The sequence below is a fragment of the Azotobacter salinestris genome, assembly GCF_009363155.1.
In the GTDB taxonomy this organism is placed as follows: domain Bacteria; phylum Pseudomonadota; class Gammaproteobacteria; order Pseudomonadales; family Pseudomonadaceae; genus Azotobacter; species Azotobacter salinestris.
Window position 1 is genome coordinate 1539169 of record NZ_CP045302.1, and the last position, 112510, is coordinate 1651678.

The 112510-nt window shown below is 66.2% G+C and carries 104 protein-coding genes and 3 tRNA genes (1 of these 107 cut by a window edge); 47 read left to right on the plus strand and 60 right to left on the minus strand.

What is annotated here, in order from left to right; genetic code table 11:
- Positions 1-148 precede the first annotated feature (148 nt).
- From GCU53_RS07255 to GCU53_RS07275, 5 genes are read right to left on the minus strand one after another with little or no spacing between them, the layout of a single operon-like run.
- Complete coding sequence (locus GCU53_RS07255) at positions 149-457, minus strand: STAS domain-containing protein (RefSeq protein ID WP_152387021.1); 309 nt, start codon at positions 455-457, stop codon at positions 149-151.
- Positions 454-1101, minus strand: coding sequence for an MlaC/ttg2D family ABC transporter substrate-binding protein (locus GCU53_RS07260; RefSeq protein ID WP_152387022.1), 648 nt, complete (start codon positions 1099-1101; stop codon positions 454-456). Before GCU53_RS07260 ends, GCU53_RS07255 begins: the two co-directional genes overlap by 4 nt.
- 18 nt (positions 1102-1119) lie before the next feature.
- On the minus strand, positions 1120-1590 hold the full coding sequence (gene mlaD, locus GCU53_RS07265; RefSeq protein ID WP_152387023.1) for an outer membrane lipid asymmetry maintenance protein MlaD: 471 nt from the start codon (positions 1588-1590) through the stop codon (positions 1120-1122).
- Positions 1590-2387 carry a lipid asymmetry maintenance ABC transporter permease subunit MlaE gene (gene mlaE, locus GCU53_RS07270; RefSeq protein WP_152387024.1) on the minus strand — a complete coding sequence of 266 codons (798 nt, stop codon included), beginning with the start codon at positions 2385-2387 and terminating at the stop codon, positions 1590-1592. Before mlaE ends, mlaD begins: the two co-directional genes overlap by 1 nt.
- Positions 2387-3196, minus strand: coding sequence for an ATP-binding cassette domain-containing protein (locus GCU53_RS07275; RefSeq protein WP_152387025.1), 810 nt, complete (start codon positions 3194-3196; stop codon positions 2387-2389). Before GCU53_RS07275 ends, mlaE begins: the two co-directional genes overlap by 1 nt.
- A gap of 228 nt (positions 3197-3424) precedes the next feature.
- Here GCU53_RS07275 and GCU53_RS07280 point away from each other — a divergent pair, with 228 nt between their 5' ends.
- From GCU53_RS07280 to GCU53_RS07325, 10 genes are all read left to right on the plus strand, one after another.
- Positions 3425-4399 carry a KpsF/GutQ family sugar-phosphate isomerase gene (locus GCU53_RS07280; protein ID WP_152387026.1) on the plus strand — a complete coding sequence of 325 codons (975 nt, stop codon included), beginning with the start codon at positions 3425-3427 and terminating at the stop codon, positions 4397-4399.
- 1 nt (position 4400) lies between these two features.
- On the plus strand, positions 4401-4925 hold the full coding sequence (locus tag GCU53_RS07285; RefSeq protein WP_152387027.1) for a KdsC family phosphatase: 525 nt from the start codon (positions 4401-4403) through the stop codon (positions 4923-4925).
- A gap of 8 nt (positions 4926-4933) precedes the next feature.
- A complete protein-coding gene (lptC, locus tag GCU53_RS07290) occupies positions 4934-5503 on the plus strand; it encodes an LPS export ABC transporter periplasmic protein LptC (RefSeq protein WP_167520043.1) in 570 nt (189 codons plus the stop codon).
- The gene (gene lptA / locus GCU53_RS07295; RefSeq protein WP_152387029.1) at positions 5490-6044 is read left to right on the plus strand and encodes a lipopolysaccharide transport periplasmic protein LptA; all 555 of its coding nucleotides are present in this window, start codon (positions 5490-5492) and stop codon (positions 6042-6044) included. The genes lptC and lptA overlap by 14 nt, the downstream gene beginning before the upstream one ends.
- Positions 6044-6769, plus strand: coding sequence for an LPS export ABC transporter ATP-binding protein (gene lptB / locus GCU53_RS07300; RefSeq protein WP_152387030.1), 726 nt, complete (start codon positions 6044-6046; stop codon positions 6767-6769). Before lptA ends, lptB begins: the two co-directional genes overlap by 1 nt.
- A 131-nt stretch (positions 6770-6900) precedes the next feature.
- Positions 6901-8409, plus strand: a complete 1509-nt coding sequence (locus GCU53_RS07305; protein ID WP_152387031.1) for an RNA polymerase factor sigma-54 — start codon at positions 6901-6903, stop codon at positions 8407-8409.
- A 113-nt stretch (positions 8410-8522) separates the two neighbouring features.
- Entirely contained in the window at positions 8523-8831 is a 309-nt protein-coding gene (gene hpf, locus GCU53_RS07310; RefSeq protein ID WP_152387032.1) for a ribosome hibernation-promoting factor, HPF/YfiA family, read from the plus strand.
- A gap of 12 nt (positions 8832-8843) precedes the next feature.
- Entirely contained in the window at positions 8844-9308 is a 465-nt protein-coding gene (ptsN, locus tag GCU53_RS07315; protein WP_152387033.1) for a PTS IIA-like nitrogen regulatory protein PtsN, read from the plus strand.
- 95 nt (positions 9309-9403) lie between these two features.
- Entirely contained in the window at positions 9404-10261 is an 858-nt protein-coding gene (rapZ, locus tag GCU53_RS07320; RefSeq protein WP_152387034.1) for an RNase adapter RapZ, read from the plus strand.
- 15 nt (positions 10262-10276) lie between these two features.
- Positions 10277-10549: an HPr family phosphocarrier protein gene (locus GCU53_RS07325; protein ID WP_152389815.1), complete on the plus strand. Its 273-nt coding sequence runs from the start codon at positions 10277-10279 to the stop codon at positions 10547-10549.
- A 66-nt stretch (positions 10550-10615) separates the two neighbouring features.
- Here GCU53_RS07325 and pmbA read toward each other — a convergent pair whose 3' ends face one another.
- A complete protein-coding gene (pmbA, locus tag GCU53_RS07330; protein WP_152387035.1) occupies positions 10616-11962 on the minus strand; it encodes a metalloprotease PmbA in 1347 nt (448 codons plus the stop codon).
- Between the two features lie 77 nt (positions 11963-12039).
- Here pmbA and yjgA point away from each other — a divergent pair, with 77 nt between their 5' ends.
- Positions 12040-12558, plus strand: a complete 519-nt coding sequence (gene yjgA / locus GCU53_RS07335) for a ribosome biogenesis factor YjgA (RefSeq protein ID WP_152387036.1) — start codon at positions 12040-12042, stop codon at positions 12556-12558.
- Positions 12559-12590: 32 nt separating this feature from the next.
- Here yjgA and tldD read toward each other — a convergent pair whose 3' ends face one another.
- From tldD to GCU53_RS07375, 8 genes are all read right to left on the minus strand, one after another.
- A complete protein-coding gene (gene tldD / locus GCU53_RS07340; protein WP_152387037.1) occupies positions 12591-14033 on the minus strand; it encodes a metalloprotease TldD in 1443 nt (480 codons plus the stop codon).
- A 2-nt stretch (positions 14034-14035) separates the two neighbouring features.
- Complete coding sequence (locus GCU53_RS07345; RefSeq protein WP_152387038.1) at positions 14036-14884, minus strand: carbon-nitrogen hydrolase family protein; 849 nt, start codon at positions 14882-14884, stop codon at positions 14036-14038.
- 76 nt (positions 14885-14960) lie between these two features.
- Positions 14961-18794: a YhdP family protein gene (locus tag GCU53_RS07350; protein WP_152387039.1), complete on the minus strand. Its 3834-nt coding sequence runs from the start codon at positions 18792-18794 to the stop codon at positions 14961-14963.
- Between the two features lie 9 nt (positions 18795-18803).
- Positions 18804-20261 carry a ribonuclease G gene (gene rng / locus GCU53_RS07355; RefSeq protein ID WP_152387040.1) on the minus strand — a complete coding sequence of 486 codons (1458 nt, stop codon included), beginning with the start codon at positions 20259-20261 and terminating at the stop codon, positions 18804-18806.
- A gap of 46 nt (positions 20262-20307) precedes the next feature.
- Complete coding sequence (locus GCU53_RS07360) at positions 20308-20898, minus strand: Maf family protein (RefSeq protein WP_152387041.1); 591 nt, start codon at positions 20896-20898, stop codon at positions 20308-20310.
- A 52-nt stretch (positions 20899-20950) separates the two neighbouring features.
- Positions 20951-21430 carry a rod shape-determining protein MreD gene (gene mreD, locus GCU53_RS07365; protein ID WP_152387042.1) on the minus strand — a complete coding sequence of 160 codons (480 nt, stop codon included), beginning with the start codon at positions 21428-21430 and terminating at the stop codon, positions 20951-20953.
- Entirely contained in the window at positions 21431-22387 is a 957-nt protein-coding gene (mreC, locus tag GCU53_RS07370; RefSeq protein ID WP_244307142.1) for a rod shape-determining protein MreC, read from the minus strand. It abuts the gene before it with no gap.
- Positions 22388-22523: 136 nt separating this feature from the next.
- Positions 22524-23561, minus strand: coding sequence for a rod shape-determining protein (locus GCU53_RS07375; RefSeq protein WP_152387044.1), 1038 nt, complete (start codon positions 23559-23561; stop codon positions 22524-22526).
- 207 nt (positions 23562-23768) lie between these two features.
- Here GCU53_RS07375 and gatC point away from each other — a divergent pair, with 207 nt between their 5' ends.
- The 5 genes from gatC to GCU53_RS07400 are packed head-to-tail and all read left to right on the plus strand — an operon-like array spanning position 23769 to position 28515.
- Complete coding sequence (gatC, locus tag GCU53_RS07380) at positions 23769-24056, plus strand: Asp-tRNA(Asn)/Glu-tRNA(Gln) amidotransferase subunit GatC (RefSeq protein ID WP_152387045.1); 288 nt, start codon at positions 23769-23771, stop codon at positions 24054-24056.
- Positions 24056-25507, plus strand: a complete 1452-nt coding sequence (gatA, locus tag GCU53_RS07385; protein ID WP_152387046.1) for an Asp-tRNA(Asn)/Glu-tRNA(Gln) amidotransferase subunit GatA — start codon at positions 24056-24058, stop codon at positions 25505-25507. Before gatC ends, gatA begins: the two co-directional genes overlap by 1 nt.
- Positions 25508-25518: 11 nt before the next feature.
- On the plus strand, positions 25519-26967 hold the full coding sequence (gatB, locus tag GCU53_RS07390) for an Asp-tRNA(Asn)/Glu-tRNA(Gln) amidotransferase subunit GatB (protein ID WP_152387047.1): 1449 nt from the start codon (positions 25519-25521) through the stop codon (positions 26965-26967).
- A gap of 52 nt (positions 26968-27019) precedes the next feature.
- Positions 27020-27391, plus strand: coding sequence for a septal ring lytic transglycosylase RlpA family protein (locus GCU53_RS07395; protein WP_152387048.1), 372 nt, complete (start codon positions 27020-27022; stop codon positions 27389-27391).
- Between the two features lie 41 nt (positions 27392-27432).
- Positions 27433-28515: a calcium/sodium antiporter gene (locus GCU53_RS07400; RefSeq protein ID WP_152387049.1), complete on the plus strand. Its 1083-nt coding sequence runs from the start codon at positions 27433-27435 to the stop codon at positions 28513-28515.
- Positions 28516-28570: 55 nt separating this feature from the next.
- On the opposite strand, the gene GCU53_RS07405 is transcribed toward GCU53_RS07400, so the two are convergent.
- The 3 genes from GCU53_RS07405 to GCU53_RS07415 form a co-directional block, all read right to left on the minus strand.
- A complete protein-coding gene (locus GCU53_RS07405; RefSeq protein ID WP_152387050.1) occupies positions 28571-29512 on the minus strand; it encodes an AEC family transporter in 942 nt (313 codons plus the stop codon).
- Positions 29513-29618: 106 nt separating this feature from the next.
- Complete coding sequence (locus GCU53_RS07410; RefSeq protein ID WP_152387051.1) at positions 29619-30179, minus strand: response regulator transcription factor; 561 nt, start codon at positions 30177-30179, stop codon at positions 29619-29621.
- On the minus strand, positions 30172-31434 hold the full coding sequence (locus GCU53_RS07415; protein ID WP_167520044.1) for an ATP-binding protein: 1263 nt from the start codon (positions 31432-31434) through the stop codon (positions 30172-30174). Before GCU53_RS07415 ends, GCU53_RS07410 begins: the two co-directional genes overlap by 8 nt.
- Before the next feature lie 175 nt (positions 31435-31609).
- Between GCU53_RS07415 and GCU53_RS07425 the strand changes: the two genes are divergently transcribed.
- The 6 genes from GCU53_RS07425 to GCU53_RS07450 all read left to right on the plus strand — a co-directional run bounded on the left by GCU53_RS07425 (position 31610) and on the right by GCU53_RS07450 (position 37917).
- Complete coding sequence (locus tag GCU53_RS07425; protein ID WP_152387053.1) at positions 31610-32314, plus strand: SIMPL domain-containing protein; 705 nt, start codon at positions 31610-31612, stop codon at positions 32312-32314.
- A 56-nt stretch (positions 32315-32370) separates the two neighbouring features.
- Positions 32371-33981, plus strand: a complete 1611-nt coding sequence (locus GCU53_RS07430; RefSeq protein ID WP_152387054.1) for an ABC transporter substrate-binding protein — start codon at positions 32371-32373, stop codon at positions 33979-33981.
- Between the two features lie 9 nt (positions 33982-33990).
- The gene (locus GCU53_RS07435; protein ID WP_152387055.1) at positions 33991-35001 is read left to right on the plus strand and encodes an ABC transporter permease subunit; all 1011 of its coding nucleotides are present in this window, start codon (positions 33991-33993) and stop codon (positions 34999-35001) included.
- A 78-nt stretch (positions 35002-35079) separates the two neighbouring features.
- Positions 35080-35982 (plus strand): ABC transporter permease subunit, encoded by a 903-nt coding sequence (locus tag GCU53_RS07440; RefSeq protein WP_152387056.1) that lies wholly within the window; start codon positions 35080-35082, stop codon positions 35980-35982.
- Positions 35983-35992: 10 nt separating this feature from the next.
- On the plus strand, positions 35993-36961 hold the full coding sequence (locus GCU53_RS07445; protein ID WP_152387057.1) for an ABC transporter ATP-binding protein: 969 nt from the start codon (positions 35993-35995) through the stop codon (positions 36959-36961).
- The gene (locus GCU53_RS07450; protein ID WP_152387058.1) at positions 36958-37917 is read left to right on the plus strand and encodes a peptide ABC transporter ATP-binding protein; all 960 of its coding nucleotides are present in this window, start codon (positions 36958-36960) and stop codon (positions 37915-37917) included. The genes GCU53_RS07445 and GCU53_RS07450 overlap by 4 nt, the downstream gene beginning before the upstream one ends.
- Positions 37918-38600: 683 nt before the next feature.
- Here the strand turns inward: GCU53_RS07450 and GCU53_RS07460 are convergent.
- The 5 genes from GCU53_RS07460 to GCU53_RS07480 all read right to left on the minus strand — a co-directional run bounded on the left by GCU53_RS07460 (position 38601) and on the right by GCU53_RS07480 (position 45875).
- Positions 38601-39521 carry a 5-oxoprolinase subunit C family protein gene (locus GCU53_RS07460; protein ID WP_208845453.1) on the minus strand — a complete coding sequence of 307 codons (921 nt, stop codon included), beginning with the start codon at positions 39519-39521 and terminating at the stop codon, positions 38601-38603.
- A complete protein-coding gene (gene pxpB, locus GCU53_RS07465) occupies positions 39518-40195 on the minus strand; it encodes a 5-oxoprolinase subunit PxpB (RefSeq protein WP_208845502.1) in 678 nt (225 codons plus the stop codon). The genes GCU53_RS07460 and pxpB overlap by 4 nt, the downstream gene beginning before the upstream one ends.
- Entirely contained in the window at positions 40192-40944 is a 753-nt protein-coding gene (locus GCU53_RS07470) for a 5-oxoprolinase subunit PxpA (protein WP_152387060.1), read from the minus strand. The genes pxpB and GCU53_RS07470 overlap by 4 nt, the downstream gene beginning before the upstream one ends.
- Positions 40945-41011: 67 nt before the next feature.
- On the minus strand, positions 41012-43384 hold the full coding sequence (locus tag GCU53_RS07475) for a PepSY domain-containing protein (RefSeq protein WP_152387061.1): 2373 nt from the start codon (positions 43382-43384) through the stop codon (positions 41012-41014).
- A 208-nt stretch (positions 43385-43592) separates the two neighbouring features.
- Positions 43593-45875, minus strand: coding sequence for a TonB-dependent receptor (locus GCU53_RS07480; RefSeq protein ID WP_152387062.1), 2283 nt, complete (start codon positions 45873-45875; stop codon positions 43593-43595).
- Between the two features lie 180 nt (positions 45876-46055).
- On the opposite strand from GCU53_RS07480, the gene GCU53_RS07485 reads away from it, so the two are divergent.
- The 6 genes from GCU53_RS07485 to GCU53_RS07510 all read left to right on the plus strand — a co-directional run bounded on the left by GCU53_RS07485 (position 46056) and on the right by GCU53_RS07510 (position 51333).
- Complete coding sequence (locus GCU53_RS07485; protein ID WP_152387063.1) at positions 46056-46736, plus strand: Fe2+-dependent dioxygenase; 681 nt, start codon at positions 46056-46058, stop codon at positions 46734-46736.
- 10 nt (positions 46737-46746) lie between these two features.
- Positions 46747-47400, plus strand: coding sequence for a tetratricopeptide repeat protein (locus GCU53_RS07490; RefSeq protein ID WP_152387064.1), 654 nt, complete (start codon positions 46747-46749; stop codon positions 47398-47400).
- Positions 47401-47593: 193 nt separating this feature from the next.
- A complete protein-coding gene (locus GCU53_RS07495; protein ID WP_152387065.1) occupies positions 47594-48193 on the plus strand; it encodes a PepSY-associated TM helix domain-containing protein in 600 nt (199 codons plus the stop codon).
- A 12-nt stretch (positions 48194-48205) separates the two neighbouring features.
- A complete protein-coding gene (locus GCU53_RS07500; RefSeq protein ID WP_167520045.1) occupies positions 48206-48718 on the plus strand; it encodes a DUF2271 domain-containing protein in 513 nt (170 codons plus the stop codon).
- A gap of 15 nt (positions 48719-48733) precedes the next feature.
- Positions 48734-49672, plus strand: coding sequence for a DUF4198 domain-containing protein (locus GCU53_RS07505; protein ID WP_152387067.1), 939 nt, complete (start codon positions 48734-48736; stop codon positions 49670-49672).
- Positions 49673-49794: 122 nt separating this feature from the next.
- Positions 49795-51333, plus strand: coding sequence for a sulfite reductase subunit alpha (locus tag GCU53_RS07510; protein WP_152387068.1), 1539 nt, complete (start codon positions 49795-49797; stop codon positions 51331-51333).
- 50 nt (positions 51334-51383) lie between these two features.
- Here GCU53_RS07510 and GCU53_RS07515 read toward each other — a convergent pair whose 3' ends face one another.
- On the minus strand, positions 51384-52490 hold the full coding sequence (locus GCU53_RS07515; protein ID WP_152387069.1) for an alpha-hydroxy acid oxidase: 1107 nt from the start codon (positions 52488-52490) through the stop codon (positions 51384-51386).
- Between the two features lie 74 nt (positions 52491-52564).
- A complete protein-coding gene (locus tag GCU53_RS07520; protein ID WP_152387070.1) occupies positions 52565-53728 on the minus strand; it encodes a type III PLP-dependent enzyme in 1164 nt (387 codons plus the stop codon).
- Positions 53729-54258: 530 nt separating this feature from the next.
- On the opposite strand from GCU53_RS07520, the gene GCU53_RS07525 reads away from it, so the two are divergent.
- Positions 54259-55842 carry a peptide chain release factor 3 gene (locus tag GCU53_RS07525; protein ID WP_152387071.1) on the plus strand — a complete coding sequence of 528 codons (1584 nt, stop codon included), beginning with the start codon at positions 54259-54261 and terminating at the stop codon, positions 55840-55842.
- 158 nt (positions 55843-56000) lie between these two features.
- Positions 56001-56753: an SDR family NAD(P)-dependent oxidoreductase gene (locus tag GCU53_RS07530; protein WP_152387072.1), complete on the plus strand. Its 753-nt coding sequence runs from the start codon at positions 56001-56003 to the stop codon at positions 56751-56753.
- Positions 56754-56755: 2 nt separating this feature from the next.
- On the opposite strand, the gene GCU53_RS07535 is transcribed toward GCU53_RS07530, so the two are convergent.
- Genes GCU53_RS07535 through ptsP form a run of 3 tightly spaced genes read right to left on the minus strand, consistent with a single transcriptional unit; the run spans position 56756 to position 62372 of the window.
- On the minus strand, positions 56756-58537 hold the full coding sequence (locus tag GCU53_RS07535) for a PTS fructose-like transporter subunit IIB (protein ID WP_152387073.1): 1782 nt from the start codon (positions 58535-58537) through the stop codon (positions 56756-56758).
- 32 nt (positions 58538-58569) lie between these two features.
- Complete coding sequence (gene pfkB, locus GCU53_RS07540) at positions 58570-59496, minus strand: 1-phosphofructokinase (RefSeq protein ID WP_152387074.1); 927 nt, start codon at positions 59494-59496, stop codon at positions 58570-58572.
- A complete protein-coding gene (gene ptsP, locus GCU53_RS07545) occupies positions 59496-62372 on the minus strand; it encodes a phosphoenolpyruvate--protein phosphotransferase (protein WP_152387075.1) in 2877 nt (958 codons plus the stop codon). The genes pfkB and ptsP overlap by 1 nt, the downstream gene beginning before the upstream one ends.
- 175 nt (positions 62373-62547) lie before the next feature.
- Between ptsP and cra the strand changes: the two genes are divergently transcribed.
- Positions 62548-63540, plus strand: coding sequence for a catabolite repressor/activator (gene cra / locus GCU53_RS07550; RefSeq protein ID WP_152387076.1), 993 nt, complete (start codon positions 62548-62550; stop codon positions 63538-63540).
- 21 nt (positions 63541-63561) lie between these two features.
- On the opposite strand, the gene GCU53_RS07555 is transcribed toward cra, so the two are convergent.
- Entirely contained in the window at positions 63562-65121 is a 1560-nt protein-coding gene (locus GCU53_RS07555; protein ID WP_152387077.1) for an alkaline phosphatase D family protein, read from the minus strand.
- Positions 65122-65311: 190 nt separating this feature from the next.
- On the opposite strand from GCU53_RS07555, the gene GCU53_RS07560 reads away from it, so the two are divergent.
- Together GCU53_RS07560 and GCU53_RS07565 are read left to right on the plus strand one after the other, a co-directional pair.
- Positions 65312-66688, plus strand: coding sequence for a UDP-glucose dehydrogenase family protein (locus tag GCU53_RS07560; RefSeq protein WP_152387078.1), 1377 nt, complete (start codon positions 65312-65314; stop codon positions 66686-66688).
- Between the two features lie 62 nt (positions 66689-66750).
- Positions 66751-67530, plus strand: a complete 780-nt coding sequence (locus GCU53_RS07565) for a TatD family hydrolase (protein WP_152387079.1) — start codon at positions 66751-66753, stop codon at positions 67528-67530.
- Positions 67531-67532: 2 nt separating this feature from the next.
- Here the strand turns inward: GCU53_RS07565 and ampE are convergent, their stop codons facing one another.
- Together ampE and ampD are read right to left on the minus strand one after the other, a co-directional pair.
- Entirely contained in the window at positions 67533-68372 is an 840-nt protein-coding gene (gene ampE / locus GCU53_RS07570; protein WP_152387080.1) for a regulatory signaling modulator protein AmpE, read from the minus strand.
- The gene (gene ampD / locus GCU53_RS07575) at positions 68369-68932 is read right to left on the minus strand and encodes a 1,6-anhydro-N-acetylmuramyl-L-alanine amidase AmpD (protein WP_152387081.1); all 564 of its coding nucleotides are present in this window, start codon (positions 68930-68932) and stop codon (positions 68369-68371) included. Before ampD ends, ampE begins: the two co-directional genes overlap by 4 nt.
- A 153-nt stretch (positions 68933-69085) precedes the next feature.
- On the opposite strand from ampD, the gene nadC reads away from it, so the two are divergent.
- Positions 69086-69934 carry a carboxylating nicotinate-nucleotide diphosphorylase gene (gene nadC / locus GCU53_RS07580; protein ID WP_152387082.1) on the plus strand — a complete coding sequence of 283 codons (849 nt, stop codon included), beginning with the start codon at positions 69086-69088 and terminating at the stop codon, positions 69932-69934.
- 127 nt (positions 69935-70061) lie between these two features.
- Here the strand turns inward: nadC and GCU53_RS07585 are convergent, their stop codons facing one another.
- Both GCU53_RS07585 and GCU53_RS07590 read right to left on the minus strand, forming a co-directional pair.
- Positions 70062-70763: a hypothetical protein gene (locus GCU53_RS07585; protein WP_152387083.1), complete on the minus strand. Its 702-nt coding sequence runs from the start codon at positions 70761-70763 to the stop codon at positions 70062-70064.
- A gap of 144 nt (positions 70764-70907) precedes the next feature.
- Positions 70908-71447, minus strand: a complete 540-nt coding sequence (locus GCU53_RS07590) for a pilin (RefSeq protein ID WP_152387084.1) — start codon at positions 71445-71447, stop codon at positions 70908-70910.
- Between the two features lie 549 nt (positions 71448-71996).
- On the opposite strand from GCU53_RS07590, the gene pilB reads away from it, so the two are divergent.
- The 5 genes from pilB to yacG all read left to right on the plus strand — a co-directional run bounded on the left by pilB (position 71997) and on the right by yacG (position 76742).
- Positions 71997-73697, plus strand: coding sequence for a type IV-A pilus assembly ATPase PilB (pilB, locus tag GCU53_RS07595; protein WP_152387085.1), 1701 nt, complete (start codon positions 71997-71999; stop codon positions 73695-73697).
- Positions 73698-73699: 2 nt separating this feature from the next.
- A complete protein-coding gene (locus GCU53_RS07600; protein ID WP_152387086.1) occupies positions 73700-74917 on the plus strand; it encodes a type II secretion system F family protein in 1218 nt (405 codons plus the stop codon).
- Positions 74918-74919: 2 nt separating this feature from the next.
- The gene (locus tag GCU53_RS07605; RefSeq protein ID WP_152387087.1) at positions 74920-75789 is read left to right on the plus strand and encodes a prepilin peptidase; all 870 of its coding nucleotides are present in this window, start codon (positions 74920-74922) and stop codon (positions 75787-75789) included.
- A gap of 147 nt (positions 75790-75936) precedes the next feature.
- Positions 75937-76545, plus strand: a complete 609-nt coding sequence (coaE, locus tag GCU53_RS07610) for a dephospho-CoA kinase (RefSeq protein ID WP_152387088.1) — start codon at positions 75937-75939, stop codon at positions 76543-76545.
- Positions 76542-76742 (plus strand): DNA gyrase inhibitor YacG, encoded by a 201-nt coding sequence (yacG, locus tag GCU53_RS07615; protein WP_152387089.1) that lies wholly within the window; start codon positions 76542-76544, stop codon positions 76740-76742. Before coaE ends, yacG begins: the two co-directional genes overlap by 4 nt.
- A 94-nt stretch (positions 76743-76836) precedes the next feature.
- Here the strand turns inward: yacG and GCU53_RS07620 are convergent, their stop codons facing one another.
- Genes GCU53_RS07620 through GCU53_RS07630 form a run of 3 tightly spaced genes read right to left on the minus strand, consistent with a single transcriptional unit; the run spans position 76837 to position 78409 of the window.
- On the minus strand, positions 76837-77523 hold the full coding sequence (locus GCU53_RS07620; RefSeq protein WP_152387090.1) for an energy-coupling factor ABC transporter permease: 687 nt from the start codon (positions 77521-77523) through the stop codon (positions 76837-76839).
- Positions 77520-77987 (minus strand): FAD/FMN-containing dehydrogenase, encoded by a 468-nt coding sequence (locus GCU53_RS07625; RefSeq protein WP_152387091.1) that lies wholly within the window; start codon positions 77985-77987, stop codon positions 77520-77522. The genes GCU53_RS07620 and GCU53_RS07625 overlap by 4 nt, the downstream gene beginning before the upstream one ends.
- Positions 77984-78409: a GNAT family N-acetyltransferase gene (locus GCU53_RS07630; RefSeq protein ID WP_152387092.1), complete on the minus strand. Its 426-nt coding sequence runs from the start codon at positions 78407-78409 to the stop codon at positions 77984-77986. Before GCU53_RS07630 ends, GCU53_RS07625 begins: the two co-directional genes overlap by 4 nt.
- A gap of 314 nt (positions 78410-78723) precedes the next feature.
- Between GCU53_RS07630 and GCU53_RS07635 the strand changes: the two genes are divergently transcribed.
- Complete coding sequence (locus GCU53_RS07635; protein ID WP_152387093.1) at positions 78724-78897, plus strand: DUF3094 family protein; 174 nt, start codon at positions 78724-78726, stop codon at positions 78895-78897.
- Positions 78898-78972: 75 nt separating this feature from the next.
- Positions 78973-80271 carry an NAD(P)/FAD-dependent oxidoreductase gene (locus tag GCU53_RS07640; RefSeq protein WP_152387094.1) on the plus strand — a complete coding sequence of 433 codons (1299 nt, stop codon included), beginning with the start codon at positions 78973-78975 and terminating at the stop codon, positions 80269-80271.
- Between the two features lie 321 nt (positions 80272-80592).
- On the opposite strand, the gene GCU53_RS07650 is transcribed toward GCU53_RS07640, so the two are convergent.
- The 6 genes from GCU53_RS07650 to rluD form a co-directional block, all read right to left on the minus strand.
- A tRNA-Lys gene (locus tag GCU53_RS07650) sits at positions 80593-80668 on the minus strand.
- Positions 80669-80683: 15 nt separating this feature from the next.
- Positions 80684-80760, minus strand: a tRNA-Pro gene (locus tag GCU53_RS07655).
- Positions 80761-80769: 9 nt separating this feature from the next.
- Positions 80770-80845 (minus strand) — tRNA-Asn (locus GCU53_RS07660).
- 164 nt (positions 80846-81009) lie between these two features.
- Positions 81010-83574, minus strand: a complete 2565-nt coding sequence (clpB, locus tag GCU53_RS07665; RefSeq protein WP_152387096.1) for an ATP-dependent chaperone ClpB — start codon at positions 83572-83574, stop codon at positions 81010-81012.
- 173 nt (positions 83575-83747) lie between these two features.
- Positions 83748-84476 carry a peptidoglycan editing factor PgeF gene (gene pgeF / locus GCU53_RS07670; protein WP_152387097.1) on the minus strand — a complete coding sequence of 243 codons (729 nt, stop codon included), beginning with the start codon at positions 84474-84476 and terminating at the stop codon, positions 83748-83750.
- On the minus strand, positions 84476-85447 hold the full coding sequence (gene rluD, locus GCU53_RS07675) for a 23S rRNA pseudouridine(1911/1915/1917) synthase RluD (RefSeq protein WP_152387098.1): 972 nt from the start codon (positions 85445-85447) through the stop codon (positions 84476-84478). Before rluD ends, pgeF begins: the two co-directional genes overlap by 1 nt.
- 146 nt (positions 85448-85593) lie before the next feature.
- Here rluD and GCU53_RS07680 point away from each other — a divergent pair, with 146 nt between their 5' ends.
- Positions 85594-86607, plus strand: a complete 1014-nt coding sequence (locus GCU53_RS07680; RefSeq protein WP_152387099.1) for an outer membrane protein assembly factor BamD — start codon at positions 85594-85596, stop codon at positions 86605-86607.
- 97 nt (positions 86608-86704) lie between these two features.
- Here GCU53_RS07680 and GCU53_RS07685 read toward each other — a convergent pair whose 3' ends face one another.
- Positions 86705-88339 carry an NAD+ synthase gene (locus GCU53_RS07685; protein WP_208845454.1) on the minus strand — a complete coding sequence of 545 codons (1635 nt, stop codon included), beginning with the start codon at positions 88337-88339 and terminating at the stop codon, positions 86705-86707.
- Between the two features lie 227 nt (positions 88340-88566).
- Between GCU53_RS07685 and GCU53_RS07690 the strand changes: the two genes are divergently transcribed.
- From GCU53_RS07690 to GCU53_RS07700, 3 genes are all read left to right on the plus strand, one after another.
- Entirely contained in the window at positions 88567-88809 is a 243-nt protein-coding gene (locus GCU53_RS07690) for a PP0621 family protein (protein ID WP_152387101.1), read from the plus strand.
- Between the two features lie 25 nt (positions 88810-88834).
- Positions 88835-90406 carry a sensor histidine kinase gene (locus GCU53_RS07695; protein ID WP_244307144.1) on the plus strand — a complete coding sequence of 524 codons (1572 nt, stop codon included), beginning with the start codon at positions 88835-88837 and terminating at the stop codon, positions 90404-90406.
- 61 nt (positions 90407-90467) lie between these two features.
- Positions 90468-91808 (plus strand): sigma-54-dependent transcriptional regulator, encoded by a 1341-nt coding sequence (locus tag GCU53_RS07700; RefSeq protein WP_152387102.1) that lies wholly within the window; start codon positions 90468-90470, stop codon positions 91806-91808.
- A gap of 80 nt (positions 91809-91888) precedes the next feature.
- Here the strand turns inward: GCU53_RS07700 and thiO are convergent, their stop codons facing one another.
- The gene (gene thiO, locus GCU53_RS07705) at positions 91889-92986 is read right to left on the minus strand and encodes a glycine oxidase ThiO (RefSeq protein ID WP_152387103.1); all 1098 of its coding nucleotides are present in this window, start codon (positions 92984-92986) and stop codon (positions 91889-91891) included.
- 189 nt (positions 92987-93175) lie between these two features.
- Between thiO and GCU53_RS07710 the strand changes: the two genes are divergently transcribed.
- Positions 93176-93739: a GspH/FimT family pseudopilin gene (locus GCU53_RS07710; RefSeq protein ID WP_152387104.1), complete on the plus strand. Its 564-nt coding sequence runs from the start codon at positions 93176-93178 to the stop codon at positions 93737-93739.
- Positions 93740-93792: 53 nt separating this feature from the next.
- Here GCU53_RS07710 and GCU53_RS07715 read toward each other — a convergent pair whose 3' ends face one another.
- From GCU53_RS07715 to murJ, 12 genes are all read right to left on the minus strand, one after another.
- Positions 93793-97497, minus strand: a complete 3705-nt coding sequence (locus GCU53_RS07715) for a pilus assembly protein (protein WP_152387105.1) — start codon at positions 97495-97497, stop codon at positions 93793-93795.
- A gap of 80 nt (positions 97498-97577) precedes the next feature.
- Positions 97578-98138, minus strand: coding sequence for a PilX N-terminal domain-containing pilus assembly protein (locus GCU53_RS07720; RefSeq protein WP_152387106.1), 561 nt, complete (start codon positions 98136-98138; stop codon positions 97578-97580).
- Positions 98135-99259: a PilW family protein gene (locus tag GCU53_RS07725; protein WP_152387107.1), complete on the minus strand. Its 1125-nt coding sequence runs from the start codon at positions 99257-99259 to the stop codon at positions 98135-98137. Before GCU53_RS07725 ends, GCU53_RS07720 begins: the two co-directional genes overlap by 4 nt.
- Positions 99256-99816 carry a type IV pilus modification protein PilV gene (pilV, locus tag GCU53_RS07730; protein WP_152387108.1) on the minus strand — a complete coding sequence of 187 codons (561 nt, stop codon included), beginning with the start codon at positions 99814-99816 and terminating at the stop codon, positions 99256-99258. The genes GCU53_RS07725 and pilV overlap by 4 nt, the downstream gene beginning before the upstream one ends.
- Positions 99807-100277 (minus strand): GspH/FimT family pseudopilin, encoded by a 471-nt coding sequence (locus tag GCU53_RS07735; RefSeq protein WP_152387109.1) that lies wholly within the window; start codon positions 100275-100277, stop codon positions 99807-99809. The genes pilV and GCU53_RS07735 overlap by 10 nt, the downstream gene beginning before the upstream one ends.
- A 10-nt stretch (positions 100278-100287) precedes the next feature.
- Complete coding sequence (locus tag GCU53_RS26515) at positions 100288-100779, minus strand: type IV pilin protein (RefSeq protein ID WP_280115869.1); 492 nt, start codon at positions 100777-100779, stop codon at positions 100288-100290.
- Between the two features lie 239 nt (positions 100780-101018).
- Positions 101019-101966 carry a 4-hydroxy-3-methylbut-2-enyl diphosphate reductase gene (ispH, locus tag GCU53_RS07745; protein WP_152387110.1) on the minus strand — a complete coding sequence of 316 codons (948 nt, stop codon included), beginning with the start codon at positions 101964-101966 and terminating at the stop codon, positions 101019-101021.
- Positions 101967-102031: 65 nt separating this feature from the next.
- The gene (locus tag GCU53_RS07750) at positions 102032-102469 is read right to left on the minus strand and encodes an FKBP-type peptidyl-prolyl cis-trans isomerase (RefSeq protein ID WP_152387111.1); all 438 of its coding nucleotides are present in this window, start codon (positions 102467-102469) and stop codon (positions 102032-102034) included.
- Positions 102462-102965 (minus strand): signal peptidase II, encoded by a 504-nt coding sequence (gene lspA / locus GCU53_RS07755; RefSeq protein WP_152387112.1) that lies wholly within the window; start codon positions 102963-102965, stop codon positions 102462-102464. The genes GCU53_RS07750 and lspA overlap by 8 nt, the downstream gene beginning before the upstream one ends.
- Positions 102966-103001: 36 nt before the next feature.
- Entirely contained in the window at positions 103002-105833 is a 2832-nt protein-coding gene (gene ileS, locus GCU53_RS07760; protein WP_152387113.1) for an isoleucine--tRNA ligase, read from the minus strand.
- A 2-nt stretch (positions 105834-105835) separates the two neighbouring features.
- Complete coding sequence (gene ribF, locus GCU53_RS07765) at positions 105836-106786, minus strand: bifunctional riboflavin kinase/FAD synthetase (protein ID WP_152387114.1); 951 nt, start codon at positions 106784-106786, stop codon at positions 105836-105838.
- A 135-nt stretch (positions 106787-106921) separates the two neighbouring features.
- Positions 106922-108466, minus strand: coding sequence for a murein biosynthesis integral membrane protein MurJ (murJ, locus tag GCU53_RS07770; RefSeq protein ID WP_152387115.1), 1545 nt, complete (start codon positions 108464-108466; stop codon positions 106922-106924).
- 252 nt (positions 108467-108718) lie between these two features.
- Between murJ and rpsT the strand changes: the two genes are divergently transcribed.
- Positions 108719-108997 carry a 30S ribosomal protein S20 gene (gene rpsT, locus GCU53_RS07775; RefSeq protein WP_152387116.1) on the plus strand — a complete coding sequence of 93 codons (279 nt, stop codon included), beginning with the start codon at positions 108719-108721 and terminating at the stop codon, positions 108995-108997.
- An 84-nt stretch (positions 108998-109081) separates the two neighbouring features.
- Here rpsT and GCU53_RS07780 read toward each other — a convergent pair whose 3' ends face one another.
- The 5 genes from GCU53_RS07780 to rplU form a co-directional block, all read right to left on the minus strand.
- Complete coding sequence (locus tag GCU53_RS07780; protein WP_152387117.1) at positions 109082-109534, minus strand: CreA family protein; 453 nt, start codon at positions 109532-109534, stop codon at positions 109082-109084.
- A gap of 9 nt (positions 109535-109543) precedes the next feature.
- Positions 109544-110662, minus strand: a complete 1119-nt coding sequence (proB, locus tag GCU53_RS07785; RefSeq protein WP_152389819.1) for a glutamate 5-kinase — start codon at positions 110660-110662, stop codon at positions 109544-109546.
- A gap of 82 nt (positions 110663-110744) precedes the next feature.
- The gene (cgtA, locus tag GCU53_RS07790; protein WP_152387118.1) at positions 110745-111962 is read right to left on the minus strand and encodes an Obg family GTPase CgtA; all 1218 of its coding nucleotides are present in this window, start codon (positions 111960-111962) and stop codon (positions 110745-110747) included.
- A 105-nt stretch (positions 111963-112067) separates the two neighbouring features.
- Positions 112068-112325 (minus strand): 50S ribosomal protein L27, encoded by a 258-nt coding sequence (gene rpmA / locus GCU53_RS07795; RefSeq protein ID WP_039802346.1) that lies wholly within the window; start codon positions 112323-112325, stop codon positions 112068-112070.
- Between the two features lie 33 nt (positions 112326-112358).
- Positions 112359-112510 carry the end of a 50S ribosomal protein L21 gene (gene rplU, locus GCU53_RS07800; RefSeq protein ID WP_152387119.1) on the minus strand. It continues 160 nt past the right edge of the window, so 152 of the gene's 312 nt are visible here — the last part of the coding sequence; its start codon lies beyond the right edge, outside the window; it ends in the stop codon at positions 112359-112361.

A 112510-nucleotide genomic window follows, 5' to 3' on the forward strand; every position in this document is an offset into this window, starting at 1 on the left:
TTACTCCTGCAGTGGGTATCGGCGCACAGCAGACGGGATCCTGGAATCACCGGCTTCATGGAAGCACCGGAAAGCCGCCCATCTTACAAAAAAGCCCGCCGGCTGCGAACCCTGCCGGCATTGAGCCGACAGAGAGCCGTGCAGACCGTCACGCCTCCAGCGGCAAGAGCTCGAGCAATCCGCAGACCTGGGCGATCTCGCGCATGTCCTGAGGCAGCGCCCGCATTCGCAGGCGCTTGCCGGCAGCCTTGGCATCGCGCAGATAGGCCAGCAGCAGGGAAAGCCCGACGCTGCTGGATTTTTCCACGCCCGCGCAGTCAAGCACCAAACCATCGGTCCCGGCAGTGCCGATCAGGGCCCTCCCCTGCTGACGCAGGGCCGGTCCATTGCTGTAGTCGATCACGCCGGCAAGGGTGAGCACACCGGGCTCGACCTGTAGAATCGAGGCCTCGCTCATTGCCCCGCAGCCTTCCTGCCTTCCTCGCTATCCTTGGCCTTGGCCACCACGTCGGCCCAGCCATCGATAGTCTTGTCCAGATTCTGGCCATTGCGCTGCATGCTCTCGGCGAACTGGTCACGGAACAGCTTGCCGATGTTGATGCCATTGATGATGACATTGCGCAGCAGCCACTGATCCTGCTTCTTCACCATGGTGTAGGAAACCGGATAGACGGTGCCCTGGGTATCGCGAACCTCCATACCAACGCTGGCGCGGTCGCCTTCGACTGGCACGGAAGAGGACAGCACGCGGATATCCTGATTGTTATACTCCAAGAGAGCGTTACCGTAGAACTGCATCAGGCTGCGCTTGAAATTCTCCTGGAAGCGGGTCATCTGCTCGGGAGTCGCCTTGCGCGAGTACTTGACGGTCATGATGCTGCGGGAAATCCCGTCGGCATCCACCACCGGCCCGAGAATCCGGTCCAGCGTATCGTAGAAAGCCTGCGGATTGCTTTTGTAGAGAGCCTTGTTCTTCTTCAGCTCGCCGAGCAGGGAGTCGGTAGTCTGCTGCACCACCTGATGAGGGGTGGTCGATGCAGTTGCGAACAGCGGCAGGAGAGCCAGCAGAACCAGAAAACCACGACGCAAAACAGTAAGCATAGGAATATCCTCTGTAACCTATTCTTCTTTGTCCTTGTTGACGGAGTTCATCAGGAACTTGCCGATCAGATCCTCGAGCACCAGTGCCGACTGGGTATCCTGGATGGAGTCGCCATTCTTCAGCACCTCCTCCTCGCCTCCGACGCTGATGCCGACATACTTCTCACCCAGCAGGCCGGCGGTCAGGATGGCCGCCGTGGAGTCGGTCGGCAGATTGTCGACGCGCTTCTCCAGTTCCATGGTCACACGGCCGGTATAGCTGTTGCGATCCAGGTCGATGGCCGTGACCTTGCCGATGGCAACGCCAGCCATTGTCACCTTGGCCCTGACTGTCAAGCCGGCGATGTTATCGAAATACGCATAAAGCTTGTAGGTATCGCCATTGGTGCTGACCGTCAGGCCGCTGACACGCAGTGCCAGCAGCAGGAGGGCCAGCATACCTGCCAGGATGAACAGGCCAACACCGGTTTCCAGGGTGCGGGTTTGCATCAGTTATCTCCAAACATCAAGGCTGTCAGAATGAAGTCCAGTCCCAGCACGGCCAGCGAGGCATAGACCACTGTTCTTGTAGTAGCGCGGCCGATCCCTTCCGAAGTCGGCTCGCAGTCGTAACCCTGGAATACGGCGATCCAGGTCACCACGAAGGCGAAGACGATGCTCTTGATCGCACCATTGATCACATCGTCGTGCAGGTCCACGCTGCTCTGCATGCTGGCCCAGAACGAGCCCTCATAGACACCCAGCCAATCGACCGCGACCATGGCAGCTCCCCAGATACCCACCACGTTGAAGATCGCGGCCAGCAACGGCATGGAGAGGAAGCCGGCCCACAGGCGCGGCGCAATGATGTACTTGAGCGGATCGACACCGATCGTCTCCAGGCTGGAAAGCTGCTCGGTAGACTTCATATTGCCGATTTCCGCAGTGAGCGCCGAGCCGGCGCGCCCGGCGAACAGCAGGCCGGTGACGACCGGTCCCAGTTCGCGCAACAGGGTCAGGGCAACCAGTTGTCCGACTGCCTGCTCCGAACCGTAGCTGACCAGAATGTTATAGCCTTGCAGCGCCAGTACCATGCCAATGAAGAGGCCGGAGACGACGATGATTGGCAGCGACAGCACGCCGATCGAGTGAGTCTGCTTCACCAGCAGTTGGAAGCCGCTACCGGCACCGCCCCGGCCAAACATGGCATGCAAGAGGAACAGCGCAGAACGCCCCATTGCTTCGACCACATCGATCGCGGCACGACCGAGCAGACCGACCTGCTCGAGGAGGGATCTCTTGTGCATCAGCGCCTCCCCAGAAGGTCGTTGCGATAATCCGGCGCCGGGAAGTGGAAAGGCACCGGACCGTCCGGCAGCCCCTTCATGAACTGGGTGACACGCGGATTCTTGGAATTCATCAAGTCTTCGGGGGTCCCCTCTCCCAGAACCTGTCCATCGCCCACCACATAGAGGTAATCGGCAATGCTGGCCGTCTCGGCCAAGTCGTGGGAGACCACTATACTGGTAATGCCAAGGGCATCATTGAGCAGGCGGATCAGACGCACCAGTACACCCATGGCAATCGGATCCTGGCCCACGAAGGGTTCGTCATACATGAGAATCCGCGGATCGAGAGCAATCGCCCGGGCCAGCGCCACCCGGCGCTTCATGCCCCCCGAAAGCTCGTCGGGCATCAGGTCTATGGCGCCGCGCAACCCGACCGCCTGCAGCTTCATCAGGACGATGTCGCGGATCATTTCATCCGGCAGCTTGGTATGGACCCGCAACGGAAAGGCGACGTTCTCGAACACATCGAGATCGGTGAAGAGCGCACCACTCTGGAAGAGCACTCCCATTTCCTTGCGCATTTCGAACAGCTCGCTGCGCGAGAGATGCGGGAGATTGTGCCCATTGACCCAGACTTCCCCGCTTTCCGGCTTCAGCTGGGCGGCTATCAGACGCAATAGAGTGGTCTTGCCACACCCCGAGGGCCCCATGATGCCGGTGACTTTGCCACGCGGTATGCGGATGTCTACATTATTGAAAATGCTGCGCGAGCCCCGCTTGAAGGAGAGGCCCTTCAGCGTGACCGCGTAGTCGCTTGAGTCGCTCATCTAGACTCCTTGTGAATACCTCTCGGCTAGACGCCGCTACCCCAAAGACAAAGGGGATGCACCGTACCGTTTGACCGAACTGGCAGGCACTATAACACTGCGAGCACCGGCGTCCCAAGCATACAGGCGTCGTAGACGGCCTTGGTCGCAATAGCGGCAGTGGAAACGTGAGCAAATATGACCTTTGCCGCTATAATCGGCGCCTTTTTCAAGCGACGAGCCGCCGCCATGCCACACTCGAGCAACCCGATCCAGTCAGCCCAGCGCACCATACGCCTGGAAATCGAGGCCATCGAAGCGGTTCTCGCACGAATCGACGACAATTTCGCCACGGCTTGCAAACTGATCCTCGAGTGCAAGGGGCGGGTAGTCGTCGTCGGCATGGGCAAGTCCGGACATATCGGACGCAAGATCGCCGCAACCCTGGCGAGCACCGGAACACCGGCATTCTTCGTGCACCCCGGCGAAGCCAGCCACGGCGACATGGGTATGATCACCCGTGACGATCTGGTTCTGGCTCTCTCCAACTCCGGTTCCACTGCGGAAATTCTCACCCTGTTGCCACTGATCCAGCGCCTCGGCATCACCCTGATCAGCATGACCGGCAACCCCGACTCACCCCTGGCGGGAGCAGCTGCCGTCAACCTCGACGCCGGCGTCAGCCAGGAAGCCTGCCCACTCAATCTGGCACCCACCTCATCCACCACTACCGCCCTGGTGCTCGGCGACGCACTGGCCATCGCCCTGCTCGAGGCACGGGGCTTTACCGCCGAGGATTTCGCCTTCTCCCATCCCGGTGGCGCCCTCGGCCGCCGCCTGCTGCTGAAGGTGGAAAACATCATGCACACCGGCGCCAGCCTACCCTGCGTGCAGCGCGGCACCACGCTGCGCGAAGCACTTCTGGAAATGACCCGCAAGGGACTCGGTATGACCGTGGTGCTCGAGACCGATGGACGCCTGGCCGGCATCTTCACGGACGGCGACCTGCGCCGCGCCCTGGATCGCAATGTCGATGTGCGCCAAGCTATCATTGACGAGGTAATGACTCCGCACGGCAAGACCGCACGCGCCGGGATGCTCGCCGCCCAGGCCCTGAAGATCATGGAAGATCACAAGATCAATGCGCTGGTGGTGGTCGACGAAACGGACCGCCCGGTCGGCGCCCTGAACATGCACGATCTCCTGCGGGCCGGGGTGATATAAAATGAGCGACCAACTGTTGCAGCGGGCTCGAGGCATTCGCCTGGCAATCTTCGATGTCGACGGGGTGCTCACCGACGGGCGCCTGTATTTTCTGGCCGACGGCAGCGAATTCAAGAGTTTCAATACCCTCGACGGCCACGGCATCAAGATGCTGATCAACTCCGGCGTACGCACCGCCATCATCAGCGGGCGTACCACTCCAGTTGTCGAGCGCCGCGCCCGCAACCTGGGCATCCAGCACCTCTACCAGGGGCGCGAGGACAAACTGGTCGTGCTGGAGGAGCTGCTTGCCGAACTGGGGCTCGACTACGAACAGGTCGCCTACCTGGGCGACGACCTTCCCGACCTGCCGGTCATCCGTCGCGTCGGTCTGGGCATGGCCGTGGCCAGCGCCGATGCCTTCGTCCGCCGACATGCCCATGGCATCACCCAGGCACGCGGCGGCGAAGGTGCGGCCCGCGAATTCTGCGAACTGATCCTGCAGGCCCAAGGCAATCTCGAAATCGCTCAGAGCGCTTACCTATAGAGGCGATCATGCTGCGCAAACTTCGCTCTCCCCTATTCCTGCTGGCTCTAGCCGCCCTGCTGGCGGCAGTGGGCTACTGGAACATCCGCCCTGCAAGCTTCATGGACAAGACGGCCACCACTGCCGATGACAGTGCCATCGATTTCTACGTGACCAATGCCCATACACTGCAATATCAGGCCGAGGGCAAGCTGCACTACGAGATGACTGCCGAAAAGGTGGAACACCTCAAGACCAGCGAGGTCACCTTGCTCACCCAGCCCGACCTGCTGCTTTTCCGCGGCACCCCCATCCCTTGGCACGTGCGCAGCGAGCGGGGCGAGGTCAGCCCCGGGGGCGATCAAGTCGAATTGATCGATGCAGTGCGGGTCGAGCGCACCGACACCCAGGGACGCCCGACCATCCTCACAACCAGCCGCCTGAGCGTGTTCCCGGAGCGGGAATATGCCGAAACCCGGCAGCCCGTTAAGATCGAAGCGGCCAACGGGGTGACCACGGCCGTCGGGATGAAAGCGTATTTGGATGACAGCAGGATGCACCTACTGTCCAGTGTAAGAGGCCAGCATGAGGTTCGCTAACCGTTTCTCCCACCGGGCTCTCCCTCTCTTGCTCAGTCTGCCCCTGCTGGGCGCAGCGAGCGCCTGGGCCCTCCCCTCCGATCGCGACCAGCCGATTCGTGTCCAGGCCGACAGCGCTGAACTCGACGACAGGCAAGGGGTTGCGGTCTACCACGGCGACGTGGTGATCACCCAGGGCACGCTGAAGATCACCGGCAACAAGGTCACCATCACCCAGGACGACAACGGCGATATCAAGGTTTTCACCTCGGTCGGCAATCCTGCCTACTACGAGCAGAAGCCGGCACCTGACAAGAGCATCGTCAAGGCCTACGGCCAGACCATCCAGTACTTCGCCGAAAACGAACGCATCGTGCTGATCGACAAGGCCCGCGTGATCCAGGATGGCAATACCTTCGAAGGTGAGAAGATTGTCTACGATACCCAGCGCCAGATCGTCAATGCTGGCCGCGCCACGGGGACCAAGGTAACCAGCCCGAAGCCACGAATCGACATGGTCATCCAACCGAAAAAGAAACAGCAGCCGGGACAGACCCAGTAATGGCCACCCTCAAAGCCCAGCACCTGGCCAAGAGCTACAAGGGCCGTCAGGTCGTCCGCGACGTCAGCCTTTCCATCGAGAGCGGCCAGATCGTCGGCCTGCTCGGCCCCAACGGAGCCGGCAAGACCACTTGCTTCTACATGATCGTCGGCCTGGTCCGCGCCGACCAGGGACGCATCCTGATCGACCAGGACGATGTCACCCATCTACCCATGCACGGCCGTGCCCGGGCTGGCATCGGTTACCTGCCGCAGGAGGCCTCGATCTTCCGCAAGCTCACCGTGGCCGACAACATCATGGCGATCCTCGAAACCCGCAAGGATCTCGATGGAGAAGGCCGCCGCCAGGCGCTCGAAGCCCTGTTGCAGGAGTTCCACATCAGCCACATTCGCGACAGCCTCGGCATGAGCCTCTCGGGCGGAGAGCGGCGTCGCGTCGAGATTGCCCGCGCGCTCGCCACCACGCCGAAGTTCATCCTGCTCGACGAACCCTTCGCCGGCGTCGACCCGATTTCAGTGAACGACATCAAACAGATCATCCACCACCTCAAGAACAAGGGCATTGGCGTCCTGATCACCGACCATAACGTTCGCGAAACGCTTGATATCTGCGAAACCGCCTACATTGTCAACGACGGACAACTGATAGCCGAAGGCGATGCCGAGGCCATCCTCACCAACAAACTGGTGCAGGAAGTCTATCTCGGCCACGAATTCCGACTATGAAATGCGCCATTGAATGGGATAGACCAGTTAAATTCCGTTATAATCAGGCATAGAATTTGCTTTAGAAAGGCGCATCGTCGCCTCGTAGTGATTGACGCGAATGCTTCGGCAAATATGGTGCTTCCTACAATATGAAACCATCGCTAGTCCTTAAGATGGGTCAGCAGCTGACGATGACTCCGCAGCTGCAACAAGCCATCCGTCTGCTTCAACTGTCGACCCTGGATCTGCAACAGGAAGTCCAGGAGGCCCTCGACTCCAATCCCATGCTGGAACGTCAGGAAGACGCAGAGGACTACGACAGCCCGGATATGCTGGGCGAGCATGGCGACCAGTCGACAATCGATACCGCATCCGGCTCTTACCAGGAAAGCTATGAAAGCGTAACGGCCAGCGAGGATGGCGGCAGCCTCGAGGATGGCGACTGGCACGAGCGCATTCCCAACGAACTGCCGGTGGATACCGTTTGGGAAGACATTTACCAGACCAGTGCCAGCAGCCTGCCGAGCAGCGATGAAGACGAGTGGGACTTCACCACCCGCACCTCCACGGGCGAGAGCCTGCAGAGCCATCTGCTCTGGCAGCTCAACCTGGCCCCGATGTCGGATACCGACCGCCTGATTGCCGTCACCCTGATCGACAGTATCAACAGCGACGGCTATCTGGAGGCCTCTCCGGAGGAAATCCTTGCCTCCCTGGATCCGGAGCTGGGTATCGAACTCGACGAAGTGGAAATGGTGCTGCGCCGCATCCAGCAGTTCGAGCCGGCGGGGGTCGCCGCCCGCGATCTCAGCGAGTCGCTGCTGCTGCAACTGCGTCAGCTGCCGCTCGACACCCCCTGGCTGGAAGAGGCGCAACGACTGGCCAAGGACTATCTCGATCTGCTGGGCAACCGCGACTTCACCCAACTGATGCGACGCATGAAACTCAAGGAAGAGGAGCTGCGCCCGGTGATCGAGTTGATTCAGAGCCTGAATCCTCGTCCCGGCGCCCAGATCGAGGCGAGCGAGCCCGAATACGTGGTGCCCGATGTCATCGTGCGCAAGCACAATGACCGCTGGCTGGTGGAGCTCAACCAGGAGGCCGTGCCGCGCCTGCGCATCAACCCCCATTATGCCGGTTTCATCAGACGTGCCGATGCCAGCGCCGACAACACCTTCATGCGCAACCAGCTGCAGGAGGCACGCTGGTTCATCAAGAGCCTGCAGAGTCGCAACGAAACTCTGATGAAGGTATCCACGCAGATCGTCGAGCACCAACGGGGTTTTCTCGACTACGGCGAAGAGGCCATGAAACCGCTGGTGCTGCATGACATCGCCGAGGCGGTCGGTATGCACGAGTCGACCATCTCACGGGTCACCACCCAGAAATACATGCACACTCCGCGCGGCATCTACGAGCTGAAATACTTCTTCTCCAGCCACGTCAGCACCGCCGAAGGCGGTGAGTGCTCGTCCACGGCCATCCGCGCCATCATCAAGAAACTGATCGCCGCGGAAAATCCGAAAAAGCCATTGAGCGACAGCAAGATCGCTGGTTTACTGGAAGAGCAGGGCATACAGGTGGCTCGCCGTACAGTCGCCAAATACCGGGAATCGCTCAGCATCGCGCCTTCCAGCGAACGCAAGCGACTTATGTAACAGGATCGGGTCGGCCGCCGAGACGGCAGCAGCGCTCAGCGGCCACTCGAAGCAGCGTATACCGGTAGCAGGCCCGTCAGCCTGCATCAAAATAGAAACAAGGAGAAAGCGGTATGCAAGTCAACATCAGTGGACATCAACTGGATGTGACCGACGCCCTACGCGACTATGTCGAGGAGAAGATCAGCCGGCTCGAGCGCCATTTCGACCGCATCACCAATGTCCAGGTGATCATGTCGGTCGAGAAGCTCAAGCAGAAGATCGAGGCGACCATGCATGTCGCCGGCGCCGAAGTGGTCGCCAACGCCGAGCATGAAGACATGTATGCGGCCATTGACCTGCTCGTCGACAAGCTTGACCGTCAACTGATCAAGCACAAGGAAAAGCAGATCGAACGCCAGCAGGGCGCTACGGCCCGCTGACTCCTTCGCCCCATGATCAGACTCGAAGACATTCTGACCCCCGGCCGTTCCCTGGTGAACGTGCCGGGAGGAAGCAAGAAGCGCGCCCTCGAATACATAGCTGCCCTGGTCGCCCGCGAAATGCCCGACCTGGATCAGCAGACCATTTTCGAGAGCCTGATTGCTCGTGAAAAACTGGGTTCGACCGGTTTTGGCAACGGCATCGCCATCCCCCATTGCCGCCTGCCCGGTTGCCCCGCTCCGATCAGCGTCCTGCTGCGGTTGGATGCGCCGATCGACTTCGATGCCATCGATGCCGCACCGGTCGACCTGCTGTTCGTCCTACTGGTACCAGAAGCCGCCACCGACGAGCATCTACAGTTGCTTCGCCAGATCGCCAGCATGCTCGATCGCAGCGAGGTGCGCGAGCGCCTGCGCCAGGTCGAGAGCAGCGAAGCCCTTTACCAGGTGGTCGCGGACGCACAGAAGGGCCTGTAAGGCTCCGTCCGGGAGTGCGGAGGTGCGTCGGCTGTGAACAAGCAATTGGCAACCCAGCTTTCGGCATTCATGCCTGACGACGGAAAGCTCCCATCATGCGCGTGATTATCGTCAGCGGCCGCTCCGGCTCCGGCAAAAGCACCGCCCTCGACGTACTGGAAGACAACGGCTTCTTCTGCATCGACAACCTGCCGGCTGTCCTGCTTCCCGAACTGGCCGAGCGGGCACTGCTGCATACCGAATTGATCGAGCCCCAGGTCGCGGTGTCCATCGATGCACGCAACCTGCCCAGCCAGCTGAAGCGCTTCCCCGAACTGCTGGCCGAGGTGCGCACTCGCTATATCCTCTGCGACCTGCTCTATCTGGACGCCGACGACGAGACCCTGCTCAAGCGCTTCTCGGAAACCCGCCGACGCCATCCGCTGACCAACGAGAACCGTTCGCTGGCCGAAGCGATCCGCGAAGAAAGCCGGCTGCTCGCGCCCATCAAGGATCGAGCCGATCTCAAGATCGATACCACCCATCTCAACCTCTATCAGTTGCGCGATACGCTCAAGTTGCGCCTGTTGAACAAGCCGGAACCGGGAACGGCTTTTCTGATCGAATCCTTCGGTTTCAAGCGAGGCATGCCGGTGGATGCGGATCTGGTATTCGATGTGCGCTGCCTTCCCAATCCCTACTGGAAGCCGGATCTGCGTGACTTTTCCGGCCTGGACCGACCGGTTGCCGATTACCTCGCGGCCCAGCCGGACGTCGAGGACATGTACCAGGATATCCAGGCCTATTTGCAGAAATGGCTGCCCCGCTTCGCTGCCAGCAACCGTGCCTATGTCACCATCGCGATCGGCTGCACCGGCGGCCATCACCGTTCGGTCTACCTGGCCGACCGGCTCGGCCGAGCCTTGAAGCAGTCACTCAAGAACGTTCAGGTCCGCCACCGCGACCTCTGCTGAAGGATGGATAACGCGATGCCCGCCTGCGAAGTCACCATCATCAACAAGCTCGGGCTGCATGCCCGGGCAGCCGCCAAGTTCGTCGGCGTTGCCGGGCGCTATGCCTGCACGGTGCGCATTGGCCGGGCTCCGGAGAGCCTGGTCGACGGCAAAAGCATCATGGCAGTCATGATGCTGGCTGCCGGCAAGGGGACGCACATTCACCTGCATACGGAAGGCGAACAGGATAGGGAAGCGCTGGAAGCCCTGGTTCAGCTGATCAACAACCGCTTCGACGAAGACGAATAACCAACGCCAGCACTGCCTGCTGCCGCCGAGTCATTCGGCGGCGCACTCCAGCCGACGTCACCTTGCTCAACTTCCCGCCAGAGTCATCCGCTCCACGAGCACCGAGCCGGTGCAGATGTTGCTGCGATGCTCCAAATCGTTACCTACTGCGACGATCTGTCGGAACATGTCACGCAGATTGCCGGCGATGGTCACCTCCTGCACCGGATACTGGATCTCCCCGTTCTCGATCCAGAAGCCACCGGCACCACGGGAGTAATCGCCGGTCACCAGGTTGAGCCCCTGCCCCATCAGCTCGGTCAGCAGCAGGCCGCGCCCCATGCGGCGAATCAGGGCCGCCTGGTCCTCGTCGCCATGGGTGACGAACAGATTGTGCGCCCCTCCGGCATTGGCCGTGCTCGGCATGCCCAGTTTGCGTCCCGAATAGGTGCCCAAGGCATAGCTGGCCAGGCGCCCCTGCTCGACGAAATGCTTGGCGCGGGTCGGCAATCCGTCGGCATCGAAGGCTGCGCTGCCCAGCGCCCGGGGAATGTGGGGACGCTCGTCAAGGTTCAGCCACTCGGGAAACAGCTGCTCGCCCAGAGTTCCCTCGAGGAAGGAGGCATGCCGATAGAGATTGCCGCCGGTGATGGCGGCGATGAAATGGCCGAACAGCCCGGTGGCCAGTTCGGCGGAGAACAGCACCGGCACTTCGCAGGTCGGCACCGGCCGCGCACCGAGACGCCGCGCCGCCCGCTCCGCCGCCCGCCGGCCGATCGCCTGCGGATCGGCCAGCGCCTCGCCACGCCGGTTGACGTCATACCAGTAGTCGCGCTGCATCTGTCCTTCACCCTCGGCGATCATCACGCAGCTGAGACTGTGTCGGGTACTGGCATAGCCGCCGATGAAGCCGTGGCTGTTGCCATAGACCCGGCATCCCTGGTGCGAGTTGAGCGAGGTGCCGTCGGCGTTGCGAATCCGCGGATCGGCAGTGAAGGCGGCCGCCTCGCACTCCAGCGCCCGCTCGATGGCCTGCTCGGGGCTGATCGCCCAAGGGTGGAAGAGATCCAGCTCCGGGAGTTCGCCGGGCATCAGCGCAGCGTCCGGCAGGCCCGCGCAGTCGTCCTCGGAGGCATGCCGGGCGATCGCCAGTGCGGCTGCCACGGTTTCCCGAATCGCTTCCTCGCCCGTCGCCGAAGTGCTTGCCGAGCCCTTGCGCTGTCCGAGATAGAGGGTGATGCCGAAGCCCTGATCGCGATTGAACTCGACCGTCTCCACCTCGCCCTGGCGTACCGTGGTGGACAGACCCTGCTCGATGGATACGGACACCTCGCAGGCCGTGGCACCCTGCCGTGCGCTCTCGGCGAGTATCCGCTCGACCTTGGCCCGCAACTCCGGCAGCGCCTGCGGACCTACCATTTCTGCTGAATTCATAACTACTCCTGTCAGGTCCGGGCCAGTCGCTCCGGAGCTGCTGTTATCATGGTGACGTATATTTCTGGACCACCACCATGTCTGAATTTCACCAAGACTTCTCCGAGGAGAAGAGCAAATCCCAGGTCAAGCGTGAACTGCACGCCCTGCAGGAACTCGGCGAACGCCTGACCACCCTCAGGCCCGAGCAGCTCGATCGCCTGCCATTGACCGACGCCCTGCGCCGAGCTTTGCTGGATGCGTCGAAACACACCGCGCACATTGCCCGCAAGCGGCACATCCAGTACATCGGCAAGCTGATGCGTGACCAGGATGTCGACGCCATTCTCGCCCTCTTCGAGCAGTTGGACGCCTCCAGTCGCCAGTACAACGAACGCTTCCACGCCCTCGAGCGCTGGCGCGATCGGCTGCTCGACGGCGGTGACGACGCGCTCGAAGCCTTCGTCGGCGACTACCCGGGTACCGACCGCCAGCACCTGCGCGGCCTGGTCCGCCAGGCCCGCCACGAGGTGGAGCAGAACAAGCCGCCGGCCGCCAGCCGCAAGATCTTCAAGTACATCCGCGAACTCGACGAGAGCAAACGCGGATTGCGCTGACGGCGGGGGCCGGCCGCCCTGCCCCGCCCGCCTCAGGCGCCGGTACCACCTACGGTGATCGCATCGATCTTCAGGGTCGGCTGGCCGACGCCTACCGGCACCGACTGGCCGTCCTTGCCGCAGGTGCCGACTCCACTGTCCAGGGCCAGATCGTTGCCGACCATGGAAACCCGGGTCATCACCTCGGGACCGTTGCCGATCAGGGTCGCGCCCTTGACCGGCGCCGTGATCCGACCGTCTTCGATCAGGTAGGCCTCGCTGGTGGAGAAGACGAACTTGCCGCTGGTGATGTCCACCTGACCGCCGCCCAGGCTGGCACAGTAGATCCCCCTCTTCACCGAGGCGATGATCTCCTCGGGCTCGCTCTCGCCGGCCAGCATGTAGGTGTTGGTCATGCGTGGCATCGGCAGATGCGAATAGGATTCGCGGCGGCCGTTGCCGGTCGGCGCCACGCCCATCAGGCGGGCGTTCAGCTTGTCCTGCATGTAGCCGCGCAGAATGCCGTTCTCGATCAGCGTGGTGCACTGGGTCGGCGTGCCCTCGTCATCCAGGCTGAGCGAGCCGCGCCGGCCGGCCAGGGTGCCGTCGTCGACGATGGTGCACAGGCTGGACGTCACCTGCTCGCCGATCCGGCCACTGTAGGCCGAACTGCCCTTGCGGTTGAAGTCCCCTTCCAGACCGTGACCGACCGCCTCGTGCAGCAGCACGCCGGACCAGCCCGGTCCGAGCACCACCGGCAGTGTGCCGGCAGGAGCCGGGATCGTCTCGAGGTTGACCAGCGCCTGGCGCACGGCCTCGCGGGCGTAGTCCATGGCGCGCTCCTCCTCGAGGAAGAAACGGTAGTCGGTGCGTCCGCCACCACCGTGCCCGCCACGCTCGCGACGGCCGTTCTGCTCGACGATGACGCTGACGTTGAAGCGCACCAGCGGACGCACGTCCGCGCCCAGGCTGCCGTCGCTGGCGGCGATCAGGATGTGCTCCCAGACCCCGGCCAGGCTCACCGTGACCTGCTTGATCCGCGGATCCAGCGTCCGGGTGGCGGCATCGATGCGCTTGAGCAGCTCGACCTTCTCCGCCCGGTCGATCACCTCCAGCGGGTTGAGCGATGCATAGAGAGAGGTCACCGGGGCGGCGGCAAAGGCCTGCACCCGGCCCTGCCGTCCGGCACGGGCGATCGAGCGGGCGGCCTGGGCCGCCTGGCGCAACGCCTCGTCGGTGATCGCGTTGCTGTAGGCGAATCCGGTCTTCTCGCCGGACTGGGCGCGCACGCCGACGCCCTGGTCGAGATGGAAACTGCCCTCCTTGACGATGCCGTCCTCCAGCACCCAGGACTCGGACACCTGGCTCTGGAAGTACAGGTCGGCCGCATCGATGCCGGGGCCGGCCAGCTCGCCGAGCAGGATGGGCAAAGCATCGAGATCCAGGCCACCGGGGCTCAGCAGCTGCTGACTGACAGGTAACAACAACTCGCTCATATTCACTCCATTTCGACCGGCCGCGGCACGGCCGCCACTGAAAATCGCCGATGCCGGTGCACCGGCATACGCTGACGGATCGCCGCCTGCTCGTCGGCATCGCGGCTGGCCAGCAGCACGCCCTCGCCCTGCGCCTGCTCGGCCAGCAGCCGCCCCCAGGGATCGACGATGGCCGAATGGCCGTAGGTTTCCCGGGGACCGGGATGCCAGCCAGCCTGGGAGGCCGCCAGCAGATAGCACTGGGTTTCCAGCGCACGCGCACGCACCAGTACATGCCAGTGGGCGGCGCCGGTCACCGCCGTGAAGGCCGAAGGAGCGCTGATCAGCTCGGCCCCGGCCTCGCGCAGGGCGCCATAGAGTTCGGGAAAGCGCAGGTCGTAGCAGACCGTCAGGCCGAGCCGGCCGACCGGGGTATCCGCCACCACGACCCGCTCGCCGTGGGCATAGTCGTCCGACTCGCGGTAGCGTCCGCGCAGGTCCGCCACATCGACATCGAACAGGTGCAGCTTGTCGTAGCGGGCTATCTGCTCGCCGTGGTCGTCGAACAGCAGCGAACAGGCATGGGCCTTGGCATGCGGCCGACCAGCCGGCGGCAACGGCAGGGTGCCAGCGACTATCCACAGGCCGAAGTCGCGGGCCGCCTGGCGCAGGCAGGACAGCACCGGCCCCTGCCCCTCGGACTCGGCGCGGCCCAGGGCGGCCATATCACGCCGGCCCATGGCGGCGAAGTTCTCCGGCAGGACGGCAAGACGCGCGCCCCCGCCAGCGGCCTGCTCGAGCAGACGGCGCGCGGTCGCGAGGTTGGCCAGCACATCGTCCTGGCTGACCATCTGCAGCACCGCCACGTTCATTGGCTTTCTCCGCTTTTTCCGGAATTTGCCTGCCCACGCTCTCGCACTTTGCCGTCCACTGCAACCTTTTCTCCGGCTAGCGCGGTTTCTCGAAGGGCTTGTCGAAGGTAATTCTAGGCTCTCGCCAGGGGCCCTGGACGCGATACTGCACACTGGCGAAACGCGCTACGCGATCGCCGAGCAGCTTGTCCACGACAAACAGCGCCCCGCCGACCGCCGGCGCACCGACCAGCAGGGCGGCAAGCGGCAGGTTGTTGGTGATCGGCAGGGTGACCAGCAGCCTGGCATCAATGCTGTCACCGGGCAGGTTGAGGACGCCGTCCAGCTCGAGGTTGCTCGAGGGTCCGGTCAGGGTCAGCGGGATTTCCGTCCGGAAGACTCCGTCGCGCCCTTCGACCAGCCCCTTGACCCGGTCGTAGCTCAGCCCCTTGCCGAACAGGTCGGAAAAATCGAGACGCAACCGGCGGCCAATGGCATTGAAGTTGAGCAAGCCGAACGCCCGCAGGGCCGAGGCCGCGCCCTCCACCTCGTGGAACTGCCCCCGCCTCAGGCTGACATCGAAGCTGCCCGTATAGCGCTGCAAGGCCAGGGCTGCAGGAGAGCCCGGCCAGTTGCCATCGATGTCCACACGGAACGTCTCACTGGACGCACTCGGAGCAAACCCCCAGGCCAGCAGCACATCGGCGAGGTCGCCCCCCTGCAGGCGCCCCCGGAACCAGCTGCGGGTGGCGCCGGGCCGCCCCTGCCAGCCGGCGCTGCCGAGTACCCGCAAGCCCTTGAGATCCAGATTCAGATCGTTGAACTGCACGCCATCGGGACGCGGCCTTGTCTTCAACGACCAGGCTCCCAGCAGCTCGGCACCCTGCTGCAGACGGGCGATGCGCACATCCAGCGCCGGAATCTTCCGCGGATCCACCGCCTGCAGAGGATCGGCAGCAGCCGGCGTGCTCGGCGCACCGACAGTGCCGGGCGTGGTGACCGGCAGCTGCAGATGCGACAGATCGATGACGATCGGTGCCTGGGAAGCCGTCGGGATGGCGATGCGCCCCTTGATCTGCGGGCCTTCCAGCTGCAGGCTCCAGCCGGCCCGGCTGGATGTCAGCAGGGCGCCGAGCGAACTCAGGCTGGCGCCGAACCCCTGGAAACGACCGATGTCCAGTTCGGCGCCACGCAACAGACCGACCTGCTCGGCCCCCTGGCTGGCCAGAGGAGCCAGAGCCGCCTGCCAGGCATCCCAGTCCAGAGTGGCGATCCGGCCGCGCAGCCACAGGCCGCGCGCTGTCGGCAGCTGGGCCTGCCCGCCGCCGAGCAGCAGCTCGCCGCGGCCCTCGTCGAACCGCCCGGGAGGCGCAGCCAGGGCCAGGCTGGCCCGGTCGGCGTAATTCAGCCGGTAACGACGCTCGGCACCGTCCAGGGTCATGTGCCAGCGCGTCTCGCGGGACTCGTCGGCGGGCTTGCCCAGCGGCTCCGGCAGGTCGATGCGCAGGCCACGCAAGGTGGAGTCGGCCTGCAGCCAACTGTTCGCACCGTCCAGCAGCAGCTCGAGGCGATAGGGCAGCATGCCGGACAGCGGCAGGCGCTGGCGCACCTGCAACCATTCGGCCAGCGCTGCCGCGGACACCTGCCCGCTGGCCTGGATGCGGGACCGCGCCTTGCCATTGCGCCCCTCGGCGAGCGCCCGGCCGCGCACCGGCCGGCCGAACACCTGGGCGCGAATCTCCGGCGCGCTGAGCCCCCTGGCCGTGTCATAGGTGAAAGCTCCCTGCAGGCGGGTCAGCTGCAGGTTCGGCTGGGCCATGTGCAGGCGGGCATCTTCGGTACGCAGCTCCGCCACCACCCGCGACGACTGCTCCGCCTCCCGGCGCAGCGGGATATCCAGCGTGAGCCGGCCCTGCAACGGCCCCTCGCCCGACCAGCCGGCGAAGATTTCCGCGGTTTCCAGCGGTGCCTCCCGAAGAATGCGCAGGCCGTCGCCGACGCTGCCCTCCAGCTCGCCCTCCAGCTGCAAGCGCGGCACTCCACCCCTGGCCGAGGGAATCTCGGCCCTGGCCGAACTCAGCCGGGTGTCCAGCACCCGCCCCCCGTCCAGGATCACGCGTACGCCGCTGTCCTCGACGAACACCTCGCCCTGTGCCTCGCGCAGCTCCGGCCAGCCCGCCTGATAGGCCAGCTCGGCATCGCGCACCTTGAAGAACAGACCGAGGCTGCGCGCCGCATCCTCGGCGCCCCTGTTCAGCGCACCCTGATAGAGAAAATAGCCTTCGTCCACGCGGCCGGCACGGATCGAGCTCTTCAGCCAGTCGGCCAGCTGCGGCGACAACCCGGGCGAGAGGGTCGGCAGGTATTTCTCGGCGTAACGGGCATCGCCGTCGCGCAGGCCGACGCGCAGGTCCATGTAGTCCTCTTCCGCCGGGTCGCGGCGTAGACGGATCAGGAAGTCCCCGGCGGCGCGGCCCTCCTCGCCGTCCGTCTGCACGTAGGGGCTGCGCAGCGTCACGCTCTGCTCGTCGATCTGCCAGAACAGCTGACCAGCCGCATGCCGGTAGCGCCAGGGACGGGGAAACAGACGCGCGAGATGCAAGGCGACATCCTTGCCGTTGAGACGTAGCTCGCCACCGGCCAGATCGCCGCTGACGCTGCCGCTGACGTTGTCCGCGGCCGGCGCGCCATGCCAGGCGTCGAAGGCCACGCCCTGGAGATTGGCCGCATAGGCGAGGCGCTGGCCGCCCTCGGCCTGAGGGCGGTAGTCCAGCCGCAGGTTGCGCAGGGTGCCACGCGGCCGCAACGCCTCCAGGGCGGTCTCGGCGACTTCCGGCAGCGGGGCCAGGGCCTGCACCAGCGGGGTCAGCGGCGTCAGGTCCAGATGGTTGGCGGTCAATGTCCACGTGGAGGGCGTATCGGCTGCGCCCTGCTTCTCGAGCGCGATCTGCACACCGTCCCAGCGGGATGTTCCGAAGTCGACCGCCAGTGAATCGATCAAGGCACGGATATCTTCATCATCGCGCAGGAAATGCCCGCTCAGCGCCAGATCGTGCACCTCGGCCGGCGCCTGCCCGGTACGCCGGATGCGCAGCTCGGGCACCTGCAGGCGGGTCGCCGCGCGCTGCAGGCGGCTCTTGTCCCAAGACAGCCAGAACTCGCCGCCGGCACGCAGCCGGTCGACTCGCCAGTCAGCGGTCAGGCTGCGTGGCACCCAGCCCGCCCAGTCGCTCTGCGGCAGGCTGACGTAGAGTTCGGCGGAGCTTTCTCGCCAGCCCTCGTCGGCCAGCTCGCCGTGCAGGCTCAATTGCAGCGGCTGGCCGTCGGGCAGGATCAGGCGGCCGTCGAGGCGCTGCTGCCAGCCATCGCTGCGCAGCGTGAGGTCGACGTTCTGGAAGGAGAAAGGCTCCTGCCCGTGCGGCGCGAAGGTAACGTGGCTGTCCAGCAGCGACAGATGGTCGATCCGCTCGAGGGCACGCAGGGACTCGTCCGGGTTGAACGGCCGCTGCCGGCCGCGCTGCGGCGTCCCCTCCAAGGTCCATCGCCCCTCGGCATCCTGCGCCAGGGTGAAGCTCACCCCCTCGACCTCCAGCGCGGCGACGCGCAACTCGCGGGCCAACAGGGTGCGCAGCAGATCGAGACGTACCTGGACCCGCTCCAGGTGCAGCGCATCCTCGCCCTCGCCGATCGTCACGTCGCGCGCCAGCAGCCGTGGAGCCAGGGCGGTCCAGCGGCCCTCCAGGGCACGGATGGCGACCGGCATGTCCAGTACGTCGCGGACCCGCGCCTGCACCTCGAGGCGGGTGTCGGCAACCAGCGGCGCCAGCTGGCGCCCCAGGCTGACGCCCAGCGCCAGCAGCATCAGGCCGAGGAAGCCGAGCCCCAGCAGGATGCGCAGGACAACTGCAAGCAGGCGGGAGGATTGCGGCATGATCAGGGCTTACAGCAGGACAACATCGTACTGCTCCTGGGAGTAGGTGCCCTCGACCTGGAACTTGATGGGGCGGCCGATGAAGGCCTCGAGATCGGCGACGTTGCCCGACTCCTCGTCGAGCAGCCGATCGACCACCTTCTGATTGGCCAGCACCAGATAGCCCTCGGCCTGGTAGGCGCGGGCCTCCCGGAGAATCTCGCGGAAGATCTCGTAGCAGATGGTTTCCGCCGTCTTCAGCTTGCCGCGCCCCTGGCAGCAGCTGCAGGGCTCGCAGAGCACCTGCTCGAGGCTTTCCCGGGTACGCTTGCGGGTCATCTGCACCAGCCCCAGCACGGTGATGCCGATGATGTTGGTCTTGGCGTGGTCGCGCTCCAGTTGCTTCTCGAGGGTGCGCAGCACCTGGCGCTGATGCTCCTCATCCTCCATGTCGATGAAATCGATGATGATGATCCCGCCCAGATTGCGCAGGCGCAGTTGGCGAGCGATCGCGGTGGCCGCCTCGAGATTGGTCTTGAAGATGGTTTCTTCCAGGGTGCGATGGCCGACGAAGGCGCCGGTATTGACGTCGATGGTGGTCATCGCCTCGGCCGGGTCGATGATCAGATAGCCGCCGGACTTGAGCATCACCTTGCGCTCCAGGGCCCGCTGGATCTCGTCCTCGACCCCGTACAGGTCGAAGATGGGGCGCTCGCCGGGATAGTGTTCGAGGTGATCGGCGATCTCGGGCATCAGTTCGGAGACGAACTGCGACACCTTCTGGAAGGTTTCCCGCGAGTCGATGCGGATCTTCTCGATGCGCGGACTGACCAGGTCGCGCAGGGTGCGCAGGGCCAGGCTGAGATCCTCGTAGATCACCGTCGGTGCGCCGGCGGTCTGTATCTGCCCGGCGATCTGGTCCCACAGACGGCGCAGATAGCGGATGTCCGCGAGGATCTCGTCGGCTCCGGCACCCTCGGCGGCAGTGCGCAGGATGAAGCCGCCCTCGTGCTCGATCCCCTCGCTGGCCACGCAGTCGGCAACCACCTTCTTGAGGCGTTCGCGCTCGGCCTCATCCTCGATCTTCAGGGAAATGCCGACGTGGCGGGTACGCGGCATGTAGACCAGATAGCGGGAAGGAATCGACAGATGGGTGGTCAGCCGGGCCCCCTTGCTGCCGATCGGATCCTTGGTGACCTGTACTACCAGGCTCTGCCCCTCGTGCACCAGGGCCGCGATGTTCTCCACCGCATTGCCCTCGCGGGTGGAGATCTCCGCGGCATGAATGAATGCCGCACGCTCCAGGCCGATGTCGACGAAGGCCGCCTGCATGCCCGGCAGTACCCGTACCACCCGGCCCTTGTAGATGTTGCCGACGATGCCGCGGCGCTGGGTACGCTCGACGTGCACCTCCTGCAGCACACCGTTCTCCACTACCGCCACGCGCGACTCCATCGGCGTGATATTGATCAGGATTTCTTCGCTCATCGCATATTCCCGGAGCTGGGCGCAGCTTGTCTGCTCAAGCGCCTTGTCATTGTTGTTGCCAGCACGGAATGCCGAACTCGGCCAGCAGTTGCGCGGTTTCACAGAGCGGCAGGCCGACCACCGCCGAGTAGCTGCCCTCGAGATGGCTGACGAACACCGCGGCGAGGCCCTGGATGGCATAGCCGCCGGCCTTGTCCCGCGGCTCCCCGGTGGTCCAGTAGGCCTCGGCCTCGTCGGCGGCAATCGGACGGAAAGCCACCCGGCTGCGCACCACCCGCGCTTCGCAGCGCCCGGCCGCGGCCAGAGCCACCGCGGTCAGCACTTCGTGCCCGCGCCCGCCGAGCGCCTGCAGCATGGCCTGTGCCTCGTCACGGTCCCGCGGCTTGCCGAGGATGCGTCCGTCCAGCACCACCGTGGTATCCGCACCGAGCACCACCGCCTGCCGGTCACCGATGAGGCTGGCCAGACCGGCCGCCGCCTTGTCGCGCGCCAGGCGCTCCACATAGGTTGCCGGCGTCTCGTCCGGTGCCGGGGTTTCGTCGATGGTCACCGCGAGCGGGACGAAGGGCACGCCGATCTGCATCAGCAGCTCGCGCCGGCGAGGCGAACCGGAGGCCAGGTAGAGCATGGCAGCCATGCGATTTCCTTCTGTCTGAAGACCCGCCCGCCGTCTCGCCGGGGGACAGGGGTTAGTGGACATTGAAGCTCAGTCGAAGGCTGCGCAGGGCGGCGAACACCCAGGGCCAGAGCAAGGCACTGACCAGGGCCGGCATTAGAAAGGCCAGGGTCGGCGGGCGATTGCCGGCCAGCGCATTGAGCCAGAGCTGGACCAGTTGGGCCAGCCCGAAGACTACCAGCAGGACCAGGCTCTGTTGCCACAGCGGAAACATGCGGACACGCTGTTGCAAGGTCAGCATCAGGAAGGCGATCAGCGTCAGGGTCAGGGCATGCTGCCCGAGCAGCACGCCATAGAGCACGTCCATCGCCAGCCCCAGCAGCCAGGTCAACGTCAGGCTGACCCGCTGCGGCACGGACAGAATCCAGTAGGTGATGAACATCGCCAGCCAGAGTGGCCGTCCAACCTCCATGAAGCCCGGCATGGGCGCCACGCTGAGCAACAGACCCACCAGATAGCTGGCCCAGATCAGCCAACCGTTGTGCTCGCCCATTCAGCGTGCCCCGCCTGCGCCCGCCGGGGCCGGCCTTGCCGGTGCTGCCGGCGCGGGAACCGGCGCAGCCTCCGTCGCCGGCTGCGGGGCCTGACTCTTCGCCTGCTCGGCGAGCTGGCGGTCGTGGGCCTCCTGAGCCTGGGCCGCCTCGCTGGCGCGCTGCTCCGGCGAGCGCGGATCGCTGAACACCATGAGCATGTAGCGGGTGCGGTTGAGCGCGGCGGTGGGTACGGCGCGGACGATAGCGAATGGCTGTCCGGAGTCGTGAATCACCTCACTCACCACGGCCACCGGATAGCCGGCGGGAAAGCGCTGCCCCATGCCGGAGCTGACCAGCAGGTCGCCCTCCTTTATATCCGCGGTATCGGCGACATGGCGCAGCTCCAGACGCTCCGGATTGCCGGTGCCGACGGCAATGGCGCGCAGGCCGTTGCGATTGACCTGCACCGGAATGCTGTGGGTGGTATCGGTGAGCAGCAGTACCCGGGCGGTATAGGGCATGACCTCCACCACCTGCCCCATCAGGCCGCGGGCATCGAGCACCGGCTGACCGAGAAACACGCCGTCGCGCTCGCCCTTGTCGATCAGAATGCGATGGGTGAAGGGATTGGGGTCGACGCCGATCAATTCGCCGACCAGCACCTTCTCGTCCACCAGCGCCGCGGAGTTGAGCAGTTCGCGCAGGCGCACGTTCTGCTCGGTCAGCGCCGCCAGCTTTTGCAGGCGGCGCTGCATCAGCAGGGCCTCGGCCTTGAGCTTCTCGTTTTCCGCCAGCAGCTCGCTGCGACTGCTGAACTGCTGGTTGATGCCATCCCGGATGCGCACCGGCAGATCGGCCAGCCAGTAGAAGGGGGTCAGCACCAGTCCCAGCTGGCTGCGTACCGGCTTGAGGGTGTCGAAACGGGCATCCACCACCATCAGCGTGGCGGCAAGCACCGCCAGCACCAACATGCGCATCACGAGCGAAGGCCCTTTGCTGAAGAGCAGTTTGATAGCGGGTTCCTCGCGACTACAAGCCTCAACCATCAGCCACGGGTCGAAAACGACGCCAGGCGTCGCTTTCGGCATGCGGCTCGAAGCCTGCCCCTGTGACTCACTCGGTGGAGAGCAGATCCATGCGGTGGCTGTCGATCATTTCCAGCGCCCGGCCACAGCCACGCGCCACACAAGTCAGGGGGTCCTCGGCGACGATCACCGGCAGCCCGGTTTCCTGGGCCAGCAGCTTGTCCAGATCGCGCAGCAGGGCACCGCCACCGGTCAGCACCAGGCCACGCTCGGCGATGTCCGCGGCCAGCTCCGGCGGGGACTGCTCCAGGGCGCTCTTCACCGACTGGACGATGCTCGCCAGAGATTCCTGGATCGCATCGAGCACCTCGTTGGAATTGAGGGTGAAGCTGCGCGGCACACCCTCGGCCAGGTTGCGCCCGCGCACGTCGATCTCGCGCACCTCGCTGCCCGGCCAGGCCGTGCCGATCTCCTGCTTGATGCGCTCGGCGGTGGCCTCGCCGATCAGGCTGCCGTAGTTGCGCCGCACGTAGGTGACGATGGCCTCGTCGAAACGGTCGCCGCCGACCCGCACCGACTCGGCATAGACCACGCCGTTCAGGGAAATCAGGGCGATCTCGGTGGTGCCGCCGCCGATGTCGACGACCATCGAACCATGCGCCTCGTCCACCGGCAGGCCGGCGCCGATGGCCGCAGCCATCGGCTCCTCGATCAGAAACACTTCGCGAGCGCCGGCACCGAGGGCCGACTCGCGGATGGCGCGACGCTCGACCTGGGTCGACTTGCAGGGCACGCAGATCAGCACGCGCGGGCTGGGCTGCAGGAAGCTGCTCTCGTGCACCTTGTTGATGAAGTACTGCAGCATCTTCTCGCAGACGCTGAAGTCGGCGATCACGCCGTCCTTCATCGGGCGGATCGCTGTGATGTTACCCGGAGTTCGTCCCAACATGCGCTTGGCCTCGGTTCCAACCGCCACGACGCTCTTCTGGTTGCCGTGCGTGCGGATGGCGACCACGGACGGCTCGTTCAGAACGATGCCGCGCTCGCGCACATAAATGAGGGTGTTGGCAGTCCCCAGATCGATCGACAGATCGCTGGAAAACATGCCACGGAGTTTCTTGAACATTGACGGGAACCCTGAGGCGAAGCATGGGTAAAAAAGAGCGCAGACTCTAACAATGGCAGGGATTTTGGGCAAGGCGCCCTCTGTGCTAAATTCCCCGTTTTCAGCAGCCCGCAAGGCCGGCGAGTGCGGCCTTCGACCACCCGTCCGGGACCCAGTTCCCGGGCCTTCCACCAGCGGCCGGCTGCCCGTTTTTCCTGGAGAATCCCGATGGCGCTTGAACGCTCCGACGTGGAAAAGATCGCCCATCTGGCCCGCCTGGGGCTGGACGACGCCGAGCTCCCACGTACCACCCAGACCCTGAACGACATCCTCGGCCTGATCGACCGGATGCAGGCCGTCGACACCCATGGCATCGAGCCCCTGGCCCACCCCCTGGAGGCCACCCAGCGCCTGCGTCCGGACGAGGTCACCGAGGGCGACCATCGCGACGCCTTCCAAGCCATCGCCCCGGCCGTGGAGAACGGCCTGTATCTGGTTCCCAAGGTGATCGAGTGATGCATCGACTGACTCTGGCGCAAATCGCCCGCGGCCTGGCCGCCAAGGACTTCTCTTCCGTCGAGCTGACCGAGGCCCTGCTGGCCCGCATCGCCGCCCTCGACCCGAGGCTCAACAGCTTCATCACCGTCACCGCCGAACAGGCCCTGGAACAGGCGCGCGCCGCCGACGCCCGGCGCGCCGTCGGCGAGAGCGGCGCCCTGCTCGGCGCGCCGATTGCCCACAAGGACCTGTTCTGCACCAAGGGCGTGCGCACCAGCTGCGCCTCGAAGATCCTCGACAACTTCGTCGCCCCCTACGACGCCACCGTGGTGGAGAGGCTCGCCGCCGCCGGCTGCGTGAGCCTCGGCAAGCTGAACATGGACGAGTTCGCCATGGGCTCGGCCAACGAATCCAGCCACTACGGCCCGGTGAAGAACCCCTGGAACACCGAGTGCGTACCCGGCGGCTCGAGCGGCGGCTCCGCTGCCGCGGTCGCAGCGCGGCTGGTCCCGGCGGCCACCGGCAGCGACACCGGCGGCTCGATCCGCCAGCCGGCGGCGCTGACCAACCTCACCGGCCTCAAGCCCACCTACGGCCGGGTATCGCGCTGGGGCATGATCGCCTACGCCTCCAGCCTCGACCAGGGCGGTCCGCTGGCGCGCAGCGCCGAGGACTGCGCCCTGCTGCTTTCCGCCATGGCCGGCTTCGATCCGAAGGATTCCACCTGTGTCGATGCGCCGGTCGACGACTACCTGGCCGCGCTGAACCAGCCGCTGGCCGGCCTGCGCATCGGCCTGCCGCGCGAATACTTCGGCGCCGGCCTCGACCCGCGCCTGTCCGATGCGGTGATGGCCTGTGTCGAGGAGCTGAAGAAGCTCGGCGCCACGGTGAAGGAGATCGGCCTGCCCAACATGCAGCATGCGATCCCCGCCTACTACGTGATCGCCCCGGCCGAGGCGTCTTCGAACCTGTCGCGCTTCGACGGCGTGCGCTTCGGCTACCGCTGCGAGAACCCTTCGAGCCTCGAGGACCTGTACAAGCGTTCGCGCGGCGAGGGCTTCGGCGCGGAGGTGAAGCGCCGCATCATGGTCGGCACCTACGCCCTCTCCGCCGGCTACTACGACGCCTACTACCTCAAGGCGCAGAAGATCCGCCGGCTGATCCGCAGCGACTTCATCGGCGCCTTCCAGGAGGTCGACCTGATCCTCGGCCCGACCACCCCGAACCCGGCGTGGAGGCTTGGCGAGAAGGGCGACGACCCGGTCGCCGCCTACCTCGAGGACATCTATACCATCACCGCCAACCTCGCCGGCATTCCCGGCCTGTCCATGCCGGCCGGCTTCGTCGACGGCCTGCCGGTGGGCGTGCAACTGCTCGCGCCCTATTTCCAGGAAGGTCGCCTGCTCAACGTCGCCCACCAGTACCAGCAGGTGACCGACTGGCACGAAAAGGCTCCGGAAGGCTTCTGAGGAATACGCACATGCAATGGGAAACCGTGATCGGGCTGGAAATCCACGCACAGCTCGCCACCCGCTCGAAGATCTTCTCCGGCAGCGCCACCAGCTTCGGCGCCGAGCCCAATACCCAGGCCAGCCTGATCGACCTCGGCATGCCGGGCACCCTGCCGGTGCTCAACGAGGAAGCGGTGCGCATGGCGGTCCGCTTCGGCCTGGCCATCGAGGCGGAAATCGGCCACACCAACGTCTTCGCCCGCAAGAACTACTTCTACCCGGACCTGCCCAAGGGCTATCAGACCAGCCAGATGGACAAGCCCATCGTCGGCAAGGGCCATCTGGACATCACTCTGGAGGACGGCACGGTCAAGCGCATCGGCATCACCCGCGCGCACCTGGAAGAGGACGCCGGCAAGAGTCTGCACGAAGACTTCCATGGCATGACCGGCATCGATCTCAACCGCGCCGGTACGCCGCTCCTGGAGATCGTCTCCGAACCGGACATCCGTTCGGCCAAGGAGGCTGTGGCCTACGTCAAGGCGATCCACGCGCTGGTCCGCTATCTCGGCATCTGCGACGGCAACATGGCCGAGGGCTCGCTGCGCTGCGACTGCAACGTCTCAGTGCGCCCCAAGGGCCAGGAAGCCTTCGGCACCCGCGCCGAAATCAAGAACGTCAACTCCTTCCGTTTCATCGAGAAGGCGATCAACCACGAGATCCAGCGGCAGATCGAGCTGATCGAGGACGGCGGCAAGGTGGTTCAGGAAACCCGCCTGTACGACCCGAACAAGGACGAGACGCGCTCCATGCGCGGCAAGGAGGAGGCCAACGACTACCGCTACTTCCCCTGCCCCGATCTGCTGCCGGTGGTGCTGGAGGAGAGCTTCCTCGAGGCCGTGCGCGAAAGCCTGCCGGAGCTGCCCAACGAGAAGCGCGCACGCTTCGAGAGCCAATACGGCCTGTCCGTCTACGATGCCAGCGTGCTCTCGGCCAGCCGCGAGATGGCCGAGTACTTCGAAGCGGTTTTCGAGGTCTGCGGCGATGCCAAGCTGGCGGCCAACTGGGTGATGGGCGAGCTGTCCAGCCTGCTCAACAAGGAAGGCCTGGAGATCGAGCAGTCGCCGGTATCCGCCGCGCAGCTAGGCGGCCTGATCCAGCGCATCCAGGACAACACCATCTCCGGCAAGATCGCCAAGATGGTGTTCGAGGCCCTGGCTGCCGGCGAAGGCGCCAGCGCCGATGAAATCATCGAGAAGAAGGGCCTAAAGCAGGTCACCGACAGCGGTGCCATCGAGGCGATGCTGGATGAAGTGCTGGCTGCCAACACCGCCCAGGTCGAGCAGTACCGCGTCGCCGACGAAGCCAAGCGCGCCAAGATGTTCGGCTTCTTCGTCGGCCAGGCGATGAAGGCCTCCAAGGGCAAGGCCAACCCCGGCCAGGTGAACGAACTGCTGAAGAAGAAGCTCGAAGGCTGAGCCAGCGACAACGCCGGGTCCGCCCGGCGTTGCACTTTCCGGAGCCTCGAACATGCTGCGAACACTGCCACTCACCCTCCTGCTCGTCCTGCTTGCCGGTTACGCCTCGCCACAGCTTGAGGCCGCTCGCTACAGTGCCAAGGGCCTGGCCTCCCACTATGCGGCCCATCATCACGGCAAACGCACCGCCAGTGGCGAGCTGGTGGACCGCAATGCCCTCACGGCCGCCCATCGCAGCCTGCCGCTCGGCAGTCGGGTGCGGGTGACCAGCCTGCGCACTCGCCGCAGCGTGGTGGTGCGCATCAATGACCGCGGTCCCCATGCTCGCGGCCGGATCATCGACCTGTCCTACAAGGCTGCCCGCCAGCTGGAAATGCTGAATGCCGGCGTGGCCATGGTGCGCCTGGAACTCCTCGACAACTGAAGGATCGGCGCCGGTCCGAACGGCGCCACAAGGAGCTTGGAATGACCCTCATGACTTTCGTCTACCTGATCGCCGGCCTGGCCCTGCTGGTCGCCGGCGCCGAGGCTCTGGTCCGCGGCGCCGCGCGTCTGGCCGCCCGTTTCGGCATCCCGCCGCTGGTCATCGGCCTGACCGTGGTCGCCTTCGGCACCAGCGCCCCGGAGATGGCGGTCAGCGTGCAGTCGGCCAGCGGCGGGCAGGGCGACCTCGCTGTGGGCAACGTCCTCGGCAGCAACATCTTCAACGTGCTGATGATCCTCGGGCTGTCCGCGCTGGTCATTCCCTTGACGGTATCGCGCCAGTTGATCCGCATCGACGTGCCGATCATGATCGGCGCCAGCCTGCTGGCCTGGCTGCTGGCCGTCGACCAGAGCTACGGCCGTCTGGACGGCCTGTTGCTGTTCGGCAGCCTGCTCGCCTACATCGCCTTCCAGATCCGCAGCAGCCTGCACGCCAAGAGCAACGGCGAAACCAACGAATTCGAAGAGGAATACGGCGCAAGGGCCGAGGGGCGCTTCGCCGTCCTCGGTCATCTGGCGCTGGTCGTCCTCGGCCTGGTTCTGCTGGTCTGGGGCTCCGACCTGCTGGTCGACGCCGCAGTGACCCTGGCCCGGGCGCTCGGCCTCTCGGAGCTGGTGATCGGCCTGACCATCATCGCCGCCGGCACCTCGCTGCCGGAGCTGGCCACCTCGGTGATGGCCGCCTTCAAGGGCGAGCGCGACATCGCCGTGGGCAACATCGTCGGCAGCAACCTCTTCAACCTGCTCTGCGTGCTCGGTCTGGCCGGCCTGGTCGCCCCGGGGCCAGTCAGCGTGTCGCCCAACGCCCTGGCCTTCGACTACCCGGTGATGGTCGCGGTGGCGGTGGCCTGCCTGCCGATCTTCTTCACCGGCTACCGCATCAACCGCTGGGAGGGCCTGCTGTTCTTCGGCTACTACCTGGCCTACGCCGCCTACCAGGTGCTGTTCGCCACCGGCGCCTCGGCCGTCGCCCTGCTGCACAGCGCACTGGTCTGGTACGCGCTGCCGCTGACCGCACTGACCCTGCTGGTCATCGCCGCTCGCGCCTGGCACCGGCAGCGCTGAGCGCCGGAGGCAGGTTGGGCCGGGCGCTACGCCGCCCGAGGCCAGCCTGCGGCCTTCAGATCCAGCCGAGCCACTGCAGGACGAAGATGCCGATATTGGTGGTCACCGCCGCCATCAGCGTGGTGATCACCACTATGCCCGCGGCCAGCTGGTGATTGCCGCCCACCGCCCTGGCCATGACGAAGCTGGCCGCGGCGGTCGGGCTGGCGAAATAAAGAAACAGCACCCCGAGCTCGGCGCCACGGAAACCGCAGGCCCAGGCACCGAGCGTCGCCAGCAGGGGCAGCCAGATCATCTTCCACAGACTGGCGCCGAGCGCCATGGCGCCGCTCTCGCGCAGCGCCGCAAGGGAGATGGTGCCGCCGATGCAGATCAGCGCCAGCGGCAGGGTCATCTGCGCGAAGTAGTCGCCGGAGGTGAGCAGCCAGGCCGGCAGGCCGACATGCCAGTAGGCGAACGGGATCGCCGCCAGCACGCCGATGATCAGCGGATTGCCGAGAACGCTCTTGGCGATGCTCCAGGGATCGGTTCGGGCGTTCGGGCTGTAGAGCGCCAGCACCACCGAGGCCAGCGTGTTGTAGATCAGGATCACCGCCCCGGCCAGCACCCCACCGAGGGACAGGCCGTAGTCGCCGTACATGCTGGTGGCCAGGGCCAGGCCGACGATGCCGTTGTTGCCGCGAAACGCCCCCTGGACATAGACGCCGCGGTCGGCGCGCGGACAGCGCCACAGCGACCAGGCCCAGGCGAGCAGGAAGCCTCCCAGGGAAGCGAGAGCGAAATAGCCGAGCAGCACCGGCTGCAATGCCGTATCCAGATCGGCCTTGAGGATCGCGAGGAACAGCATGGTCGGCATGGTGCCCTTGAACACCAGCGTCGAGGCCGTATTGATGAAGGCGACATCGATCCAGCCGAGACGCCGCAGCAGGACGCCGAGAAACAGCATGGCGAACACCGGCGCGGTGATGCCCAGAGTTTGCGAGAACAGCGCGAGCATGGGGAGGGTCCGGAAAACGATAGGCGCCTATCATAACGGCATCCGCCCACGGCGCGGCGATGCGGCCTGCCCAGGGGCTCAGGGCAGGCCGTGGGAGTCCCTCGCCTCAGCGACGGACCGGGCGCTTCTGCAGCTTGCGCTGCAGGGTGCGCCGGTGCATGCCCAGGGCCCGGGCGGTGGCGGAGATGTTGCCGTCGTTCTCGCTGAGTACGCGCTGGATGTGCTCCCACTGCAGGCGATCCACCGACATGGGGTTGTCCGGCACCAGGCTGTTCAGGTCGACATGCTCGGAAAGCAGCGCGGTGAGTACGTCGTCGGCGTCAGCCGGCTTGCACAGGTAGTTGCAGGCCCCGCGCTTGATCGCCTCCACCGCGGTGGCGATGCTCGAGTAGCCGGTGAGGATCAGCACGCGCATCTCGCTGTCCAGCTCGAGCAGCTTGGGCAGCAGCACCAGCCCCGAGTCGCCCTCCATCTTGAGGTCCAGCACGGCATAGTCGGGCACGTCCTGGGTCGCCAGCTCCAGCCCCTCCTCCGCCGAACTGGCGCAGCTCACCCGGAAGCCGCGGCGGGTCATGGCCCGCATCATGACCCGGGTGAAGGTCGTATCGTCGTCCACCAGCAGCAGATGCGGCTGCTGCTCTTCTCCCTCGATCGGATGCTCACTCATAGTAGTCTCCTGGACCCAGGCGCGGCAGACGCAACTCGGTCAGCGTGCCGCCCTCCTCATGGTTGTAGAGTTTCACCGAACCGCCAGCGCGGGTCACGCTGGCCTGGCTCAGGAACAGGCCGAGGCCGAAGCCCTTGCCCTTGGTGGTAAAGAAAGGCTTGCCCAGTTGCTCGGCAATCGCCAGCGGCACGCCTTCGCCATGGTTGCGGATACTGATGCACAGCTCCTCGATGTCCCAGTCGAGGCAGATGTCCAGGTCGTCCGGACAGGCGTCGGCGGCGTTGTTGAGCAGGTTGAGCAGCGACTGGGTCAGGTCCGGCGCCGGCGCCAGCCGCGGCATGGAACCCGTGCCGAGGATCTCGTAGCGATAGCTCGCCTCCGGGCGCATCAGATGCCAGCGATTGAGCGCCGTTTCCAGCCAGGCCGCCGCGCTCTGCTCCTGAACCGTCTGCATGCGATCCGCCTCGGCGGCGCGCACCAGTTGCTGCAGGGTGTCCTTGCACAGCTTCACCTGCTCCTGCAGCACCGCCAGATCCTCCTGCAGCAGCGGATCGTCGTGCTCCTGACGCAGCTCGGTGATCAGCACGCTCATGGTCGCCAGCGGCGTGCCCAGCTCGTGGGCGGCGCCGGCCGCCTGGGCGGCCACCGCCAGCAGCTGCTGGTCGCGCATGCTCTCCTCGCGGCGCGTCGCCTGGAACTCCTCCTGGCGACGCAGCTCGCCGGCCATCCGGCCGACGAAGAAGGTGATCAGCCCTGCCGCCAGGGCGAAGCTCAGCCACATGCCGTAGACCAGCAGGGTGACGCGATGCTCCGGCGGCAGGGTGGTCGGGTTGTACCAGAACACCAGCAGGGTATAGGCCACCAGCGCCAGGCCGGCGAGCATCACCGTATGCCGTCTGGGCAGGGTCGCCGCAGCGATGGTCAGCGGCACCAGGTAATAGGAGACGAAGGGGTTGGTCGGGCCGCCGGTGAAATACAGCAGCAGGCTGTGGATGATCAGATCGCAGGCCAGATGCCCGGCATATTCCAGATCGGTCACCGGCCACTGCATGTGCAGGCGCAGGGCAGCAGCCAGGCAGAGCATGGCCGACAGGCTGAGGGTGACCGCGAGCGCCAGCCAGGGCAACGGCAGCAGGTCGGTGAGATAGGCGAGCCCGACCGAACCGGCCTGGGCGCCCAGCACGAGAACGCGGATCAGGATGAGCCGGCGGAGATTGTGGCGGCTGGCCGACAACATTTGAACGGGTGCGAGCATAGGAATGGCTTGTCATGGGGGCCTGGGAGCGCGAGGCCAGTATACCCAAAAGCCTGCCACCAGCCGGCCCGAATGTGTCAACCGAACGCAGGCAAAGCTGCAAAAACCGGACTACGCCGTTAGAGTCTGGTCCGACGTCCAACGGATACGCTTCCGGCCCACACAAGGATTCCCCATGCCCCGCCTCCGCCTCGCCCCCCTCGCCCTCGCCGCCCTGGCCAGCCTGCCGGCCCAGGCCGAGGACGCCCCCCGCTACAACCGGATCTCCCTGCACGCCGAGGCGAGCCGGGAGATCGCCCACGACCTGATGCTGGTGACCCTCTACGCCGAAGCCCAGCACAAGGACCCGGGCCAGTTGGCCGGCGACATCACCCGCCTCCTCAACGGCGCGCTGGAGCGGGCGCGCCAGGTGGCGGGGGTGAAGGCCAGCCTCGGCAACCGCAACAGCCATCCGGTCTACGACGATCAGGGCCGCCGGATCGTCGCCTGGCGCGAGCGTGCCGAGCTGCGCCTGGAAAGCGCCGACTTCGCCGCCCTGTCCCGGCTGAGCGCCGACCTGCTCGGCGAGCTGCGGATCGGCGACATGCGCTTCGCCATCGCCGATGCGACGCGCAAGAAGAGCGAGGACGCCCTGCTGCAGGACGCCGTGAAGGCCTTCGGCGAGCGTGCCCAGCTCGCCACCCGGGCGCTCGGCGGCAGCGGCTACAAGCTGGTCAGCCTGAACCTCAACAGCAGCGGGATTGCCCCGCCGCCCTTTGCCCGCGCCACCATGATGAAGACCATGGACCGCGAGGCGGGCGCGCCGGTGCAGGAGATCGAGGCCGGCAGCAGCCAGGTGAGCATCAGCGCCGACGGCGTGATCGAGGTGCAGATGCCCTGAAGGCCAGGGCGCCCGATGCTAGAGTGGCGCCAGAGCCCGCCGACCGGAACGCCCCCATGCCCCGACGCCCGACCGCCCTCCTCCTCGCCGGCCTGCTCGCCGGCGCCGTCCAGGCTGCACCGAGCAGCCTGGTGGTCTGCACCGAAGGCAGCCCGGAAGGCTTCGACATCGTCCAGTACACCGCCGCCGTCAGCGCCGATGCCTCGGCGGAGACGGTGTTCGACCGCCTGCTGCGCTTCGCCCCCGGCGGCACCGAGCTGCTGCCCGCCCTCGCCGAACGCTGGGAGGTATCCGCCGACGGCCTCGAATACACCTTCCAGCTGCGCCGCGGCGTGAAGTTCCAGCGCACCCCCTGGTTCGCGCCGAGCCGGGAGTTCAACGCCGACGACGTGATCTGGAGCTTCCGGCGCCAGATCGACCCCGCGCACCCCTGGCACAAGCTGTCGCCGCGCGGCTTCCCCTATGCCGAGTCGATGGCCGTCGGCGAGCTGATAGCACGCATCGACCGGCTCGACGACCATCGCGTGCGCTTCGTCCTGCGCTACCCGGAAGCGCCCTTCCTGGCCAACCTGGCGATGGGCTTCGCCTCCATCTACCCGGCCGAGTACGCCGACCGGCTGCTGGCGGCCGGCACCCCGGAGCGCCTCAACAGCCAGCCGGTGGGCACGGGCCCCTTCATCTTCGAGCGCTACGAGAAGGACGCCCAGGTGCGCTTCCGGCGCAACCCCGACTACTGGGACGGCGCACCGGCCATCGAGCGGCTGATCTTCGCCATCACCCCCGAGCCCAACGTGCGGGTGCAGAAGCTCAAGGCCGGCGACTGCCAGATCGCCCTCTACCCGCGTCCGGTGGATTTGCCCGGTCTGCGCAGGGACCCACGCATCGCGGTGCTGGAGGACGAGCCGCTGCTGGTCGCCTACATCGGCATCAACACCCGTCACCCGCCGCTCGACGATGTGCGGGTGCGCCAGGCGCTCAACCTCGCCCTCGACAAGGCCGCCTACCTGCGCGCCCAGTACGGCGAGGACGGCGCCGCCCCGGCGGCGGCGCCCTACCCGCCGAGCCTGTGGGGCTCCGACCCGGCGCTCGCCGGCTGGCCCCACGATCCGGAGTGGGCCCGCACCCTGCTGGCCGAGGCCGGACACGCCCAAGGACTGAAGCTGAGCATCTGGACCCGCCCCGGCGGCGGGCCGACCAATCCCAACCCCGGCATCGGCGCCCAGTTGCTGCAGGCCGACCTGGCCGCTATCGGCATCCAGGCGGAGATCCGCGTGCTGGAATGGGGCGAGCTGATCAAGCGGGCGAAGAACGGCGAGCACGACCTGGTGTTCATGGGCTGGGCCGGCGACAACGGCGATCCGGACAACTTCCTCACCCCCAATCTGTCCTGCACCGCCGCCGCCTCCGGCGAAAACCAGGCCGGCTGGTGCGACGAACGGTTCGACGCCCTGCTGCGCGAAGCGCGCCGCACGACCGACCAGGCGCAGCGCGCTGCGCTCTACCGCCAGGCCCTGGCGATCTTCCACGAGCAGGCGCCCTGGATTCCCCTGGCCCATCCCCGCGAGTTCGCCGCCGTGCGCCGCGACGTCGAGGGCTTCGTGATCAGCCCGCTGGGCACCAACAACTTCGCCGGGGTGCGCCGCACTCCGGCCAGCGACCCGGAGTGAACCCCGCGTATGCTGTCCTTCCTCGCCCGCCGTCTCGGGCTGCTGATCCCCACCTTCCTCGGCGTGACCCTGCTGACCTTCGCCCTGATCCGCCTGATCCCCGGCGACCCGGTGGAGGTGATGATGGGCGAGCGCCGCCTCGATCCGCAGATGCACGCCGAGGCCATGCACCGGCTCGGCCTCGACCGGCCGCTGCACGAGCAGTACCTGAACTACCTCGGCCAGCTGGCGCGAGGCGATCTCGGCCAGTCGCTGCGCACCCGCGAGAGCGTCTGGAGCGAGTTCGCCAGCCTGTTTCCGGCCACCGTCGAGCTGGCCCTCGCCGCCCTGCTGCTGGCCTGCGTCCTCGGCCTGCTCGCCGGCACCCTCGCGGCACTGAAGCGCGGCTCCATCCTCGACCACGGCACCATGGGCCTGGCGCTGACCGGCTACTCGATGCCGATCTTCTGGTGGGCGCTGGTGCTGATCATGTTCTTCTCCGTAGAGCTCGGCTGGACCCCGGTCTCCGGGCGCCTCGACCTGCTCTACGACGTGGAGCCGGTGACCGGCTTCATGCTCATCGACACCCTGCTCAGCGAAGAGCAGGGCGCCTTCCTCGACGCCCTGCGCCACCTGATCCTGCCGGCCATCGTGCTCGGCACCATCCCGCTGGCGGTGATCGCCCGCATGACCCGCTCGGCGATGCTCGAAGTGCTGCGCGAGGACTACATCCGCGCCGCCCGCGCCCGCGGCCTGTCGCCGGCGCGGCTGGTGTTCGTGCACGCCCTGCGCAACGCCCTGGTCCCGGTGCTCACGGTGTTCGGCCTGCAGGTCGGCTCGCTGCTTTCCGGCGCGGTGCTCACCGAGACCCTCTTCTCCTGGCCGGGCATCGGCAAGTGGCTGATCGAGGCCATCGGCGCCCGCGACTACCCGGTGGTGCAGAACGGCATCCTCTTGATCGCCGCGCTGGTCATCCTGACCAACTTCGTCGTGGACATCCTCTATGGCCTGGCCAATCCGCGCATCCGCCATGGACGCTGAACCCGTTGTGAACGCCGACGCTCCCGGACGCCTGCGTGGGAACCACGCATGGCTCATGAATTTCACCAGGGTTGACCGATGAACACACTTGCCTCTCTTGCCGCCGAGTCGGCCTACCCCTCGCCCTTGCGCGAGTTCTGCCAGGCCTTCGCGCGCAACCGCGGCGCCCTCGCCGCCCTGCTGTTTCTCGCCGTGCTCGCCGCCTGCGCGCTGCTGGCCTCCTGGCTCGCGCCCTTCGATCCCGCCGCCCAGCACCGCGACTTCATGCTCGCCCCGCCAGCCTGGCTGGAGGGCGGACAAGCCCGCTTTTTGCTCGGCACCGACGAACTGGGCCGCGACCTGCTCTCGCGGCTGATCCATGGGGCGCGTCTGTCGCTATTGATCGGCCTGGCCTCGGTGGCGTTGTCGCTGCTGCCCGGCGTGCTGCTCGGCCTCTGTGCCGGCTTCTTCCCGCGCCTGCTCGGCCCTGCGATCATGCGCCTGATGGACGTCATGCTGGCGCTGCCCGCCCTGCTGCTGGCGGTGGCGGTGGTCGCCGTGCTCGGTCCGGGGCTGCTCAACACCGTGCTGGCGATCGCCATCGTCTCGCTGCCCGCCTACGTGCGCCTGACCCGCGCCGCGGTGCTCGGCGAGATCCACCGCGACTACGTCACCGCCGCGCAGCTGGCCGGCGCCGGACGGCTGCGCCTGATGTTCGTCGCGGTGCTGCCGAACTGCCTGGCGCCCCTGATCGTCCAGGCCACCCTGGGCTTTTCCGCGGCCATCCTGGACGCCGCCGCGCTGGGCTTTCTCGGCCTCGGCGTGCAGCCGCCGACGCCCGAATGGGGCACCATGCTGGCCGCGGCGCGGGACTACATCGAACGTGCCTGGTGGGTGGTGACCCTGCCGGGCCTGGCCATCCTCTCGAGCGTGCTGGCGATCAACCTGGTCGGCGACGGCCTGCGCGACGCGCTGGACCCGAAGCTGAAGAACCTGGCTTGAGGAGCATGCCATGAGCCTGCTGGAAATCGACAACCTCAGCGTGCGCTACGGCCCCGCCGACGCCCCGCCGGTGGTGGACGGCCTCGACCTGCGTCTGGAGGCCGGCGAGGTGCTGGCCATCGTCGGCGAGTCCGGCTCCGGCAAGTCGCAGGCCATGCTCGCCCTGCTCGGCCTGATCGACCCGCCCGGCCGGGTCGCTGCCGAGCGCCTGCAGTTCGCCGGCCACGACCTGCTCGCCCTCGGCGGGCGCCAGCGGCGCAGGCTGCTCGGCAAGGACTTGGCGATGGTCTTCCAGGACCCGCTGGCCGCCCTCGACCCCAGCTACCGTGTCGGCTTCCAGCTCGAGGAAGTGCTGCGCCAGCACCTCGGCCTGCGCGGTGCCGCCGCCCGCCGGCGCGCCCTGGAACTGCTCGAACAGGTCGAGATCCCGGCCGCCGCCAGCCGCCTGGAGGCCTATCCGCACCAGCTCTCCGGCGGCATGGCCCAGCGCGTGGCCATCGCCCTGGCGATCGCCGCCGAGCCGCTTCTCCTGATCGCCGACGAGCCGACCACCGCCCTAGACGTGACCATCCAGGCGCAGATCCTCGAGCTGCTGCTGAACCTGCAGCGCGAGCGCGGCATGGCCCTGCTGCTGATCAGCCACGACCTCGCCGTGGTCGCCGAATGCGCCAGCCGGGTCTGCGTCATGTACGCCGGCCAGGCGGTCGAGGTCGGCGCCCTGCCCGGCCTGTTCGACGCCCCGGCGCACCCCTACACCGAGGCGCTGCTCGCCGCCCTGCCGGAGGCCGGCACCGCACGCCGCCCGCTGCGCGGCCTGCCGGGCAGCGTCCCCGGCCACCACGACCGCCCGATCGGCTGCCTGCTGGCACCGCGCTGCGCCTACGTGCAGGACGACTGCCGCGCCCTGCGCCCGCCGCTGGAGGCCAAGCGGCAGAGCCAGGCGCGCTGCTATCACCCGCGCAACCAGGAGAGCCCATGAGCCCGGTGCTGATCGCCCGCGACCTGATCCGTCACTACCGCGTCTCCCGCGGCCTGTTCCGCCCCGCCGCCCGCGTCCAGGCGTTGAACGGCCTGTCCTTCGCACTCGAGGCCGGCGAGACCCTGGCGGTGGTCGGCGAGTCCGGCTGCGGCAAGTCGACCCTGGCTCGCGCCCTGACCCTGATCGAGGCGCCGACCGCCGGCTCGCTGCAGATCGCCGGCCGGGACGTCGCCGCCACCGATCACCGACAGCTGCGCCGCGACGTGCAGATGGTCTTCCAGAACCCCTACGCCTCGCTCAACCCGCGCCGGCGGATCGGCGACCAGTTGGCCGAACCGCTGGCCATCAACACCGACCTTTCCGGCGCCGAGCGCCGTGTCCGGGTGCTGGCGATGCTCGACCGGGTCGGCCTGCGCGCCGAGCACTACGCACGCTACCCGCACATGTTCTCCGGCGGCCAGCGCCAGCGCATCGCCATCGCCCGGGCGATGATGCTGCGCCCCAAGGTGCTGGTCGCCGACGAGCCGACTTCGGCGCTCGACGTGTCGGTGCAGGCCCAGGTGCTCAACCTGTTCCTGGAGCTGCAGCAGCAATTCGGCACCGCCTATGTGTTCATCTCCCACAACCTGGCGGTGGTACGCCACATCGCCGACCGCCTGCTGGTGATGTACCTCGGCCGGCCCATGGAGCTCGGCCCCGCCGAACGGATCTACCAAAAGCCGCTGCACCCCTACACCCAGGCCCTGCTCGCCGCCACGCCGAGCCTGCACCCCGAGCCGGGCCACCAGCGCGTCCGCCTCGCTGGCGAGCCGCCCAACCCGCTGGAGCCGCCGGCCGGTTGCGTGTTCCATCCGCGCTGTCCGTATGCGACGGAGCGCTGCCGAGTGGAGGTGCCGGCATTGCGGGAGGTGGATGGGAGGGAGGTGGCTTGTCATTATGCGGAGCGGTTCGTGTGAGTATGCTGGGAGTGGCGGCCCCTTTTCCGCGGTCATAACGTCGCGCTTTCCTCGGCCGGACCGACAGGTTTCGCCTTGCACGGCGAGTCACTTTCTCTTTGCTCGCGCGAAAGAGAAAGTAACCAAAGAGAAAGCGCGCCCGACATCCGGCCCTTCACTGCGCTGCGCTCCGCTACGGGTTCCCTCGCTCCGGCACTGCTCCGGGGGCCGTCACGAAGGGGCGTCCCTGTCCCTTCGTGATTCGCTCGGCGTCCATGCCTCGCGTCCCCCTGCGCAATGCCTGCGCTCGGCCTCCTGACGGGAGTGGGGTGGCGGCTGATAGTTGGGTAGAAGCCCAAAAGCTCTTCTTGCTGCTGATGCAGAAATTTCCAGGCAGCTCCGAATGCCCCTTTCAGGAGGCCGAGCGAAGTCGTTGCGCAAAGGGTCGAGCGGCATGGATGCCGCGAGAGCTGCGAGGGCCATGGATGGCCCTTCGTAGCGAGCCCTTGGAGCAACGACGGAGGGAGGGAACCCCGCCACAGGCGGGGCCGGATGACAGGGGCAAGCGTTTTTGCTTACTTTTTTCGCGACTGAAAAAAGTAAGTCGCCGTGCAAGGCGAAATCTGTAGTTCGGGCCGAGGAAAGCGTCGCGATTGAGCATGCAGGTCTGGCAAGAGAAAACCAAGCTTGTGTCCCTCAAGCGCTCAGCGTCCGAAGAACCGATAGAACTCCCGCACCTCCTCCTGCACCGTCTTCACCCTCACCCGCGCGAAGCGCACCGTCCGATGCGCCGGGCACTGAGCCAGCAATCCCAGATCCAGCGGATGCACCCAGCCGAGAATGGGATAGCCGCCCATGGTCTGCCGGTCGGCCATCAGTACGATCGGCTGGCCATCAGGCGGTACCTGGATCGCCCCCGTGGCCACGCCCAGCGACCACTGCCGCGTGGGCGCCCGCAAGGGTTCGCCGGAAAGGCGCGTGCCCATGCGATCGGACTGCGGGCTGAGGCGCCAGGGCTGGGCGAAGAAGCGCTGGCGATCGGCCACGGAAAAATCCCCGGCGTCGCCGCCGAGCATCACCCGCAGGCAGGGCTCGGCCCGGTAGTCCGGCACGAAGCGCCAGGGCACGCTGGCTGCGCCGGGCAGGCTGGCCGGCGCGCAGGGCAGCACGTCTCCGGCGCACAGGGACCGGCCGTCGCCGTGCAGACCGCCGAGGCCCTCACGGGTCTGGGTGGCCACGCTGCCCAGCACCGCGCCGGCGCGAAAGCCCCCTGCCACCGCCAGGTAGGCGCGCTGGCCGCTGCGCGCGAAGCCGAGGCCAAGCCGCTGACCGGCGCGCACGGCGAAGCGTGACCAGTTCGGCCGCGGCGCGCCGTCCAGCCGGATATCCAGCTCGGCACCGCAGACCGCCACCCAGGTGTCTATTGCGCTTTGCAGCTCCGTGCCGCCGAGAGCGATCTCCACCAGCGGCGTGCCCCGGCGGTTGTCCAGCAGGCGATTGGCCCAGGCCGCCGCATGAATGTCCAGCGGGCCCGCAGGCGACACGCCGAGGTGCTGCCAGCCCAGGCGGCCGGCATCCTGCAGCAGGCTGAGCGGACCGGGGCGGATCACCGCAAGGCCCGTCACGGCACACCGCCCTCGGCGCGGAAGGTCGCCTCGTCGATGGCGAGGAAGCGCACCCGGTCGCCCACCGCCAGCGGACAGGGCGGCTTGGCATGGGCGTCGAACAGGTGCCGCGGACAGCGCCCGATCAGGTGCCAGCCCCCCGGCGAAGCCTGGGGATAGACCGCCGTCTGCCGCTCGGCGATGGCCAGCGAGCCGGCCGGCACCCGGATGCGCGGCGTGCGCCGGCGCGGCAGGGCCAGGCGCGCGTCCAGCTCGCCCAGATAGGCGAAGCCCGGGGCGAAGCCGATGGCGCCGACCCGGTACTCCATGCCGCTGTGCAGGGCGATCACCTCGGCCTCGCTCAAGACGCAGGCGCGGGCCACCTCGGCCAGGTCCTCGCCGGCATACCAGACGGGAATCTCGTGCAGACGTCCGCTGCGCGGAGGCTGCGCCTCGGCGCACCAGTCCTCGAGCAGGGGCAGCAGGCGCTTGCCGAGCTGCAGGTGGTCGGTACGCAGCAGGTCGTAATGCAGCAGCAGGGTGGTCCAGCCGGGCACCAGGTCGACGAGCAGCGGCCCGAGTTCGAGGTGGATCCGGTCGGCCAGGGCGGCGATGCGCAGCGGCAGATCGGCATCCGGCTGCTCGGCCAGGACCAGCAGCAGGGCTTCGGCGCCGACCGGCTCGAGACGCATCAGAGGCCGTCGAGGGCCGCGCGCAGGCGGCGCAGTACGGCCAGCGACTCGGCATTGTCGCCGTGCACGCAGAGACTGTCGGCGCGCAAGCACAGCGGTTTGCCGTCGAGGTCCGGGAAGGACTCGCCGCGGGCGATGGCCAGGGCCTGGGCGAGGATGCGCTCGGGCTCGCGGTGTACCGCCCCGCTCAGGCGGCGCGGCGCCAGCCGGCCGTCGGACAGATAGGCGCGGTCGGCGAAGGCCTCGAACAGCAGCGGCACTCCGGCGGCCTCGGCGAGCCGGCGCTCGCGGGCGTTGTCGGCCAGCGCCAGGACCATCAGCGGCAGACCCGGACGGAATGCCGCGCAGGCCTCCAGCACGGCGGCGAGCAGTTCGTCGTCGCGCACCAGGTCGTTGTACAGCGCGCCGTGCGGCTTGACGTAGTCGATGCAGGTGCCGGCGGCGCGGCAGAAGGCGTCCAGCGCGCCGAGCTGATAGAGCACCTGGGCGCGCACCTCGTCGGCCGAGCAGTCCATGTGGCGACGGCCGAAGCCGGCCAGGTCCGGGTAGGCCGGATGCGCGCCGATGCTCGCCCCGTGGCGCACCGCGAGGGCCACGCTGTGCTGCATGGTCAGGGGGTCGGCGGCATGGAAGCCGCAAGCCAGGTTGGCCTGGTCGATCAGCGGCATGGCGAGCGCATCGTTGCCCATCCTCCAGGCCCCGAAGCTCTCGCCCATGTCGCAGTTGAGGAGGATGCGGGTAGTGGTTTTCATGGAACTAGCTTGGAACTTCCGTCGAGCTGCCGCAAGCCTGCGGGGGAAATGCCCCCGCAGAGCGGACTCAGAAGAGATCGCGGCGGAAGCGCTCCTCGTCGCGCAGGCGCTCGACCTCGGCGCTGCCGAGCAGCTCGATGAGCACCGCCTCGACGCCGGAAGCCATGCCGCGGCTGCCGCACAGGTAGATGACGGCACCCTCGGCCAGCCAGTTGCGCAGGGCATCGGCGGCTTCGCGCAGGCGATCCTGCACGTAGACCTTGCTTCCTGCGTCGGTGGAGAAGGCCAGGTCGAGACGGGCCAGCCCCCCTTCCGCCTGCCAGGCCAGCAGTTCGTCGCGACAGAGGAAGTCGTGGGCTTCGCTGCGCTCGCCGAAGATCAACCAGTTGCTGTTCTGGCCGCGGCGAACGCGCTCGCGCAGCAGGCTACGCAGCCCGGCGAGGCCGGCGCCGTTGCCGATCAGCAGCAGTGGCCGGTCGCCAGCCGGCAGGCGGAAGCCGCTGTTGACGCGCAGGCGCATCGGCACGCGGGCGCCCGGCGCCAGCTCGCACAGCCAGCCGGAGCACAGCCCGGGCGTGCCGTCGGGGCGCCGCTGGCGGCGCACCAGCAGCTCCAGCACGCCATCCGTCTCCAGCGAGGCGACCGAATAGCAGCGCGGCAGCGCATCGGCCTGCGGCGGACGGACCTCCACCAGATCGCCGGCCTGCCAGTGCTGTCCGCCCGGAATCTGGAAGACCAGACGCCAGACCGGCTCGGCCGTGCTGCTCGGGTTGAGGCATTCGCGGGCCAGCAGCATCCACTCGCTGAAACCCTCCTCCTCCGGTGCCGGTGGCTCGCTGCCGGACAGCCGGCCGAGTTGCTCGCGCCAGGTCTGCAGGGCCTCGACATCAACGCCGTCCACCTCCACCGGAGCGAACAGCGCCCGTGCGCCCTGGTTGCGCAGCCACTGGTCGAGGCGCCGGGCGAAGGCGCAGAAATGCTGGTACTGACGGTCGCCGAGACCGAGCAGGGCGTACTGCAGATGGCTCAGCTCGCAGTCGCTGCCGAGCACCCGGCGCACGAAGCCGCGCGCACTGTCCGGCGCCTCGCCGTCGCCGAAGGTGCTGACCACGAACAATGCGCGCTCGGCGCCGCGCAGATCGCTCTCGTCGAGCTGCGCCAGCGAGCGCACCTGCACCGCGGCGCCGCCCGCCTGCAGCTGGCTGGCGGCCTGCCAGGCCAGGCGTTCGGCGAAGCCGCTCTGGCTGGCGAAGCCGATCAGCCACGGCTGGCCACCGGCCGACACTGCCACGGCCTGCTGTGCTTCGCGGGCGGCGCGACGGCTGCGTCGGCGGTCGAGATAGAGCTGCCAGCCGGTGATGAAGAACAGCGGCATACCCAGGCTGGCGAGCAGCATCAGCACGCGGCCGGGCTGGCCGAAATACTCGCCGGTGTGCAGCGGATAGAGACTGGCGAGCAGCCGCTGGACCAGGCTCTTGTCCGCATAGCGCTCGTGCTTGAGCGGCGCACCGCTGGCGACGTCGAGGCTCAGGCGGTTGACGGCCCGGGCGTGGTCGGCATCGGCCATCACGTACATGACTTGCAGCGGCTGACCGGGACGCTCGGGCAGCGTCAGGTTGACCTGCCGGTAGGCATCCCCCACCTCGCGGCGGAAGGCCTGGAACAGCGGATCGAGGGTGATCGCCGGAGCCGGTACCGGAGCTTGGCCGGATTGGCCGCCCGCCGGCGCGCCGCGGCGTCCGCCGCCGGGACCGCCGTGCTGCGGGGCGGGCTCGCCGGCGAGGGCGAAGAGGCCCTGGCGGTACCAGTCGTAGGACCAGTTCAGGCCGGTCAGTGCGGCCAGCAGGTAGAACAGCAGCGCCCAGGTGCCGGCCACCGCATGCAGGCCCCAGAGGAAACCGCGCCCCCGGCGCGACCAGTCGAGGCTCAGCCAGGCGCGCCAGTCGCCGGCCCGGCGCGGCCAGCGCAGGTAGAGGCCGGACAGGCAGAGGAACACCAGGATCAGGGTCGAGGCGCCGGTGATCGCCTTGCCGGTATCACCGATGGCCAGCCAGCGGTGCACCTGCATCATGAAACGGAAGAAGCCCTGGCCGCGTGCCGCGCCGAGCAGGTCGCCGCTGTAGGGATCGGCATAGAGGGTCTCGCCGCGCGGACCGCCACCGCTGACGATCACCTGGGCCGCATCGTCCGGCGCGCCCGACAGGGTCAGTCCGAGCACCTGGCGCGGCCCCACCTGCCTGCGCAGGCGCTCGAGCAGATCGTCCGGACTCAATGCCTGCGCCCCCTGCGGCACCTCGACGGTCATCACCCCGGGATTGAGAAAGCGCAGCAGTTCGCCCTGGTAGGACAGGGTCGCGCCGGTCACGCCCATGACCGCCAGCACCAGCCCGGCACTGATGCCGAGCAACCAGTGCAGTTGGAAAAGGATCTTCTTCACCACCTGATGTCACCTGATCGATGCCGCCTGGCGGCACGGTTGGAATCGAAACGCGGTCGCCCGCCACACTACACCGCCCATGCTGGTGCGAAACAATTCTATTCGAGAACGTTTTTCAACAAACCTGTTTTTTACCCAACCTTTACCCCCTGCGATACAGCACAAACGCAAAGGCCGCCCGCAGGCGGCCTTCGGCGGCTTCGCAGCCTTCTCAGAAATGCAGGTTGGTGGCCAGCAGCACGGTGCGCCCCGGCGCCACGTGGGCCATGTGAGTCGGGTAGACCTGGTCGAAGTAGCGCTTGTCGGTCAGGTTCTGCACGTTCAGCTGCAGGTCGAGGTTCTTGCTCACCTTCAGGTTGGCCATGGCATCGTAGCGCCAGTAGCTGGACACGCGCGCCGTGTTGGCCGCATCGCCGTAGCGCGAATCCATGTAGTTGGCGCCGCCGCCGACGGTCAGGAAGGGGAACAGCTGATAGGTGTTCCACAGGCTGAAGCTGTTTTCCGGGGTGCTGGGGTTCTCGTTGCCGTCGTTGGCGCCGTCGACGCGCACGACTGCCGAACTCGGGTCGATGTCCACCACGCCGCCGTTGACGATCTCGCTGTCCAGGTAGGTGTAGTTGGCGAAGATCTGCCATTCGCGGGTGATACGGCCGCTGACGCCCAGCTCGAAGCCCTTGATCTCCACCTCACCCATGTTCTGCGTCCGGCCGTCCTGATCGGAAACCCGCGCATTGCTCTTCTTGGTCTTGAAGATCGCCGAGTCCAGCGCCAGGCGGCCGTCGAAGAACTCCCACTTGGTGCCCAGCTCGATGTTGCGGTTGCGTTCCGGCTCGAGGTCCTGGGTGTTGACCCCGATGCTGTCGGCGCCTTCGCCGGAGGTTTCGCCGACCGGGTTGCGCGAGGTCGACCAGGCCACGTAGATGCTGCCGTTGGGCAGCGGGTTGTAGACCACGCCCAGCTGGTGGCTCCAGAAGTTGTTGTTGTCCTCGTACTTGAAATTGCCCACGGTGTTGCTGTAGCCCGAGGACGTGGTCTCGAAGTCGTCGTAGCGCAGGCCGAGATTCAGCGACCACTTGTCGTTGAACTTGAGGGTGTCGAACAGGTAGGCGGACTTGGTCTGGGTATCGGTGTCGGTATAGGCCAGACCATCCTTGTAGTAACCGGCCCAATCGTCCTTGTAGGTCGGGTTGTCCAGGGCGGTGCAGTTGCCCGAGGCCTGCGAGGCGGCGTTACAGCTGGCAGTGGTGGAGATGGCGGCGCCGCTTGCGGTGTAGAAGGCGTAGGGGCGGTTGTGCACGTCCTGGTCGGTGATCTCGATGCCGCCCACCATGGTGTGCTCGATGAAGCCGGTGTTGAACTTCGCCTGGATGTCGGTCTGGTTCACCCAGCCTTCCGAGGTGGAGTTGCGGCTCTTCGGCGAGCGCCACACCAGGCCGCGGCGGATGTTGTTCCGGGAATCGTCCGGGTTGGTGGCGATGTAGTCGAGGGTGGTGCGCACCTGGCGGAAGGAGTTGGAGATCGTCACGTTCTCGTTGATATCGTGCTCGATCTTGAAGGTACCCGAGTCGGTGGTGCTTTCCCGGTAGTCGCGGCCGGTCAGACCGTAGAAGGCATCCTTGTCGCCCACCGGACGGCGCTTCACGCCGATGCCGGACGGGCTCAGCGGAATGCCGTAGTCCGGCATGTCGTCGGCTTCCAGGTGGTAGTAGGAGAAGGTCGCGCGGGTCGGGGTGTCGAAGCCGAAGGTGATGGTCGGCGCGAAGCCCCAGCGACTGACGTCCACCCCTTCGCGGCCGGCGACGTTCGCGTCGTGCTTCATCAGGTTCAGGCGGAAGCCGACCTGGTCGGTCAGCATCCGGTTGAGGTCCAGGGTCGAGCGGCGGGTCTGGTCCGAGCCGAAGGTCTGGCTGAGGTCGAGGAAGTTGTTGCGCTTGGCGGTCTTGGTGATCATGTTGATGCTGCCGCCGGTCGAGCCCGCGCCGGTGTACGCCGAGCCCGGGCCCTTGCTCACCTCGATCTGCTCGATGTTGAAGATCTCGCGGGTCTGCGAGGCGACGTCGCGCAGGCCGTCGATGAAGGTGTCGCTCTCGGCGTTGAAGTCGCGGATGATCGGCCGGTCGCCCGCCGGGTTGCCGCCCTCGCCGGCGCCGAAGGTGATGCCCGAGGTGGTGCGCAGGGCGTCGACCAGGGTCAGGGCGCCGGTGTCCTCGATGACCTGCTGGGAAATGATGGTGACCGACTTGGGCGTCTCGCGCAGCGGCGCGGTGAACTTCTTCGAGGCCGACTCGACCTTGTAGTCGCCCTCCTGCTCCCCGACCACGGTGTCGGATTCCAGCGACAGCACCGCCTTCTTCTCCGCATCCTTGCGAGCGGTTTCCTTCTGTGCCGCCTCCTCGGCACGCAACCCACCGACCGCGGTCACCGCGGTGACGACTCCCAAGGCAGAAGCCAGCACGCACGGCTTGGCGGTCGGACGCTCGTTGATACGCGACATTTCGATTTTCCCCCACGATGGAACGAATGGCGCGCACTCTAAACAAGAATGATTATCACAAGCAATTCATACATATTTACATACGCTAGTAATTATTTTTTTGAGCCTGGCGCCATTTACCGACCAAATCAAAGCAAATACTATTTGAGATAGATTCTCGATTAACAGGAGCCAGCCATCATGCTGCTACACATTCCCGGGGTATTTTCCCGCGACGAGGTCCGGCGCATTCGCCAGGCACTGGAGCAGGCGCAGTGGCTCGACGGCAAGGCGACCGCGGGCTACCAGTCGGCGCGCACCAAGCACAATCTGCAACTGGCCGAGGACGACCCGCTGGCCCTGGAGATCGCCACCGCCATGCTCGAGCGTCTCTGGCAGAACCCGCAGTTCATGTCCGCCGCGCTGCCGCACAAGGTTTATCCGCCGCTGTTCAACTGCTACACCGACGGCGGCACCTTCGGCTTCCACATCGACAACGCCGTGCGCCAGGTACGCGGCTCCGCCGAGCGGGTGCGCACCGACCTCTCCTCCACGCTGTTCTTCAGCGACCCGGACGAGTACGACGGCGGCGAGCTGGTGATCCAGGACACCTACGGCGTGCAGCGGGTCAAGCTGCCGGCCGGCGATCTGGTGCTCTACCCGGCCACCAGCATCCACCAGGTCACGCCGGTCACCCGCGGGGCACGCTATGCCTCCTTCTTCTGGACCCAGAGCCTGGTCCGCGAGGACTCCCAGCGCAGCCTGCTGTACGAGATGGACCAGGCGATCCAGAGCCTGTCGCGCGACGTGCCGGACCACCCGGCGCTGGTCCAGCTGACCGGCAACTACCACAACCTGCTGCGCCGCTGGGGCGAGGTGTGAACGCACGACCATGAGCTTCATCCTGCACCGCACCGAAAAGCCCGACCTCGCGCAGTTGGGACAGCGCCTGGCCGAGGACCCGCGCCAGGCCGCCCGCTGGGTTCTCGCCGCGGCGAGCGCCGGCGAACTGGAGGCCCAGGCCCTGCTCGGCCAACTGCTGCTCGACGGCCTGGGCATCCAGCGCGATGCGGCGCTGGCCCGCGACTGGTTCGAGATCGCCGCTCGGCACGGCCATGCGATGGCCAGCAACATGCTGGGCCGCTGCTGCGAACTGGGCTGGGGCGGCCCCGTCGACGAGGCGGCCGCCGCCCGCCATTACCGCACGGCAGCCGAGCACGGCCTCGACTGGGGTATGTACAACTACGCCAACCTGCTCGCCACCGGCCGTGGAGTCGCACGCAACGAGGAACAGGCCTTCGCCTGGTACCGGCGCTCCGCCGAAGCCGGCGACTTCCGCGGCCAGTTCAGCTACGCCACGGTGCTGATGAGCCTGGGCCGCTGGGACGAGGCCCGGCACTGGCTGCGCGAAGCCCTCGCCCTCGGCCATCTGAAATTCCTGCGCAAGACCCGCGACGAACTGCGGCAGGCCGCCATCGCGGAAGTCGCCGACATTGCCGAAGCCTATGCCCGGCGCTGCGCCGAGCTGGAGGCGGCGACGTCCTGAGGGAAAGGCCAGCGCCCGCGACGGAGCCTGCGTTCCGGAAGCTGCGCGCAGCCCCCTGCCGCAGCGCCGATGGATAAGGCTCCGTCACCCCGCAAACGCGAACGTATATTATTGGTAAATTTTTCGCATACATCGCGAAGCCCTCCTAGAATCCCCGCCCAGACTTCCACTCCTCTCCGTACAGAGCCTCTGCATGCCCCGTCCCCTCTGGCTCGGCACCCTCCGTCAATGGCACTGGATCAGCTCCGCCCTCTGTCTGGCCGGCATGCTGCTGTTCGCCATCACCGGCCTCACCCTCAACCACGCCGCGCAGATCGAGAGCACGCCGCGGGTGGAAAGCCGCAGCGCCCGGCTGCCCGAGGCCCTGCTTGCCACATTGCGGGCCGAGCCCCCTGGGGCCGGTCTGCCGGCCGGACTGCAACGCTGGCTGGAAGAGGAGCTGGACATCCGCCTGGCCGGGCGCGAGGCCGAGTGGACGGAGGACGAACTGTACGTCGGCCTGCCCCGTCCGGGCGGCGATGCCTGGCTGAGCCTCGACCTGAAGTCGGGCGAGCTGGAGTACGAGGACACCGATCGCGGCTGGATCGCCTACCTCAACGACCTGCACAAGGGCCGTCACACCGGCACTGCCTGGAGCTGGTTCATCGACCTCTTCGCCGGGGTCTGCGTGGTCTTCAGCCTCACCGGCCTTGTGCTCCTGCAACGCCAGGCCGCCGTCCGGCCGACCACCTGGCCACTGACGGGCCTCGGCCTGCTGCTGCCGCTGCTGATCGCCCTGCTGTTCATCCATTGAAGGAGCCTGCCCATGCGTAAACGCCTGCTGTTGCCCCTCTGCTCGCTGCTCGCCGCCCCGGCCTTCGCCGCCGGACTGCAGGTCGGCGTGGAAATCCCTCGCCTCGAGGTCGCCGAGTACCACCGCCCCTACGTCGCCATCTGGCTGGAGAAGCCCGACCAGCAGCACGTCGCCGACCTGGCGGTCTGGTACGACCTGAAGATGAAGGACAAGGAAGGCGAGAAGTGGCTCAAGGACCTGCGCCAGTGGTGGCGCCGCAGCGGCCGCGGCCTCGAGCTGCCGGTCGATGGCGTCAGCGGCGCGACCCGCGCGGTCGGCACCCACAGCCTGAGCTTCGCCGGCGACAGCGCCCAGCTCAAGGACCTGCCGGCCGGCGAGTACAGTCTGGTGGTCGAGGCGGCGCGCGAGGTCGGCGGCCGCGAGCTGCTGCGCGTCCCCTTCGCCTGGCCGCCCCGCCAGGCCGAACAGCACCAGGCCCAGGGCAAGAGCGAGCTGGGCGCCGTCACCCTCCAGCTGACCCCATGATCCAAGGGAACCGCCATGAAACCGATGTTCAAATGGACCGCCCTGGCCCTCGCCGTCTGCCTGCCGCTGTCCGCCCAGGCCCACCGCGCCTGGATGCTGCCCTCCGCCACCGTGCTGTCCGGCGAGGATCCTTGGGTCACCGTTGACGCCGCGGTGTCCAACGACCTGTTCTACTTCGAGCACTTCCCGCTGCAGCTGGAAGGCATCGGCAAGCCGCAGCAAGTGTCGCCCCGCGCTCCGGCGCCGCAGGGCGGCCCCGATGGCAAGCCTGCCGCGCAGGCCGGCCAGCCCGCGCCCGGCGGCCAGCCACCGATGCGCCGCCCGGCCAACAAGTTGCTGGTGCTGGCCCCCGACGGCAGCGAGGTGAAGGCCGAGAATGGCAGCCTCGGCCGCTACCGCAGCACCTTCGACGTGCACCTGACCCAGAAGGGCACCTACAAGCTGGCGGTGGCCAATAGCGGCCTGATGGCCAGCTGGAAGGAAGGCGAGGAGCGCCGCCGCTGGATGGGCAAGGCCGAGGACCTGGCCAAGGGCGTGCCGGCCAAGGCCGAGGACCTGAAGGTGGTGCAGACCAGCAACCGCATGGAGGTCTTCGTCACCTCCGGCAAACCCACCGACACCGTGCTCAAGCCCACCAACCAGGGCCTGGAGCTGGTGCCGGTCACCCATCCCAACGATCTGGTCGCCGGTGAGGCGGCCGAGTTCGCCTTCCTGATCGACGGCAAGCCGGCCAAGGACCTGGAGATCACCGTGATCCCCGGCGGCAACCGCTACCGCGACGACACCGGCGAGATCAAGGCGAAGACCGATGCACAGGGCAAGGTCGCCATCACCTGGCCGAGCGCCGGCATGTACTGGCTGGAAGCCGAGCTGACCAGCAAGGACGGCGTCGCCAAGCCGGCCAGCGAGCGCCGCGCGGTGTACAGCGCGACCCTGGAAGTGCTGAACCCCTGAGCCACCCCCGCCGGATCGTGTAGGGCGGGTGAAACCCGCCGATTCCGGTGCGAACCCAGGCCATTTCCGGCGGGTTGCACCCGCCCTACCGCTCCGCCCTCATCGCCACGGAGCCCACGACTTTGAAGCCGCTCCTCGCGCTCGCCTGCCTGGCACTCGCCGCCCTGCTGCTCTGGCTGCAACCCCCTCGCGAACTCTCCGCCCTGCTGGCCGTCCTCGCCTGGCTGGGCATCTGCCTGCACGCCTGGCGGCAATGGCGGACCGGACGCAGCGATGCGCTCCGCGGCAACGGCCTGCCGGTCGCCTACGCCAGCCAGGGCGGTCAGGCCCGGACCATCGCCGAGCGCAGTGCCGCCCAGCTGCGCGGCGCCGGCCTGCCCGCCCAGGCCCTGCCGCTGGAGGCGCTCGACCTGCGCCAGCTGCCACAACCCGCACGCCTGCTGCTGGTGGCCAGCACTTACGGCGACGGCGAGGCGCCCGACCATGCCGCACGCTTCGAGCGCCAGCTGCTCGGCCAGCACCTCGACCTGCGTCCGCTGGAATATGCCGTACTGGGCCTCGGCGATCTCCAGTACCCGCGGTTCTGCGCCTTCGCCCGTCGTCTCGACCGGCGCCTGCGCGAGCTGGGCGCTACGCCGCTGTTCGACCGCCTGGAAGCCGATCGCGCCGATCCGGCAGTGCTGCGCCGCTGGCAGCAGCAGCTCGGCCAGCTCGCCGACAATGCCCCGTTCAGCGACTGGCAGGCGGTCGACTACCAGCCCTGGACGCTGAGCCGGCGCCAGTGCCTCAACCCCGGCAGCCGGGGCGCGCCGGTGTTCCACCTGCAGCTGCGCCCGGATGCCGCCGCCGACTGGCAGGCCGGCGACATCGCCGAGATCGGCCCCTGTCAGCCGCCCGAACGGGTCGCCGTCCTGCTCGCGCGCCTCGGCCTGGCGGGCGAGGCGCTGCAGGACGACGGCCACATGCTCGCCTGGCACCTGGCCCGCCGCCAGCTGCCGGACGATATCCAGGGACTGATCGGGCTGTCCGCCGCGCAACTGCTGGAGCAGCTGCCACGACTGCCGCACCGCGAATACTCCATCGCCTCGCTGCCCGGCGACGGCCACCTCGAGCTGCTGGTCAGGGAGATGCGGCACCCCGACGATCGTCCCGGCCTCGGCTCCGGCTGGCTGTGTCGCCATGCCGCTCCCGGCGAAACCATCGACCTGCGCGTGCGCGCCAACCCGGGCTTTCGCCTGCCCGCCGACTGCGGCCCGCTGATCCTGATCGGCAACGGCACCGGTCTGGCCAGCCTGCGCGCCCACCTGCGTGAGCGCGCGCGCCTGGGCCGGCACGGCCATTGGCTGCTGTACGGCGAACGCAACGCCGTCCACGACCGCGTCTTCGCCGCGGAACTGGAGGCCTGGCAGCACGACGGCCATCTGGCGCGCCTGGATCTGGCCTTCTCCCGCGACCAGGCCGAGCCGGTCTACGTCCAGCACCTGCTGCGCGAGGCCGCCGACGAGCTGCGCGCCTGGCTGGCCCGCGGCGCCAGCCTGCTGGTCTGCGGCAGCCTGCAGGGCATGGGCCACGAGGTGGACGCCCTGCTCCACGGCCTGCTCGGCAGCGCCGAGGTGGAGCGGCTGCGCGAGGCCGGGCGCTACCGCCGCGATCTCTACTGAGCGTCCCAGGGCCTCTCTCCGCAAGCCGCGTGGAGTAGTGTTAACAGGCCCTAACGCCAGAGCAGCCCGGGGCCGATGTCGGCCAGGGTCCGGCAGCCGGTCAGGGCCATGGCCACCTCCAGCTCGGCGCGCAGCAGCTGCACCACGTGGCAGACGCCCGGCGCGCCCGCCGCGGCCAGGCCGAAGACATAGGGGCGTCCCACCAGCACCGCACTGGCGCCCAGGGCCAGGGCCTTGAACACGTCGGTGCCGCGGCGGATGCCGCCATCCAGCAGCAGCGGAACCCGGCCCTCGACGGCCCGGGCGATTTCCTCCACGACCTCGATGGTCGCCGGCTGGGTGTCCAGGGTGCGCCCGCCGTGGTTGGAGACGATGATCCCGTCGATGCCCTCGGCCAGCGCGCGACGGGCGTCCTCGGGGTGCATCACGCCCTTGACCAGCACCGGCAGGCGGGTCAGCGAGCGCAGCCAGGCGAGATCCCGCCAGGTCGGCGCAGCGGCCAGCAGCGGGCCGCCGAACAGCGGGCTGTCGCCGATCCGGCTGGTGGCCGGCGGCAGCGTGCGCATGCCGCGCAGGTTGACCGCCTCGATGCCCGCGGGCAGCACGAAGCCGGCGCGCTGCTCGCGGTTGCGCAGGCCGTTGACCGGCGCATCCACGGTCACCACCAGCGCCTGGTAGCCGGCCGCCTCGGCGCGCCGAACCAGTTCGCGGGTGAATTCGCGGTCGGGCTGCACGTAGAGCTGGAACCACAGCGGCGTCTGCGCCTGGCGGGCGATGTCCTCCAGCGCCACGCTGGCCTGGGTGCTGACTACCATGCCGGCGCGCACCGCCGAAGCCGCCAGCACCGTGGCCAGCTCGCCGTCCGGGTGGAGCAGCTTCTGGTAAGCCACCGGTGCCAGCAGGATCGGCTGCTCCAGGCGCTGGCCGAACAGCTCCAGGCGGGTATGGCCGTCCGTCAGCTCCGGCAGCGCCCGGCTGCGCAGGCGCAGGCGCTGGAAGGCCGCGCAGTTGGCGCGCAGGGTCAGCTCGTCCGCCGCACCGCCGGCCATGTAGGCCCAGGCCTGCTCGCTCATCCGCTCGCGGGCGAAGGGCTCGTAGTCGGCGACCGCGGCGATGCTCGCGGGAATCTGCTGCAGCTTGGGCAGGGGCTGGTGCATGGCGTCCGCTCCTCGGGGATTCGCAATGAAAAACGCCGCGACAGGCGCGGCGTTTTCTCGCTGGCAGGCAGAGCCTACAGGTAGAAGGCCTTCAGCGGCGGGAAGCCGTTGAACTCCACGGCGCTGTAGCTGGTGGTGTAGGCGCCGGTGGACAGCCAGTAGATCCGGTCGCCGCTGGCCAGGTTGAGCGGCAGGCCGTACTTGTAGTTCTCGTACATGATGTCGGCGCTGTCGCAGGTCGGACCGGCGATCACCACTTCCTCCATCTCGCCCTTCTTCTCGGTCCAGATCGGGTACTTGATGGCCTCGTCCATGGTCTCGATCAGCCCGGAGAACTTGCCCACGTCGGTGTACACCCAGCGCTCCACGGCAGTGCGCGACTTGCGCGACACCAGCACCACTTCGCTGACCAGGATGCCGGCGTTGGCGATCAGCGAGCGGCCCGGCTCGAGGATGATCTCCGGCAGCTCGTCTCCGAAGTCTTCCTTGAGGAAGCGGATGATCTCCTCGGCGTAGGTCTCCAGGCTGTTGGTCTTGGTGATGTAGTTGGCCGGGAAGCCGCCGCCCATGTTGATCATCTTCAGCTGGATGCCGTCCTCTTCCTTGAGGCGCTCGAAGATCACCTTGACCTTGGCGATCACCGCGTCCCAGACGTCGATGTCGCGCTGCTGGCTGCCGACGTGGAAGGACACGCCGTAGGGCACCAGGCCCAGTTCGCGGGCGAGGATCAACAGGTCCAGGGCCATGTCCGGCTGGCAGCCGAACTTGCGCGACAGCGGCCAGTCGGCGGTGGTGGAACCCTCGGAGAGGATGCGCACGTAGATCCGCGAGCCCGGCGCGGCCTTGGCGATGTTGCGCAGGTCGGCCTCGGAGTCGGTGGCGAACAGGCGCACGCCCTTCTCGTAGAAGTAGCGGATGTCGCGGGACTTCTTGATGGTGTTGCCGTAGCTGATGCGCTCGGCACCGACGCTCTCGGCCAGCACCTTGTCCAGCTCGTAGATCGAGGCGATGTCGAAGTTCGAGCCCTTGTCGCGCAGCAGACGGATGATCTCCGCCGCCGGGTTGGCCTTCACCGCGTAGTAGATGCGGGCGAAGGGGAAGCAGTTGCCCAGTTCGTCGTAGGCGTTGGCGATGGTCTCGGTGTCGATGACGACGAAGGGCGTTTCCTGCTTGTCGGCAAAGGCCTTCATGCGCTGGAAAGTGGCAGGCGGATAGTAGTCTTCGATCTTGATCGACATGCAAGAACTCCAAATGGCAAAACGCGGACAGGGTTGAAAAGGGGTTGATTCGCGAACGCCTGATCAGTTTCCCCACTTTGGTTCGCCTACTTCCCAAGGCATGTCGCCGAAAGCAAAAAGGCCAACCGGGTACAGGGGTTGACCTTGCTGTCTCGTCGTCAGTACTTGAGCCGGATGGATCGTTTCCAGCATGGACGTTCGGCCGCGAACTTTAGGACCATGGGGGGGCAAGATCAACCCTAAATTTTCCCGCTTTCCGCCGCCTCGCCAGTCCATTCCGCAAACGTCCAGTATCGACAACGCAAACATTCAAGATGTCGAACAGCCTGGCGACCGGAAAGGCGTGCGGCAGCAGGCGACGGGCGCGCTCGCCACCTGTCCCGACAGACCGGCGCGGGCGCGGGACGTTCCCCGTCGCCCGGCCCCTTGCCGATGTCCGAGCGGGCTGGCCGGCCTTCCGTTTCAGGTATAATTCCGCGCTTTTCCGGGCCCCTTCCGCCCGCAACCGCATTTCTCCCAGGCACGAATCCATGACCATCCAGGCCGCCGAAGTCGCGAAGCGCCGCACCTTCGCCATCATCTCTCACCCCGACGCGGGCAAGACCACCATCACCGAGAAGCTGCTGCTGATGGGCCAGGCGATCGCCGTGGCCGGCACCGTGAAGTCGCGCAAGTCCGACCGCCACGCCACTTCCGACTGGATGGAGATGGAGAAGCAGCGCGGCATCTCCATCACCACCTCGGTGATGCAGTTCCCCTATCGCGAACACATGATCAACCTGCTCGACACCCCCGGCCACGAGGACTTCTCGGAAGACACCTACCGCACCCTGACCGCGGTGGACTCGGCGCTGATGGTGCTCGACGGCGGCAAGGGCGTGGAGCCGCGGACCATCGCGCTGATGGACGTCTGCCGGCTGCGCGACACGCCGATCGTCAGCTTCATCAACAAGCTCGACCGCGACATCCGGGACCCCATCGAGCTGCTCGACGAGATCGAGGCGGTGCTCAGAATCAAGGCCGCGCCGATCACCTGGCCGATCGGCTCCTACAAGGACTTCAAGGGCGTCTACCACCTCTCCGATGACCGCATCTACGTCTACACGCCGGGCCACGGCCACGAGCGCATCGAGACCAAGGTGATCGAGAAGCTCGACTCCGACGAGGCCCGCGCCCACCTGGGCGACCTCTACGACGGCTTCGTCGAGCAGCTGGAGCTGGTTCAGGGCGCCTGCCACGCATTCGACAAGCAGGCCTTCCTCAAGGGCGAGATGACTCCGGTGTTCTTCGGCACCGCACTGGGCAACTTCGGCGTCGACCAGGTGCTCGACTGCATCGTCGACTGGGCGCCGCAGCCGCTGTCGCGCGCCGCCCACGAGCGGGTGGTGGAGCCGACCGAGGAGAAGTTCACCGGCTTCGTGTTCAAGATCCAGGCGAATATGGACCCGAAGCACCGCGACCGCATCGCCTTCATGCGCATCTGCTCCGGCAGGTACGAGAAGGGCATGAAGATGCGCCATGTGCGGCTCAAGAAGGACCTGAAGATCGCCGACGCCCTGACCTTCTTCTCCAGCGAGCGCGAGCAGCTGGAGGAGGCCTGGGCCGGCGACATCATCGGCCTGCACAACCACGGCACCATCCAGATCGGCGACACCTTCAGCGAGGGCGAAACCCTCGGCTTCACCGGCATCCCGCACTTCGCGCCGGAGCTGTTCCGCCGCGTGCGCCTGAAGGACCCGCTGAAATCCAAGCAGTTGCGCCAGGGCCTGCAGGAGCTGGCCGAGGAAGGCGCGACCCAGGTGTTCTTCCCCGAGCGCAGCAACGACATCATCCTCGGCGCGGTCGGCGTGCTGCAGTTCGACGTGGTGGCCAGCCGGCTGAAGGAGGAATACAAGGTCGAGTGCGCCTACGAGGCGATCAACGTCTGGTCGGCGCGCTGGATCGAGTGCGACGACAAGAAAAAGCTCGAGGACTTCAAGGTCAAGGCCTTCGAGAACATCGCCATCGACGGCGGCGGCCACCTCACCTACCTGGCGCCGACCCGGGTCAACCTGGGTCTGATGGAAGAGCGCTGGCCGGAAGTGAAATTCCGCGCCACCCGCGAGCATCACTGAAACCCCTGTGCAGGAGCCGGCCCGCCGGCTCCTCCTCCGCACCTCCCTCCCCTTCCCCGCACAACGGCTGCCAGGCCTTGTCAAACCGCTCTGGCATGCTACTTCTACGCCCTCGCGTTCGCCCCGGCGAGCCAATCCCTCACTCAAGGAGCAAGTCCATGGACCTTCAATTGCAGAATCGAAACGTGCTGGTCACCGGCGGCACCCGCGGCATCGGCCGCGCCATCGTCGAAGGCTTTCTGCGCGAAGGCGCGCGCGTGGCCTTCTGTGCCCGCGACCCGCAGGGCGTGGCGCAGGCCGAACGGGAGCTCGGCGAACGCGCGTTCGGCCAGGCCGTCGACGTCACCGACAGCGCGGCGCTGGAGCAATGGGTGAAAGACGCGGCGGCGCGCCTGGGCGGAATCGATATCGTCGTGCCCAATGTCAGCGCCCTGGCCGGTGGGCAGAGCCTGTCGGCCTGGCGGCAGGCCTTCGAGACCGACCTGCTCGGCACCGTCGGCCTGGTCAACGCCGCCCTGCCCTGGCTCCAGCAGGCCGAGGCGGGGGCGATCGTCATCATCTCCAGCGTCTCCGGCCGGCAGATCGACCTCTTCGCGGAACCCTACGGCGCGCTCAAGGCGGCGCTGATCCACTACGGCAAGGGCCTGGCCCTGCGCCTGGCCGAGCAGCGCATCCGGGTCAACGTGGTTTCGCCGGGCAACGTCTATTTCGAGGACGGCGTCTGGGGCCAGATCGAGCGCGAGCAGCCGGAACTCTTCGCCAAGTGTCTGGCGATGAACCCCATGGGCCGCATGGCGCGGCCCGAGGAAGTGGCCAACGCCACGCTGTTTCTGGCCAGTGCGGCCGCCAGCTTCACCACCGGCACCAGCCTGCTGGTCGACGGCGGCCTGACCCAGGCAGTCCAGTACTGAGCTCAGGCGTGCCGGCCCGACGGCCGCTCGGCGAGCTGTCCGCCGGCGGCCGGCGCCTGCTCCGTCACGGCCGCCAGCTCGGCGGTCTCGCCGCGCTTGAGCACGGCATACAGCACCCCGGTCAGCAGGCTGCCGGCGATGATCGCCAGCAGGTACAGGAGCGCGTGGTTGATCGCGTTGGGAATCAGCAGCACGAACAGCCCGCCGTGGGGCGCCATCAGCTTGCAGCCGAAGAACATCGACAGCGCGCCGGTCAGGGCGCCGCCGGCGATGCTCGCCGGGATCACCCGCAGCGGGTCCTTGGCGGCGAAGGGGATCGCCCCCTCGGAGATGAAGCACAGCCCCAGCACGCCGGCAGCCTTGCCGGCCTCGCGCTCGCTCTGGGCGAACTTGTAGCGGGCCAGCAGGGTGGCGATGGCCATGCCCAGCGGCGGCACCATGCCGGCAGCCATGGTCGCCGCCATCGGCGCGTAGGTCTGCGAGGCCAGGAGCCCGACCGAGAAGGCATAGGCCGCCTTGTTGACCGGCCCGCCCAGATCGACGCACATCATGCCGCCGAGCAGCAGCCCGAGCAGCACGGCGTTGGTGCTGCCCATGCCGTTGAGGAAAGCGGTCAGCCCGGCGAGCATGCCGGCCACCGGCGTGCCGACCACGTAGATCATCGCCAGGCCGGTGAACAGGCTCGACAGCAGCGGGATCAGCAGGATCGGCTTGAGCGACTCCAGGCTCTGCGGCAGGCGCAGCCAGCGGCTGAGGGCGAGGGAGCAATAGCCGGCGAGAAAGCCGGCGACGATGCCGCCGATGAAGCCCGCGCCCAGCTCGCCGGCCAGGAGGCCGCCGATCATCCCTGGCGCCAGGCCGGGCCGGTCGGCGATGGAATAGGCGATGTAGCCGGCCAGCACCGGCACCATCAGCTTGAACGCGGCATCGCCGCCGATCTGCATCAGCGCCGCGGCCAGGCTGCCCTCCTCCTTGAACGCCTCGATGCCGAAGACGAACGACAGGGCGATCAACAGGCCGCCGGCCACCACCATCGGCAGCATGTAGGACACCCCGGTCAGCAGGTGCTTGTAGGGGCCGCTCCTGGTCGCCGCCTTGCCGGGCGCGGCGGCGGGGCTGGCGGCGGCCTGCGGCACCGCCTCCTCCAAGGCGCGGCGCAGGGTCTGGTGCGGCTGCTTGAGGGCCACGCCGGTGCCGCAGCGGTAGATCTTCTTGCCGGCGAAGCGGCTGGTGTCCACCTCGATGTCGGCGGCCAGCAGCACCACGTCGGCGGCGGCGATGGCCGCCTCGTCGAGCAGGTTGCGCGCGCCCACCGAACCGCGGGTTTCCACCTGCAGCGCGTAGCCGAGCTGCCTGGCAGCCTGCTGCAGGGCCTCGGCGGCCATGAAGGTGTGGGCCACCCCGGTCGGGCAGGCGGTCACCGCCACCAGCCGCGGCTGCGCCGAGGAGGCTGCCGGCACGGCCGCCTGCGGCTGGAGCACCTCGGCGCGCTCGGCGGCCTCTTCGAGAAAGCGTTGCGGGTCCTGCAGCGCATCGGCCGGAGTGGACTGCACTAGGCGCTTGCCGACGAAGCGGTCGAGCGCCAGCTCGCCGGTCTTGACCACCACCACCAGGTCGGCGGCGGCGATGTCCTCCTCGGAAAGCGGCGAGCCGATCGCCCTGGGGTCATGCACCTCGACGCGGGTGGTCCAGCCCAGGCGCAGGGCGGCCGCCTCCAGCAGGCGTGCACAGAGCACGCTGGTGACCATGCCGCTCGGGCAGGCAGTGACGATCAGCAGATTCATGAAAAAGAAACCTCTTTTCTTGTTGTGTCGTATCAAGCCAGCGACGTGACCGTGACGCCCGCTTCCAGGCGCGCCAGCTGTTCCCGGTCGTGGATGCCGAAGCCCAACTGGGTGACCGCCTGGGCGGCGATGGCGGTGGCCAGGCGCAGGGTGCGCTCGGCCGGCCAGCCTTCGAGCAGACCGTGCAGGGTGGCGGCGAGCAGCGAATCGCCGGCGCCCACCGTGCTGACCACCTCGACCCTGGGCGGTCGCGCCTCCAGGGCGATGTCCGGACCGAACCAGTGGACCCCGGCGGCGCCGCGCGACAGCAGCACGTGCTCGACGCCCTGGGCGTGCAGGCGCGGTGCAGCGCTCGACGCCTCGCTCGCGGCAACGCCCAAGGCCTCGGCCAGCTCCTCCTCGTTCGGCTTGATCAGCCAGGGGGCCACTGCCAGGCCGGCGCGCAGGGCCGCGCCGCTGCTGTCCAGCACCAGCGGCACGCCGAAGGCCTTGAGCTGGCGCAGCAGCACGGCGAACCACGCCGGCTCGACGCCCTGCGGCAGGCTGCCGGCGACCACCACGGCGTCATGCCCGCCGACGATCGGCTCCAGCCGCTCGAGCAGCGCGTCGCGGTGCTCGGCCTCGATCCGCGGCCCCGGTCCGTTGATGTCGGTGACCCGGCCGCTGCGCTCGGTCAGCTTGATGTTGCTGCGGGTTTCCCCGGGCACCCGGACGAAGGCGTCGAGGAAGCCGCGGCGATGGAACAGCGCCTCGAAGGGCGCCGCATTGGCGCTGCCGAGAAAGCCGCAGACGGTCACCCGATGGCCCAGGTCGGCGAGTACCTGGCCGACGTTCAGGCCCTTGCCGGCGGCATGGCTGATCAGTGCCTGGCTGCGGTTGACCGCCCCCGGCTGCAGGCTGCCGAGGCGCAGGGTCAGGTCCAGCGCCGGGTTCAGGGTCAGGGTGAGGATGCGCGCCATCAGTGCGTCTCCCCGACCAGATCGCGCACCGCGCCGGCGCTCTCCAGCGCCAGCGCCCGTTGCACCAGCGCCCGGCTGTGGGCGATGTCCAGCTCGCGCACCCGCGCCTTGACCAGGGCGATGGCGCGCGCCGAGACGCTCAGTTCGTCCACCCCGAGGCCGACCAGCAGCGGCACGGCGAGCATGTCGCTGGCCAGTTCGCCGCACACGCCGACCCACTTGCCCTCGGCATGGGCCGCCTCGACGGTCATGCCGATCAGCCGCAGCACGGCGGGATGCAGGCCGTCGGCCTGGGCCGACAGGGTCGGATGGCCGCGGTCGATGGCCAACGCATACTGGGTCAGGTCGTTGGTGCCGATGCTGAAGAAGTCCACCTCGCGGGCCAGCACCGGCGCCAGCAGCGCCGCCGAGGGCACCTCGACCATGATGCCGAGCTGCAGGTCGGCGACCGGGATCTCCTCGCGCAGGCTCAGGGTCAGGTCGCGGGCGATGCGCCACTCTTCGACGCCGCCGACCATCGGGAACATGATCCGCAGCGGCCGGCCGTCGGCCGCGGCCAGCAGGGCGCGCAACTGGGTCTCCAGGATGTCCGGGCGCTGCAGGCTCAGGCGGATGCCGCGCACGCCGAGGAAGGGGTTCTCCTCGGCCGGCATCGGCCAGTAGGGCAAGGGCTTGTCGCCGCCGACGTCCAGGGTGCGCACCACCAGTGGCCGACCGCCGAGGCCGTCGAGCACGCGGCGGTATTCGGCTTCCTGGACGCGCTGGTCCGGTGCCTCGGCGTGATCCATGAACACCAGCTCGGTGCGCAGCAGGCCGACGCCCTCGGCGCCCAGCTCGACCGCCTCGGCGCTCTCGGCACCGGCGCCGATGTTCGCCGCCACTTCCACCGCATGGCCGTCGCGGGTCACCGCCGGCAGCATGCGCTCGGCATGGGCGCGCTCGCGGCGCAGCCGGTTGGCCTCGCGCTCGCGCCGGGCCTGCTCCAGGGCCTGGGCATCCGGTGCGATGCGCAGCACGCCGTGGTCGCCGTCGAGCAGCAGCAGGGTGCCCTGGGCCAGGGCCAGCACGCCCTCGCCGGCGCCGACGATAGCGGGAATGCCCAGGGCGCGGGCGATGATCGCGCTGTGCGCGGTGGCCCCGCCGCGGGCGGTGAGGATGCCGGCCACGCGCTGGCGGTTGAGGCTGGCCACATCGGAAGGCGCCACCTCGTCCATCACCAGGATGTAGGGCTCCTCCGGCTCGCGCGGCGTCTCGACGCCGCACAGGTGCGCCAGCACCCGCCGGCCGATGTCGCGCAGGTCGGCGGCGCGCTCGGCGAGCAGCGCGTCGTGCAGGGCCTCCTGCTGCTGCGCCGCCGCTTCGGTTTCCACGCTCCAGGCGGCCTCGGCGCTGAAGCCGTCAGCCAGGCGCGCATTGACGTCCTCGCGCAGCGCCGGGTCGCGCAGCATCGCCTGATGGGTGATGAAGATCTCGCGGATGTTGGCCTCCTGGCTGTTGTCGATCAGCCGCTGGATATCCGCGGTGACCTGCGCCAGGGCGCTGTCCAGGCGCTGCAGCTCGACCAGCATGCCCTGGCCGCGCTGCGGATAGTCGAGCTCCAGCGGCGTGCGCACCAGCGCCGGGCCGATGGCGATGCCCGGCGCGGCGGCGACCGCCTGCAGGCGCGTCCCGGCCGCCGGCGCTTGCGGCCGGACGAAGGTGGAGGCAATGGCCGGCGCCTCGGACGCGGCCGTCTCGTCCTGCACGGCCAGCGGCTCGATGCTCTCGCCGAGGCCAGACAGCACGGCCGCCTCGATCGCCGGCAGGGCGTCGGCGGCGATCGCCGGCTCGGCGCTGAACTCCAGCTCCTGGCCGCGCCGTGCGCCGAGGGCCAGCAGCTTGCTCAGGCTCTTGGCCGACACCCCGCGGCCGGTCTCGCCGGCCAGGCGGATGCGGATCTCGCCCTCGAAGGCCTGGGCGACCTCGACCAGCGCCTTGGCCGGGCGGGCATGCAGGCCGTGGGCGTTGGCCAGGACGACGCGCAGGCTCGGCCAGTCCTCCGGCAGCTCGGCACCCAGGGCCTCCAGCACGGTACGGCTGCAGGTGGCTTGGCTGAAGGTCGTGCCGCGCCCCTCGATCAGCAGGTCGCAGAGCCGCTCGAGCAGTTGGCGGTGCGCCTCGCCCAGGCTGGCTAGGCAGAACAGCCCGCTCAGCGGCTGGCCGTGTAGGCTGAGCGGCCGGCCCGGGGTGACGAAAGCCAGTCCGGGCTGCTCCACCGCCTGCTCGCTGTTGAGCCACCAGAGCCCCTCGCCCAGCGGCAGCGGCTGGCTCTGCAGCAGGCTGCCGGCGAACCCGGAGGCCACGCAGCCGGCCCGCTTGAGGAGACGCGCGCCATGCCAGACCAACTCGTCGAAGTCCTCGGCGGCCACGCCCAGGCCGATCAGCTGACTGTCCAGGGCCAGCTCGCGCGGCGCGCCCTGCAGCAGCGCGACCAGCTGCTCGGCCTCGCGGGCCTCGCGCAGCGCCTGGCCGAGATCGCCCTCGCCGAGCGCCCGGGTCAGCAGCTGCAGCAGGTGCAGGTGCTCGTCGGAGCGGGCGGCGATGGCGATCGCCAGGTAGACCTGCTGGCCGTTGCCCCAGTCCACGCCTTCGGGGAACTGGATCAGGCGCACGCCGGTGCGCTTCACCTGGTCGCGGGTTTCCGGCGTGCCGTGGGGAATGGCGATGCCCTGGCCGAGGAAGGTCGAACCCTGGGCCTCGCGGGCCTGCATGCCGGCGAGGTAGCCGGGCTCGACCAGCCCGTCGTCGATCAGGCCCTCGGCCAGCAGCGCCAGGGCCGCCTGCTTGTCCGGTGCGCTGCGGCCCATGCGGATCTGCGCGGCATTCAACTCGAGCATGGAAATCTCCTGAATTATTCTGGTTCTGGCAAGAGCCACCGTCGAGCGCAGGCGATGCCGGTCATTCTTGAAAGAATAGTTCAGCGAATCGCCAGCTGAAACGTTTCATCACGGACTGGCACGTTACCCGATAATGGGCGATCCTTGAAGCCCTGCCGTCATCCAGGATGCAACCTTGAAACTCAGCGATATTGCCCGTCTGGCCCAAGTCTCCGTCACCACCGCCAGCTACGTGATCAACGGCCAGGCCGCCCAGCGGCGCATCAGTCCGGCCACCGTGGAACGCGTGCTGGCGGTGGTCGAACAGCACGGTTATCTCCCCGACCAGCAAGCCGCCGGCCTGCGCCGCGGGCAGAGCCGCTGCCTGGGCTTCATCCTTCCGGATCTGGAGAACCCGAGCTACGCGCGCCTGGCCAAGCTGCTCGAACAGGGCGCCCGCGCCGCCGGCTACCAGCTGCTGATCGCCAGCTCCGACGACGACCCGGCCAGCGAGCGCCAGTTGCTCGAGCTGTTCCGCTCGCGGCGCTGCGATGCGCTGATCGTCGCCAGCTGCCTGCCGCAGGACGACCCGCTGTACCGCAATCTGGTCGAAGGCGGGCTACCGGTGATCGCCGTCGACCGTGCCCTCGACCCCGCATATATCCGCTCGGTGGTCAGCGACGACCAGTTGGCCGGCGCCCAGCTCACCGCCAGCCTGCTCGCCCCGCCGCCGCGGCACATCGCGCTGATCGACGCCTACAGCGCCCTGCCGATCAGCCAGGCCCGCGAGCGCGGTTTCCACCAGGCCCTGGCGGGCTTCGACGGGATCGTCAGCGTGCACCACGCCGAGCAGTTCAGCCGGGCCTGCGGCTGCCAGCAGATGCGCGCCCTGCTGAACCGCGCGGAACGGCCGGATGCGCTGGTGACGACCTCCTACGTATTGCTGGAGGGCGTCTTCGAGGCCCTGCGCGACTACCCGGCGGAAACCTTCTCCGAGCTGCGCCTGGCCACCTTCGGCGATGCCCAACTGCTGGACTTCGTGCCGCTGCGGGTCAACACCATCGCCCAGCAGTTCGATCGCATCGCCGAACGGGTGCTCGACCGGACCCTGCGCGCCATCGAGGGCGACTACCAGCCGGGGGTCGAGGCCATCCCGCGCACCCTGAAGATCCGCCGCGAGCAGCCGTAGGGCCGCCCCGACGGAGCCGGCTCACGCCGGCTGCAACGCCTGGCTGTACACCGCCACGCCGTCGATATCCCGCAGGCTGACCCGCAGCAGGCCGCTCTGCGCCTCGATCTCCACCTCGCCGAAGAACTGGTAGCCGGCCAGCGGCGAGCTGTTGGCCACCGGCGGCGCCTTCTGGAACACCACCTCGGGACCGAAGGTGCGATCCAGCGGGTTGGGACCGAAGCTGCCGGCGTTGAGCGGGCCGGCGACGAATTCCCAGAACGGCTCGAAGTCCTGGAAGACCGCCCGCTCGGGGCTGTAGCGATGGGCCGCGCAGTAGTGCACGTCGGCGGTCAGCCAGACGGTGTTGCGGATCTCCTGCTGGCGGATGAAGGCCAGCAGCTCGGCGATCTCCAGTTCGCGGCCGAGGGCCGGGCCGTCGTTGCCGTTGGCGATCGCCTCCCAGCGCCGCTGGCCCTGGGCGTCCTGGCCGTCGGGGATGAGCAGGCCGATCGGCATGTCCGCGGCGATCACCTTCCACAGCGCCTTCGAGGCGCGCAGCTCGCGCTTCAGCCAGTTCAGCTGGGGATGGCCGAGGAAGGCGGTGCCCGGCCCCTGACGCGGCTGCAGGTTGTCGCTGTTGGCGTCGCGGTAGCTGCGCATGTCCAGCACGAACACGTCCAGCTGCGGGCCGTAGCCGAGCTTGCGGTAGATGCGCCCGGCGCCGTCGGGGCGCAGCACGCGCATCGGCGCGTATTCGAGGAAGGCCTGGCGGCCACGGGCGGCGAGCAGGCCGATGTCGCGAACCTGATAGCGGTCGTCCAGCTCCTTGCCGGGCGACCAATTGTTGGTCACCTCGTGGTCGTCCCACTGCCAGATCTGCGGCACCTCGGCATTGAAGCGGCACAGGTTGTCGTCGAGCAGGTTGTAGCGGTAGTTGCCGCGGAACTCGTCGAGGCTCTCGGCCACCTTGCTCTTGGCCTCGGTGACCAGGTTCTTCCACAGCTGGCCGTCGGCGGTCTGGATCTGCGCGCTGATCGGCCCGTCGGCGTACACGCAGTCGCCGCTGTGCAGGAAGAAATCCGGCTGGCGCCGGCGCATGGCCTCGTAGATGCGCATGCCGCCGATTTCCGGGTTGATGCCGAAGCCCTGCCCGGCGGTGTCGCCGCCCCACACGAAGCGAATGTCCCGCGCCTGCGCCGGGGCGCTGCGCAGGTGGCCGAACCAGGGCTCGCCGAGGGTGCCGTCACGGGCGTCCTCGAAGCGCACCCGGTAGAAGATCGACTGGTCCGGCGGCAGGCCGCTCAGATCGATGCGCGCGGTGAAGTCGCGGCTGGCGTCGGTCACCTCCCCCACCAGCCGCCGCGGCGCACTGAACAGGCTGCGGGTGTCCCACTCGACGATCATCCGCGCCGCCCGGTCGCAGCGGCTCCAGATCACCGCGCGGTCGCCCTGCAGGTCGCCGGACTGCACGCCATCGGTGACCTGCGGCCGGGCGCCGGGGGCGGCGATCAGCACCGGGGCGGTGCCCATCCCCGGCAGCAGCAGGCTGGCGCCGAGGCCCTGCAGCAGGCGGCGGCGGTTGGCATCGATATCGCTCATGTGCGTCTTCCCATACGAACGTTGAGGAAGTACGGGTTTAAGCCAGCCAGTTGACCGGAGCATGACGGCGCAGCGGAGATGCCGGGCCATCATCCGTAGTGGCCCGTCGATCTGCCACGGGATCGTAAAGTCCCTGACACATCCCTCCTCCAGCATCGGCCTATCGCTTGCGCACTCGGGGGAAGCCGTCTTGAAAATCAGCGTTTTCGGTATCGGTTACGTGGGTCTGGTGCAGGCCGCGGTCATGGCGGAGGTCGGCCACGACGTGCTCTGCATGGACATCGACGCAGTCAAGATCGCCCAGTTGCAGCGCGGCCAGGTGCGCCTCCATGAACCGGGCCTGCCCGAGCTGGTGCGGGAAAACCTGGAGGCCGGGCGGCTGCGCTTCACCAGCGACGAGCGGGCCGCCGTCGAGCATGGGCGGGTGCTGTTCATCGCCGTCGGCACCGACTCGCAGACGGACGGCTCGGCCAACCTCGCCGGCGTGCTGGCGGTCAGCGACGCCATCGCCCGCCATCGCCGCGAGCCGCTGGTGATCGTCGAGAAGTCCACCGTGCCGGTCGGCACCGGCGACTGCCTGCAGGCGCGCATCGCCCAGGTGCTGAAGGATGCCGGGCGGCGGCTGGACTTCGAGATCGTCTCCAACCCGGAATTCCTCAAGGAGGGCTCGGCCCTGGCCGACTGCCGCAAGCCGGACCGCATCGTCGTCGGCAGCACCTCGGCGAGCGCCCGCGAGACCATGCGCGAACTCTACGAACCCTTCAACCGCAACCACGACCGCATGCTGTTCATGGACCTGCGCAGCGCCGAGCTGACCAAGTACGCGGCCAACTGCATGCTCGCCACCAAGATCAGCTTCATCAACCAGATGGCCGAGCTGGCCGAGCATCTGGGCGCCGACATCGAGGCGGTGCGCCAGGGCATCGGCGCCGACCCGCGCATCGGCTATCACTTCATCTACCCCGGCTGCGGCTACGGCGGCTCGTGCTTTCCCAAGGACCTGCGGGCGCTGATCCACAGCGCCGACGAAGCGGGCTGCGCCAGCGACCTGCTGCAGGCGGTCGAGGCGGTGAACGTGCGGCAGAAGGGCAAGCTGTTCGAACTGGTGCGCCGCTACTTCGGCGACGACCTGCACGGACGGACCTTCGCCCTCTGGGGTCTGGCCTTCAAGCCGAACACCGACGACATGCGCGAAGCGCCCAGCCGCGACCTGATGGAGGCGCTGTGGGCCGCCGGTGCGCGGGTGCGCGCCTACGATCCGGAAGCCATGCACGAGGCCCAGCGGCTCTACGGCGACGACGAACGGCTGCAGTTGATGGGCACCCCGGAGGCCGTGCTGAGCGGTGCCGACGCCCTGCTGATCTGCACCGAATGGCAACAGTTCAAGGCCCCCGACTTTGCGCTGATCGCCCGCAAGCTGGCCGCCCCGGTGATCTTCGACGGGCGCAACCTGTTCGATCCGGAGCGGCTGGCCCGCTACGGCCTGCACTATTTTGCAATCGGCCGTGGCGAACGCCTGCCACTGCTGGGCAGCCCGCAGGCGGACAGCCTGCAGCGCTCGGCCTGAGCGGCACGCAAACCGACGGGATATCCTTGGGAAAAGCCCGCTTCCCGAGGAGTCCGCCGCCGGTGAGACTGATCGACACCCATAATCACCTCGACTTTCCCGACTTCGACGCCGATCGTGCCGCCGTGCTGGCCCGTAGCCGGGCGCTGGGCGTCGAGCGGCAGATCCTGCTTGGCGTGTACCGGCAGAACTGGGAGCGCATCTGGGCTCTGGCCGGCAGCGAGCCCGGCCTGCATGTCGCCCTCGGTCTTCATCCGGTGTTTCTGGAGCGGCATCGTGCCTCCGACCTGGAGGAGCTCGGCGCCTGGCTGCGCCGTCTGCGCGACGACGAGCGGCTCTGCGCGGTCGGCGAGTTCGGTCTCGACTACTACCTCGACGGGCTGGACCGCCAGCGCCAGCAGAGCCTGTTCGAGGCCCAGCTACGGCTGGCGGCGGAGCTGGAGCTGCCGGTCCTGCTGCACGTGCGGCGCGCCCACGCGCCCACCGTCGCCGCTCTGAAGCGCCTGCGCCCGCCCCGCGCCGGCATCGTCCATGCCTTCAGCGGCAGCCGGGAGGAGGCGCGGGAATACCTGAAAATGGGTTTTCGCCTCGGCCTCGGCGGCGCACCGACCTGGCCCCAGGCCAACCGGCTGCGCAAGGTCGTCGCCGAGCTGCCGCTGGAGGCCGTGGTGCTGGAGACCGACGCCCCGGACATGGCGCCGGCGATGCACCCGGGCGTGCGCAACAGCCCCGAGCATCTGCCGGATATCTGCGCCGCCCTTGCCGCGATCATGGGCATCGAGCCGGAAGCCCTGGCCGAGGCCAGCACGCGCAACGCCTGCGAGCTGTTCGGTTGGCGCTGACCTCAAAGGAACAGGATCGCCAGCGCCAGCACCACGTACCAGAGCATTCCGGCGCGCACCAGGAGCTGCCACAGCTCGTCCAGGGTGACCAGCCCCGCCTCGCCGGCCAGCCCCTCCTCCTGGCCCTCGTTGGCCGCGCGTCCGGCCTCGATCACCAGCTTCGCCGCCGGGGTCTCGCGACTCGACAGGTAGCGCAGCAGCACGCGGCATACCGCGGCGAAATTGCCGACCAAAGCGAAACTCAAAGCCAGGGCGCGCGCCGGCAGCCAGTCGAACAGGTGACGCAGACGCACCGAGCGCTCGCGCAGGGCCGGCAGGGTCGTGTGCTCGCCGGTCAGCGCCGTCAGACGATAGGCCAGCGCTGCCACGGGACCGAGCAGGGCGTACCAGAAGATCACCGCGAAGAAGCTCTGATAGGCCTGCCACAGCAGGTAGCCCTGCACCCGGCGCAGCAGCGACAGGCTTTCCTCGGCCTCCACCGCCAGATCGCGCTCGGCTGCCAGGCAGGCAGCCTCGCTGTCGCCGCGCTGCCAGGCCTCGCGGAATGGCCGCAGCTCGTTCAGGATGTCGCCGCGTCCCAGGCTGTAGATCAGCACGAAGATATGCACCGGCAACGCCAGCCAGCCGTAGAGCGGGATCGACAGCAGCGCCAGCAGCACGCCCACCACCAGCGCCGGCAGGACTACCAGGCGGAACAGGGCCCGATACGGCGCGCCGGCCAGATCCGGATTCATCTCCATCCGATCCAGCAATTTCAGCCAGAAGATGTCCTGCTGGAGACGCAGGCGCCAGCGGGAGAACCGTTCCACCAGCAGCGCCAGCAGAAGCACCAGAAACGTCATTGCATATCTCCCAGATCGGACAGTGCGGTGCGATAGCGCACCCAGTCGAACGCCGGCCCCGGATCGCTCTTGCGCCGGGGGGCGATATCGGCATGGCCGCAGATGCGCCGGACGTCGAGCGCCGGATAGGCCTGCAGCAGCAGCCGGGTGAGGGTCGTCAGGCTGGCGTACTGGGCGTCGCTGTAGGGCAGCTCGTCGGTGCCCTCCAGTTCGATGCCGAGGGAAAAGTCGTTGCAGTTCTCGCGCCCCTCGAAGCACGACTGTCCGGCGTGCCAGGCACGGTCCAGGCAGGAGACGAACTGGGTGACCGCACCGTCGCGCTCGATGAAGAAATGCGCCGACACCTGCAGCGCGGCGATGGAGGCGAAATAGGGATGCTCGTCCGCCGGCAGGCAATTGCGGAAGAACTGCTGCACCTTGCCGGTGCCGAAGCAGCCCGGCGGCAGGCTTATGTTGTGGATCACCAGCAGGGAAATCTCACCCTGGGGACGGGCATTGAAATTCGGCGACGGACAATGGCGAATGCCTTGGCACCAGCCGCTGGAGGGGTCGAACTGCATGCATCTCTCCTGAAAACAGCCGACACTCTAGAGCAGCCGGGCCGCCGGGCCAAGCGACGCCCCGCCGCGGCATGGCCGGCGGGCAAGATCCCGACTGCACGGGAAGCGGCATGCACCCTATAATCCGACGCACCCCACCTGCCGGAGTCCTTCATGCCAGACCTCATCCTTGCCGATCTGAGCGCCGAAATCGCGGCGAACGTCCGCCGCGCCCTGGCCGAGGACATCGGCAGCGGCGACATCACTGCGCAGCTGATCCCCGAAGAACGCCTGGCCCGCGCCCGCGTCATCACCCGCGAGCCGGCGGTGATCGCCGGCAGCGCCTGGGTCGACGAGGTGTTCCGCCAGATCGACCCGCGTGTCGCCGTGCACTGGGAGGTCGCCGATGGCGAGCGGGTCGATGCCGACAAGCTGCTGTTCAGCCTGGAAGGCCCGGCCCGCGCCCTGCTCAGCGGCGAGCGCAGCGCCCTGAACTTCCTCCAGACCCTCTCCGCCGTGGCCACCCGCTGCCGCCGCTACGCCGACTTGGTCGAAGGCACCCCGGTGCGCCTGCTGGACACCCGCAAGACCCTCCCCGGTCTGCGCCTGGCGCAGAAATACGCCGTCACCTGCGGCGGCTGTCACAACCACCGCATCGGCCTGTTCGACGCCTTCCTGATTAAGGAAAACCACATCGCCGCCTGCGGCGGCATCGCCGAGGCAGTTGCCGCAGCCCGGCGCATCGCGCCCGGCAAGCCGGTGGAAGTCGAGGTCGAGGACCTGCAGGAACTCGAGCAAGCCCTGAGCGCCGGCGCCGACATCGTCATGCTCGACGAGCTCAGCCTCGAGGACATGTACACCGCCGTGCGCCTCACCGCCGGCCGCGCCAAGCTGGAAGCCTCCGGCGGCATCAACGGCGACAACCTGCGCCGCATCGCCGAAACCGGCGTCGACTACATCTCCCTCGGCACCCTGACCAAGGACATCAAGGCGGTGGATCTGTCGATGCGGCTTCAGTTGTGAGGCGGAACGCCTCCCCTGCCGCGTAGGAGCCAGCTTGCTGGCGATGCTCTTGGGTAGACCGCTGATCGCCAGCAAGCTGGCTCCTACACGGATAAACTAAACGGCTGCCAAGGCATTGGCTGCCTTGCTACGAATGCTCCGGCACGAAGTCCGACATCCGCTGCGTCTGCGGGTCGAAGCAGATCGAACCGCTCCGGTAGGAAGACTCGATATCCACCCGGAAGCAACCGCCCTCTGCCTCCCAGACGGCGCCATGGAGGATCCTCTCCAAGGCCTGTCGGTCGGTCGTCAGCTCGCGGTACAGGTCTATGCGCTGCTGGAGTGGTTTCTCGCCGTTGAGCAAAGCCTTGGTGTGCTGGACCAGAAACTTCTCACTATTCTCCGGAACCTCGACGTAGAAATACTTTGGCGCCCAACCCGACAGTCGATCCAGTTCATCCTCCGCGACATTCAGCTGTCGGAAATCCTCGCGGTTGAACGCATAGAAGGTATCGAACACCTGCACCAAGGCCAGTGGCCGAGCCTTGAGCACTTGCCAGACACCTGCACCCAATGCGAGCACCTGCATGAGGGCGATCAACGACAGGTCGCGGACCAGTTCCGACCGGGGCTTGCGCAGGTTGAACACGATCAGGGTCAGGCAGGGGCCGAGCACCAGGTCGACCGCGACGACGATTTTCAGCCCCGCCCAGCCGCCGGCGGCCTGGAACAGCCCGCCGGGAAAGAGCCAGAACAGGGCGATGGATGCTAGCAGGGCAAGGATGGCCAAACTGGCGGCCAGATGAAGCGCAAAGGCACTCCAGCGACTGATCGGTTTCGACAGAATCATTCCAGATGGAACTCCAGACATTCGAACTTAGGTAAAAACAAAGAGCAGACTGCAGAACGCAAACGCCCCGCACGGGGCGGGGCATTCTTTTTCAGCGGAAGTAAAGGGGCGACAACCGCGCAGGCTTCACCCGCCCCCCATGGCTTAGCGGCACTCGCTCGGAGCGAACTGGGACGGCAGGCTGCCTAGAGTCAGAGCTGTCAGACCACGCCCGTCGGAAACGGCGTTGGCAGCGGAAGCGCAGCCCCAGTCGATGGAGCCAGTCACACCACCAGTAAAGCTGGCAGCCAGTTGAGTCGCGGTACCGGCAGCGCCCATCACGTAGGGGGTGTAGACCAAGGTGGAAGCAGCCGGGATGTTGCCTACGTTAGCTTCGTTGAAGGTCACAGTGATTTCGCCAGTAGTGCCGTCAATCTGTACGGAGGTCACATACTTACTAGTAGCACCAGCATCACCCGCTTGTGCATTGAAGGAGGTAGCAGTGGCAGCCAACTCAGCTGCAGTGGTAGCGCTCTCACCGATCAGTTGCTTGGCACTGGAAGCCAAACCTACACCTTCGGTCACACGGGCACGGATGGTGTAGTCCTGATAGGCCGGCAGGGCGACAGCGGCCAGAATGCCGATGATCGCCACGACGATCATCAGTTCAATAAGGGTAAAACCTTTCTGCAGTTGAGCTTTCATCAAACATCTCCTTGAAGTGGTCAGGCTTTGTTTCGGGCCTGCCAGAGACAGTGCAGGCGATATGCCAGCCTCTCGCGGCGAATTCTGGGGAAAATCCGTTTTCAGCCCCCTTTCTCGCCCCAAATAACCGGCTGAACCCCCCATTACTACTGGCCCAGCGCCATATTGGTCGTCTACACGAGCAACTTTCCGACAACTTCTCGAGATAGGGACTGCATCACAAAAGCCGATATACCCGTGCGGCAAAGTGCCCGGACTTCCAGAGCAGTCCAATATTTCGAATGATCATTCGCTGCAAAATCCTAACCGCAAACCGCCAGTTCCTGACACTTTTTGTCACCCACTTTTCAGGGTTTGGCAGAGCCTGGCAACTGGGTTATAAGGCGGACCACCGAGCTCATGGCAAAACGCCTGCACTGGTCAAAACCTTTCCTTTCTCTTTTGAAAAAGCCCCCACTTCAGCCTTTTCCCCAAGAGGCAAGGAGGAAGGACTGGTGGAATGCTCTAGCAGCACCCCGCCTCCCTATTGCATAGAGAGTTATCCATCCGATGACCAACGATATTTCCCTCCCCGGCCTGGCACGGCAGATGGTGCTGGCCGGGCTGATCGACGAGAAGACCGCCCAGCAGGCCCAGCAGCAGGCGCAGCGCAACCAGACCTCCCTGATCACCTGGCTGGTGCAGAACAAGCTGGCCAAGAGCCGATCGCTGGCAGAGCTGGCCGCGGAACAGTTCGGCATCGCCCTGTTCGACCTCAAAACGCTGGACAGGGAGAGCCAGCCCCGGGAACTGGTCAGCGAGAAGCTGATTCGCCAGCATCGCGTCCTGCCGCTGTGGCGGCGCGGCAATCGGCTGTTCGTGGCGATCTCCGACCCGACCAACCACGAGGCGATACGCGAGATCCGCTTCGGCACCGGACTGAACACCGAGGCCATCCTGGTCGAGGACGACCGGCTGGGCGAGGCCATCGAGAAATACTTCGAGGGCGCCGGTACCGGCCTGGATAATCTCGCCGATGCCGATCTGGATGGGCTCGATGTCGAGGCGGGCGATCAGCAGGACGATGAAATCAATCCGGCCGGCGACTCCGAGGATGCGCCGGTGGTGCGCTTCATCAACAAGATGCTGCTGGATGCTATTCGTCGCGGCTCCTCGGACCTGCATTTCGAGCCCTACGAAAAAAGCTACCGGGTGCGCTTCCGTACCGACGGCATCCTCCACGAGGTGGCCCGACCGCCGGTCCAGCTGGCCCCGAAGATCGCCGCGCGGCTGAAGGTGATGGCCGGGCTGGACATCTCCGAGCGGCGCAAGCCGCAGGATGGCCGGATCAAGATGAAGCTGTCGAAGACCAAGGCCATCGACTTTCGGGTCAACACCCTGCCGACCCTGTGGGGCGAGAAGACCGTGATGCGGATTCTCGACCCCTCCAGCGCGCAGATGGGCATCGATGCCCTCGGCTACGAAGAGGTGCAGAAGGAGCTCTACCTGGCGGCGCTGAACCAGCCGCAGGGCATGATTCTGGTGACCGGTCCGACCGGCTCGGGCAAGACGGTGTCCCTGTACACCGGCCTGAACATTCTCAACACCCCGGAGGTGAATATCTCCACCGCGGAAGACCCGGTGGAGATCAACCTGGAGGGCATCAACCAGGTCAACGTCAATCCGCGCCAGGGCATGGACTTCTCCCAGGCGCTGCGCGCCTTCCTGCGCCAGGACCCGGACATCATAATGGTCGGCGAGATCCGCGACCTGGAAACCGCCGAGATCGCCATCAAGGCCGCGCAGACCGGGCACATGGTGATGTCCACCCTGCACACCAACAGTGCTGCGGAAACCCTGACTCGCCTGCGCAACATGGGGGTACCCTCCTTCAACATCGCCACCTCGGTGAACCTGATCATCGCCCAGCGCCTGGCACGCAAGCTGTGCGCCTGCAAGAAGGCAGTGGACATCCCCCGCGAAACCCTGCTCGCCGAAGGCTTCCCGGAAGCGCGCATCGGCGCCTTCAAGCTGTACGCCCCGGTCGGCTGCGAGAACTGCAACGGCGGCTACAAGGGCCGGGTCGGCATTTATGAAGTGGTTAAAATCACCCCTGCCCTGCAGCGCATTATCATGGAGGACGGCAACTCCATCGAAATCGCCCGGCAGATGCGCGCCGATGGCTTCAACGACCTGCGCACATCGGCCCTGCTGAAAGCCATGCAGGGCGTCACCAGCCTGGAAGAAGTCAACCGCGTCACCAAGGATTAACCATGGCGGAAAAAGCGTTGAAAACCAGTCTCTTCATCTGGGAAGGCACCGACCGGCGCGGCACCAAGGTCAAGGGCGAGTTGAGCGGGCAGAATCCAGCGCTGGTCAAGGCACAACTGCGCAAGCAGGGCATCAACCCGACCAAGGTACGCAAGAAAGCCGCTTCGCTGTTCGGCGCCGGCAAGAAGATCAAGCCGATGGACATCGCCCTGTTCACTAGGCAGATGGCCACCATGATGAAGGCAGGCGTGCCGCTGCTGCAGGCCTTCGACATCATCTCCGAGGGCTTCGACAACCCGAACATGCGCAAGCTGGTGGACGAGGTGAAGCAGGAGGTGGCGGCTGGCAACAGCTTTGCCACTGCATTGCGCAAAAAGCCACTCTATTTCGATGACCTCTACTGCAACCTGGTGGAGTCCGGCGAACAGTCCGGTGCCCTGGAGAACCTGCTGGACCGGGTCGCCACCTACAAGGAGAAGACCGAGGCGCTGAAGGCCAAGATCAAGAAGGCGATGACCTATCCCATCGCGGTGATCGTGGTGGCGGTCATCGTCTCGGCAATTTTGCTGATCAAGGTAGTGCCGCAATTCGAATCGGTATTCGCCAATTTCGGCGCCGAACTGCCAGCTTTTACTCGAATGGTCATCAGCCTGTCCGAGATCATGCAGGAATACTGGTTCTATGCCCTGCTGGGAATATTCGTCGTTGCCTTCACTCTGAAGCAGGCCCATCAGCGCTCGGAAAAATTTCGCAACTGGACGGACCGCACCTTGCTGAAGCTGCCGATCGTCGGCGAGATCCTCTACAAGTCGGCGGTGGCCCGCTTTGCCCGCACCCTGTCCACCACCTTCGCCGCCGGCGTGCCGCTGGTCGATGCGCTCGATTCAGTGGCTGGCGCTACCGGAAACGTGGTATTTCGCAGCGCTACCGAAAAGGTCAAGGCCGACGTCACCACCGGCATGCAGCTGAACTTTTCCATGCGCACCACCGGTACCTTCCCCACCATGGCGATCCAGATGACCGCCATCGGCGAGGAATCCGGTGCGCTGGACGAGATGCTCGACAAGGTGGCGAGCTTCTATGAGGCCGAGGTGGACAACATGGTGGACAGCCTGACCAGCCTGATGGAACCGATGATCATGGCGGTGCTCGGCGTGCTGGTCGGTGGCCTGATCATCGCCATGTACCTGCCGATCTTCCAGCTGGGTGCCGTGGTCTGAACATGTCCATTCACGATCTTCTGGCCGGTCCCGGACCGGCCTTCGTTTTCTGTGCGGGGCTGCTGGGCCTGGTGGTCGGCAGCTTTCTCAACGTGGTCATCCATCGCCTGCCCAAGATGATGCTGCACGATTGGCAGGCGCAGGCGCGGGAAGTGCTGGAGCTGCCCGGCGAGGAGCCGGGCCAGCCCTTCAACCTGCTGCTGCCCCACTCCCACTGCCCAGGCTGCGGGCACGAAATCAGGCCCTGGGAGAATATCCCGCTGCTCGGCTGGCTATTCCTGGGAGGCCGCTGTTCGGCCTGCAAGACGCCGATCAGCGTGCGCTATCCCCTAGTGGAGCTGGCCTGCGGACTGCTTTCGGCCCACGTTGCCTGGCATTACGGCTTCGGCTGGCAGGCCGGTGCCATGCTGCTGCTCGGCTGGGGCCTGCTGGCCATGAGCCTGATCGACTACGACCATCAACTGCTACCGGACTCGCTGGTGCTGCCACTGCTATGGCTGGGTCTGATCCTCAACAGTTTCGGATTGTTCGTCTTCCTCGAGGATGCCCTCTGGGGCGCGGTGGCCGGCTACCTCAGCCTGTGGTCGGTGTACTGGCTGTTCAAGCTGCTCACCGGCAAGGAGGGCATGGGCTACGGCGACTTCAAGCTGCTGGCGATGCTCGGCGCCTGGGGCGGCTGGCAGATCCTGCCGCTCACCATCCTGCTCTCCTCGCTGGTCGGCGCCGTGCTGGGGATCCTCATCCTGCGTCTGCGCAGGGCCGAAAGCGGCACGCCGATCCCCTTCGGCCCCTTCCTCGCCCTCGCCGGCTGGATCGCCCTGCTCTGGGGCGAGCGCATCACCGGCTCCTACCTGCAGTTCGCCGGCTTGTAGGGCGGGCACAGCCCGCCGTTGCGGATCGGCCCCTTGCCATCGGCGGCGGGTTGCATCCCCCTACGCAAGGAGCCCCATTGCCCGCAAACCATTGCATATCCACAGGCAAACCGGTATCTACACGGCACTTCAGCGTTGAGGGCAGTCATGAAACCTTGGATTCTTGGTCTGACGGGCGGTATCGGCAGCGGCAAGAGCGCCGCCGCCCAGCATTTCAGAACGCTCGGCGTGCATCTGGTGGACGCTGACGAGGCAGCACGCTGGGTGGTCGAGCCCGACCGCCCGGCGCTGGCGAAGATCGCCGAGCATTTCGGCGCAGAAGTTCTTCTGCCCGACGGACACCTGGCTCGGGCCGCGCTACGTGCCCGGGTGTTCCAGAACGCCGAGGAGCGTCGCTGGCTGGAAAAGCTGCTGCATCCGCTGATTCGTCAGGAAATCTGCAGCCATCTCGAGCGCGCCAGCTCGCCCTATGCCATTCTGGTTTCACCATTGCTGGTGGAAACCGACCAGCACAAGATGACCCAGCGCATCCTGGTCATCGATGTGCCCGAATCCCTGCAGCTCGAGCGCGCCATGCAGCGCGACCAGGCCGACCGGAAACAGGTCGAGGCGATCATCAAGGCCCAGGCCAGCCGTGAAGAACGCCTGCGCCATGCCGATGACGTGCTGGTGAACGACCGCGACCTGCCCTGGCTGTACAGCGAGGTCGAACGCCTGCATCGGTTCTACCTGACCCTGCGCGGAGGCCAGCCATGAAGCAACCCTTGACGGTCGCCTGTCCGACCTGCCGGGCGCCGGTCGAATGGGGCCCGCAAAGCCCGCACCGGCCATTCTGCAGCGAACGCTGCAAGCTGATCGACCTGGGCGCATGGGCGGCCGAGGAGCACGCGATCCCCGGTGACAGCGTGGAGGACGACCTGTTCTCCGAAGAACTGCCACCACGCGGCCATTGATTTCCCTCGCCAGAAACGCTCGCAGAAGAGTACCGACCATCGAGCCCCGATCGAGGTGCCGACCGTTCGCATCGGCTATCCGACATGCAAGCGGTCAGCGCGGCTCGTCATCCTTCCAGGGCGCCTGCAGATAACGACTGCGGTTGAAGGTTTCCAGCCACTCCGGGTAGTACACCACCAACCCGCTGATCACTGCACCATTGATGAATGCCTCGGGAAACATCACCAGCCACAGGTAGCCGAGGTAGTCCAGCAGCCACGGCGGCATTTCGTACCGCCCATCCAGCCACAGGACGGCGAACCCGGCCAGCAGGCAGGCCAGGGCGCTCAGCGCAGCCGGGAAGAAGCCCGAGCAGAAGATGTAGACGAACAGGTTGCGCGGCTGCGCACGCTCGACCAGCAGGGCACAGCCTTCGGTGATCGATACGGGAATGGCCACCAGCAGCAGGCCGTTGATGCCCAGCGCCGTCAGATCCTGCCGCCCCAGCGCCAGAAGCCCGAGTTGCGCAGCCAGTCCGGCCAGCATTGCCAGCGGCCAGTCGAGCAGCAGGGTCACCGCCGTCATGCCGATGAAGTGAAAGGAGAGCCCGGAAACGAAATCGCGCCGCACGAGCCAGAGCAGAAACAACGCCAAAACGGTACCGAACAGCAGATGCTGACGCCGGCTGTCGCTGAACAGCTCCAGCCAGGGCGCACGCCAGACGGCATAGAGCATGAGCCCCAGATAGAGGCCCGCGCCGATCGACTGGGTACCGGGGGCCAGCAGATCGGCGGCAATCACGGCGCCACCCGCTCGAGAGCAGAGACCAAGGCTCCGGCATCGCCGAACTCATGCATGGCGCGCAGTTTTCCCTGCTCCAGATCGAGCCACAGTACCTTGGCCGGATCGCCCGGATAACGGGAGGCGACCCGGGCATCGCGGTCGAGCAGCACACGATAGGGATAGTCGCGCATCGCCGGAATGGCGAACAGGCGGGCAATCAGCGAGGGCATGCGGCTGATGTCGGCGACGAACGCCGCCCGACGCGCCTCCAGATATCCCTGCGGCCTTGTCTTGAGGGCCGCCTCGACCAGCCGGGCGCCATCCATGCTGCGCGCGACCAGCAGGATGCGGGTTTCCTCGCTCAGGCTGTAGGCCCGCTCATGCTGATCCAGCAAGGTCCAGGGCGCGAGCCGTTCGCCCACTTCGAGCGCCTGTGCCCAGAAAGACGCCAGGGCAAGCACGATGCCAGCGAAGACTCTCACTCGCCGCTCCTCCGAGTGGAATAGACCTGAATATCGCTGCGGCCCTCCCAACTGGCCTGGGCTTCCCAGAAGGCTTGAGCCTGCGGAGCGTCCCGCAGGACGAACACATGGGATTTGTCGATTCCCAGCTGTGCGAGCTTGGCCTGCGCCTTGCCCAGCAGCGCCCGGGCAAAGCCGCGGCCGCGGTAGGGTTCGTCGACCACCAGATGTTGCAGATAACCGCGCCGCCCATCATGGCCGACCAGCAGCGAAGCGACGATCCGACCATCGAGTTCGACCAGTTGGCTCAGCCCGGGATTGCGCGCCAGATAGTTGCAGAAAGGCTCGAAGTCATCTTCGGCGCGGAGCTGCAGGCCCGGCGTGCGACGCCACAGCGCCAGCAAAGCCGGATGATCGACGGGGGTGATGGGGCGAACGGACATGGGGAAACTCCGGAGAGCGGGCAGCAAAGCCAAACCTGGACACGGCCCTGCCAGCGGAAGGAGGCTTGCGGCAGACAGCGGTCCGACCAGACGAATGGGCCCATCCGGATACGCCGCCTGTAAAGCTGGGTCTTGAGGCGCCCCCTGAGCTTGGCGTCATTTTAGAGTGCGAACTTCCGCCACATTGAAATTTTAGCCAAAAGACATCTTGCCAGCCGAGCGGCACAAGGAGTTATGATTCACATCAACAAAGCAAGGGCTTTCCGGGTAGCCGGATCGCTCGGCGAACGATTTTTGCAGAATGCGAGTCCTGCATGGCAAGCCGCCTGAACCCCGACGATCAGCAACGCGTCAATGAGTACCTGAGCGCCCCGCAGCATCAAGTGGAACGCCAGCCGTTCCGCCCCTGGCGCCTCGCACTGATCGTGCTGACCGTGGTCGTCTGTCTGGGCCTGCTGAGTCGCGTTCTAGGACGTCTGGTGCTCTGAGCTGCCTCGCGCTCGCCCCGACGCTCCCGCCCCGCTTTTTCAACCTTTTCATTTCAACCTTGTGAGGCCCTAGCTATGACTCATCGTATCGTAATCGTAGGCGGCGGCGCCGGCGGTCTGGAACTTGCCACTCGCCTCGGCAAGACCATGGGCAGGAACTTTCAGGCAAAGATCACCCTGGTCGATGCCAACATGACCCACCTGTGGAAGCCGCTGCTGCATGAAGTCGCCGCCGGCTCGCTGAACTCGACCGGCGACGAGCTGAACTACGTGGCCCAGGCCAAGTGGAACAACTTCGAGTTCCAGTACGGCCGCATGTGCGGACTGGACCGGGCCAACAAGCGCATCCGCCTGGCGGCCCAACCGGCCCTGGAAGACCGCGCTCCGCTGCCCGAACGCGAACTGAGCTACGACACCCTGATCATCTCCGTCGGCAGCACCACCAACGACTTCGGCACGCCCGGCGCCGCCGAGAACTGCATCTTCCTGGAAAGCCGCGACCAGGCCGAGCGCTTCCGCCGCCTGCTGCTCAGCCACTACCTGCGCGCCCATGCCAGCGATGCCAGCGACCATCAGGTGAATGTCGCCATCGTCGGCGCCGGGGCCACCGGCGTCGAGCTGGCCGCCGAACTGCGCCACGCCTCCGAGCAGCTGGTCGCCTACGGCCTGGAGCGCATTCCGCCGGAAAACCTCAGCATCACGCTGATCGAGTCCAGCCCGCGCGTGCTGGCCGCCCTGCCCGAACGCATCAGCCGCTCGGCACATGCCACCCTGGAAAGCCTCGGCGTTCGCGTACACACCAGCACCGCCGTCAGCGAAGTCACCGCAGAAGGCCTGAAGACAAAGGATGACCAGTTCATTTCCGCCGATCTCATGGTCTGGGCAGCCGGCGTTCGCGCCCCCGCCTTCCTCAAGGAGCTGGACGGCCTGGAAACCAACCGCATCAACCAACTGCTGGTACGCCCGACCCTGCAGACCACCCTCGACGACGACATCTTCGCCTTCGGCGATTGCGCATCCTGCCCGCAGCCGGGCACCGACCGCACCGTTCCGCCGCGTGCGCAGGCCGCCCACCAGCAGGCCTCGCTGCTGGCCAAGTCGATCCATCGCAAGCTGCAGGAAGACAAGCCCCTGCTGGAGTACCGCTACAGCGACCACGGCTCACTGATCTCCCTCTCGAGCTTCTCGGCGATCGGCAACCTGATGGGCAACCTGACCGGCGACGTGACCCTGGAAGGCTGGCTGGCCCGCAAGTTCTACATCTCGTTGTACCGGATGCACCAGATCGCGCTGTACGGAACCTTCCGCACCCTGATGATGATGCTGGGCGACCGCTTCCGCAGCAGCACCGAACCCCGCCTCAAGCTCCACTGATCTCCCTTCCTTCGCCCCTCGAGCGCCGGCCGCTCGCAGGGGCTCCTCTCATCGCCGCGAAGACGCAAGCAACGGGACATTGCTACCGGCGCACGAAGACGACTTTCGAGAGTGCGATATGCAAGCGTGCGAAGGCCCGCCACAGACCGATTGCGCTCTGAAGCCAGCAAGACAGGAAAAAACAGGAAAAAACAGGAAAAAACAGGAAAAAACAGGAAAAAACAGGAAAAAACAGGAAAAAACAGGAAAACCGATTAGGCGGAATAGATTCGAGCTTGTCAAGCTCGAGACAGGACGATTTCAACCGTCCACAGGAAGGGATGGTGGGTCGTGTAGGATTCGAACCTACGACCAATTGGTTAAAAGCCAACTGCTCTACCGACTGAGCTAACGACCCAAACACGTGAAGAGATGGTCGGGGTAGAGAGATTCGAACTCCCGACATCCTGCTCCCAAAGCAGGCGCGCTACCGGACTGCGCTATACCCCGTCTGAAAGCTGGCTCCGCGACCTGGACTCGAACCAGGGACCCAATGATTAACAGTCATTTGCTCTACCGACTGAGCTATCGCGGAACTTTCATCACTTCTATCTGCAGCGGATCGAAAGACACCGTGTCCGTTGCAGTGGCGCGCATTTTACGGTTCCAGGCGCCTCTGTCAACCCTTGAAAATGCTTTTTATAGCAATCACTTATTTTCACCCTCTCCCCCAACGGGGAAGAGGGTCGAGGAACGGCATCAGCCGAAGACGATCTCGTCGTCCTCCACCCTGGCGGAGATCTTCGCACCAGGAGAAAACTGGCCTGCGAGGATCTGCTGCGCCAGCGGGTTCTCGATCCAGCGCTGGATCGCCCGCTTCAGAGGCCGTGCCCCGTAGACCGGGTCGTAACCGACGGCGATCAGCTTGTCCAAAGCCTCTTCGGAGAGTTCAAGGCTCAGCTCGCGCTCGGCCAGACGCTGGCGCAGGCGCTTCAACTGGATCTCGGCGATGCCGGCGATCTGTTCGCGGGCCAGCGGGTCGAAGACCACCACTTCGTCGATGCGGTTGATGAACTCCGGCCGGAAGTGGTGGCTCACCGCATCCATCACCGCCGCACGCTGCGCCTCGCGATCGCCCGCCAGCTCCTGGATCTGTGCCGAGCCGAGGTTGGAGGTCATCACCACCACGGTATTCTTGAAGTCCACGGTGCGCCCGTGGCTATCGGTCAGACGGCCGTCCTCCAGCACCTGCAGGAGAATATTGAACACGTCGGGGTGAGCCTTTTCCACCTCGTCCATCAGCACCACGGAGTAGGGCTTGCGACGCACCGCCTCGGTCAGGTAGCCGCCCTCCTCATAGCCGACATATCCCGGAGGGGCGCCGATCAACCGGGCTACCGAGTGCTTCTCCATGAATTCGGACATATCGATGCGCACCAGCGCCTCCTCGGTATCGAAAAGGAACTCGGCCAGCGCCTTGCACAGCTCGGTCTTGCCGACCCCGGTCGGACCGAGGAAGAGGAAGGAGCCGCTCGGCCGGTTCGGGTCGGCGAGCCCGGCACGGGAGCGCCGCACCGCATTGGCCACGGCAGTCACTGCCTCGTCCTGACCGATCACCCGCTGATGCAGCAGCCCCTCCATCTTCAGCAGCTTCTCGCGCTCGCCTTCGAGCATCTTGGCCACCGGGATGCCGGTCCACTTGGACACCACCTCGGCGATCTCCTCGTCGGTGACGCGGTTGCGCAACAGCTGGTTCTCCCGCGGCTGAGCACTGTCGGCGGCAGCCAGCTTGCGCTCCAACTCGGGAATCAGGCCGTACTGCAGCTCGGCCATGCGATTCAGGTCGCCCTTGCGCCGCGCCGCCTCCAGATCCAGCTTGGCCTGCTCCAGCTGCTGCTGGATCTGCGCCGAGCCCTGCACTTCGGCCTTCTCCGACTTCCAGACCTCCTCGAGGTCGGCGTACTCGCGCTCGAGTTTGGCGATGTCCTCTTCCAGCTTGGCCAAACGCTTCCTGGTCGCCTCGTCGGTTTCCTTCTTCAACGCCTCGCGCTCGATCTTCAGCTGGATCAGCCGGCGATCCAGGCGGTCAAGCTCCTCGGGCTTGGAGTCGATCTCCATGCGAATGCGGCTGGCCGCCTCGTCGATCAGGTCGATGGCCTTGTCCGGCAGTTGGCGGTCGGTGATATAGCGGTGCGAAAGCTTGGCCGCGGCGATGATGGCGCCGTCGGTGATGGTCACGCCATGGTGCACCTCGTAGCGCTCCTTCAAGCCGCGCAGGATCGCGATGGTGTCCTCCTCGCTCGGCTCGTCCACCAGCACCTTCTGGAAGCGACGCTCCAGCGCAGCATCCTTTTCGATGTACTGGCGGTACTCGTCGAGGGTGGTGGCGCCAACGCAATGCAGTTCGCCGCGCGCCAGCGCGGGCTTGAGCATGTTGCCGGCGTCCATGGCCCCCTCGGCCTTGCCGGCGCCGACCATGGTGTGCAGCTCGTCGATGAACAGGATGACGCGCCCCTCCTGCTTGGACAGCTCGTTGAGCACCGCCTTCAGACGCTCCTCGAACTCGCCGCGGAACTTGGCGCCGGCGATCAGCGAGCCCATATCCAGCGCCAGCAGGCGCTTGTCCTTGAGTCCGTCCGGCACCTCGCCGTTGACGATGCGCTGGGCCAGGCCCTCGACGATGGCAGTCTTGCCCACACCCGGCTCGCCGATCAGCACCGGATTGTTCTTGGTGCGCCGCTGCAGCACCTGGATGGTGCGGCGGATCTCGTCGTCGCGTCCGATCACCGGATCGAGCTTGCCCTCCTCGGCCCGCGCGGTCATGTCGACGCAGTACTTGTCCAAGGCCTGGCGGGACTCCTCGGCGTTCGGATCGTTGACCGTCTGGCCGCCACGCAGGTTGTTGATGGCGTTCTCGATGGCCTTCTTCGACACGCCCTGCTCGAGCAGCAGCTTGCCCAAGCGAGTATTGCCGTCCAGCGCGGCGAGCAGCACCAGTTCGCTGGAGATGAACTGGTCGCCCTTCTGCTGGGCCAGGCGATCCGCCTGGTTGAGCAGACGCGCCAGATCCTGGGACAGATTCATGTCCCCGGTGGGGTTCTGCAGCTTGGGCAGCTGATCCAGGGCCTTGGTCAGCGCCTGGCGCAGGCTGTTGATATCGAAGCCGACCTGCATCAGGAGCGGCTTGATCGAGCCTCCCTGCTGATCGAGCAGCGCCTGCATCAGGTGTAGCGGCTCGATGGCGGCGTGGTCGAGGCCGACCGCCACGGACTGGGCATCGGACAAGGCAAGTTGCAGTTTGCTGGTCAATCGGTCGATTCGCATGGGGTCATCCTTCCTGAAGGAGCGGGCTGGCGCACTGAAGGGCCTGCCGAGTTGAAGCATAGATAAGGATGATTGGCGGGGATTCAAGGCCGCGGGATTGATCCGCGTCAGCAAGCCAAGCCGATGGGTCGGAAAATCGACACTGGAGTCTGTCCGGCCGCGAGAGAAGCCGATCAGGGAGCGGCCAGCCACACCAGACTGGCGAAGCGACCTGTACGCGGAGCGCGGCGATAGGAGTAGAAACGCGCATCCTGGAAGGTACAGAGGCCGCCGCCATAGACAGCCTCGACGCCGCGGGCGGCCAGGCGGATGCGCGCCAACTGATAGAGGTCGGCCATGAAGCGCCCCGGGTTGCGGCTTGCCACGAAGGCTGAAGCGGCCTGCGGATGGCGCTCGAGAAAGGCCTCGCGCACCTCGGGACCGACCTCGAAAGCCGCCGGGCCGATGGCCGGGCCGAGCCAGACCAGCAGATTTTCCGGTGCCACAGCCAGGGCGTCCAGGGTCGCCTCCAGCACCCCGCCGGCCAGCCCGCGCCAACCGGCATGGGCTGCCGCCACGCGCGTACCGGCGCGGTCGCAGAACAATACCGGCAGGCAGTCGGCAGTGAGAATGGCACAGGCAATACCGGAGCGATCCGTCCAGCTGGCATCGGCCTCGGGCGCCAGCGCCGGATCGGCCGGCACCACCATCACCCCATGCACCTGCCGCAGCCAGGCCGGATCGCAGCCAAGGCCAGACTGCAGGCGCCGGCGATTCTCGGTCACGCTCTCCGGCGCGTCCCCGACATGGTCGCCGAGATTGAAGCTATCGAAGGGCGCGGCGCTGACGCCTCCCTCGCGAGTCGTCACACAGGCGCGCACCCGTGCTGGTGCGGGCCAGTCAGGCACCAGCCGGGCATCCATCAGACGAAGGCCTCGTTGTCCTGACGCAGCAGCGTCAGCAGCCAGACGAAATCGTCCGGCAACGATGCCTCCCACTTCAAGCGCTCGCCGCTGGCCGGATGATCCAGTTCGAGAAAGCGGGCGTGCAGAGCCTGGCGCGGAAACTCCCGGAGCGCCTGCACCAGGGTCGGACTGGCCGCCGGTGGAATGCGGAAGCGCCCGCCATAGACAGGGTCGCCCACCAGCGGATAGCCGACGTGCGCCATGTGCACGCGAATCTGGTGGGTTCGCCCGGTCTCCAGCTTGATGCGGGCATGGGTGTGTGCGCGAAAACGCTCGAGCACGCGATAGTGGCTGACCGCAGGCTTGCCGCCCTCGACTACCGCCATGCGCTGGCGCTGCTGGCCATGCCGGCCGATGGGCGCGTCGATGGTACCGCCGGCGGTGATCACGCCGACCACGATGGCCTCGTAGATGCGGCTGACACTGCGCTTCTGCAACTGCTCGACCAGTCGGGTCTGCGCCTGCAGGGTCTTGGCTACCACCATCAGGCCGGTAGTGTCCTTGTCGAGGCGGTGGACGATGCCCGCACGCGGCACGTTGACGAGCCCCGGCACATGATGCAGCAGCGCATTGAGCAAGGTACCGTCGGCATGTCCGGCAGCCGGATGCACGACCAGCCCGGCCGGCTTGTTCAGCACCAGGATCTGTTCGTCCTCGTGGACGATATCCAGCTCGATGGCCTGGGCGATCCACTCGCCCTGCGCCTGCTGCTCGGCATCCAGCTCGAGCAGGGCGCCGCCATGCACGATGTCACGGGGGCGCAGCACGGCACCATCGACGGTCAGACGCCCGTCCTTGATCCAGGCGGCCAGGCGCGAGCGGGAATGTTCGGCAAAGAGCTGTGCGGCGACCTGGTCGAGGCGCTGACCGCCCAGCTCGAAGGGGACTTCGGCACGAAGTCGGATGGCCTGATCGTTGTGTATTGACATGCTCGGCAATGGCGGGGCACGGCCTTTGGTTTCGGCCATGCGCTTGTGGTTAAATACGGCCCCTCTGCCCCGGCTCACGCGGGGCGCCCATCATAACAGGACGGCCCGGCCCCCGACAGCCGCCGTCACAGGGACGCACAGCCTCCATGCACCTGAAACACCTGCTGCTGATCGCCTCGCTCGTTCTCATCGCCGCCTGCGGATCGAAGAAGGAGAAGGAGGATGTCGTCGACGAGAACCTGAGCGAAACCGAGCTGTACCAGCAGGCCCAGAACGACCTCAACAACGAGAACTATAGCGCCGCGACCAGCAAGCTGAAGGCCCTGGAGTCGCGCTATCCGTTCGGCCGCCATGCCGAACAGGCGCAGCTCGAACTGATCTACGCCTATTACAAGAGCCAGGAGACGGAAGCCTCGCGTTCTGCTGCCGAGCGCTTCATCCGCCTGCACCCGCAGCACCCGAATGTCGACTACGCCTACTACCTCAAGGGCCTGGCCTCCTTCGACCAGGATCGCGGCCTGCTGTCGCGCTTCCTGCCGCTGGACATGACCAAGCGCGACCCGGGTGCGGCCCGCGACTCCTTCAACGAGTTCGCCCAGCTCACCAGCCGCTTTCCGAACAGCCGCTATGCGCCGGACGCCAAGGCGCGCATGGTCTATCTGCGCAACCTGCTGGCCGCCTACGAGATCCACGTCGCCCACTATTACCTGAAGCGCGAGGCCTACGTCGCCGCCGCCAACCGCGGCCGCTATGTGGTGGAGAACCTCCAGGAGACCCCTGCAGTGGGCGATGGCCTGGCAGTGATGGTCGAGGCTTATCAGCGGCTGACCCTGGACGAACTGGCCGCCTCCAGCCTGGAAACCCTGAAGCTGAACTACCCGGATCATCCGAGCCTGCAGAACGGGCAGTTCGTGCCACTGGAGGAGGAAGAGGACAACCGCTCCTGGCTGGGCAAGTACACCCTCGGCCTGATCGAAAGCAAGCCGCCGCTGCCCCCGGGCGAAACCCGCGCCAACCAGGATATCCGTCGCATGTACGAGGAAGCCCGCCAGGAAATCCGCGCCGACCTGAAGCAAGGCGAGGAGACTCCCGAAGCGGTCGAGGCCGCCGATCGCAAGCCCAAGCGCGCCTGGTGGAATCCTCTTCGCCTACTCGACTGAAGCAGTGCCGGCAACACGAACAAGAAGGAAGGCCCAAGGGCCTCCCTTCTTGTTTCAGCAGTAGGCCAGCCACATGAGGACGGCCCATACTCCTCGCTCAATCCCCCAGCCGCCAGCCGGAAGTGATTGGATAGCGGCGGTCCCGACCGAAGCCACGCTGGGTCACCCGTACCCCGACGGCCGCCTGTCGGCGCTTGTATTCGTTGAGGTCCACGAGCCGCAGCACCCGCTTGACGGTGTCCTCGTCGAAGCCCTCGGCGATGATGGCGTTGGCCGAGAGGTCATACTCGATGTACAGCTTGAGGATCTCGTCGAGCACTGGATAGGGCGGCAGGGAATCCTCGTCCTTCTGACCCGGAGCCAGTTCGGCCGACGGCGGACGGTCGATGACGCGCTGGGGTATCACCGCACCCAGGCGGTTGCGGTAGTCGCAGAGACGGAACACTAGGGTCTTGGGCACGTCCTTGAGCACGTCGAAACCGCCGGCCATGTCGCCGTAGAGCGTCGCATAGCCTACCGCCATCTCGCTCTTGTTGCCGGTGGTCAGCACCAGATAGCCCTTCTTGTTGGAAATGGCCATCAGCAGGGTACCGCGGCAGCGTGCCTGCAGGTTCTCCTCGGTGGTATCCCGACCGAGCCCCTCGAACACCGGCGCCAGGGTACCCATGAAGGCCTCGACCATCGGCGCGATCGGCAGCACCCGATAGGTCACGCCCAGCGCACGCGCTTCGGCCTCGGCATCCTCGAGGCTCATCTGCGCCGTGTAGTGATAGGGCATCATCACCGCCTCGACCCGCTCAGCACCGAGCGCATCCACCGCCACGGCCAGGGTCAGCGCCGAATCGATGCCGCCGGACAGCCCCAGGATCACCCCCTTGAAGCCGTTCTTGCGCACATAGTCGCGCACTCCCAGCACCAGCGCCTGGTAGACGCTCGCCTCCAGCTCGGGCAGCGGCGCACAGCTGGCGGCACGCGGCAGCACCGCCCCGTCGTCCTCGACGCAGAGATCGACCGGATAAAGCCCTTCGATGAAGGCCGGCGCACGCTGGACGACCTGACCGTCCGCTGCAACTACGCAGGAGCCGCCGTCGAAGACCAGCTCGTCCTGGCCGCCGACCTGATTGACGTAGATCACCGGCATGCCGCCTTCGCTCGTCCGCGCAGCGAGGATCTCCTCGCGCTCGCGCTGCTTGTCCAGATGGAAGGGCGAAGCATTCAGGCTGAGCATCAGCCGCGCTCCGGCCTCGCGTGCCTGGCGCATGGGCCCGGAGAACCAGATGTCTTCGCAGATCGACAGGGCCACCGGCACCCCCTTGATATCCAGCAGACAGGCCTCGCTGCCCGGATCGAAATAGCGACGCTCGTCGAACACCCGGTAGTTCGGCAGATGCTGCTTGTAGTAGCGTGCCAGAAGTTCGCCATCGGCGATCACCGCGGCGGCGTTGAAGCGCTGCCCATCTTCCAGCCAGGGATAGCCGATCACCAGATAGATACCCCGCACCTCGTCCTTGAGTCGCTGCAGGCCTTGTTCGATACGCAACTGCATGCTCGAGCGCAGCAGCAGATCCTCCGGCGGGTAGCCGCACAGCGCCAGCTCGGGAAACACGATGACATCCGCGCCCCAGTCGTCGCGGGCGCTGCAGGCTGCCTCGATGATGCGCTCGACATTGCCGTGCACATCGCCGACGCGCAGATTCAGTTGGGCCATCACGACCCGCAGGGTTTGGCTCATGGCCGTCTCCACCGATGAGTATGACGCGCCCGGCATGCACACGCGCGCGCTCCGAAAAAATCCATTCTCCCGCATCGACGCCCGCGGAAACAACGCACGCAGGCTCCGGGGCGAACTGGGCAACACCTTCCGAAGCATGCCGACCGGTGCACGGAAGCAGGCAACGACATGGCCCCGGGAAACTCCGGCTTGCTAAAATGCCACCTCTCTTTCGATTAGAGCACCCCATGGGCCTGTTTCGTCTGCTGTTCTGGATCCTCGTCATCATCGCCGTCATCTGGCTCTGGCGCCGGCTGACGCGTCCGGCTTCGCCCCCCGCCGCCAAGAGCGGCGCCGAACCCCCCAAGCCCATGGTGCGCTGCGCTCACTGCGGCATACATCTGCCGCGCGAGGAAGCCCTCGCCGAAGACAGTCTCTGGTACTGCAGCCAGGCGCATCTGACCCAGGGCCCGCGACACGGTGGGCGCTAAACCCCTGCCGAAGGACAGCGCCTCGCTGGCCGGCAGCGTGCCGAGCGGCAACGTCCTGCGCCTGTACCACCTGTACCGGCTGGTGATCGGCCTGCTGCTGGTACTGCTGATCTCCAGCAATCTGGACGAGCGACTGTTGCAGGTCGCTTACCCGGACCTGTTCCGCCATGGCAGCTGGCTCTACCTGATCCTGAACATCCTGGTCGCCGTCCTGGTACACCACCCCAAGCCCCTGCAGCTGTTCAGCCTGGCGCTGGTCGACGTGATCCTGCTCTCGGGTCTGCTCTATACGGCCGGAGGCCCGTCCAGCGGCATCGGCAACCTGATCATCGTCTCGGTCGCCGTCGCCAACATCCTCCTGCGCGGCCGGATCGGCCTGCTGATCGCCGCCGTGGCGGCCAGCGGTCTGGTCTACATGACCTTCTACCTGGGACTCAACCGTCCCGCGGCAGCCACCCAGTACGTGCATGCGGGAGCATTGGGCTCGCTGTGCTTCGCCGCTGCGCTGCTCGTGCAGAGCCTGACCCGCCGCCTGCAGCGCAGCGAATCCCTGGCCGAGCGACGCGCCGCCGAGGTCGCCGACCTGCAGGCCCTGAACGCGCAGATCCTGGAGCGCATGCGGACCGGCATCCTGGTGCTCGACCCGCAGCAGCAGGTGCTGCTGGCCAATCAGAGCGCCTTCACCCTGCTCGGCAATCCCGCACTGGTCGGCCAGCCACTCGCCGGTCACTGCCCTGCGCTGGTCGAACGCCTGAAACATTGGCAGCAGAACCCGACCCTGCGCCCGCAGGATCTGCACACCCTGCCCCATGGCCCGCTGGTGCAGCCGAACTTCGTTCCGCTCACGCGAGGCGGAAAGCAGAGCATCCTGGTTTTCCTCGAGGATGTCTCGCAGATCGCCCAGCAGGCTCAGCAGCTCAAGCTCGCCTCGCTCGGCCGCCTGACCGCCGGCATCGCCCACGAGATCCGCAATCCGCTCGGCGCCATCAGCCATGCGGCGCAGTTGCTGCAGGAGTCCGACGACCTCGACGGCCCTGACCGGCGCCTGGCGCAGATCATCCAGGATCAGTCGCGACGCATGAACTTGGTGATCGAGAACGTGCTGCAGCTGTCGCGCCGGCGCCAGGCACAACCGCAGCTGCTCGACTTGAAATACTGGCTGCACCGCTTCGCCAGCGAATATCGCGCCTCGGCAGCACCAAACCAGATCCTGCATCTGGAAATTCAGAGCGGCTCCCTGAAGACCCGCATGGATTCGAACCAGCTCATCCAGGTTCTCAACAACCTGGTCCAGAACGGCCTGCGCTACAGCGCCCAATGTCATCCGCAGGGGCAGGTCTGGCTCAAACTGTTCCGCGATCCGGAAAGCGACCTGCCGGTGCTCGAGGTGCGCGACGACGGGCCCGGCGTGCCGGCCGCGCAGATCGAGCACATTTTCGAGCCGTTCTTCACCACGGAAAGCAAGGGAACCGGGCTGGGACTGTACCTCTCCCGCGAGCTGTGCGAGAGCAATCAGGCCCGCCTCGACTACCGCGGGGACGAAGGCAAGGGCGGCTGCTTCCGCATCACCTTCGCCCATCCGCGCAAGCTGAGCTAGACAGATTCCGGATGTCCCCCTCTTCCCCTCTCCCCTTCGCCACCTGCAACCGAGCCCGACTATGAGTGTCCGCCAGAAAGCCCTGATCGTCGACGACGAGCCCGACATCCGCGAACTGCTGGAAATCACCTTGGGCCGGATGAAGCTCGACACCCGCAGCGCACGCAACCTCCAGGAGGCGCGCGAATGGCTGGGCCGCGAGCGCTTCGATCTGTGCCTGACCGACATGCGCCTGCCCGACGGTAGCGGCCTCGAGCTGGTGCAGTACATTCAGCAGCATCACGCCCAGGTCCCGGTCGCCATGATCACTGCCTACGGCAGTCTGGATACCGCGGTCAACGCGCTCAAGGCCGGCGCCTTCGACTTCCTGACCAAGCCGGTCGACTTGGCCCGCCTGCGCGAACTGGTGGCCACCGCCCTGCGCCTGCATGCGCCGGTTGGCGAGGAGGCGCCGGTGGACAACCGGCTGATCGGCGACTCGCCGCCGATGCGCACCCTACGCAAGCAGATCGCCAGGCTGGCGCGCAGCCAGGCGCCGGTCTACGTCAGTGGCGAGTCCGGTAGCGGCAAGGAAGTGGTGGCCCGCCTGATCCACGAGCAAGGCCCGCGCGCCGAGCGCCCCTTCGTCCCGGTGAATTGTGGTGCCATTCCCTCGGAGCTGATGGAGAGCGAGTTCTTCGGCCATCGCAAGGGAAGCTTCACCGGCGCCATCGAGGACAAGCAGGGCCTGTTCCAGGTCGCCAGCGGCGGCACCCTGTTCCTCGACGAGGTAGCCGACCTGCCGCTGCCGATGCAGGTCAAACTGCTGCGCGCCATTCAGGAAAAGGCCGTGCGCGCGGTCGGCGGCCAGCAGGAGGTGGTGGTGGACGTGCGTATCCTCAGCGCGACCCACAAGGATCTGGCCGCCGAGGTCGCTGCCGGCCGTTTCCGCCAGGATCTCTATTACCGCCTGAACGTCATCGAGCTGCACGTTCCGCCGCTGCGCGAGCGGCGCGAGGACATTCCGGCGCTGGCGGCGATCATGCTGGCGCGCCTGGCGGAAGACGCCGGCCTGCCTGCTGCCCGGCTCAGCGAGGAAGCCCTGGAAAAGCTCCAGAGCTACCGCTTCCCGGGCAACGTGCGCGAACTGGAGAACATGCTGGAGCGGGCCCATACCCTCTGCGAGGACGACCTGATCCAGGCCCGCGACCTGCGCCTCTGCGACACCCCGAGCCCGGGCGAGAGCGGCGAAACCTCGCTGGCCGGCATCGACAACCTCGAGGACTACCTGGAGGAACTCGAGCGCCGGCTGATCATGCAGGCCCTCGAGGAAGCGCGCTGGAATCGTACCGCCGCCGCGCAGCGCCTGGGCCTGACCTTCCGCTCCATGCGCTACCGCCTGAAGAAACTGGGCATCGACTGAGGCCGTGCGCCATCGGGCACACCTCGAAGGCCCTTGCCACGTCCGGCAGGTTGCAACCCGCCATACTGCCAAGGCCGGACTCAGCGCCGGCCGATCCGTCCTGCCGGCGCATAGGGCGCCGGATCGATGATCGGCTCGCGTGCCAGCAACAGGTCGGCGAGCAGTTGGCAGGACGCCGGCGCCAGCACCAACCCGTTGCGGAAATGCCCGCAGTTCAGCCACAGCCCCTCGAAGCCTGGCACCGGGCCGATATAGGGAATGCCCTCGGGAGAGCCCGGCCGCAGCCCAGCCCACTGCTTGACCACCTCGGCGCCGGAAAGCGCTGGCAACAACGCCTCGGCGGACGCCTTGAGACTTGCGAAAGCCTCCTTGGTGGGAGTCTTGTCAAAGCCGACATCCTCCAGGGTGCTGCCCACCAGGATGTGCCCATCCCGCCGCGGAATCGCGTAGCGCCCGTCGGCCATCACCATCCGCGGCAGGAAATCCTCGGCGCACTTGTAGAGGATCATCTGGCCCTTCATCGGCTTGACCGGCAGCTCCAGCCCCAGAGTGGCGAGCAGTTCGCCGCTCCAGGCACCGGCGGCGATCACCACACGGTCGGCACGCAGCTCGCCGGACGCCGTGCGCACCCCGACCACCCGCTCGCCCTCGCAGACGAAGCCGGTCACCGGCAGATTCTCCTCGAGGGTCACGTTGGACATGCGCGCCAGTGCTTCGCGCAGCGAGGCGAGCAGACGCGGATTGCGCACATTGGCCACGCCCGACATGAACAGCGCCCGCGAGAAACCCGCCCCCAGCGCCGGCACCGCCCGGCGCACGGAGTCGATATCCACGGCCTCCAGCGGCCGGCCCTCCCGTGCCGCCCAGGCCAGCGCCTCGGCCTCGTCCTCCAGGTCCAGCCAATAGAGGCCGGTGACATGCACCTCGGGGTCGATACCAGTCTCCCGTTTCAGACGCTCTCCGAGCGCCGGATAGAAATCCTGCGACCAGTGCGCGAGCGCCGTCACTGCCGGGCTGTAGCGCCAGGGGTAGAGCGGCGACACGATGCCGCCACCAGCCCAGGAGGACTCCTGGCCGAGCCGGCCCTGATCCAGCAGACGGACCTCCAGACCGGCCTCCGCCAAGCGCAGAGCCGACAACATACCGATGGCGCCACCGCCAACCACCAGGACTCGCATCGCATCCTCCCCCACGAAAACAGGCTGTAAATCGGCCCGTTATACGCCTGCCGGGAGTGGCATGCCAAGGCCGATCCGGCCATGGGTCTGCCGCCATGAATAAAAACTGCCGCCTGCTCGGCATACCACCGCCATGACGCTTTGTATGCTGCTTGATCGGCATGGAGCCGAAATCCAGGGAAGGAAACAATGCGCAACATCCAGCGACGGTACGCACGGGGCTTCACCTTGGGCGAAGCCCTCACTTCGACGGCCATTCTCGGCATACTGCTGAGCCTGGCCGTTCCCGCCTTTACCCATCTGAGCCTGAACAGTCAGAAGAACAGTGCGGCACAGCAGGTCAGATCCCTGCTGAGCCATGCCAGAAGCATCGCCGTCACCATGAGGAAGACCACTTCCCTGTGCGGCAGCCGAAACGGCCACAGCTGTGTCAAGACCGAGATTCGTTTCTTCATCGTCTTCGTGGATCGCAACCTGGATGGCAAGGCCGATCCCGGAGAACTCATCCGCCAGGAACCGGTACCGCCCGGTACCCGCTATCAGGTCAATGCATCCAGCCTCTTCAGTATCCGCTTCCGCCCGAACGGCACGGCGAGCAGCTACGGCAGCATCGCGCTCTGCCCCTCGGCAGAGAACCGATATGCCGCCCGGCTGATCGTCAGCAGCATGGGCCGCGTGCGCAGTGCCAGGGACAGCGATGGTGACGGGGTGGTCGAGGGCGCGGACGGCAGGCCGCAGAGCTGTCCGGCCTGACCACAGGGGAAGAGAGGCTGTGCGGCGGCACCGAAGTGCCGCCGCGTCGGGCCCTATTTGGCGTACCAGTAGGCGCGCTTGCGGTTGTTGCTCAGCTCGATTTCCGGGATGGAGGGATCGAAGGTCGTGGGTCCCGAGCCGCCAATGACGAAGGGCACCGTCTCATCGCCGATGTTGACCAGCCCGGTCACCGGCGACGGCGGCAGGCCGCCTCCGACGAACTTGGTGAAGTCCAGCTTGCCGGTATTGAAATCCAGCGTGTAAGCCAAGGCAGTGCCCAGGTCGGCAGTACAGGAGTTCGCCCTCGGCACGTCTGGATAGTTGGTCCCGAAGTAGGTCTTGCCGGCCACAGTGACCGGTGCATTGACACCCTTTTCCCCGGCATTGGGAAGATCGATGTAATAGCCATCGATGGTATCGAGCGTGGCATCGAAGGGCTGGCGCTGATCGGGGTTGGGCTCCAGGTCCTCATCGGTCAGGGGAGTGAAACCGGTGGTCATGAGCGAGCCAGTCTGCGTGTCCTTGATCATGTAGATCCGGTTCTGCACGTTGTAGGCCATCCCCGCTGTCGTATCGGTGGTGTAGAGTGGATGCTCACGGTCACCGGATACCGCCATGATGGCATCGAAAGCGCTGGTCGTGATCACATCCGGGGCGAACAGGAACTTCCGCGCACTGTTTCCGTCACCGCCCAGTGCCGCCAGCTTGGTGATCTTCCAGTCAGCGGGTGTGGATACCCCGCCGAAGCCGTTCGGATCAAGGTCGACGCGCCAGATATTGCCCCCCACGTCCGCAGCATAGACCCGATCGACATAGCCGTCCGAGTTGCGGTCGACCAGGGTGACATCGGCGGCCACGGCATCGGTTGGCGCACCGGTCGAGACGCACGCCCCGTCGCTGGCCAGATCGACGCCGGAACAGTCGGCCAACGCAGCCCAGACCACCTTGCCGGTCACCGCATCCAGAATCAGTACGCCACGCCCCATGGAGTCATCACTCGCGACCGGGTCGGCATCCTGCTCCGGCGCATAACCGGCCCCCATGATCAACACCGGATCTGTACGGCTGCTCAGCACCGCCACCTTCGGCTGCGACCAGGTCTGCCCAAGCTCCTTGATGTCCGCATTGGTCTTTCTCCAGAGAAATTTCGGCGTCTTCGGATCGGTCACGTCGAGGGCGTAGATCAGACGCCCTCCCCGCCGTGCGGTCAGATAGATATAGGTCTTGTCCTTGGTGGACGCCTCGGTGTTCGAGCGCGTATCGCGCAGGACGGTGGTCGAGCCGTCGAAGAAGTAGTCCTTGGGCTGCTTGCTGATATCCATGACGCCGGCGATATCGATCAATGGCGAATTTCGGAACAGACGCTTGAACTTGCCATGGAACTCGGGCGCGATGAACCCCCAGAGTTCGCCCCCTGCCCGGACGCCGTCGATGGATGCAGTCTGATTGCCGTTCACGGCCCGGAAGATGCCGTCGTTGGCGCCATAGAACACCACCACGCCCGTATCGCCACCATAGTTGATGACCGCCGGCCGGGAGTGCAGCACATCGCCGTGCAGAGAAGGACGCACGGTGACTGTCCCTCCGGGCCCGGCCATGTCCTCGTTGCCGGCGACATCCCAGCCCCGCACCCAATTGATCAGGTTGCCGGCGCTCAGCGCGGGCTCGATGGAGCAACTGACATCGGCCCCCGGCAGGGTTATCGCCGGGTCGTCCCATTTGAAGGTGAAGGTATTGGTCGTCGCTCCCGTGACGATCACAGTTCTGCTGCCACTGCTGGGGAGGCCAGACAAACCATATACGGTGCCGTCAGCGCTAGCGGGAACGGAACAACTCTTGAGCATGACCGAATCGCCGACGTTCAGGCCATGAGCTATGGCACCGGTATTGACAGTCACATTGCGATCAGCCTTGTGAAACAGGGCTCCGTTCGGAATCGAATAGGTCGAGTTGCGCTGCAGACCGCCGAGAGTGAAGCTGAAGACGCTTCCCAGAACGCTTTCCACAGCGCAGCCCGCAGGCAAATTGCATCGAGCCTGCAAAGTATCCGTCAGACTGTTCGAGACGATATCCCCTGGAGTCAAGGTAACGTCACTTGAATAGGGAACATTGAACGTACAGCTTTGGCTATTCGCCGTATTGCATGTCACGCCCTGGGTCGTCGTGAACCCGACTCCAGCCGTGAGGCCGCCAGAATAGGAAGTACCCGCTCCCGCACCGAACAGGGTAAGAGCATTCGCCATCAGCGTGGAATTCGCCGTGGAAAACTCGCTCAGGTCCGAATCACATCCATCGATGCTGTTACAGGTCCACAGGTTGCGAGCGTTGTCGTTGCTGCTATCGGCATAGCTTGCCGCCAAGTTGTCGGCACGCGCCATCTGCGCGGCACCGCCCTTCTCGACCAGGTCGCCATCCGGGGAATCGTATTGCAATCCCTCACCGGAGGGGCTGTTGATCCAGAAGCCGGTGGCCGGCCAGCCGCTCACGCCGGGTGAGTTGGTCGTCCAGAAGCTGACTGCCTCGGGCGAAATGGCCCCCGTGGTCGGGTTGGTCTTCGAGGTGACGGCTCCTGCATCGGGATTTTCCGTGGAGTCGGTCAGAACGATGTTCCCGCCGGCATCCAAGCCCAGTTGATACTGCTTGAGGTTGCCGTACCAGCGCGGACTGGCATCGCCGTCCGGGCGGAACATGGCCACGAACACCTGGTTGAGGTAGGTGCCCTGGGTGTTCGCCGTCACCGGTAGAGTGGCGGAGGCGAAGACGCTGTTCTTGGCCTGCACGTCGTTGAACACGGTGAACAGCGCATTGGACAGGCCATCGGTATCCTTGACATCGACCAGAAAACTCTTGCCCCCACCCTGCTTGGCCATCTCGGCATAGTAGTTGATGGTGCTCTGGGCCTGAGCCTGGTTGGTCAGATCGCTCACCGAAATGGTGTACGTCGTGACGTTCTTGTCGGCAGCATTGCTGTCGATCACCGAAACCCGCTTCATGAAGCGGGCCCATTCGTCCGCCCAGTAATCGTTGTTGGTGTTGCCCGAAGTGTTCAGCAGGGGCACTGCGATCGGCTTGCTGAACAGGGAATATTCATTGGAGCCGGAGGCATAGCCGAAAACCTCGCTCAGCTCCTGCTTGAGAAAGACATCTGCATCCCCGCCATCGCCCGGGTTGCTGTTGGTGAAGGCATTGCCGATGTAGATCAGCACTGCGTCGCGACACTGGGTCGCTACCTCGGCGAGCGTGGAATAGTTCACTCCCGAACACGAGGTGCTTCTACCATTCAACGCGGCCCAGGCTTCGGCCATGGTCGCACCTACTGCCACGCTATTGGTCTTGATGGTGTTGGAGCCGGTATCCTTGAACGCCTTGATCTTCGCGATCAGGCTATCGAGACCCTCCCTGTCCATCAACTGGGGAGCATGCACCAGATAACCGCACTGACCGTTGCCGCTGTTGAAGCCGTTCTTGTTGAACACCATCAGGCCGATCCTGATCATGCCCACCAGGTTCGGATCGCTACGCAGCGCGTGCAGGGCATTGACCATCGCACACTGCTCCATGCCCGCGGCCGTCTTGGTCCCGAGACTTGGCGCACCGCTGCCATCGGCATACTGCGTGCAGACCTCCTCGGCACTGGCACTGTTGTTGGCCGCATTGTCCCAGACCAGCAGGACCGTCGGCACGTTGCCGCCCGCCGGGTTGATGCCGGTATAGATATCGATGTCCTGTGCGAAAACGGTGTGGCTGCCCAACAGCATGGGCAACACTGCCACGGCACACCGGATTGAAAACCTCTTCACGACCACTCTCCCTGCCGCTACTACTTCGAAAGAAAGGCTCAGGGGCACGGCGTGCCGAGCAACGTCCTGAGATAGACGCCCTGATGCACCTCGACCCGGGCATTCGTCAGCGCGCTGTCGTCGACGCTGGCATGCACATCCCACATCATCTTCGAGCACCAGGAGTTGCCGGTTGCCACCCCATCGCTCAACAGGCCGCTCTCCTGTACCGCACCGCTGCCGTAACAAGAGGCGTCGTCCGCGTTCTTCACATTCAGCTCGGTCAGCTTGATGGGAATGGAGCGCAGGCAGAGCGGCGGCTCCACGACGGCGGAAAACTCATTCACACCGTCGCCGTCCAGATCCGTGGGAATGCTGATCGCTACCGTCGGCAGTGGAATCGTGAAGTTGGCCTCGTTGCTGATGTATTCCTCGATCGCATTCTGCGCGGTCAACTGGGCCTCGCTGCGGTATTGCTGGTTGCCGGCGATGCGGAAGTTGATGTTCGAGCTGTTGACCATGGCCGCGACGATGAGGGTCAGGATGCCCAGCATGACGAGAACCACGACCAGTACCGCCCCTTTCTGCCGATCGGGCCGGTTCTGCAGACGTCTGCTCATTCTTCACGCTCCCCCGAAACATTGGGCAAGGTCACCACGGCGCTGTATACCTGGCGTCGGTAGTTGTCCTCGAAGGGGCCGGACAAGGTCTCGCGTCCAAGATCGTAGGTCCGCGTGTCCATCCAGCCGGGGCTCGTCTGGGTACTCCTGGCCAACAGGTTGATCCGCACGCTGACCACGTTCGACCAGTTCGTCGCATCCGCGGTCGACCAGCCGGTCGTCGGGCAATTCGCGGCAGCCGGCGCCGTATCGACCCTCGGGTCAGAGACATAGCAGTCGGGCGCACCATTGGTATCCAGATCCATTCCATATTCGAAATGGATGTCCTCGATACCCTCGGCCAGCGACTGGGTGACGATGCTCAGCGCTCCGCCCACCTCCTTCAGCTCAGCCACCTTCAGGGTGGGAATGCCGTCACTCGGACTGCAGATGTCACAGCTGCTCAGGTAGTAAGTGCGCAAGACATAGGGCCACAATTCCGCTTTCTGAGTCGTCGCGCAGTCCTTGCCCAAGAGATCGAAATCTGTGAATCCGGAATCCATGTTGGAGGTCATCGGCCTCGCATCAGTCTGGCACTGTGACAGCTGTATGTAGGGAACACCTGCCGTGGCAGTCACCACACTGCTCGTCTCGGCGCGGCGAACCAGCAGGGCTTCGCTGTCGCTGCGCGCATTGCTGAGGCAGGAGACATCATCACCGGTCGTGGACAGGGAGGCGTATCCCTGTAGTGCAGCAGGAAGCTGCGCGTTGAAGGCCCCGCCGACATCGGTAAAGGCAAATCCGAGACCGGTCATGGTCGTCGTGCAGGCAGAGGGGGCGCTATGGGATGACGCCACTACCTGGGAAGCTCCGTAGAAGCCCGCAAGGCGCAGCTCGTCGCTCAACAGCTGGATGGCATAGCGACCGTTCTCGATCTGCTCGGAGGTCTTGTTGAGCTCCGTTCGGGCCTGGCTCACCCAGATCACCAGGCTCAGCACACCACCGAGCATGAAGGCCCCGATCGCCAGGGCGATCATGATCTCGACCAGGCCGAGACCGACCTGACGGGAGCGGCCTTTCATGATGGCACCTTCGGGGTATCGGGCAGAACGGAAGGGTACTGGCACAACAGGCAATTTCATGAAGAGAGTTTCCCCAAGCGCACCAGCGCACTGACGGTTCGACGCAGGGTTTCCGATCCATAACTGTCCTTCCCGCAGTCGTTTCCTGGCGCGACGGTATCTCCCAAGCCCTGCCAGGCGATCGTGATGCGGTAGGTTCTCTCATCGACCAGGCGGATGCAGCCTCGCGCACCGATCAGGGCTCCCACGTTGGTGGTGCCGTCCTTTTCCGCCGCTCCCTTGAGGCTGCTGTCCCATCGCTGCAGATCGGCGACGGCAATGGCCTGCTGAGCAGCGGAGCCGTCACTGCAGTTGATGCCGCTGCTGTCGAAGCCGGTGCCCAGAGTATCCGTACTGGCATAGCAACCGGCGGCCTGGCGGTTCGCTCCCAGCTTTTCCTGCATATCCTGCAGCAGGATGAGGGCCTGCACCCGCTGATAGGACTCGCTCTCCTGCTGCACCGTGCGCGTCACCAGACCGGCAATCCCGAGCGAACTGACCATGAAGATTGTCAGCGCCACAAGGATCTCGATCAGCGTGAACCCTGCATTGCTCGATTGTCGGTTCATCAGCCACATGCCCCCGTACGGTTGTTGGGCTTGCCGCTTCCCGAGACTCTTACGCATTGCGCCGTCACTCCCTCGGCCAGAGGAGTAATGTCAAAGGTTGCCCCGGCAGTCGCGCGCCCCGTGCCCTTGTAAGTAATCGCAGTCACATCCGACTCGATCTCCACCCCCGCGTGAGAGGCAAACTCCCGCAGCATCAGGGTTCCGGCCTTGACGACCCATCCGCCGTCCCATGTGCTGGTGGCGGAAACCGTTACGTCGGTGTTGCGCTTTACCGCCTCGCTGCGGGCGAAGCTCATGGCGAAAACCAAATCCGATGCAGCGTTTCGCACGGCCTGCGAGGCCTGATACTGGGTGAAGGAGGGAACGGCCAAGGTCGTCAGGATCCCGAGAAGGACAATGACGACCAGCAACTCGACCAGGGTAAAACCGGCAACCGGCGTTTTTCGCGAAGCCATACTGCTGAACTTCATGGCCTTCACCTTATTTCCAGCAGCGCGAACCGCCGCCTTCCGCCGTTTTGGCACCCAGTTGATCGAGGGTGAGCACCCCGCACTCCGTATCGCTGGCCAGTTGCGCGCCAATGGGAGTGGCGGTGATGGTGTAGGTCAGGCCTGCACTGGATGAACTGGTGACTGCGACCGTGTAATTCGAAGAGACATCCGCTCCCAGCGACATCCCCAGGGCATCGAGGCTGTCGGCATAGGTGCGTCTATCGAGGAGATAGCGTTCCTGTCGGTTGGCCACTTCGAGCATGAAGGCCTCGGCCGCCGCACGATTCGACCTGACCACATGCTGCCGATAACTCGGCAGTGCGATGCCCATGAGGATGGCGACGATCACCACTGTGATCATCAATTCGATCAGTGTGAAACCCGACGAATACCGCGCACGAGCCAAGCGGCTTCGCTCAAAGACCATCAAACACCCCCATCCAAGGCACAAGTCGGTGCGTACGCCCAGTCGCAGCGGCATGAAACCCCAACCACGGTCAAACCGCGGCGTGCGGGAGTTCGCCAAGAGCCTGAAAAGCTCTGGCTCCGCTCGGCCAATGACGCTGCCGGGCATGAATGGAGGTGAAGATAGCGCCCTTACCCTGCCCGTTCTCAGGATAAGTGCGCAATTTTGACGTGGCGCTGCAAGGCAACTACCAACTTGAGAAATGAAGAGGTGTCCTTACTCAGACTCCGCAGCGGAATATCGATGCAAACGGTTTAGTCCACCTGCACCACCCGCAATTCCTTCGGCATCGAGAAGGTGACATTCTCCTCCCGTCCAGTAAGCTCCTCGACATCGGCGATGCCCCACTGCTGCAAACGCTCGATGACTCCGCGCACCAGCACTTCCGGAGCCGAGGCGCCGGCAGTGATGCCGACACGCAGGACATTTTCGAACCATTCGCGGCGCAGATCCTCGGCACCGTCGACCAGATAGGCGGGGACCCCCATGCGCTCGGCCAGCTCGCGCAGGCGATTGGAATTGGAGCTGCTGGGACTGCCGACCACCAGCACCAGTTGACACTCGCTGGCCAGTTGCTTGACCGCGTCCTGGCGGTTCTGGGTGGCATAGCAGATATCGTCCTTGCGCGGGCCACCAATGCTCGGAAAGCGGGCGCGCAAGGCATCGATCACCCGGGCGGCGTCGTCCATGGACAGGGTGGTCTGGGTGACGAAAGCCAGGAATCCGGGATTGCGCACCTGCAGGCGGGCGACATCCTCCTCGTCCTCCACCAGATAGATGGCGCCACCCTTGGCCGTATCGTACTGCCCCATGGTGCCCACCACTTCCGGATGCCCCTGGTGGCCGATGAGAATGCACTCGCGGCCGTCGCGACTGTAGCGAGCGACCTCCAGGTGCACCTTGGTCACCAGCGGACAGGTGGCGTCGAACACCTTGAGCCCGCGCCGCTCGGCCTCCTGGCGCACCGCCTGGGACACGCCGTGGGCGCTGAAGATGACGATGACGTTGTCCGGCACCTGATCCAGCTCCTCGACGAAGATGGCTCCGCGCGAGCGCAGGTCCTCCACCACGAACTTGTTGTGCACCACCTCATGGCGCACGTAGATCGGCGGGCCGAAGACCTCCAGGGCGCGGTTGACGATCTCGATGGCGCGATCGACGCCAGCGCAGAAGCCACGGGGATTGGCGAGCTTGATGTGCATGGGGGCCTCGGCGGGAAATGGCGGGTGACGGCCGCGGCGGGTCTCGCCCGCCGGATCTCCGATGCTCAGACGGGTTTGACCTCGAGGATTTCCACCTCGAAGGTCAAGTCGCGTCCGGCCAGCGGATGATTGAAGTCGACGGTGACCTGCTTGTCGTCGAAGGACTTGACGACCCCCGGCATCTCGCCGCTGGCTGCGTCGTTGAAGATCACCAGCAGGCCTTCCGAGAGTTCCATGCCCTCGAACTGGCTGCGTGGCATGACCTGCACGTTCTGTGGGTTGGGCCGGCCGAAGCCCTGCTCCGGCGCGATCGGCAGGGCGCGCCGGTCGCCGGCCTTGAGGCCGTAGAGGGACAGCTCGAAACCGGGCAACAGATTGCCATCGCCGACCCGAAAGGTGGCCGGACGCTTGTCGAAGGTGCTGTCGACCACATCGCCCGAGTCGAGCTTGATGGCAAAATGTAGGGTGACTTCCCGATCGGGACCGATACGCAGCTCAGTCATGGGCGGTTTCTCCGGACTTCTTGCTGATGAACATATCCAGCGCCAGCATGATGGCGCCCACGGTAATGGCACTGTCGGCCAGGTTGAATGCCGGGAAGAACCAGCGGTCCTGCCAGTGCACCAGGATGAAGTCGATCACATGGCCATAGGCCACACGATCGAACAGATTGCCCACGGCGCCGCCCAGCACCAGAGCCAGAGCGACGGCCAGCCAGGTCTCGGCGGCCTGGAGGCGCTTGAGCCAGACCACCAGCACGCCACTGACTGCGATGGCGATCAGGGCGAACAGCCAGCGCTGCCAGCCGGACTCGCCGGCGAGGAAGCTGAAGGCGGCGCCGGTATTGTAGGCCAGGGTCCAGCTGAACAGACCGGGAACGATCTCGATCTGCTGGTAGAGTCGCAGGGTGCCCTCGAAATAGAGCTTGCTGGCCTGGTCGAGGACGAATACCAGCAGGCTCAGCCAGAGCCAGGGAAGCTTGCCGAAACGGGAATTCATGGGCGCATACCTGACCTGCCGCGCCTGCAATGCAGATCACGCATGCCGGCGGACCTCGCCTTCGCCCTGGATGTTCTCCACGCAGCGCCCGCAGATTTCCGGATGCGCCGGATCGGCGCCGACGTCTTCGCGGTGGTGCCAGCAGCGGGCGCATTTGACGTGGGCCGACTTGACTACCCGGATCCGCAGACCGCCGACCTCGGTATCCACCGCATCGGCCGGCGCGGCCTCGAGGGGCTGGACCCGGGCGGCTGAGGTGATCAGCACGAAGCGCAGCTCGTCGCCCAGCAGGGCCAGGCGTTCGGCCAAGACCGGCTCGGCGAACAGGGTGACCTCGGCCTGCAGGTTGCCACCGATGGCCTTAGCATTGCGCTGGTTCTCCAGCTCCTTGTTCACCGCGGCCTTGACCGCCATGACCCGCTCCCAGAAGGCGCGATCCAGGGCGAAGCCTTCCGGCAGTGCGCAGAGACCCTGATACCAGGTGTTGAGCATCACCGACTCGTTGCGCTCGCCCGGCAGATACTGCCAGATCTCCTCGGCGGTGAACGCCAGGATCGGTGCGATCCAGCGCACCAGCGCCTCGCCGATGTGGTACATGGCGCTCTGGCAGGAGCGACGCGCCACGCTGTCGGTGGCACAGGTGTACTGGCGGTCCTTGATGATGTCGAGGTAGAAGCCGCCCAGCTCCTGCACGCAGAAGTTGTGCACCTTCTGGTAGACGACCCAGAAGCGATAGCTGTCGAAAGCCTCCTCGATCTCGCGCTGCAGCAGCAGGGCGCGGTCCACCGCCCAGCGATCCAGCGCCAGCATGTCCTCGGCAGCCAGCAGATCCTTCGCCGGATCGAAGCCGTTGAGGTTGGAAAGCAGGAAGCGCGCAGTGTTGCGGATGCGCCGGTAGGCGTCGGCACTGCGCTGGAGGATCTGCTTGGACACCGCCATCTCGCCGGAGTAGTCGGTCGCCGATACCCACAGGCGCAGGATGTCGGCGCCCATGCTGTCGGTGATTTCCTGCGGGGCGATGACGTTGCCGAGGGACTTGGACATCTTGCGGCCGTTCTCGTCCACGGTGAAGCCGTGGGTCAGCAGGCCGCGGTACGGCGCATGACCGTCGATGGCCGCGCCGGTCAAGAGCGAGGAATGGAACCAGCCGCGGTGCTGGTCGGAACCCTCCAGGTAGAGGTCGGCGCGCGGGCCCTGGTCATGACCCATGGGATGCGAGCCGCGCATCACGTGCCAGTGGGTGGTGCCCGAGTCGAACCAGACGTCCAGGGTGTCGGCGATCTTGTCGTACTGTGCGGCCTCGGCACCGAGCAGTTCGGCCGGATCGAGCCTGAACCAGGCCTCGATGCCTTCGCGCTCGACGCGCTTGGCCACCTCTTCCATCAGCTCGACGGTGCGCGGATGCAGCTCGCCGCTTTCCTTGTGCAGGAAGAAGGGAATCGGCACCCCCCAGTTGCGCTGGCGCGAGATGCACCAGTCCGGACGGCCGGCGATCATCCCGTGCAGGCGCGCCTGGCCCCAGGCGGGGACGAACTGGGTCTGCTCGATGGCTGCCAGGGCGCGCTCGCGCAGGGTGCTGCCATCCTTGGCCCGGCTGTCCATGCCGACGAACCACTGGGCAGTGGCGCGGTAGATCAGCGGGGTCTTGTGCCGCCAGCAGTGCATGTAGCTGTGCTGGATGCTCTCGTGCTTGAGCAGGGCGCCGACCTCGGCGAGCTTGGCGACGATGTTCGGGTTGGCCTTCCAGATGAACTGGCCGCCAAAGAACGGCAGCGACTCCACATATACGCCGTTGCTCTGCACTGGGCTGAGGATCTCGTCGTTGCTCATGCCGTACTGTTTGCAGGAGCGGAAGTCGTCCTCGCCGTAGGCCGGCGCCGAGTGGACGATGCCGGTGCCGGCGTCCAGCCCGACGTAGTCGGCCAGGTAGACCGGCGAGAGGCGCTCGTAGAACGGATGGCGGAAGCGGATCAGCTCCAGGGCCTCGCCTTTTGCGGTGGCCAGCACCTGCCCCTGCAGGCCGTAGCGGGTCAGGCAACCCTCGACCAGTTCCTCGGCCAGCACCAGCAGCCGCTCGCCGGTGTCGACCAGCGCATAGGTGAAGTCCGGATGGACGTTCAGCGCCTGGTTGGCCGGAATGGTCCAGGGAGTGGTGGTCCAGATGACGATGCCGGCCGGCTTGGCCAGGCTCGCCAGACCGAAGGCGGCGGCCAGCTTGTCGGCATCCTCGACCGGAAAGAGCACGTCGATGGCATCGGACTTCTTGTCCTGATACTCGACCTCCGCCTCGGCCAGCGCCGAGCCACAGTCGAAGCACCAGTTCACCGGCTTCAGGCCCTTAAACACGAAGCCGCCCTCGACCATTTTCGCCAGGGCGCGGATTTCCCCGGCCTCGTTGGCGAACTCCATGGTCTTGTAGGGGTTTTCCCAGTCGCCGAGCACGCCGAGGCGGATGAAATCGGCCTTCTGCCCCTCGACCTGCTCGGCGGCATAGGCGCGGCAACGCTCGCGGGTCAGATCCGCCGGCTGGTTCTTGCCGAAGGTGGTCTCTACCTTGTGCTCGATGGGCAGGCCATGGCAGTCCCAGCCCGGCACATAGGGGGCATCGAAGCCGGCGAGGGTCTTCGAGCGGACGATCATGTCCTTGATGATCTTGTTGACCGCATGGCCGATGTGAATGTTGCCGTTGGCATAGGGCGGGCCGTCGTGCAGGATGAACTTCGGACGTCCCTCACCGATCTGCCGCAGCTTCTGATACAGGCCAATGCTGTTCCAGCGCTTCAGCGTCTCCGGCTCGCGCTGCGGCAGGCCGGCCTTCATCGGGAATGCCGTTTCCGGCAGGTTGAGGGTCGCTTTGTAGTCGGTCATCGTCATTCGGGCTCGTGAGTAAGCGGTTTACCCTGCCAGTAGGCACGGGCGACGGCGATATCGGAGTCGATCGCCGCTTTCAGCGCATCCAGGGAAGAGAAGCGTTCCTCGTCGCGCAGCTTGTGATGAAAGGTGACGCGCAGGTGCCGGCCGTACAGATCGCCGGCGAAATCCAGCAGATGCATCTCCAAATGGGCGCGGCCGTCGCCCGCCACCGAGGGACGCATGCCGATGTTGGCCACTCCCGGCCAGCACCGCCCATCCAGCTCGGTGCTCACCAGGTAGACGCCGGTGAGCGGCACCCGACGGCGCTTGAGCTGCACGTTGGCGGTCGGCGCGCCGAGCTGGCGACCCAGCTTCTGGCCATGCAGTACCCGGCCGCAGAGGCTGAAGGGGCGGCCGAGCAGGCGCTCGGCCAGGGACAGATCGCCGTGGCTCAGGGCCGCGCGCAGCCGCGTGCTGCTGACGCGCAGACCGTCCACCTCGACGGTGATTGCTGCCTCGACGGTAAAGCCCTCGGCCGCACCGGCCTGGCGCAGGAACTCGAAGTCGCCGGCACGATCGCAACCGAAGCGAAAGTCGTCACCGACCTCCAGATGGCGCACTCCCAACCCCTCGACCAGCACGCTCTGTACGAATGCCTGAGCGCTCAGCTCGCACAACCGGCGATTGAAGGGCAGACAAAGCACCCGGTCGACACCCTGTGCCGCAAGCAGCTCCAGCTTCTCCCGCAGACGAGTCAGGCGCGCCGGGGCACGCTGCGGACTGAAGAACTCCCGCGGCTGCGGCTCGAAGATCACCACGCAGCTGGGCAGGCCCGACTCGGTCGCGCGCTCGCGCAGGCGCGCGAGGATCGCCTGGTGGCCACGGTGGACACCGTCGAAATTCCCAATGGTGGCGACACAACCCCGATGCTGGGGCCGCAGATTATGGAGGCCTCGAACCAGCTGCATAGGAAACATCTTGCTTGCAAAGTGGCCGATTATACGCACAGCCGTGGCCTGGCAACAGGTCGGCAAGACGCCTACAGCCGCGGATCGCCGCCGGCAACGCCGACGGCACGACAACCTGTACGGCGCATCCCTGGGCTAGGTGATCGACTTGCGGGAGAAATCCCGCAACCGGAAGCCGAGCAGCAGCAACATGCCGAAATAGGTCACGACACCCGCCAGCACCAGCGCGCCCAGGCGTAGGAAACGCTCCGCCATCACGCCCTGCTCCCAGGCCGGCATCAGCTCCAACAGGCCGAGCAGCGCCATCCCCATCGCCAGCACGGCCATCAGCAGCTTGAGGAGGAACCGCCCCCACCCCGGCTGCGGCTCGAAGCGCCGCTGCTGGCGCAGCTTCCAATAGAGCAGACCAGCATTCAGGCAGGCCCCCAGCCCGATGGCCAGCGCCAGGCCGGCATGCGGAACGGGAAAGGTCAGAATGAAGGTCACGTTCATCACCTGGGTGACTCCCAGGGTCAGCATGGCGATGCGCACCGGCGTGCGGATGTTCTGCTGGGCGTAGAAGCCCGGCGCCAGCACCTTCACCAGGATGATCCCGAGCAGCCCGACCGCGTAGGCGACCAGGGCGTACTGGGTCATCAGGGCATCGTGGGCGGTGAACCTGCCGTACTGGAACAGCGACACGGTGAGCGGCTCGGCGAGAAGCGCCAGAGCCAGCGCACAGGGCAGCACCAGCAGGAAGCACAGGCGCAGTCCCCAGTCGAGAAGCCTCGAATACTCCTGCCGGTCCTGACTGGCATGGGTCTTCGACAGGGCCGGCAGCAGGATGGTCCCCAGCGCCACGCCGAGCACGCCGGACGGCAGCTCCATCAGGCGATCGGCATAGTACATCCAGGACACCGAGCCGGCGGCGAGGAAGGAGGCGAAGATGGTGTTGATGATCAGCGAGATCTGTCCCACCGAGACGCCGAGAATGGCTGGCGCCATCTGCCTTAGCACTCGCCACACGCCGGCATCGTGCAGATTCAGGCGCGGCAGCACGAGCATGCCGATCTTCTTCAGGTGCGGCAGCTGGTAGAGCAGTTGCAGCAGGCCGCCGGCCAGCACCGACCAGCCCAGCGCCAGTACCGGCGGATCGAAATAGGGCGTGAGGAACAGCGCGAAGGCGATCATGCTGAGGTTCAGCAGGGTCGGCACGAAGGCCGGCACGCTGAAACGGTTCCAGGTGTTGAGGACCGCCCCGGCCAGGGAGGACAGCGAGATCAGCAATATATAAGGAAAGGTGATTCGCAGCAGCGTGGTGGTGAGCTCGAACTTCTCCGACGACTCGACGAAACCCGGTGCCGAGACCCAGATCAACCAGGGTGCAGTCAGGATACCGAGCAGGGTCACCAGCGTCAGCACCAGGGTCAGCAGGCCGGCGACATAGGCGAGGAAGGTGCGCGTCGCCTCCTCCCCCTGCTGAGTCTTGTATTCGGCGAGGATCGGCACGAAGGCCTGGGAGAAGGCCCCTTCGGCGAAGATGCGCCGCAGCAGGTTGGGCAGCTTGAAGGCGACGAAGAAGGCATCGGTGGCCAGCCCCGCGCCGAAGATACGCGCCACCAGGGTATCGCGCACGAAACCCAGCACGCGGGACAGCATGGTGATGGAGCTGACCGCTGCCAGCGACTTGAGTAGATTCATGAAAACCGAGATTCGGGATCCGACTGGAAGAAGAGAACGGGCCCGGCAGGATGCCATTTCATCGCCACCTTCGGCGGCAGCGACCTCTGGCGCCGAGCGAAGCCGCGAGTGTAGAGGCCGCCGGCAGCCGCCGCAACGCAATGCACACGACCGTTTCCCTTGACATCCCCCCAGTACCTCGGCATGATTCGCGGCCTTATTTGTTTGCATCCCCAGATTTGTTCGTATCCCCCAGTTTCGAGGAGCTTGACGGTGGCCAACTCACCTTCTGCCAAAAAACGCGCCAAACAGGCTGAGAAGCGTCGTAGCCATAACGCCAGCCTGCGCTCGATGGTTCGTACCTACATCAAGAACGTGGTCAAGGCTATCGACGCCAAGGACCTGGACAAGGCCAAGACCGCCTACACCGCCGCCGTTCCGGTGATCGACCGCATGGCCGACAAGGGCATCATCCACAAGAACAAGGCCGCTCGTCACAAGAGCCGCCTGAACGCACACATCAAGGCCCTCGGCGCAGCCGCTGCCGCCTGATCTGGATGGGTGCCAAAAAAAACCGGCCGATGGCCGGTTTTTTGTTGCCCTGCACTTCCGGAGAGAGAAGAGGGAAGCCCCCTCTCACTCCCGCCAGGGCAGAATGGGGATCGCCGTTACCGCATTCTGCGGACTGCCCTCGATCACCCGGTCGCTGTAAACTAGGTACACCAGGGTATTGCGCTTCTCGTCGAAGAAGCGCACCACCTGCATGCTCTTGAACACCAGCGAAGTGCGCTCCTTGAAGACCACCTCGCCATCCTTCAGCTCCTCACGGAAACTGATCTTGTCGACCTGGCGGCAGGCAATGGAGGCCTCGGCACGGTCTTCGGCCAAGCCCAGCCCGCCCTTGACGCCACCGGTCCGAGGCCGCGACAGATAGCAGGTCACACCCTGGACCTTGGGGTCGTCGAAGGCCTCGACGACGATCCGGTCGTTCGGACCGAACCACTTGAACACGGTCGACACCTCGCCGATCTGCTCGGCCAGCGCCAGCGACGGCAACAGCGCCGCCAGCAGCAACGAAATCCTGCGCATATCGCCCCCTCAAACCAGAATCAGATTGTCGCGATGCACCAGCTCCGGCTCATCGACATAACCCAGCAACTGCTCGATCTGCTCGGAAGCACGGCCGATGATTTTCTGCGCCTCGGCGGAGCTGTAATTCACCAGGCCGCGGGCGATCTCGCGCCCCTCCCGATCGACGCAGACCACCATCTCGCCACGGCGGAAATTCCCCACCACCGACCTCACCCCCACCGGCAACAGACTACGATGATGGCGGGTCAGCGCCTCCACCGCCCCAGCATCCAGCACCAGGGTGCCGCGCATCTGCAGATGCCCGGCCAGCCATTGCTTGCGCGCCGCCAGCATGCCCTGCTCGGGCGCGAGCAGGGTACCGAGCCGCTCGCCAGCCTTGAGCCGGTCCAGCACCCGCTCGATACGCCCGCCGATGATCACCGTGTGGGCACCGGAGCGGGCCGCCAGCCGCGCCGCCCGTAGCTTGGTCTGCATGCCGCCGCGCCCCAGAGCGCCACCGGTGGAGCCGGCGGCGCCATCCAGACGCGGGTCGTCGGCACGTGCCTCGAAGATCAGCTGCGCATCGGGATTGCTGCGCGGGTCGGCATCGAACATGCCGTCGCGGTCAGTGAGGATGACCAGCAGGTCCGCCTCCACCAGATTGGCCACCAGCGCCGCCAGAGTATCGTTGTCGCCGAAGCGGATCTCGTCGGTGACCACGGTGTCGTTCTCGTTGATCACCGGGATGACCCCGAGATCCAGCAGGGTGCGCAGGGTGCTGCGGGCATTCAGGTAACGCTTGCGGTCGGAGAGGTCATCGTGGGTCAGCAGGATCTGCGCGGTATGCCGACCATGCTCGGCAAAGCTCGACTCCCAGGCGCGCACCAGCCCCATCTGCCCCACCGCGGCCGCCGCCTGCAGCTCGTGGATGCTCTTCGGCCGGACACTCCAGCCCAGCTGGCTCATGCCGGCCGCCACGGCACCGGAAGACACCAGCACCAACTCCACGCCGGACTCGCGCAGCGCCACCATCTGCTCGACCCAGACCGCCATCGAAGAACGGTCCAGGCCGCGGCCGTCAGCAGTCAGCAAGGCACTGCCGATCTTCACCACCCAACGCCGCGCACCCGTCACCTTATCGCGCATCATCTCCGCCTTTCCGCTCTGTCAGTCAGACGGCGAGCCCGACCCGCCGCCAATCGCGGGCGGACCCTGTCCGCCCCACAGGTCACCGCACGTAGAAGATCTCCGGCCCGTCGCCGTCGTCCTCGTCGTCGAAGTCGTCCTCATCCTCCAGCGCATCGGCGCTCTTCAGGCCGGCACGGCGCAGAGCACGCTGATCGTCGAGCGCCTGCAAGCGTGCGCGCGCCTCGTCCTCGATACGCTGATCCAGCTCGGCCAGCGCCTCGGCGTATTCCGGCTCCTCCGCGATGCGCAGGGCGCGCTCGTCCAGATAGCGCATGATGTCCTGGCAGAGCGCCTCGGTACCCTCCCGCTCCAGCGCGGAGATCACATATACCGGCCCCTGCCAGTCGAGCCGCTCGATCACCGTGCGCAGCCGTTCCTCACGCTCCTCGTCGAGCAACTGGTCGGCCTTGTTCAGCACCAGCCAGCGCTCGCGCTCGGTCAGCGCCGGACTGAACTTCTCCAGCTCGTGCAGGATGGTCTCCGCCGCATCGGCCGGGTCGCTCTCGTCCAGCGGCGCCATGTCCACCAGATGCAGCAGCAGACGGGTACGCGCCAGATGCTTGAGGAAGCGGATGCCCAGCCCGGCGCCCTCCGCCGCGCCCTCGATCAGCCCGGGAATGTCGGCGACCACGAAGCTCTTGTAGCGCCCGACGCTGACCACCCCGAGATTCGGCACCAGGGTGGTGAAGGGATAGTCGGCGACCTTCGGCTTGGCGGCCGACACCGCACGGATGAAGGTGCTCTTGCCGGCGTTCGGCAGACCGAGCAGACCGACGTCGGCCAGCACCTTGAGCTCCAGCTTGAGATCCCGCGCCTCGCCCGGCTTGCCCGGCGTGGTCTGCCGTGGTGCGCGGTTGGTGCTGGACTTGAAGCGGGTGTTGCCCAGACCGTGCCAGCCCCCCTGGGCGACCAGCAGGCGCTGCCCGGCGCGGGTCAGATCGCCGATGATTTCCTGGGTGCCGGCATCGATCACCGTGGTGCCGACCGGTACCGGCAGGATCAGGTCCTCGCCCTTGGCGCCGGTGCAGTCGCAGCTGCCGCCCTTCTCGCCGCGCTGCGCCTCGAAGCGGCGAGTGTAGCGGTAGTCGACCAGGGTATTGAGGTTCTCGTCGGCCTCCATGTACACGGAACCGCCATCGCCGCCGTCGCCACCGTTGGGGCCGCCCTTTTCGATGAACTTTTCGCGACGAAAGCTCATCATGCCGTTGCCACCGTCACCGGCCTTTACAAAAATCGAAACTTCATCGACGAATTTCATGGGTACGCCTCCCGCCAATGGGACGGGCTGAATGAACCGAGTGATACAGGATACAGAAACAAAAAAGCCCCGTCGCATGACAGGGCTTTTCCGGCGATGCCGCGATCAGGCCGATACGACGCTCACGTAGCGACGACCGAAGGCACCCTTCACTTCGAACTTGACCACGCCTTCCACTTTCGCGAAAAGGGTGTGGTCCTTGCCCATGCCGACACCGAAACCGGCGTGGAACTGGGTGCCGCGCTGACGCACGATGATGTTGCCGGCCTTGATGACCTGGCCGCCGAACATTTTCACGCCAAGGCGTTTACTTTCCGAGTCGCGACCGTTGCGGGTAGAACCGCCAGCTTTTTTGTGTGCCATGAGTGCGTTACTCCAAATAGCGGGTATTCAGGCTCAGGCCTGGATACCGGTGATTTTGACTTCGGTGAACCACTGACGGTGGCCCTGGTGCTTCATGTGGTGCTTGCGGCGGCGGAACTTGATGATACTCACCTTGTCATGACGGCCCTGGCCCACGACTTCGGCGGTCACCTTGGCGCCCTCGA

Excerpts from the sequence above, each read along its gene's own strand:
- lptA (WP_152387029.1), top strand. The coding sequence starts at position 5,490 with ATGAGGTTCGCTAACCGTTTCTCCCACCGGGCTCTCCCTCTCTTGCTC.
- ptsP (WP_152387075.1), bottom strand. The coding sequence starts at position 62,372 with ATGCTCGAGTTGAATGCCGCGCAGATCCGCATGGGCCGCAGCGCACCG.
- pfkB (WP_152387074.1), bottom strand. The coding sequence starts at position 59,496 with ATGGCGCGCATCCTCACCCTGACCCTGAACCCGGCGCTGGACCTGACC.
- ileS (WP_152387113.1), bottom strand. The coding sequence starts at position 105,833 with ATGACCGACTACAAAGCGACCCTCAACCTGCCGGAAACGGCATTCCCG.
- GCU53_RS07430 (WP_152387054.1), top strand. The coding sequence starts at position 32,371 with ATGCCCCGACGCCCGACCGCCCTCCTCCTCGCCGGCCTGCTCGCCGGC.
- GCU53_RS07350 (WP_152387039.1), bottom strand. The coding sequence starts at position 18,794 with ATGCCGCAATCCTCCCGCCTGCTTGCAGTTGTCCTGCGCATCCTGCTG.
- GCU53_RS07640 (WP_152387094.1), top strand. The coding sequence starts at position 78,973 with ATGACTCATCGTATCGTAATCGTAGGCGGCGGCGCCGGCGGTCTGGAA.
- GCU53_RS07700 (WP_152387102.1), top strand. The coding sequence starts at position 90,468 with ATGAGTGTCCGCCAGAAAGCCCTGATCGTCGACGACGAGCCCGACATC.
- GCU53_RS07500 (WP_167520045.1), top strand. The coding sequence starts at position 48,206 with ATGCGTAAACGCCTGCTGTTGCCCCTCTGCTCGCTGCTCGCCGCCCCG.
- GCU53_RS07450 (WP_152387058.1), top strand. The coding sequence starts at position 36,958 with ATGAGCCCGGTGCTGATCGCCCGCGACCTGATCCGTCACTACCGCGTC.
- GCU53_RS07485 (WP_152387063.1), top strand. The coding sequence starts at position 46,056 with ATGCTGCTACACATTCCCGGGGTATTTTCCCGCGACGAGGTCCGGCGC.
- GCU53_RS07395 (WP_152387048.1), top strand. The coding sequence starts at position 27,020 with ATGCTGCGAACACTGCCACTCACCCTCCTGCTCGTCCTGCTTGCCGGT.
- GCU53_RS07325 (WP_152389815.1), top strand. The coding sequence starts at position 10,277 with ATGCCCGCCTGCGAAGTCACCATCATCAACAAGCTCGGGCTGCATGCC.
- gatA (WP_152387046.1), top strand. The coding sequence starts at position 24,056 with ATGCATCGACTGACTCTGGCGCAAATCGCCCGCGGCCTGGCCGCCAAG.
- ampD (WP_152387081.1), bottom strand. The coding sequence starts at position 68,932 with ATGCAGTTCGACCCCTCCAGCGGCTGGTGCCAAGGCATTCGCCATTGT.
- GCU53_RS07400 (WP_152387049.1), top strand. The coding sequence starts at position 27,433 with ATGACCCTCATGACTTTCGTCTACCTGATCGCCGGCCTGGCCCTGCTG.
- pilV (WP_152387108.1), bottom strand. The coding sequence starts at position 99,816 with ATGTGGCTGATGAACCGACAATCGAGCAATGCAGGGTTCACGCTGATC.
- GCU53_RS07520 (WP_152387070.1), bottom strand. The coding sequence starts at position 53,728 with ATGTCGATCAAGATCGAAGACTACTATCCGCCTGCCACTTTCCAGCGC.
- hpf (WP_152387032.1), top strand. The coding sequence starts at position 8,523 with ATGCAAGTCAACATCAGTGGACATCAACTGGATGTGACCGACGCCCTA.
- pmbA (WP_152387035.1), bottom strand. The coding sequence starts at position 11,962 with ATGAATTCAGCAGAAATGGTAGGTCCGCAGGCGCTGCCGGAGTTGCGG.
- GCU53_RS07410 (WP_152387051.1), bottom strand. The coding sequence starts at position 30,179 with ATGAGTGAGCATCCGATCGAGGGAGAAGAGCAGCAGCCGCATCTGCTG.
- rng (WP_152387040.1), bottom strand. The coding sequence starts at position 20,261 with ATGAGCGAAGAAATCCTGATCAATATCACGCCGATGGAGTCGCGCGTG.
- nadC (WP_152387082.1), top strand. The coding sequence starts at position 69,086 with ATGCCAGACCTCATCCTTGCCGATCTGAGCGCCGAAATCGCGGCGAAC.
- ptsN (WP_152387033.1), top strand. The coding sequence starts at position 8,844 with ATGATCAGACTCGAAGACATTCTGACCCCCGGCCGTTCCCTGGTGAAC.
- GCU53_RS07260 (WP_152387022.1), bottom strand. The coding sequence starts at position 1,101 with ATGCTTACTGTTTTGCGTCGTGGTTTTCTGGTTCTGCTGGCTCTCCTG.
- GCU53_RS07690 (WP_152387101.1), top strand. The coding sequence starts at position 88,567 with ATGGGCCTGTTTCGTCTGCTGTTCTGGATCCTCGTCATCATCGCCGTC.
- GCU53_RS07375 (WP_152387044.1), bottom strand. The coding sequence starts at position 23,561 with ATGTTCAAGAAACTCCGTGGCATGTTTTCCAGCGATCTGTCGATCGAT.
- GCU53_RS07360 (WP_152387041.1), bottom strand. The coding sequence starts at position 20,898 with ATGGCTGCCATGCTCTACCTGGCCTCCGGTTCGCCTCGCCGGCGCGAG.
- GCU53_RS07630 (WP_152387092.1), bottom strand. The coding sequence starts at position 78,409 with ATGTCCGTTCGCCCCATCACCCCCGTCGATCATCCGGCTTTGCTGGCG.
- GCU53_RS07285 (WP_152387027.1), top strand. The coding sequence starts at position 4,401 with ATGAGCGACCAACTGTTGCAGCGGGCTCGAGGCATTCGCCTGGCAATC.
- murJ (WP_152387115.1), bottom strand. The coding sequence starts at position 108,466 with ATGAATCTACTCAAGTCGCTGGCAGCGGTCAGCTCCATCACCATGCTG.
- GCU53_RS07725 (WP_152387107.1), bottom strand. The coding sequence starts at position 99,259 with ATGAAATTGCCTGTTGTGCCAGTACCCTTCCGTTCTGCCCGATACCCC.
- GCU53_RS07720 (WP_152387106.1), bottom strand. The coding sequence starts at position 98,138 with ATGAGCAGACGTCTGCAGAACCGGCCCGATCGGCAGAAAGGGGCGGTA.
- GCU53_RS07750 (WP_152387111.1), bottom strand. The coding sequence starts at position 102,469 with ATGACTGAGCTGCGTATCGGTCCCGATCGGGAAGTCACCCTACATTTT.
- GCU53_RS07715 (WP_152387105.1), bottom strand. The coding sequence starts at position 97,497 with ATGCTGTTGGGCAGCCACACCGTTTTCGCACAGGACATCGATATCTAT.
- GCU53_RS07470 (WP_152387060.1), bottom strand. The coding sequence starts at position 40,944 with ATGAAAACCACTACCCGCATCCTCCTCAACTGCGACATGGGCGAGAGC.
- GCU53_RS07490 (WP_152387064.1), top strand. The coding sequence starts at position 46,747 with ATGAGCTTCATCCTGCACCGCACCGAAAAGCCCGACCTCGCGCAGTTG.
- lspA (WP_152387112.1), bottom strand. The coding sequence starts at position 102,965 with ATGAATTCCCGTTTCGGCAAGCTTCCCTGGCTCTGGCTGAGCCTGCTG.
- GCU53_RS07505 (WP_152387067.1), top strand. The coding sequence starts at position 48,734 with ATGAAACCGATGTTCAAATGGACCGCCCTGGCCCTCGCCGTCTGCCTG.
- yacG (WP_152387089.1), top strand. The coding sequence starts at position 76,542 with ATGAAGCAACCCTTGACGGTCGCCTGTCCGACCTGCCGGGCGCCGGTC.
- mlaD (WP_152387023.1), bottom strand. The coding sequence starts at position 1,590 with ATGCAAACCCGCACCCTGGAAACCGGTGTTGGCCTGTTCATCCTGGCA.
- GCU53_RS07555 (WP_152387077.1), bottom strand. The coding sequence starts at position 65,121 with ATGAGCGATATCGATGCCAACCGCCGCCGCCTGCTGCAGGGCCTCGGC.
- lptB (WP_152387030.1), top strand. The coding sequence starts at position 6,044 with ATGGCCACCCTCAAAGCCCAGCACCTGGCCAAGAGCTACAAGGGCCGT.
- cgtA (WP_152387118.1), bottom strand. The coding sequence starts at position 111,962 with ATGAAATTCGTCGATGAAGTTTCGATTTTTGTAAAGGCCGGTGACGGT.
- yjgA (WP_152387036.1), top strand. The coding sequence starts at position 12,040 with ATGTCTGAATTTCACCAAGACTTCTCCGAGGAGAAGAGCAAATCCCAG.
- GCU53_RS07780 (WP_152387117.1), bottom strand. The coding sequence starts at position 109,534 with ATGCGCAGGATTTCGTTGCTGCTGGCGGCGCTGTTGCCGTCGCTGGCG.
- GCU53_RS07590 (WP_152387084.1), bottom strand. The coding sequence starts at position 71,447 with ATGAAAGCTCAACTGCAGAAAGGTTTTACCCTTATTGAACTGATGATC.
- GCU53_RS07680 (WP_152387099.1), top strand. The coding sequence starts at position 85,594 with ATGCACCTGAAACACCTGCTGCTGATCGCCTCGCTCGTTCTCATCGCC.
- GCU53_RS07345 (WP_152387038.1), bottom strand. The coding sequence starts at position 14,884 with ATGAACGTGGCGGTGCTGCAGATGGTCAGCCAGGACGATGTGCTGGCC.
- GCU53_RS07275 (WP_152387025.1), bottom strand. The coding sequence starts at position 3,196 with ATGAGCGACTCAAGCGACTACGCGGTCACGCTGAAGGGCCTCTCCTTC.
- GCU53_RS07535 (WP_152387073.1), bottom strand. The coding sequence starts at position 58,537 with ATGAATCTGCTGATCGTCACTGCCTGCCCGAGCGGCATGGTCACCAGC.
- GCU53_RS07280 (WP_152387026.1), top strand. The coding sequence starts at position 3,425 with ATGCCACACTCGAGCAACCCGATCCAGTCAGCCCAGCGCACCATACGC.
- mreD (WP_152387042.1), bottom strand. The coding sequence starts at position 21,430 with ATGGGCGAGCACAACGGTTGGCTGATCTGGGCCAGCTATCTGGTGGGT.
- pgeF (WP_152387097.1), bottom strand. The coding sequence starts at position 84,476 with ATGGATGCCCGGCTGGTGCCTGACTGGCCCGCACCAGCACGGGTGCGC.
- GCU53_RS07415 (WP_167520044.1), bottom strand. The coding sequence starts at position 31,434 with ATGCTCGCACCCGTTCAAATGTTGTCGGCCAGCCGCCACAATCTCCGC.
- GCU53_RS07435 (WP_152387055.1), top strand. The coding sequence starts at position 33,991 with ATGCTGTCCTTCCTCGCCCGCCGTCTCGGGCTGCTGATCCCCACCTTC.
- ribF (WP_152387114.1), bottom strand. The coding sequence starts at position 106,786 with ATGCAGCTGGTTCGAGGCCTCCATAATCTGCGGCCCCAGCATCGGGGT.
- GCU53_RS07255 (WP_152387021.1), bottom strand. The coding sequence starts at position 457 with ATGAGCGAGGCCTCGATTCTACAGGTCGAGCCCGGTGTGCTCACCCTT.
- mlaE (WP_152387024.1), bottom strand. The coding sequence starts at position 2,387 with ATGCACAAGAGATCCCTCCTCGAGCAGGTCGGTCTGCTCGGTCGTGCC.
- ispH (WP_152387110.1), bottom strand. The coding sequence starts at position 101,966 with ATGCACATCAAGCTCGCCAATCCCCGTGGCTTCTGCGCTGGCGTCGAT.
- GCU53_RS26515 (WP_280115869.1), bottom strand. The coding sequence starts at position 100,779 with ATGCCGCTGCGACTGGGCGTACGCACCGACTTGTGCCTTGGATGGGGG.
- GCU53_RS07605 (WP_152387087.1), top strand. The coding sequence starts at position 74,920 with ATGTCCATTCACGATCTTCTGGCCGGTCCCGGACCGGCCTTCGTTTTC.
- gatB (WP_152387047.1), top strand. The coding sequence starts at position 25,519 with ATGCAATGGGAAACCGTGATCGGGCTGGAAATCCACGCACAGCTCGCC.
- lptC (WP_167520043.1), top strand. The coding sequence starts at position 4,934 with ATGCTGCGCAAACTTCGCTCTCCCCTATTCCTGCTGGCTCTAGCCGCC.
- GCU53_RS07635 (WP_152387093.1), top strand. The coding sequence starts at position 78,724 with ATGGCAAGCCGCCTGAACCCCGACGATCAGCAACGCGTCAATGAGTAC.
- GCU53_RS07530 (WP_152387072.1), top strand. The coding sequence starts at position 56,001 with ATGGACCTTCAATTGCAGAATCGAAACGTGCTGGTCACCGGCGGCACC.
- GCU53_RS07735 (WP_152387109.1), bottom strand. The coding sequence starts at position 100,277 with ATGAAGTTCAGCAGTATGGCTTCGCGAAAAACGCCGGTTGCCGGTTTT.
- GCU53_RS07525 (WP_152387071.1), top strand. The coding sequence starts at position 54,259 with ATGACCATCCAGGCCGCCGAAGTCGCGAAGCGCCGCACCTTCGCCATC.
- GCU53_RS07495 (WP_152387065.1), top strand. The coding sequence starts at position 47,594 with ATGCCCCGTCCCCTCTGGCTCGGCACCCTCCGTCAATGGCACTGGATC.
- GCU53_RS07515 (WP_152387069.1), bottom strand. The coding sequence starts at position 52,490 with ATGCACCAGCCCCTGCCCAAGCTGCAGCAGATTCCCGCGAGCATCGCC.
- GCU53_RS07405 (WP_152387050.1), bottom strand. The coding sequence starts at position 29,512 with ATGCTCGCGCTGTTCTCGCAAACTCTGGGCATCACCGCGCCGGTGTTC.
- GCU53_RS07710 (WP_152387104.1), top strand. The coding sequence starts at position 93,176 with ATGCGCAACATCCAGCGACGGTACGCACGGGGCTTCACCTTGGGCGAA.
- rluD (WP_152387098.1), bottom strand. The coding sequence starts at position 85,447 with ATGTCAATACACAACGATCAGGCCATCCGACTTCGTGCCGAAGTCCCC.
- clpB (WP_152387096.1), bottom strand. The coding sequence starts at position 83,574 with ATGCGAATCGACCGATTGACCAGCAAACTGCAACTTGCCTTGTCCGAT.
- GCU53_RS07585 (WP_152387083.1), bottom strand. The coding sequence starts at position 70,763 with ATGATTCTGTCGAAACCGATCAGTCGCTGGAGTGCCTTTGCGCTTCAT.
- tldD (WP_152387037.1), bottom strand. The coding sequence starts at position 14,033 with ATGAGCGAGTTGTTGTTACCTGTCAGTCAGCAGCTGCTGAGCCCCGGT.
- GCU53_RS07685 (WP_208845454.1), bottom strand. The coding sequence starts at position 88,339 with ATGAGCCAAACCCTGCGGGTCGTGATGGCCCAACTGAATCTGCGCGTC.
- GCU53_RS07425 (WP_152387053.1), top strand. The coding sequence starts at position 31,610 with ATGCCCCGCCTCCGCCTCGCCCCCCTCGCCCTCGCCGCCCTGGCCAGC.
- proB (WP_152389819.1), bottom strand. The coding sequence starts at position 110,662 with ATGCGCGATAAGGTGACGGGTGCGCGGCGTTGGGTGGTGAAGATCGGC.
- gatC (WP_152387045.1), top strand. The coding sequence starts at position 23,769 with ATGGCGCTTGAACGCTCCGACGTGGAAAAGATCGCCCATCTGGCCCGC.
- GCU53_RS07445 (WP_152387057.1), top strand. The coding sequence starts at position 35,993 with ATGAGCCTGCTGGAAATCGACAACCTCAGCGTGCGCTACGGCCCCGCC.
- rapZ (WP_152387034.1), top strand. The coding sequence starts at position 9,404 with ATGCGCGTGATTATCGTCAGCGGCCGCTCCGGCTCCGGCAAAAGCACC.
- coaE (WP_152387088.1), top strand. The coding sequence starts at position 75,937 with ATGAAACCTTGGATTCTTGGTCTGACGGGCGGTATCGGCAGCGGCAAG.
- GCU53_RS07480 (WP_152387062.1), bottom strand. The coding sequence starts at position 45,875 with ATGTCGCGTATCAACGAGCGTCCGACCGCCAAGCCGTGCGTGCTGGCT.
- pilB (WP_152387085.1), top strand. The coding sequence starts at position 71,997 with ATGACCAACGATATTTCCCTCCCCGGCCTGGCACGGCAGATGGTGCTG.
- rpmA (WP_039802346.1), bottom strand. The coding sequence starts at position 112,325 with ATGGCACACAAAAAAGCTGGCGGTTCTACCCGCAACGGTCGCGACTCG.
- GCU53_RS07305 (WP_152387031.1), top strand. The coding sequence starts at position 6,901 with ATGAAACCATCGCTAGTCCTTAAGATGGGTCAGCAGCTGACGATGACT.
- thiO (WP_152387103.1), bottom strand. The coding sequence starts at position 92,986 with ATGCGAGTCCTGGTGGTTGGCGGTGGCGCCATCGGTATGTTGTCGGCT.
- mreC (WP_244307142.1), bottom strand. The coding sequence starts at position 22,387 with ATGCGCATGTTGGTGCTGGCGGTGCTTGCCGCCACGCTGATGGTGGTG.
- GCU53_RS07440 (WP_152387056.1), top strand. The coding sequence starts at position 35,080 with ATGAACACACTTGCCTCTCTTGCCGCCGAGTCGGCCTACCCCTCGCCC.
- ampE (WP_152387080.1), bottom strand. The coding sequence starts at position 68,372 with ATGACGTTTCTGGTGCTTCTGCTGGCGCTGCTGGTGGAACGGTTCTCC.
- GCU53_RS07600 (WP_152387086.1), top strand. The coding sequence starts at position 73,700 with ATGGCGGAAAAAGCGTTGAAAACCAGTCTCTTCATCTGGGAAGGCACC.